This is a genomic window from Marmoricola sp. OAE513, from assembly GCF_040546585.1.
GTDB lineage: Bacteria > Actinomycetota > Actinomycetes > Propionibacteriales > Nocardioidaceae > Marmoricola.
The window spans coordinates 2865199-2979850 of record NZ_JBEPOC010000001.1 but is presented as its reverse complement, the minus strand read 5'-3'; the positions used below and the strand labels follow the sequence as shown (position 1 = coordinate 2979850).

109 protein-coding genes and 1 pseudogene (2 of these 110 running past the window's edge) are annotated in these 114652 nt (G+C 70.1%); 50 read left to right on the top strand and 60 right to left on the bottom strand.

Translation table 11 applies throughout. The features are described 5' to 3' along the window. A protein-coding gene (locus ABIE44_RS14890) for a WS/DGAT/MGAT family O-acyltransferase (RefSeq protein WP_209715942.1) crosses the window boundary here: on the bottom strand, positions 1-366 show its start. Its footprint begins 1065 nt before the window's first position; the window shows 366 of its 1431 coding nt (coding positions 1-366); its start codon is at positions 364-366; its stop codon lies off the left edge, out of view. A 143-nt stretch (positions 367-509) separates the two neighbouring features. On the opposite strand from ABIE44_RS14890, the gene ABIE44_RS14885 reads away from it, so the two are divergent. The 3 genes from ABIE44_RS14885 (at position 510) to ABIE44_RS14875 (ending at position 2939) form a co-directional block, all read left to right on the top strand. Further along, a complete protein-coding gene (locus ABIE44_RS14885; RefSeq protein ID WP_209715945.1) occupies positions 510-929 on the top strand; it encodes a cupredoxin domain-containing protein in 420 nt (139 codons plus the stop codon). Then, positions 930-2318 (top strand): hypothetical protein, encoded by a 1389-nt coding sequence (locus ABIE44_RS14880; protein WP_354438117.1) that lies wholly within the window; start codon positions 930-932, stop codon positions 2316-2318. A gap of 192 nt (positions 2319-2510) precedes the next feature. Next, on the top strand, positions 2511-2939 hold the full coding sequence (locus tag ABIE44_RS14875; protein ID WP_209715947.1) for an Rv3235 family protein: 429 nt from the start codon (positions 2511-2513) through the stop codon (positions 2937-2939). Positions 2940-3154: 215 nt separating this feature from the next. Here ABIE44_RS14875 and secA read toward each other — a convergent pair whose 3' ends face one another. The 10 genes from secA to ahcY all read right to left on the bottom strand — a co-directional run bounded on the left by secA (position 3155) and on the right by ahcY (position 16022). After that, complete coding sequence (gene secA, locus ABIE44_RS14870) at positions 3155-6019, bottom strand: preprotein translocase subunit SecA (RefSeq protein ID WP_209715950.1); 2865 nt, start codon at positions 6017-6019, stop codon at positions 3155-3157. Between the two features lie 73 nt (positions 6020-6092). Continuing rightward, positions 6093-6491: a PLDc N-terminal domain-containing protein gene (locus ABIE44_RS14865; protein ID WP_209715953.1), complete on the bottom strand. Its 399-nt coding sequence runs from the start codon at positions 6489-6491 to the stop codon at positions 6093-6095. Then, on the bottom strand, positions 6475-7689 hold the full coding sequence (locus tag ABIE44_RS14860; protein ID WP_209715956.1) for a winged helix-turn-helix domain-containing protein: 1215 nt from the start codon (positions 7687-7689) through the stop codon (positions 6475-6477). The genes ABIE44_RS14865 and ABIE44_RS14860 overlap by 17 nt, the downstream gene beginning before the upstream one ends. Positions 7690-7847: 158 nt before the next feature. Continuing rightward, positions 7848-8528, bottom strand: a complete 681-nt coding sequence (locus tag ABIE44_RS14855) for a response regulator (RefSeq protein WP_502912743.1) — start codon at positions 8526-8528, stop codon at positions 7848-7850. A gap of 70 nt (positions 8529-8598) precedes the next feature. Further along, positions 8599-9204, bottom strand: coding sequence for a ribosome hibernation-promoting factor, HPF/YfiA family (hpf, locus tag ABIE44_RS14850; protein WP_502912742.1), 606 nt, complete (start codon positions 9202-9204; stop codon positions 8599-8601). A gap of 447 nt (positions 9205-9651) precedes the next feature. Beyond that, a complete protein-coding gene (locus ABIE44_RS14845; RefSeq protein ID WP_209715961.1) occupies positions 9652-10380 on the bottom strand; it encodes a ComF family protein in 729 nt (242 codons plus the stop codon). Positions 10381-10441: 61 nt separating this feature from the next. Continuing rightward, entirely contained in the window at positions 10442-12205 is a 1764-nt protein-coding gene (locus ABIE44_RS14840; RefSeq protein ID WP_209715964.1) for an LpqB family beta-propeller domain-containing protein, read from the bottom strand. Further along, on the bottom strand, positions 12202-13827 hold the full coding sequence (mtrB, locus tag ABIE44_RS14835) for an MtrAB system histidine kinase MtrB (RefSeq protein ID WP_209715967.1): 1626 nt from the start codon (positions 13825-13827) through the stop codon (positions 12202-12204). The genes ABIE44_RS14840 and mtrB overlap by 4 nt, the downstream gene beginning before the upstream one ends. Continuing rightward, positions 13805-14566, bottom strand: coding sequence for an MtrAB system response regulator MtrA (gene mtrA / locus ABIE44_RS14830; RefSeq protein ID WP_354438113.1), 762 nt, complete (start codon positions 14564-14566; stop codon positions 13805-13807). The genes mtrB and mtrA overlap by 23 nt, the downstream gene beginning before the upstream one ends. 16 nt (positions 14567-14582) lie before the next feature. Continuing rightward, on the bottom strand, positions 14583-16022 hold the full coding sequence (gene ahcY / locus ABIE44_RS14825) for an adenosylhomocysteinase (protein WP_209715969.1): 1440 nt from the start codon (positions 16020-16022) through the stop codon (positions 14583-14585). Between the two features lie 265 nt (positions 16023-16287). Here ahcY and ABIE44_RS14820 point away from each other — a divergent pair, with 265 nt between their 5' ends. Beyond that, positions 16288-17259 carry a DUF808 domain-containing protein gene (locus ABIE44_RS14820; protein ID WP_209715972.1) on the top strand — a complete coding sequence of 324 codons (972 nt, stop codon included), beginning with the start codon at positions 16288-16290 and terminating at the stop codon, positions 17257-17259. 26 nt (positions 17260-17285) lie between these two features. On the opposite strand, the gene ABIE44_RS14815 is transcribed toward ABIE44_RS14820, so the two are convergent. From ABIE44_RS14815 to ABIE44_RS14800, 4 genes are read right to left on the bottom strand one after another with little or no spacing between them, the layout of a single operon-like run. After that, entirely contained in the window at positions 17286-18305 is a 1020-nt protein-coding gene (locus ABIE44_RS14815; RefSeq protein WP_209715975.1) for an SIS domain-containing protein, read from the bottom strand. 7 nt (positions 18306-18312) lie between these two features. Then, positions 18313-18483 carry a Trm112 family protein gene (locus tag ABIE44_RS14810; RefSeq protein WP_209715978.1) on the bottom strand — a complete coding sequence of 57 codons (171 nt, stop codon included), beginning with the start codon at positions 18481-18483 and terminating at the stop codon, positions 18313-18315. Positions 18484-18511: 28 nt separating this feature from the next. Continuing rightward, positions 18512-19858 (bottom strand): phosphomannomutase/phosphoglucomutase, encoded by a 1347-nt coding sequence (locus ABIE44_RS14805; RefSeq protein ID WP_209715981.1) that lies wholly within the window; start codon positions 19856-19858, stop codon positions 18512-18514. A 10-nt stretch (positions 19859-19868) separates the two neighbouring features. Further along, complete coding sequence (locus ABIE44_RS14800) at positions 19869-20228, bottom strand: DUF3499 domain-containing protein (protein ID WP_209715983.1); 360 nt, start codon at positions 20226-20228, stop codon at positions 19869-19871. Between the two features lie 49 nt (positions 20229-20277). Here ABIE44_RS14800 and ABIE44_RS14795 point away from each other — a divergent pair, with 49 nt between their 5' ends. Then, on the top strand, positions 20278-20790 hold the full coding sequence (locus ABIE44_RS14795) for a metallopeptidase family protein (protein WP_354438110.1): 513 nt from the start codon (positions 20278-20280) through the stop codon (positions 20788-20790). A 1-nt stretch (position 20791) separates the two neighbouring features. Here the strand turns inward: ABIE44_RS14795 and ABIE44_RS14790 are convergent, their stop codons facing one another. The 3 genes from ABIE44_RS14790 to ABIE44_RS14780 form a co-directional block, all read right to left on the bottom strand. Next, a complete protein-coding gene (locus tag ABIE44_RS14790) occupies positions 20792-22144 on the bottom strand; it encodes a DUF5719 family protein (RefSeq protein WP_209715986.1) in 1353 nt (450 codons plus the stop codon). Continuing rightward, positions 22141-24921 carry a glycosyltransferase family 2 protein gene (locus ABIE44_RS14785; RefSeq protein ID WP_209715989.1) on the bottom strand — a complete coding sequence of 927 codons (2781 nt, stop codon included), beginning with the start codon at positions 24919-24921 and terminating at the stop codon, positions 22141-22143. Before ABIE44_RS14785 ends, ABIE44_RS14790 begins: the two co-directional genes overlap by 4 nt. Positions 24922-25076: 155 nt before the next feature. Then, the gene (locus ABIE44_RS14780) at positions 25077-25331 is read right to left on the bottom strand and encodes a WhiB family transcriptional regulator (protein ID WP_123233133.1); all 255 of its coding nucleotides are present in this window, start codon (positions 25329-25331) and stop codon (positions 25077-25079) included. Between the two features lie 174 nt (positions 25332-25505). On the opposite strand from ABIE44_RS14780, the gene cofD reads away from it, so the two are divergent. From cofD to ABIE44_RS14765, 3 genes are read left to right on the top strand one after another with little or no spacing between them, the layout of a single operon-like run. Continuing rightward, positions 25506-26501 (top strand): 2-phospho-L-lactate transferase, encoded by a 996-nt coding sequence (cofD, locus tag ABIE44_RS14775; protein ID WP_209715992.1) that lies wholly within the window; start codon positions 25506-25508, stop codon positions 26499-26501. After that, positions 26498-27430 carry a coenzyme F420-0:L-glutamate ligase gene (cofE, locus tag ABIE44_RS14770; protein WP_209715995.1) on the top strand — a complete coding sequence of 311 codons (933 nt, stop codon included), beginning with the start codon at positions 26498-26500 and terminating at the stop codon, positions 27428-27430. The genes cofD and cofE overlap by 4 nt, the downstream gene beginning before the upstream one ends. Before the next feature lie 40 nt (positions 27431-27470). Next, positions 27471-28235, top strand: coding sequence for a DUF3105 domain-containing protein (locus ABIE44_RS14765; RefSeq protein ID WP_209715999.1), 765 nt, complete (start codon positions 27471-27473; stop codon positions 28233-28235). A gap of 122 nt (positions 28236-28357) precedes the next feature. Here the strand turns inward: ABIE44_RS14765 and ABIE44_RS14760 are convergent, their stop codons facing one another. Next, positions 28358-29440, bottom strand: a complete 1083-nt coding sequence (locus tag ABIE44_RS14760) for a mannose-1-phosphate guanylyltransferase (protein WP_209716002.1) — start codon at positions 29438-29440, stop codon at positions 28358-28360. A gap of 134 nt (positions 29441-29574) precedes the next feature. Between ABIE44_RS14760 and ABIE44_RS14755 the strand changes: the two genes are divergently transcribed. Beyond that, the gene (locus ABIE44_RS14755; RefSeq protein WP_209716006.1) at positions 29575-30222 is read left to right on the top strand and encodes a TIGR03089 family protein; all 648 of its coding nucleotides are present in this window, start codon (positions 29575-29577) and stop codon (positions 30220-30222) included. Between the two features lie 5 nt (positions 30223-30227). On the opposite strand, the gene ABIE44_RS14750 is transcribed toward ABIE44_RS14755, so the two are convergent. The 8 genes from ABIE44_RS14750 to ABIE44_RS14715 all read right to left on the bottom strand — a co-directional run bounded on the left by ABIE44_RS14750 (position 30228) and on the right by ABIE44_RS14715 (position 42524). Continuing rightward, positions 30228-33221 (bottom strand): FG-GAP-like repeat-containing protein, encoded by a 2994-nt coding sequence (locus ABIE44_RS14750; RefSeq protein ID WP_209716008.1) that lies wholly within the window; start codon positions 33219-33221, stop codon positions 30228-30230. 351 nt (positions 33222-33572) lie between these two features. Beyond that, entirely contained in the window at positions 33573-34355 is a 783-nt protein-coding gene (locus ABIE44_RS14745) for an ABC transporter ATP-binding protein (RefSeq protein WP_209716011.1), read from the bottom strand. Further along, entirely contained in the window at positions 34355-35398 is a 1044-nt protein-coding gene (locus ABIE44_RS14740) for an ABC transporter permease (protein WP_209716014.1), read from the bottom strand. Before ABIE44_RS14740 ends, ABIE44_RS14745 begins: the two co-directional genes overlap by 1 nt. Continuing rightward, positions 35395-37398: a glycosyltransferase gene (locus ABIE44_RS14735; protein WP_209716017.1), complete on the bottom strand. Its 2004-nt coding sequence runs from the start codon at positions 37396-37398 to the stop codon at positions 35395-35397. Before ABIE44_RS14735 ends, ABIE44_RS14740 begins: the two co-directional genes overlap by 4 nt. Then, positions 37391-38584, bottom strand: a complete 1194-nt coding sequence (gene glf / locus ABIE44_RS14730; RefSeq protein ID WP_354438106.1) for a UDP-galactopyranose mutase — start codon at positions 38582-38584, stop codon at positions 37391-37393. Before glf ends, ABIE44_RS14735 begins: the two co-directional genes overlap by 8 nt. Before the next feature lie 65 nt (positions 38585-38649). Beyond that, positions 38650-40470: a glycosyltransferase family 2 protein gene (locus tag ABIE44_RS14725; protein WP_354438104.1), complete on the bottom strand. Its 1821-nt coding sequence runs from the start codon at positions 40468-40470 to the stop codon at positions 38650-38652. 16 nt (positions 40471-40486) lie between these two features. Then, a complete protein-coding gene (locus ABIE44_RS14720; RefSeq protein WP_209716023.1) occupies positions 40487-41953 on the bottom strand; it encodes an LCP family protein in 1467 nt (488 codons plus the stop codon). Between the two features lie 67 nt (positions 41954-42020). Further along, entirely contained in the window at positions 42021-42524 is a 504-nt protein-coding gene (locus ABIE44_RS14715; RefSeq protein WP_209716026.1) for an acyl-CoA thioesterase, read from the bottom strand. A 91-nt stretch (positions 42525-42615) separates the two neighbouring features. On the opposite strand from ABIE44_RS14715, the gene ABIE44_RS14710 reads away from it, so the two are divergent. The 4 genes from ABIE44_RS14710 to ABIE44_RS14695 are packed head-to-tail and all read left to right on the top strand — an operon-like array spanning position 42616 to position 47093. Further along, complete coding sequence (locus tag ABIE44_RS14710) at positions 42616-43944, top strand: bifunctional o-acetylhomoserine/o-acetylserine sulfhydrylase (protein WP_209716029.1); 1329 nt, start codon at positions 42616-42618, stop codon at positions 43942-43944. Between the two features lie 5 nt (positions 43945-43949). Beyond that, positions 43950-45029 (top strand): homoserine O-acetyltransferase MetX, encoded by a 1080-nt coding sequence (gene metX / locus ABIE44_RS14705; protein WP_354438102.1) that lies wholly within the window; start codon positions 43950-43952, stop codon positions 45027-45029. A gap of 10 nt (positions 45030-45039) precedes the next feature. Next, a complete protein-coding gene (locus ABIE44_RS14700; RefSeq protein WP_209716032.1) occupies positions 45040-46221 on the top strand; it encodes an LCP family protein in 1182 nt (393 codons plus the stop codon). Continuing rightward, positions 46218-47093 carry a crotonase/enoyl-CoA hydratase family protein gene (locus ABIE44_RS14695; RefSeq protein ID WP_209716035.1) on the top strand — a complete coding sequence of 292 codons (876 nt, stop codon included), beginning with the start codon at positions 46218-46220 and terminating at the stop codon, positions 47091-47093. The genes ABIE44_RS14700 and ABIE44_RS14695 overlap by 4 nt, the downstream gene beginning before the upstream one ends. Here ABIE44_RS14695 and ABIE44_RS14690 read toward each other — a convergent pair. Then, positions 47087-47821, bottom strand: a complete 735-nt coding sequence (locus tag ABIE44_RS14690) for a dienelactone hydrolase family protein (protein WP_209716038.1) — start codon at positions 47819-47821, stop codon at positions 47087-47089. The genes ABIE44_RS14695 and ABIE44_RS14690 overlap by 7 nt on opposite strands. A gap of 66 nt (positions 47822-47887) precedes the next feature. On the opposite strand from ABIE44_RS14690, the gene ABIE44_RS14685 reads away from it, so the two are divergent. The 7 genes from ABIE44_RS14685 to ABIE44_RS14655 all read left to right on the top strand — a co-directional run bounded on the left by ABIE44_RS14685 (position 47888) and on the right by ABIE44_RS14655 (position 55264). Then, the gene (locus ABIE44_RS14685; RefSeq protein WP_209716041.1) at positions 47888-48271 is read left to right on the top strand and encodes a hypothetical protein; all 384 of its coding nucleotides are present in this window, start codon (positions 47888-47890) and stop codon (positions 48269-48271) included. 164 nt (positions 48272-48435) lie between these two features. Beyond that, positions 48436-49017 (top strand): RNA polymerase sigma factor, encoded by a 582-nt coding sequence (locus ABIE44_RS14680; protein ID WP_354438099.1) that lies wholly within the window; start codon positions 48436-48438, stop codon positions 49015-49017. After that, on the top strand, positions 49017-49547 hold the full coding sequence (locus tag ABIE44_RS14675) for a hypothetical protein (protein ID WP_209716046.1): 531 nt from the start codon (positions 49017-49019) through the stop codon (positions 49545-49547). The genes ABIE44_RS14680 and ABIE44_RS14675 overlap by 1 nt, the downstream gene beginning before the upstream one ends. 9 nt (positions 49548-49556) lie before the next feature. Then, a complete protein-coding gene (locus ABIE44_RS14670; protein WP_209716050.1) occupies positions 49557-51314 on the top strand; it encodes a S8 family peptidase in 1758 nt (585 codons plus the stop codon). 483 nt (positions 51315-51797) lie between these two features. Next, positions 51798-53759 carry a CHAT domain-containing protein gene (locus ABIE44_RS14665; protein ID WP_209716054.1) on the top strand — a complete coding sequence of 654 codons (1962 nt, stop codon included), beginning with the start codon at positions 51798-51800 and terminating at the stop codon, positions 53757-53759. A gap of 34 nt (positions 53760-53793) precedes the next feature. Next, complete coding sequence (locus tag ABIE44_RS14660; RefSeq protein WP_209716057.1) at positions 53794-54168, top strand: nuclear transport factor 2 family protein; 375 nt, start codon at positions 53794-53796, stop codon at positions 54166-54168. Positions 54169-54214: 46 nt separating this feature from the next. After that, complete coding sequence (locus tag ABIE44_RS14655) at positions 54215-55264, top strand: NAD(P)-dependent alcohol dehydrogenase (RefSeq protein ID WP_209716060.1); 1050 nt, start codon at positions 54215-54217, stop codon at positions 55262-55264. A gap of 93 nt (positions 55265-55357) precedes the next feature. On the opposite strand, the gene ABIE44_RS14650 is transcribed toward ABIE44_RS14655, so the two are convergent. Further along, the gene (locus ABIE44_RS14650; RefSeq protein ID WP_209716063.1) at positions 55358-56530 is read right to left on the bottom strand and encodes an acyl-CoA dehydrogenase family protein; all 1173 of its coding nucleotides are present in this window, start codon (positions 56528-56530) and stop codon (positions 55358-55360) included. 96 nt (positions 56531-56626) lie between these two features. On the opposite strand from ABIE44_RS14650, the gene ABIE44_RS14645 reads away from it, so the two are divergent. Beyond that, on the top strand, positions 56627-57037 hold the full coding sequence (locus ABIE44_RS14645) for a CoA-binding protein (protein ID WP_209716065.1): 411 nt from the start codon (positions 56627-56629) through the stop codon (positions 57035-57037). 15 nt (positions 57038-57052) lie between these two features. On the opposite strand, the gene ABIE44_RS14640 is transcribed toward ABIE44_RS14645, so the two are convergent. From ABIE44_RS14640 to ABIE44_RS14630, 3 genes are all read right to left on the bottom strand, one after another. Then, positions 57053-58042 (bottom strand): nitroreductase family protein, encoded by a 990-nt coding sequence (locus ABIE44_RS14640; protein ID WP_209716069.1) that lies wholly within the window; start codon positions 58040-58042, stop codon positions 57053-57055. A gap of 91 nt (positions 58043-58133) precedes the next feature. Further along, positions 58134-58661, bottom strand: coding sequence for a 5-(carboxyamino)imidazole ribonucleotide mutase (purE, locus tag ABIE44_RS14635; protein ID WP_209716073.1), 528 nt, complete (start codon positions 58659-58661; stop codon positions 58134-58136). Continuing rightward, positions 58658-59845 (bottom strand): 5-(carboxyamino)imidazole ribonucleotide synthase, encoded by a 1188-nt coding sequence (locus ABIE44_RS14630; RefSeq protein WP_354438096.1) that lies wholly within the window; start codon positions 59843-59845, stop codon positions 58658-58660. Before ABIE44_RS14630 ends, purE begins: the two co-directional genes overlap by 4 nt. 27 nt (positions 59846-59872) lie before the next feature. On the opposite strand from ABIE44_RS14630, the gene ABIE44_RS14625 reads away from it, so the two are divergent. Continuing rightward, the gene (locus tag ABIE44_RS14625; protein ID WP_209716077.1) at positions 59873-60439 is read left to right on the top strand and encodes a mismatch-specific DNA-glycosylase; all 567 of its coding nucleotides are present in this window, start codon (positions 59873-59875) and stop codon (positions 60437-60439) included. Between the two features lie 122 nt (positions 60440-60561). Here the strand turns inward: ABIE44_RS14625 and ABIE44_RS14620 are convergent, their stop codons facing one another. Genes ABIE44_RS14620 through ABIE44_RS14610 form a run of 3 tightly spaced genes read right to left on the bottom strand, consistent with a single transcriptional unit; the run spans position 60562 to position 62857 of the window. Continuing rightward, the gene (locus tag ABIE44_RS14620; protein ID WP_209716079.1) at positions 60562-61572 is read right to left on the bottom strand and encodes an adenylate/guanylate cyclase domain-containing protein; all 1011 of its coding nucleotides are present in this window, start codon (positions 61570-61572) and stop codon (positions 60562-60564) included. Continuing rightward, a complete protein-coding gene (locus ABIE44_RS14615) occupies positions 61559-62059 on the bottom strand; it encodes a PH domain-containing protein (RefSeq protein ID WP_209716082.1) in 501 nt (166 codons plus the stop codon). The genes ABIE44_RS14620 and ABIE44_RS14615 overlap by 14 nt, the downstream gene beginning before the upstream one ends. A 12-nt stretch (positions 62060-62071) precedes the next feature. Beyond that, positions 62072-62857: a biotin--[acetyl-CoA-carboxylase] ligase gene (locus ABIE44_RS14610; protein WP_209716085.1), complete on the bottom strand. Its 786-nt coding sequence runs from the start codon at positions 62855-62857 to the stop codon at positions 62072-62074. Between the two features lie 212 nt (positions 62858-63069). On the opposite strand from ABIE44_RS14610, the gene ABIE44_RS14605 reads away from it, so the two are divergent. From ABIE44_RS14605 to rfbA, 4 genes are read left to right on the top strand one after another with little or no spacing between them, the layout of a single operon-like run. Further along, positions 63070-64689: an acyl-CoA carboxylase subunit beta gene (locus ABIE44_RS14605; protein WP_209716088.1), complete on the top strand. Its 1620-nt coding sequence runs from the start codon at positions 63070-63072 to the stop codon at positions 64687-64689. Beyond that, positions 64686-64985, top strand: coding sequence for an acyl-CoA carboxylase subunit epsilon (locus tag ABIE44_RS14600; protein ID WP_502912741.1), 300 nt, complete (start codon positions 64686-64688; stop codon positions 64983-64985). Before ABIE44_RS14605 ends, ABIE44_RS14600 begins: the two co-directional genes overlap by 4 nt. A 20-nt stretch (positions 64986-65005) precedes the next feature. After that, positions 65006-65617, top strand: coding sequence for a Maf family protein (locus tag ABIE44_RS14595; RefSeq protein WP_209716094.1), 612 nt, complete (start codon positions 65006-65008; stop codon positions 65615-65617). A gap of 21 nt (positions 65618-65638) precedes the next feature. After that, positions 65639-66514 (top strand): glucose-1-phosphate thymidylyltransferase RfbA, encoded by an 876-nt coding sequence (rfbA, locus tag ABIE44_RS14590; protein WP_209716097.1) that lies wholly within the window; start codon positions 65639-65641, stop codon positions 66512-66514. Positions 66515-66517: 3 nt separating this feature from the next. Here rfbA and ABIE44_RS14585 read toward each other — a convergent pair whose 3' ends face one another. The 3 genes from ABIE44_RS14585 to ABIE44_RS14575 all read right to left on the bottom strand — a co-directional run bounded on the left by ABIE44_RS14585 (position 66518) and on the right by ABIE44_RS14575 (position 69294). Next, entirely contained in the window at positions 66518-67015 is a 498-nt protein-coding gene (locus ABIE44_RS14585; protein ID WP_209716101.1) for a GtrA family protein, read from the bottom strand. A 6-nt stretch (positions 67016-67021) separates the two neighbouring features. Next, complete coding sequence (gene rfbB / locus ABIE44_RS14580; protein ID WP_209716104.1) at positions 67022-68011, bottom strand: dTDP-glucose 4,6-dehydratase; 990 nt, start codon at positions 68009-68011, stop codon at positions 67022-67024. An 89-nt stretch (positions 68012-68100) separates the two neighbouring features. Then, positions 68101-69294, bottom strand: a complete 1194-nt coding sequence (locus tag ABIE44_RS14575; protein ID WP_209716107.1) for an acyl-CoA dehydrogenase family protein — start codon at positions 69292-69294, stop codon at positions 68101-68103. Positions 69295-69403: 109 nt separating this feature from the next. On the opposite strand from ABIE44_RS14575, the gene ABIE44_RS14570 reads away from it, so the two are divergent. The 3 genes from ABIE44_RS14570 (at position 69404) to ABIE44_RS14560 (ending at position 72528) form a co-directional block, all read left to right on the top strand. After that, entirely contained in the window at positions 69404-70174 is a 771-nt protein-coding gene (locus ABIE44_RS14570) for a hypothetical protein (RefSeq protein WP_209716110.1), read from the top strand. A 3-nt stretch (positions 70175-70177) separates the two neighbouring features. Further along, a complete protein-coding gene (locus ABIE44_RS14565) occupies positions 70178-70630 on the top strand; it encodes a hypothetical protein (protein WP_209716113.1) in 453 nt (150 codons plus the stop codon). A 92-nt stretch (positions 70631-70722) separates the two neighbouring features. After that, positions 70723-72528 carry an acetyl/propionyl/methylcrotonyl-CoA carboxylase subunit alpha gene (locus tag ABIE44_RS14560; protein WP_354438095.1) on the top strand — a complete coding sequence of 602 codons (1806 nt, stop codon included), beginning with the start codon at positions 70723-70725 and terminating at the stop codon, positions 72526-72528. 165 nt (positions 72529-72693) lie between these two features. Here ABIE44_RS14560 and ABIE44_RS14555 read toward each other — a convergent pair whose 3' ends face one another. Continuing rightward, a complete protein-coding gene (locus ABIE44_RS14555) occupies positions 72694-73260 on the bottom strand; it encodes a TetR/AcrR family transcriptional regulator (protein ID WP_209716115.1) in 567 nt (188 codons plus the stop codon). A gap of 108 nt (positions 73261-73368) precedes the next feature. Here ABIE44_RS14555 and ABIE44_RS14550 point away from each other — a divergent pair, with 108 nt between their 5' ends. The 3 genes from ABIE44_RS14550 to ABIE44_RS14540 are packed head-to-tail and all read left to right on the top strand — an operon-like array spanning position 73369 to position 76410. Next, a complete protein-coding gene (locus tag ABIE44_RS14550; protein ID WP_209716118.1) occupies positions 73369-74304 on the top strand; it encodes a DUF5995 family protein in 936 nt (311 codons plus the stop codon). After that, a complete protein-coding gene (locus tag ABIE44_RS14545) occupies positions 74297-75508 on the top strand; it encodes an oxygenase MpaB family protein (RefSeq protein ID WP_209716121.1) in 1212 nt (403 codons plus the stop codon). The genes ABIE44_RS14550 and ABIE44_RS14545 overlap by 8 nt, the downstream gene beginning before the upstream one ends. Then, complete coding sequence (locus ABIE44_RS14540) at positions 75505-76410, top strand: oxygenase MpaB family protein (protein ID WP_209716124.1); 906 nt, start codon at positions 75505-75507, stop codon at positions 76408-76410. The genes ABIE44_RS14545 and ABIE44_RS14540 overlap by 4 nt, the downstream gene beginning before the upstream one ends. 86 nt (positions 76411-76496) lie before the next feature. Here ABIE44_RS14540 and ABIE44_RS14535 read toward each other — a convergent pair whose 3' ends face one another. The 3 genes from ABIE44_RS14535 to ABIE44_RS14525 are packed head-to-tail and all read right to left on the bottom strand — an operon-like array spanning position 76497 to position 79881. After that, positions 76497-77297, bottom strand: coding sequence for an SDR family NAD(P)-dependent oxidoreductase (locus tag ABIE44_RS14535; protein WP_209716126.1), 801 nt, complete (start codon positions 77295-77297; stop codon positions 76497-76499). 15 nt (positions 77298-77312) lie between these two features. Next, positions 77313-78479 carry a SpoIID/LytB domain-containing protein gene (locus ABIE44_RS14530; RefSeq protein ID WP_209716129.1) on the bottom strand — a complete coding sequence of 389 codons (1167 nt, stop codon included), beginning with the start codon at positions 78477-78479 and terminating at the stop codon, positions 77313-77315. A gap of 10 nt (positions 78480-78489) precedes the next feature. Next, positions 78490-79881: an NAD(P)H-quinone dehydrogenase gene (locus ABIE44_RS14525; protein WP_209716132.1), complete on the bottom strand. Its 1392-nt coding sequence runs from the start codon at positions 79879-79881 to the stop codon at positions 78490-78492. Positions 79882-79935: 54 nt separating this feature from the next. On the opposite strand from ABIE44_RS14525, the gene ABIE44_RS14520 reads away from it, so the two are divergent. Further along, entirely contained in the window at positions 79936-80391 is a 456-nt protein-coding gene (locus ABIE44_RS14520) for a gamma-glutamylcyclotransferase family protein (protein WP_209716135.1), read from the top strand. Between the two features lie 13 nt (positions 80392-80404). After that, positions 80405-81199, top strand: a complete 795-nt coding sequence (locus ABIE44_RS14515; protein WP_209716138.1) for a purine-nucleoside phosphorylase — start codon at positions 80405-80407, stop codon at positions 81197-81199. Positions 81200-81274: 75 nt separating this feature from the next. On the opposite strand, the gene ABIE44_RS14510 is transcribed toward ABIE44_RS14515, so the two are convergent. Genes ABIE44_RS14510 through ABIE44_RS14485 form a run of 6 tightly spaced genes read right to left on the bottom strand, consistent with a single transcriptional unit; the run spans position 81275 to position 88767 of the window. Continuing rightward, complete coding sequence (locus tag ABIE44_RS14510) at positions 81275-83323, bottom strand: Ig-like domain repeat protein (protein WP_209716141.1); 2049 nt, start codon at positions 83321-83323, stop codon at positions 81275-81277. Between the two features lie 40 nt (positions 83324-83363). Continuing rightward, positions 83364-84692, bottom strand: a complete 1329-nt coding sequence (locus ABIE44_RS14505) for an HtaA domain-containing protein (protein WP_209716145.1) — start codon at positions 84690-84692, stop codon at positions 83364-83366. Continuing rightward, complete coding sequence (locus ABIE44_RS14500) at positions 84682-85767, bottom strand: hypothetical protein (RefSeq protein ID WP_209716148.1); 1086 nt, start codon at positions 85765-85767, stop codon at positions 84682-84684. Before ABIE44_RS14500 ends, ABIE44_RS14505 begins: the two co-directional genes overlap by 11 nt. After that, a complete protein-coding gene (locus tag ABIE44_RS14495) occupies positions 85767-86645 on the bottom strand; it encodes a heme ABC transporter ATP-binding protein (RefSeq protein ID WP_354438092.1) in 879 nt (292 codons plus the stop codon). The genes ABIE44_RS14500 and ABIE44_RS14495 overlap by 1 nt, the downstream gene beginning before the upstream one ends. Then, entirely contained in the window at positions 86642-87745 is a 1104-nt protein-coding gene (locus ABIE44_RS14490; protein ID WP_354438091.1) for a FecCD family ABC transporter permease, read from the bottom strand. The genes ABIE44_RS14495 and ABIE44_RS14490 overlap by 4 nt, the downstream gene beginning before the upstream one ends. Beyond that, complete coding sequence (locus ABIE44_RS14485) at positions 87742-88767, bottom strand: heme/hemin ABC transporter substrate-binding protein (protein ID WP_354438090.1); 1026 nt, start codon at positions 88765-88767, stop codon at positions 87742-87744. Before ABIE44_RS14485 ends, ABIE44_RS14490 begins: the two co-directional genes overlap by 4 nt. Before the next feature lie 171 nt (positions 88768-88938). Here ABIE44_RS14485 and ABIE44_RS14480 point away from each other — a divergent pair, with 171 nt between their 5' ends. Then, positions 88939-89616, top strand: coding sequence for a biliverdin-producing heme oxygenase (locus ABIE44_RS14480; RefSeq protein ID WP_209716153.1), 678 nt, complete (start codon positions 88939-88941; stop codon positions 89614-89616). 22 nt (positions 89617-89638) lie between these two features. Here ABIE44_RS14480 and ABIE44_RS14475 read toward each other — a convergent pair whose 3' ends face one another. Continuing rightward, the gene (locus ABIE44_RS14475) at positions 89639-90079 is read right to left on the bottom strand and encodes a cyclic nucleotide-binding domain-containing protein (protein ID WP_209716155.1); all 441 of its coding nucleotides are present in this window, start codon (positions 90077-90079) and stop codon (positions 89639-89641) included. 121 nt (positions 90080-90200) lie between these two features. On the opposite strand from ABIE44_RS14475, the gene ABIE44_RS14470 reads away from it, so the two are divergent. The 5 genes from ABIE44_RS14470 to tpx all read left to right on the top strand — a co-directional run bounded on the left by ABIE44_RS14470 (position 90201) and on the right by tpx (position 93596). Next, positions 90201-90584 (top strand): MerR family transcriptional regulator, encoded by a 384-nt coding sequence (locus tag ABIE44_RS14470; RefSeq protein WP_209716158.1) that lies wholly within the window; start codon positions 90201-90203, stop codon positions 90582-90584. Positions 90585-90617: 33 nt separating this feature from the next. Continuing rightward, positions 90618-91616 (top strand): aldo/keto reductase, encoded by a 999-nt coding sequence (locus tag ABIE44_RS14465; protein ID WP_209716161.1) that lies wholly within the window; start codon positions 90618-90620, stop codon positions 91614-91616. Between the two features lie 161 nt (positions 91617-91777). After that, positions 91778-92584: a crotonase/enoyl-CoA hydratase family protein gene (locus tag ABIE44_RS14460; protein ID WP_209716164.1), complete on the top strand. Its 807-nt coding sequence runs from the start codon at positions 91778-91780 to the stop codon at positions 92582-92584. A 17-nt stretch (positions 92585-92601) separates the two neighbouring features. After that, a complete protein-coding gene (locus ABIE44_RS14455; protein WP_209716179.1) occupies positions 92602-93072 on the top strand; it encodes a hypothetical protein in 471 nt (156 codons plus the stop codon). Positions 93073-93101: 29 nt separating this feature from the next. After that, positions 93102-93596 (top strand): thiol peroxidase, encoded by a 495-nt coding sequence (gene tpx / locus ABIE44_RS14450; RefSeq protein WP_209716183.1) that lies wholly within the window; start codon positions 93102-93104, stop codon positions 93594-93596. Here tpx and ABIE44_RS14445 read toward each other — a convergent pair. Beyond that, positions 93577-94023 carry an SRPBCC family protein gene (locus ABIE44_RS14445; RefSeq protein WP_354438089.1) on the bottom strand — a complete coding sequence of 149 codons (447 nt, stop codon included), beginning with the start codon at positions 94021-94023 and terminating at the stop codon, positions 93577-93579. The genes tpx and ABIE44_RS14445 overlap by 20 nt on opposite strands. Positions 94024-94132: 109 nt before the next feature. On the opposite strand from ABIE44_RS14445, the gene ABIE44_RS14440 reads away from it, so the two are divergent. Both ABIE44_RS14440 and ABIE44_RS14435 read left to right on the top strand, forming a co-directional pair. Continuing rightward, positions 94133-95788 (top strand): phospho-sugar mutase, encoded by a 1656-nt coding sequence (locus ABIE44_RS14440; protein ID WP_209716186.1) that lies wholly within the window; start codon positions 94133-94135, stop codon positions 95786-95788. Positions 95789-95792: 4 nt separating this feature from the next. After that, positions 95793-96425, top strand: a complete 633-nt coding sequence (locus ABIE44_RS14435; RefSeq protein WP_209716189.1) for a class I SAM-dependent methyltransferase — start codon at positions 95793-95795, stop codon at positions 96423-96425. On the opposite strand, the gene ABIE44_RS14430 is transcribed toward ABIE44_RS14435, so the two are convergent. Beyond that, positions 96422-97060, bottom strand: a complete 639-nt coding sequence (locus tag ABIE44_RS14430) for a hypothetical protein (protein WP_209716193.1) — start codon at positions 97058-97060, stop codon at positions 96422-96424. The genes ABIE44_RS14435 and ABIE44_RS14430 overlap by 4 nt on opposite strands. 71 nt (positions 97061-97131) lie before the next feature. Here ABIE44_RS14430 and deoC point away from each other — a divergent pair, with 71 nt between their 5' ends. From deoC to ABIE44_RS14410, 4 genes are read left to right on the top strand one after another with little or no spacing between them, the layout of a single operon-like run. After that, positions 97132-98106 carry a deoxyribose-phosphate aldolase gene (gene deoC, locus ABIE44_RS14425; protein WP_209716197.1) on the top strand — a complete coding sequence of 325 codons (975 nt, stop codon included), beginning with the start codon at positions 97132-97134 and terminating at the stop codon, positions 98104-98106. A gap of 5 nt (positions 98107-98111) precedes the next feature. Next, complete coding sequence (locus ABIE44_RS14420) at positions 98112-99572, top strand: aldehyde dehydrogenase family protein (RefSeq protein ID WP_209716200.1); 1461 nt, start codon at positions 98112-98114, stop codon at positions 99570-99572. Then, a complete protein-coding gene (locus ABIE44_RS14415) occupies positions 99569-100429 on the top strand; it encodes an aldehyde dehydrogenase family protein (protein WP_209716203.1) in 861 nt (286 codons plus the stop codon). Before ABIE44_RS14420 ends, ABIE44_RS14415 begins: the two co-directional genes overlap by 4 nt. After that, on the top strand, positions 100426-100896 hold the full coding sequence (locus ABIE44_RS14410; protein WP_209716206.1) for an anthrone oxygenase family protein: 471 nt from the start codon (positions 100426-100428) through the stop codon (positions 100894-100896). Before ABIE44_RS14415 ends, ABIE44_RS14410 begins: the two co-directional genes overlap by 4 nt. 37 nt (positions 100897-100933) lie before the next feature. Here the strand turns inward: ABIE44_RS14410 and ABIE44_RS14405 are convergent, their stop codons facing one another. Beyond that, positions 100934-102508 (bottom strand): helix-turn-helix transcriptional regulator, encoded by a 1575-nt coding sequence (locus ABIE44_RS14405; RefSeq protein WP_209716208.1) that lies wholly within the window; start codon positions 102506-102508, stop codon positions 100934-100936. A 59-nt stretch (positions 102509-102567) separates the two neighbouring features. Here ABIE44_RS14405 and ABIE44_RS14400 point away from each other — a divergent pair, with 59 nt between their 5' ends. The 3 genes from ABIE44_RS14400 to ABIE44_RS14390 all read left to right on the top strand — a co-directional run bounded on the left by ABIE44_RS14400 (position 102568) and on the right by ABIE44_RS14390 (position 104732). Continuing rightward, the gene (locus ABIE44_RS14400) at positions 102568-103182 is read left to right on the top strand and encodes a uridine kinase family protein (protein ID WP_209716212.1); all 615 of its coding nucleotides are present in this window, start codon (positions 102568-102570) and stop codon (positions 103180-103182) included. A 63-nt stretch (positions 103183-103245) separates the two neighbouring features. Next, complete coding sequence (locus tag ABIE44_RS14395) at positions 103246-103851, top strand: TetR/AcrR family transcriptional regulator (protein WP_209716216.1); 606 nt, start codon at positions 103246-103248, stop codon at positions 103849-103851. Beyond that, the gene (locus tag ABIE44_RS14390) at positions 103848-104732 is read left to right on the top strand and encodes an oxygenase MpaB family protein (protein ID WP_354438088.1); all 885 of its coding nucleotides are present in this window, start codon (positions 103848-103850) and stop codon (positions 104730-104732) included. Before ABIE44_RS14395 ends, ABIE44_RS14390 begins: the two co-directional genes overlap by 4 nt. Positions 104733-105118: 386 nt before the next feature. Here the strand turns inward: ABIE44_RS14390 and ABIE44_RS14385 are convergent, their stop codons facing one another. After that, on the bottom strand, positions 105119-106186 hold the full coding sequence (locus tag ABIE44_RS14385; protein ID WP_209716221.1) for an adenosine deaminase: 1068 nt from the start codon (positions 106184-106186) through the stop codon (positions 105119-105121). A 37-nt stretch (positions 106187-106223) separates the two neighbouring features. Here ABIE44_RS14385 and ABIE44_RS14380 point away from each other — a divergent pair, with 37 nt between their 5' ends. After that, on the top strand, positions 106224-106676 hold the full coding sequence (locus ABIE44_RS14380; RefSeq protein ID WP_209716224.1) for a MaoC family dehydratase: 453 nt from the start codon (positions 106224-106226) through the stop codon (positions 106674-106676). Between the two features lie 288 nt (positions 106677-106964). Here ABIE44_RS14380 and ABIE44_RS14375 read toward each other — a convergent pair whose 3' ends face one another. From ABIE44_RS14375 to ABIE44_RS14345, 7 genes and pseudogenes are all read right to left on the bottom strand, one after another. After that, the gene (locus ABIE44_RS14375) at positions 106965-108254 is read right to left on the bottom strand and encodes a thymidine phosphorylase (RefSeq protein ID WP_209716226.1); all 1290 of its coding nucleotides are present in this window, start codon (positions 108252-108254) and stop codon (positions 106965-106967) included. Positions 108255-108300: 46 nt separating this feature from the next. Then, a complete protein-coding gene (locus ABIE44_RS14370; RefSeq protein WP_209716229.1) occupies positions 108301-109470 on the bottom strand; it encodes a cytochrome P450 in 1170 nt (389 codons plus the stop codon). Next, entirely contained in the window at positions 109442-109828 is a 387-nt protein-coding gene (locus ABIE44_RS14365) for a cytidine deaminase (protein WP_209716232.1), read from the bottom strand. The genes ABIE44_RS14370 and ABIE44_RS14365 overlap by 29 nt, the downstream gene beginning before the upstream one ends. A gap of 339 nt (positions 109829-110167) precedes the next feature. Continuing rightward, positions 110168-111028, bottom strand: a pseudogene (locus ABIE44_RS14360) (ABC transporter permease); the annotation flags it as partial. A 56-nt stretch (positions 111029-111084) separates the two neighbouring features. Further along, entirely contained in the window at positions 111085-112185 is a 1101-nt protein-coding gene (locus ABIE44_RS14355; RefSeq protein ID WP_209716234.1) for an ABC transporter permease, read from the bottom strand. Beyond that, complete coding sequence (locus tag ABIE44_RS14350) at positions 112182-113702, bottom strand: ABC transporter ATP-binding protein (RefSeq protein WP_354438087.1); 1521 nt, start codon at positions 113700-113702, stop codon at positions 112182-112184. The genes ABIE44_RS14355 and ABIE44_RS14350 overlap by 4 nt, the downstream gene beginning before the upstream one ends. Positions 113703-113784: 82 nt before the next feature. Next, positions 113785-114652, bottom strand: partial view of a BMP family lipoprotein gene (locus tag ABIE44_RS14345; RefSeq protein WP_209716237.1) — the 3' portion only. 206 nt of this gene lie beyond the right edge of the window; 868 of the gene's 1074 nt are visible here — the last part of the coding sequence; the start codon falls outside the window, past its right edge — the gene reads right to left on this strand; it ends in the stop codon at positions 113785-113787.

The window sequence follows — 114652 nt, the reverse complement described above, 5'->3', positions numbered from 1 at the left end:
GACGAAGTACACCTCCCACAGCGGGCGGGAGGGGTCCAGGCGGCGCGACATGATCCGCGCGGTGAGCTCGCGGAGCTGGTCCAGGGTGCCGGGACGGGGCAGCGCGGAACGACGCACGTGGTAGCCGAGGTCGAAGTCCGGGTCGTCGACCCAGACCGGGTTCGCGATCCTGCCGGGGACGTTCCGGATGGCCTGGCGGTAGCGCGGGACGAAGGTGATCCGGTCCTCGATGTGCGCGATCAGGGCGTCGTAGCCGAAGCCGGACTCGCCCGGGTCGAAGATCTCCAGGGTCGCGTTGTGCATCGGCGTACTGGCGGTCTCCGCGGTCAGCAGTGCCAGGTCCGCGCTCCGCAGTCGCTCGCTCATCGGTTCCGCCTCAGCTCGTCCTGCCTGAGAACCTCCGGAGAGTTCCCAGGGTGGTGCAGGTATTCAATCCTGTACGTGGGATTCTGGCAGAGCAACCGCGACCGCCGTCGCACGTCCCACCTCCGGCACCCCGGGAGTCCACCATGAAGACCCGTCCCCGCGCCCTCGCCGCGACCGCCTGCGTCCTCCTCGCCCTGAGCGTGTCCGCGTGCGGCTCCAGCAAGGACGAGAGCACCCGCGAGGTCAAAGGTGACCTGACCGCCACTCCGGCCGCCCAGGTCACCGCCAGTCCGGCCGCGGACGCCAAGGTCATCGAGATCACCCTGGACGGCAAGACGGTCGAACCGAGCGCGCTGCGCGTCGAGGTGAAGCTCAACCAGCCGGTGGTCCTCAAGATCTCCAGCACCGAGGACGGCCAGCTGCACGTGCACAGCACGCCCGAGCACCAGGTCGACTTCGCCAAGGGCGACTCCGAGATCACGCTCACCTTCGACCAGCCCGGCGTCGTCGACGTCGAGGACCACGCGCTCGACAAGCTGATCGCCCAGCTCGAGGTCAGCTGAGTGTTCGTCGCAGACCTGGTCGGCCCGATGGTGCCGATGCACGGCTTCGGAGGGGCCAAGGACCTCCCGGTACCCGCTCCGCTCGCGATCGCCGGCGGTACCGCTGCCCTTATCGTCTCGTTCTGCGTCCTCATCCTGGCCTGGCGCAAGCCCCGGTACGACGACAGCGGGTCAGGACGTGGTGCAGCCGGTCGCCCGCTGCCGGGCAAGCTGGCCGCGGTGCTCGACTCCCCGGCGTACGTCGGACTGCTCAAGGTGCTCGGCCTGGCGTTCACGGCCTTCATGGTCTGGGCCCTGGTGGCGGGGCCGGACCTGACGCTCAACCCGGTCTTCGGCGTCTTCTACGTCCTGCTCTGGGTCGGCCTGGTGCCCGCTTCGCTGCTGTTCGGCAGGTTCTACCGGGCGATCAACCCGATCCGGACCGTCTTCGGCGCGCTGTCGTGGGCGCTGCGGGTGAACCCCTCCAAGGGCGTCTTCACCTACCCCGAGAAGCTCGGCTACTGGCCCGCAGCGGTCGGGCTCTTCGCCTTCGTCTGGCAGGAGCTGGTCAACCCGCGCGGCAACTGGATCAGCCACTCCGGCCTGCACCCGGGCGTCGAGGCCTGGTTGGCCGTCTACGCGATGGTGATGCTCCTCGGCGCCGCGGTCTTCGGCGACACCTGGATCTCCCGGGCCGACCCGTTCGAGGTCTACTCCGACCTGCTCGCCAAGCTCTCCCCCTGGGGCCGCAACACCGACGGCGTCCTGGTCTGGCGGAGCCCGCTGGCGAACCTGGCGACGCTGGTCCCCCGACCGGGCACGGTGGCGGTCGTGGCGGTGCTGTTCGGGTCGACCGCGTTCGACTCCTACAAGGACACGATCCGCTGGGTGAAGGTGCTCAGCAAGGTCGACAGCAACGTCGAGCTCGTCAACACCGCGGCGCTCCTGGTGATGTGCCTGGTCATCGGCGGCGCGTTCGCGATCGCGACGATGTCCACCGGCATCGACACCGAGGCGCCGGACGCCGTCCCGCGCTCCCGCCTGCCCCGGCTGTTCGCCCACTCGGTGATCCCGATCATCGTCGGGTACATGACCGCGCACTACCTCAGCTACTTCGTCGAGCAGGGGCAGACCACGCTCATCCAGCTCAGCGACCCGATGGCCGACGGCTCGAACCTGTTCGGGACGGCCGACTACTCGGTCAACTACTGGCTCTCCACGCACCCGACCTTCCTGGCCAGCACCAAGGTCGTCGCCGTGGTCCTCGGACACATCGTCGGTGTCGTTGCCGCGCACGACCGCGCCCTGACGCTTCTGCCCAAGAAGCACCAGGTCACCGGCCAGATCGGCCTGCTGGTTGTGATGGTGTTCTTCACCGCCTCGGGCCTGTACCTCCTCTTCGGCGCCTGAACCTCCTCCCGGGCGTTCTCCACCGGACCGCGCCGAGCGCCGCCGTGCACAGGGCCTCGTCGGGGCGCTGACGCCTGCCTCGGGCCGCCCGTAGACCACGTGGCACCGGAACGGTCGCAAACCCGCGGCCGGACGCGCGTGCTCCCGAGCACCCCAGCGCGTCTCCCCTGTGACCCCACCCGCGGAGGACCCATGAACGCACCGGCCAGCCAGGGCCTGCTCAGCCTCGACCTGGGCACCGGCCCCGACCTGCCCACCCGGCCCAACCTGCGGCTGGTGACCGGGGACGACCCCGACCTGGCGGGCTTCGCCACCCGGTTCGCCCAGGCCGTCGTCGAGGTGATCGGAGGGGACCGCGGCGTCTACCAGCTGATGCGCTGGACCACCGACGACGTGTACGAGGACCTCTACCGGCGTACCAGCGCCCTCCGGCGCCGCTCCTCCGACCCCCGTCGCCCCCGGTTGCGCGCCCAGGTCCGCAGCGTCCACCTGTCCCGCCCCCAGCCCGACGTCGCCGAGATCAGCATCCACGTCCGCCACGGACAGCGCTCCCGCGCCATCGCAGCCCGCATCGACTGCATCGAGGGCCGCTGGCGCTGCTCAGCGATCCAGTTCGGCTAGACAAGCCACCCGACCTGCGGCCGGGTCAAAGGCGCAGCGAGGCGAGCCAGGCGGAGATCAGGACGCGCGCCGGGTGCCCCGGCGGCGCCGTGGATGGGTCTGGCCCCCCGGAGCGAGGCACGAGCGGAGGGGTGGTTGGCGCCGCCGGGGTGCGCGGCGCGTGGCCGGACCCAGCGCCCGCCACCACGTCTCGGCAAGCTCGACGACCGGGGTGATCAGCCGCCGGAGGAGGTGTCGAACGCCCCCGGGTTCGGCGACCCGTGGCACTGCTTGTACTTCTTCCCCGACCCGCACGGGCACTTCGCGTTCCGACTGATCCCCGCGTACGGGTCGTCGGCGTTCGTGACCGTCTTGCCCTTCACCTCGACCTCACCGTCCTCGCTCGGACCGGCGTACGTCAGGTTCGTCGGGGCCTTGGGAGCCTCGAGCCCCTTGGCGCGGATGATCGGGGCGTGCGTCTGGCCCTCGTCGCGGCCCTCGTCCCCGGAACCGATCGGGCGGAAGATCGGGGCGTGGTTGTGGCCCTCGTGACCCGGCTCGATCTCCATCCCCGCGGGGATCTCGACGTCGCTGTAGTCCTCTTCCTCCTCGACCTGCACCTCGAGGTTGAACAGGAAGCCGATGGTCTCCTCGCGGATGCCTTCCTTCATGGCGGCGAACATGTCGAAGCCCTCGCGCTGGTACTCCACCAGCGGGTCGCGCTGGCTGTAGGCCCGCAGCCCGATGCCCTCGCGCAGGTAGTCCATCTCGTAGAGGTGCTCGCGCCACTTGCGGTCGAGCACGGAGAGCAGCACCCGGCGCTCGAGCTCGCGCATGACCTCCTCGCCCACCTCGGCCTCGCGCCGGTCGTAGGCGGCGTGGGCGTCGGCCTGCAGCTCTTCGAGCAGCTCGCCACGGTCGAGACCGTCGCGGCCGCCGACCTTGGCCTCGAGGTCCTCGTACCGCAGGGAGATCGGGTAGAAGGTGCCCAGCGCGGTCCAGAGGCCGTCGAGGTCCCACTCCTCCGGGAACCCGTCGGTCGCGGCGGTCACGTAGGTGGCGACCGCCTCGTCGATCATGGTGCGGATCTGCTGGGTCAGGTCCCGACCCTCGAGCACCTCGCGCCGCTCGCCGTAGATGACCTCGCGCTGACGGCTCATCACGTCGTCGTACTTGAGGACGTTCTTGCGGGACTCGAAGTTCTGCCCCTCGACCTGGCCCTGGGCGGACTGGATCGAGCGGGTGACCGACTTGTTCTCGATCGGCACGTCGTCGGGGACCCGCAGTGCGAGGAGCACACGCTCCACGAAGGCGGCGTTGAAGAGCCGGAGCAGGTCGTCCTCCAGGGACAGGTAGAACCGGGACTCACCCGGGTCACCCTGACGGCCGGAACGACCACGCAGCTGGTTGTCGATCCGGCGGGACTCGTGCCGCTCGGTGCCCAGCACGTACAGACCGCCGAGCTCCTTGACCTCGTCGTGCTCGGCCTTGACCTGCTCGGTGATCCGCTCGAGCACGGCGGGCCAGGCGGCCTCGTACTCCTCGGCGTGCTCGACCGGGTCCAGACCCTGCTTGCGCAGCTCCTGGTCGGCGAGGAACTCCACCGAACCGCCCAGCATGATGTCGGTACCGCGACCCGCCATGTTGGTGGCGACGGTGACGGCGCCCTTGTGGCCGGCCATGGCGACGACCTTGGCCTCGTTCTCGTGCTGCTTGGCGTTCAGCACCGTGTGCGCGACACCACGCTTCTTGAGCAGCTCGGAGAGCAGCTCGGACTTCTCGACCGAGGTGGTACCGACCAGGACCGGCTGACCGGTGCGGTGGCGCTCCTCGAGGTCGTCGGCGACCGCGTTGAACTTGGCCTCCTCGGTCCGGTAGACGAGGTCGGGCTGGTCGATCCGGGCCATCGGCTTGTTCGGCGGGATCGGGACGACGCCGAGCTTGTAGATCTTGTCGAACTCCGAGGCCTCGGTCATGGCCGTACCGGTCATACCGGAGAGCTTGGTGTAGAGGCGGAAGTAGTTCTGCAGGGTGATCGTGGCGAGGGTCTGGTACTCCTCGCGGACGGTCACGCCCTCCTTGGCCTCGATCGCCTGGTGCAGGCCGTCGTTGTAGCGACGGCCCGCGAGGATGCGACCGGTGTGCTCGTCGACGATGAGGACCTCGCCGTCGATGACGACGTACTCCTTGTCCTTCTTGAACAGCTCCTTGGCCTTGATGGAGTTGTTCAGGAACGAGATCAGCGGGGTGTTCGCGGACTCGTAGAGGTTCTCGATGCCGAGGTAGTCCTCGACCTTGGTGATGCCCGGCTCGAGGATCGAGATGGTGCGCTTCTTCTCGTCGACCTCGTAGTCGACGTCGATGGTCAGCTTCTCGGAGATCTTGGAGAACTCCGCGTACCACTTCACCTCGTCCTGGGTCGGACCGGAGATGATCAGCGGCGTCCGGGCCTCGTCGATGAGGATCGAGTCGACCTCGTCGACGACGGCGAAGTTGTGGCCGCGCTGGACGCAGTCCTCCAGGGCGTTCGCCATGTTGTCGCGCAGGTAGTCGAAGCCCAGCTCGTTGTTGGTGGCGTAGGTGATGTCGCAGTTGTAGGCCTCGCGACGCTCCGCCGGGCTCATCTCCGGCAGGATCACGCCGACGGTGAGGCCGAGGAAGTGGTGCACCCGGCCCATCCACTCGGCGTGGTACTTCGCCAGGTAGTCGTTGACGGTGACGACGTGGACGCCCTTGCCCTCGAGCGCGTTCAGGTACGACGGCAGGGTCGAGACGAGGGTCTTGCCCTCACCGGTCTTCATCTCGGCGATGTTGCCGAGGTGCAGCGCTGCGCCGCCCATGATCTGCACGTCGAAGTGCCGCTGGCCCAGAACCCGCTTGGCGGCCTCGCGGACCGTCGCGAAGGCCTCCGGCATCAGGTCGTCGAGGGTCTCGCCGTCCTCGAGGCGCTTGCGGAACTCCGCGGTCATGCCGCGCAGCTCGTCGTCGCTCATCGCGACGAAGTCGTCCTCGATCGCGTTGATCGCCTTGGAGATGGTCTCCAGCTGGCGCAAGATCTTGCCCTCGCCGATGCGAAGGATCTTGTCGATGATGGCAGGCACGTTCTCAGGCTCCCAGGAAAGATGGTGGTGGTGCGGCTGCCAACTCTACCCAGAGGCGGCGAACCGGTGACGCTCAGCGCTCGCTGCCGTCCCCGCCGCCCTCGGACTCCTCCTGGGCGGCCTTCTTCTGCTCGGCGGCGCGGCGGCGCTGCTCCTCGGCCCGCTCCCGGACCTTGCGGAGGAATTCGTCGTCGGACTCGGCCGAGACCCCGGCTGCACGACCCGGTCGGTCGTACTCCGGGTAGGCCGGGGCGGACCGCTCGTACGGAGACCGGCCGGCCGGCTGGCGCGACGGACGGCCGACGGCCAACCAGGCGATCGACCCGACCAGCGGGAAGAACAGGACGAGCAGCAACCAGGCGATCTTGGGCAGGTTGCGGACCTCGCCCTCGCGGCTCTGGATGATGTCGATCACGCAGAAGATGTCGAGGACCAGGACGACGAGGAACCAGCCCTCATAGAAGCGCAGCACCCGAGGATCGTACGGCGGCGTCGAGCGCCGCGCTGAGATCTCCACGGGCCGCTACCGAAACGTCATCGAGCCCCAACCAGTCGGCCAACGAGCGCAGCTCGGCCGCCAGCTCGTCGGCCGTGTCCGCCGGGGCCTGCTCCTCGGCGTACGCGGCCTTGACCAAGAGCACCCGCCCCTTGCGGTCGGCCTTGAGGTCGACCCGCGCCACGATCGCCTCGTCGAGCAGGAACGGCAGCACGTAGTAGCCGAACTCGCGCTGCGCCTCCGGCACGTAGATCTCGATCCGGTACCGGAATCCGAAGAGCAGCTCGGTCCGGGTCCGCTCCCACACGAGCGGGTCGAACGGGCTCAGCAGCGCCCGGGTCCGGACCTTGCGCGGGACCCGTGCTGCCGCATGCAGGTACGCCGGCTTCCGGCAGCCCTCCAGGGCCACCGGGACGAGCTCACCGTCCTCGACCAGCGATGCCACGGCAGCCTGGGACTCGGTCGGTTTCATCCGGTAGTAGTCGCGCAGGTCGGGCTCGGTGCCGACGCCGTGCGAGAGCGCCGCCCGGCGGACCAGCTCGCGGTGCGCCTCGGCGGGCTCGGGCACCGGTACGACGAGCACCGCGTCCGGCAGCACCCGCTCGGGCAGGTCGTAGAGCACCTCGAACTGGCTGTTGCGCCCGGCGATCGCCAGCTCGCCGGCGGCGTACAGGTAGTCGAGCGTGCGACGGGTGGCCGACCAGTTCCAGCCCCACTGATCCTTGGTCCGGGGCAGGCCCTCGTCCAGGTCGCGCGCCGTGCTGGCGCCGCGATCGACGATCTCGGCGACCAGCGAGGTCTCGAGCTCCTCGGTGACGCCCTCGCTCCCCCACTTCCCCCGTTGGGCCCGGTGCTGCGCCATCCGGTGCTGCATGTGCGGCCAGAGCTCGACTGGCATGAAGGCCTGCACGTGCGCCCAGTACTCGACCAGGCGGCGCTGGGCCCGGCCGCTGGAGGCGCGCCGCAGCAGGTCGGTGTCGTAGCCGCCCATCCGACTGAACAGCGGCATGTAGTGCGCCCGCTGCAGCACGTTGACCGAGTCGACCTGGAGCACCCCCGTGCGGCGCAGCGTCCGGTTCAGCGTCGCCAGGGTCGGGGTGCTGTGCGGCGGGTCCAGGAACCCCTGGGCCGCCAGCGCGATCCGGCGTGCCTGGGCCAACGAGAGGGACTGCATGCCAGGGACGCTAGCGGGCCCCGGGGACATCGTCAGCGACTCGAGGATCGTCAGGTGTGGTGCATGGCAAGGCGGAGAAGCGCAGGCGTCCTTCAGCGGAGCGCAGCGGAGCGGACGTCAAGCGACGACAACGCAGCCAGGCGCCGCGCTTGGCGGTCCTACTGGGGGATCTCCAGGAGCTTCTCCCTCACCGCGTACATGACGGCCTCCATCCGGGAGTGCAGCTGCAGCTTGTCCAGGATGTTGCGGACGTGGTTCTTCACCGTGTTCTCGCTGATGAAGAGCTGCTTGGCGACCTCGCGGTTGTTCAGGCCGGTCGCGACCAGCCGGAGCACCTCGAGCTCGCGCTCGGTGAGCCGGGGCACGGTGCCGACCTCGCGGTCGGTGCGGGAGATCTCCTTGAACTCGTCGATCAGCTTGGCTGCCATCGACGGGCTGATCAGCGACTGGCCTTCGGCCACCACCCGGATCGCCTGGGCGACCTCGTCGATCGAGGAGTCCTTGAGCAGGTAGCCGGACGCGCCGTTCTTGACGGCCTCGTACAGGTCGCCCTCCTCGTCGCTGACGGTGAGCATGATGATCCGCGCGGACGGGGCCTGCGCCTTGATCTGCATGCACGCCTCGAGGCCGCTGCGCTTGGGCATCCGGACGTCGAGCAGCACGATGTCGGGCATCGTCTCGACGACCAGGTCCACGGCGGTCACGCCGTCGCCGGCCTCACCCACCACCTCGATGTCCGCCTCGACGCCGAGCAGCATCGTGAGGCCGCGTCGGAAAAGCTCCTGGTCGTCGACCACGACGACCCGGACCGCAGCCGTCTCCCCCATCAGTTCTGGCACGCGCAGATCATCCCAGATCCGGCGTGCACCCGTGGGGCTTCGGGCCAACAGCTCACGACCAGCGCCACCCTCAGGTCACGTCGAGCGAGATCACGCCGTAGTCGTAGCCGCGGCGTCGGTAGACGACCGAAGGGCGCTCGCTCTCCTTGTCGACGAACAAGTAGAAGTCGTGTCCGACGAGCTCCATCTCGTAGAGGGCCTGCTCGAGGTTGATCGGCGTCGCCGGGTGCGTCTTCTCGCGCACCACCAGCGGACCGTCCCCGGTCACCGTCACCGGGCCGACCTTGCGCACCTGCACCTCGTCGTCGGCCTCGACCTCGGCGGGCTCACCGTTGCCGGCGCGAGCCATCGCCTGGTGCACCGACTCAGGGGCACGCTGGCCGTGGTGGACCTTGCGGCGGTCGGCGGCGCGCCGCATCTGCGCGGACATCTTGTCCAGGGCCAGGTCGAGCGCGGCCATCTTGTCCTCCGCCGCCGCCTCGGCCCGCAGGATCGGGCCCTTCGACTTGGCGGTGAGCTCGACGCGCACCTGGCGCTCGGGCTGCCGCGCGTTGCGCTCGCGCTCCAGGAGCACCTCGACCCGGATGATCCGGTGGTCGTGCTTCTCCAGCCTCACGAGCTTGTCCTCCACGTGCTCGCGGAAACGCTCCGAGATCTCGCAGTGCCTGCTGCTCACCACAACGTCCATACAAACCTCCCGTTGTCGGGACGGCTGTCCTTGGGTGGCAGCCGTCCGGTTGGTTACTGGATCCAGCTACGTGCGTCGTACGGCGGAGCCCGCCCGGCCGACCTGGTCTTCTCCCCCACACCCGCCTGCTGAGACGGTCGCAGCTTCTGCCACTACTGGCCTTCTCCGTCGCGTCCCCGTATCTGACGAGGGGCGACAGGCAGGACTTACGTCTAAGCCGCTCCGTGATCGGCGCGGACCGCAGCGAGCTGCGGACGTTGCCTTACGTGGGCCGTTTCGCCTGCGACTGGCATCGGCTTGCCGGGTCGAACCTGGTCCGAGACAGCTCCCTCCCGGAGGAAGGCGCTGTTCGTCCAGGTCTTGACCGACGCAACCACGGACCCGGACGGACTCCATGTACAGACGTTAGCCGGGAGTGGGACAAAGCGGTAGCAGTCAGTGACATCGAGGACCGTGCGGGACGGTCCCCCACGGGTCCTCCGAGGCCGCCCCCGAGCGTTTGCGCGTGGCGGCGACCGCGGCCACCGCCGCGACCGGGAGCCCGACGCCGGCCAGGGCTCGCTGGGCCTCCCGCGCGGTCGCCCCGGTGGTCACGACGTCGTCGCACACCACCACGAGGAGCCGACGTCCGGCCAGCCGGCGTTGGGCGCGTGCCACCACCACGAACGCCCCGGCCAGGTTCGCGGTGCGCCCGGCGGCATCCAGACCCGCCTGGTCCTCCACGGCGCCGCGGTGGCGCAGCAGGGCGACCGCGTGCGCCACCCTCCCGGTACGCCGCAGCGTCCTGGCCGCTGCGGCCACCATCCGTGCGGTCGGGTCGTGGCCGCGCCGGCGGACGCTGGCCGGGCTCGACGGCACCGGCACCAGGAGCAGGTCCGCGCGCCCCGGGGCGGCCGAGGCGACGACCCCGCCGAGCACGTTGCCCAGCGGCACCGCGAGGCCGTGCACCTGGTGCTCCTTGTGAGCGAGCACCATCGGCTTCAGCGGCACGTCGTACCAACCGGCGGCGTACGTCGGGGCGAGGCCGACCGGCTCGGGCACCGGTCGTACCCGCCGGCCGTCCCCGGGCAGCGCGGCGTTGCACCCGGAGCAGAGCGGCCGCCCCGGTTCCGCGCACACCGCGCACCGGCCACCGAACGCGAGGTCGACCCACTCCTGCCACACCCGGGAGACGCTCCCCGACGGCGTGCGGGCCGATCGGTGCCTGACCCCGATCGGGGGATAACTACTGCGGGTAGGCCGCTGCGAGGATCTCGCCCCCGCTGCGGGTCCACTCCCCCGAGCCCTGCTGGGTCAGCAACCGGCCGTCCTGGGTGACCACCCGGAGCGGGAGCCGGTCGTCCGGGCTGGCCAGCAGGGCAGCCAACCTGCCGGGGACCGGATCGGTCGAGACGGCGCCGGGGACCCCCGGAGAACCGTCGAGCTCGACGCTGAAGACCCGTCCGCTCCCGCTCGTCCCCTGGGTCGCGTTCTGGGTGAGCACCGCCACGCTCGTGGCCGAGTCCTGGCCGAGGTCGATGATCGGCGCCAGGTCGGCCTGGGTCACCACGACCCGCTGGTCCGCCTTCGCGCGCAGCACCTGCCCGTTCTCGGACCGGATCAACGAGTCCACCACCAGGGTCGGGGCCGGCGTGGTGGCGAGCCCCGCGACCAGGGAGGTCCCGTCGCGGGTCACCGTGAAGGCCGAGACCCGGCGGCCCGAGACACCGGGCACCTGCACGATCCGGTCGCGACCGTCGGTGACCAGGTGGACCACGGCGCCCGCCGGGGTCGCATCGACCAGCCAGAGCCCGCCGAACCGGTCGTAGACCGGCTTCAGCAGGTTGCTGGCGCCGGTGACGACGCTACGGACCCGGGACCCCTGCGGGGACCCCGAGGCGGGGGCCTCGTAGGCGCGCCGCCCGCTGGCCGAGACCCCGGCGTACGTGGCCCGCGGCACGCTCTCGGCGACCGAGCGGAGCGCGAACCCGGGCGCGCCGAGCGGACCTCCGACAGCCTTGGTGCTGTCGCCGTCCTGGCGTACGACGCGCCCCTCGGCGACACCGACGAAATTGCGCCCTGCCGCCGCGACCGGGTCGAACTCCGGGGCCAGGTCGACGCTCACGTCGGTCTGGCCGTTGACCAGCGGCACCGGGATGCCGTCCACGGTGATCCTGATCTTCACCAGGCCCGGCAGCTGACGCAGCGTCGCGGTCAGCTGGAGCACCACCCGGTAGAGCTCGCCGGGCGAGAGCCGCTGGATCTGCTTCGACATCGGGATCTCCGCGATGCCGTCGTCGCTGACCACCACGGACAGGTCGAGGTCGATGCCCGAGCGGAAAGCGGTCGCGGTCGCGGCCCGCCGGACGTCGGTCGGTCCCGCGAGCAGGCTGCGGACGAGGCTGGAGGGGATCTGCTCCCCCAGGGGCAGGTACACCCGCGACGGCACCAGCACGGTGCCGGTGCGGTCGAAGAAGTAGACGAGGAACGGCACGTAGAGGCTGCCGAAGTAGGAGAACGGGACCGGCATCGCCGCGGGCGGGTTGGAGATCCGCCACTCGCCGTTCTCCAGCGACAGGTTGAAGTCCACGTCGAGCGACGACGGGGCGGAGCCTCCGGTCCAGCTGCCGCGCTGGTCGAGGCGGTGCGCCCCCGACAGCCTCGCCCGGACGCTGTCCGCCCGCGTCTCCAGGGTCGGGGCGTCGTAGACGATCGTGCTGGTCGGCTTCCAGGTGATCCGGGCCTGATCGGTGAGGAACGACCGCGCCACCGAGGTGCTCGGCGGGTTCGCCTGGGTGGCCAGCAGGAAGCCGCGGACGATCGCCTCGCGGTCGGCCCCGGCGACCGGGCCCGGAGGCGCGAAGTACGGCGCCTGCCCGGACCCGTCCGCCGCGGCGTCCGGCTGGGTGTGCACCTCGCCGCTGGAGGGCAGCGTCGAGCAGCCGGCCGCGACCAGGGCGGCGAGCAGCAGGGCCAGCAGCGGCAGCGCACGGTGGCGGTAGGTGCTCACGACTTCTCCCCCGTGTCGGCGTCGGGCGGTACGAGCGGCAGCGGGCTGTGGCCGAGCGGGTCGCCGGCCCGGCGCGGCACGGTCATCCGGAACTGTGCCCCCGCGCCCGGTGCTCCCCAGACCTGCAGCCAACCACCGTGCAGCTGGGTGTCGGCGAGCGAGATAGCCAGGCCGAGACCGGTTCCCCCGGTCGTGCGGGCCCGGGCCGGGTCGGCGCGCCAGAACCGGTTGAAGACCATCTGCAGCTGGCCCGGCGCGAGGCCGACCCCGTAGTCGCGCACCGTGATCGAGACCGCGTGCGCGTCCGCGCCGGCCGTCACGATCACCCGCGAGTCGCCGCGGACGTTGGCGTGGTCGATGGCGTTGGAGACGAGGTTGCGCAGCACCCGCTCGATCCGGCGCTCGTCGACCTCGGCGATGCACGGGATCGGCGTCCGCAGGATGACCGTCACCCCGCGGGTCCGCGCCAGCGGGTCGGCCTGGTCGACGACCCGGTGGGCCACGTCGACGAGGTTCACCTCGGACAGGTCCAGGCCGGCAGCATCGGCGTCGAAACGGCTGATCTCCAGCAGGTCGGCGAGCAGGTTCTCGAAGCGGTCCAGCTCGTTCTGGAGCAGCTCGGCCGCCCGCCCGGCCACCGGGTCGAAGCCCTCGCGCGAGTCGTGCAGCACGTCCCCGGCCATCCGCACGGTCGTGAGCGGGGTGCGGAGCTCGTGGGAGACGTCGGAGACGAACTGCCGCTGGACCCGGGAGACGTCGACGAGCTGGCGGATCTGCTGCTGGAGCGCGTCGGCCATCTGGTTGAACGACACGGCGAGCCGCGCGATGTCGTCCTCCCCGTGCACGTGCATCCGCTCCTCCAGACGCCCCGAGGCGATCCGCTCGGCGACCCGTCGGGCCAGCCGCACCGGCGTGATCACCTGCCGGGTGACGAGGAAGACCACTCCGGCGGTGAGCAGCAGGAGCAGCACGGCGGAGGTCAGCAGCGACTGCCGGACCAGGTCCAGGGTGCGCTGTTCCTCGCTCATGCGGAACAGGTAGTAGAGGGTGTAGGTGCCGCCGTCCGACGGCAGCACGACCCGGGAGCCGACCACGACGGCCGGCCGCCCCTCGCCCAGGTCGTCGGAGATCCGGCGGACCCGGGTGTAGGTCCAGGCGATGCTGTTGTCGCGCTCGACCACCCGGCGCAACCGTGCGGGGACGCTGTCCGCAGCGATGCCCGGCGTGGTCCGGATCCCGGTCGCGGACGTCCTCGCCCCGGGAGAGGTGGTGACGGGACCCAGCACGACCACGTCGAAGCCGCGGATCTTTCCGCGCGTGACCAGGGTCTCGACGAGCTGGCTGAGCTGGGTGACCGGGTCGAAGTCGCTGCTGCCGGCCGACGCGAGCCGCTCGCGCGCCGCCTTGGTCTCGCTGGTCGCCTCGGCCACCGAGGCCTTGACCCGACTGGCCACCAGACCGTCGGAGATCTGCCGGCTCACGAACAGTCCGACCGTGCCGGCGACCAGGGCACCCAGGAGCACGATCGCGACGACCACCCGGGTCCGGATGGAGCGTCGCCAGAACCCGAACGCCGCGACGAACGGGCGCGTGAGGGCCTCAGGCCGGAGGACGGTCGCCATCGCTGGGGACCTCGGCCTCGCCCGACGCGGTCGCGCCGGCCTTGTAGCCGACCCCGCGCACCGTCACGACGATCGCCGGGTTCTCGACGTCGTGCTCGACCTTCGCCCGCAGCCGTTGGACGTGCACGTTGACCAGACGGGTGTCGGCGGCGTGCTGGTAGCCCCAGACCTGCTCCAGGAGCATCTCGCGGGTGAAGACCTGCCAGGGTCGGCGCGCCAGGCAGACGAGCAGGTCGAACTCCAGCGGCGTGAGCGCGATCGGTTCGGGGGCGCCGGCGTCGGTCCTGCGGGTGACGCTGTGGCCGGCGACGTCGATGGTCAGGTCGCCGATGTCCAGGACCTCGAGGGCCGGCGCCTCGAAGTGCCGCATCCGGGCGCGGATGCGGGCAATGAGCTCCTTGGGCTTGAACGGCTTCGCGACGTAGTCGTCCGCGCCCGACTCCAGCCCGACGACGACGTCGATGGTGTCGCTCTTCGCCGTCAGCATCACGATCGGTACCCCGGAGGTCCCGCGGATCTGGCGGCAGACCTCGATCCCGTCGGTACCGGGAAGCATCAGGTCCAGCAGGACCAGGTCGGGCTTGTACTCGACGAATGCTGCGTACGCCTCGTCCCCGCGCGCAACGATGCGGCTCTGGAAGCCTTCGTTGTGCAGGACGAGCGACAGCATCTCGGCGAGGGCCGCATCGTCGTCGACGACGAGGATGCGGGCCCGCCCGGCCTGGTCCGGCTGGTTCACTGAGATTGCTACAGGCTCAGTAGCGGTAGTGGTCCGACTTGAACGGACCCTCGACCGGCACGCCGAGGTAGTCGGCCTGAGCCTGGTTGAGCACCGTCAGCTCGACGCCGATGGCGTCGAGGTGCAGGCGAGCGACCTCCTCGTCCAGGTGCTTGGGCAGCACGTAGACACCGATCGGGTACTCCTCGAGCTTGGTGTAGAGCTCGATCTGCGCGAGGACCTGGTTGGTGAAGGAGTTCGACATCACGAACGACGGGTGGCCGGTCGCGTTGCCGAGGTTCAGCAGACGACCCTCGGACAGCACGATGACCTTCTTGCCGTCGGGGAAGATCCACTGGTGAACCTGCGGCTTGATCTCGTCCTTGACGATGCCCGGGATCTTGGCCAGGCCGGCCATGTCGATCTCGTTGTCGAAGTGACCGATGTTGCCGACGATCGCCTGGTGCTTCATCTTCTCGAAGTGCTCGACGCGGATGATGTCGAAGTTTCCGGTCGTGGTGATGAAGATGTCGGCGAACTCGACGACCGACTCGAGGCGCTTGACCTCGTAGCCGTCCATCGCCGCCTGCAGAGCGCAGATCGGGTCGATCTCGGTGACGATGACGCGAGCACCCTGGCCGCGCAGCGACTCGGCCGAACCCTTGCCGACGTCGCCGTAGCCGCAGATGACGGCCGTCTTGCCGGCGATCATCACGTCGGTGCCACGGTTGATGCCGTCGATCAGCGAGTGGCGGCAGCCGTACTTGTTGTCGAACTTCGACTTGGTGACCGAGTCGTTGACGTTGATCGCCGGGAAGAGCAGCGAGCCCTCCTTGAAGCGGTCGTACAGACGCAGGACACCGGTGGTGGTCTCCTCGGTGACACCCTTGATGCCCGCACCGATGTTGGTCCAGTACGTCGGGTCGTTGTCGAGGGAGCGCGCGAGGACCCGGAGGACCTCCTTGTACTCCTCGTTGTCAGTGGAGTCCTGGCCTGGGACGGCGCCGGCCTTCTCGAACTCGGTGCCCTTGTGGACCAGCAGCGTGATGTCGCCACCGTCGTCGAGGATCATGTTCGGGCCGATCGGGTTGCCCTCGGCGTCCTTGAACTGGAAGACCTTCTCGGCCTCGTCCCAGTACTCCGCGAGGGTCTCGCCCTTCCAGGCGAAGACCGGCGTACCGGTCGGGTTCTCGGGGGTGCCGTCACCGACGACGACCGCCGCGGCGGCGTGGTCCTGGGTCGAGAAGATGTTGCAGGTGGCCCAGCGGACGTCGGCACCGAGCGCGGTCAGCGTCTCGATGAGGACACCGGTCTGGATCGTCATGTGCAGCGAGCCCGCGATGCGGGCGCCCGCGAGCGGCTTGGACGCGCCGTAACGGCGACGCATCTCCATCAGACCAGGCATCTCGTGCTCGGCGAGGGTGAGCTCCTTGCGGCCGAAAGCGGCCAGGGAAAGGTCGGCGACCTTGTAGTCCATGTCTCAAGTCCTTGCAGGTTGAAAGGGTTCGGTCCGGGACATGCAGGCATGCGTGGACCTGTACGAAGCAGTTCTGGGCGTCTGGCCACGATCTCGTGCGCGAGGCGCGGGTCACATCGTACCTGTATGTCCGGACTCCGGGGCGTGAACACCGCGCGTTCCCGCGCCCCCGCTAGGCTCCGACCGTGATCCCTCGCTGCGCTCGGTCAACGGTTCGTCGCCCACTCGGCTTCGAGCAAGCTCGGGCGCTCGCTAGGCTCCGACCGTGAGCGCTGGACTCTTCGGACTTCTCGACGACATCGCCGCCCTGGCTCGTCTGGCCGCGGCGTCGCTGGACGACGTCGGGGCCGCGGCCGGGCGGGCGAGCGTCAAGGCGGCCGGCGTGGTGGTCGACGACACCGCCGTCACCCCGCAGTACGTCTCCGGCGTCGCCTCCAACCGCGAGCTGCCGATCATCAAGAAGATCGCGATCGGCTCTCTGCGCAACAAGATCCTCTTCATCCTTCCCGCGGCCCTGCTGCTCAGCCAGTTCGCCGAGGGGCTGCTGACCCCGATCCTCATGGTCGGCGGCACCTACCTGTGCTTCGAGGGCGCCGAGAAGGTCTGGGAACGCCTGCACCAGACCTGGGGGTCCGGCCACCACCAGACGATCGAGGAGACGGCGCAGAACTTCGAGGGGGACGCCGCCGCGGAGGCCGAGAAGACCGTCATCTCGGGCGCCGTCCGCACCGACTTCATCCTCTCGGCCGAGATCATGGTGATCGCGCTCAACGAGGTCTCCCACGAACCGTTCGTCTCCCGCGCCCTGATCCTGGTCGTGGTCGCGCTCGGCATCACCGCGCTGGTCTACGGGGTGGTCGCCCTGATCGTGAAGATGGACGACGTCGGCCTGCACCTGGCCGGCAAGTCCTCGGCCGCCGTGCAGAAGCTCGGCCGCGGTCTGGTCACGGCGATGCCGCGGCTGCTCTCGGTGATCGCCACGGTCGGCGTCGCCGCGATGCTGTGGGTCGGCGGACACATCCTGCTGGTCGGCCTCGACGACCTCGGTGTCCACGGCCCCTACGAGCTCGTCCACCACCTGCAGCACGAGGTCGAGCACGCGGTGTCGTTCGGCGCGGCCGTCCTCGGTTGGCTGACGAACACGATCGGCTCGGCGATCCTCGGCATCGCCGTGGGTGCGGTCGTCGTGGTGATCATGCACCTGCTGCCGCTCAAGAAGCACGGCGCCGGGCACTAGTCAGGGCACGAGCTCAGGGCACGAGCTCAGGGCCCGGACAGCCCCAACTCCAGGTAGCGGGCGGCGAAGGTCCCCGTCGCGAGCAGGGAGGCGTACCGCGCGACCTCGCCGTCCGCCTCGGTGGTCACCCGCTCGATGCGGACTCCGTTGGCATCGGCCTGGGCGCGCAGCCGGTCCCGGGTCTCGGTCACCATCGGGTCCTCCGAACCGTCGTCGAGAACCACCAGCGACGGTCGCAGGTCGGCGACCTCGTCGGCGAAGGGGTCGGCGAAGACGTCGACCGGCGCCGCCGCCCCGAGGACCGGCAGCAGGTGCTCGGCGTCGGCGGCCAGGGCGGCCCGCCCGGTGGCGCGGCGGATCGACTCGGCCACCCGGCGTCCGGCACGCGCCGCGAGCACGGTCCCGCCCCAGATGACCGGGCTGGTCTCGGCGATGCCGCTGGCCAGGATCTTGGCCGGGTTGGTGGCCAGGTCCCGGTGCGGTCCGCAGGCAACGGCCACGTCGTCGAGCGCCTTGGCCACCACCTCGGGGTCGGTGTCCGGACCGAGGTGGATGCGGTCGAGGAGGTCCAGCATGACGGTCGCCGTGGCGAGCTGGTCGCCGGTGACCGTCGGCAGCAGCGTGGAGTAGCGCCCCGGCACGTGCCGGCCCACCAGGGAGTCCTCGGGGGTGGCCACCACCAGCTGGCAACCGCGGCGGACGGCCTCCGCGACACCGGCCGCCGTCCCGGGGTCGGTGCCGTCGGGAGCGAGCACGACGACCAGGTCCAGGGCACCGGCCCACCCGGGCAGTCCGGCTCCGGGCCAGGCCACGAACGGGACCGGGCAGGTCGGCTCGAGGACCGCGCGCAGCAACCGGGAGTCCGGACCGGCGGCGACCACCGCGCGCGGCGGGGTGTCGGCGAGCCGGGACACCGCGGAGAGCAGCGGTTCGGCAGCGGAGACCGCTTCCCGGCGTACCCGGGCGCCGGCCTCGGCCAGGTGGCGCAGGTCGGGCTCGGCGAGCCTCAGCGCGTCGGTGTCGTCGAGCAGTCCGTCGTCGAACACGTCGGGCTCAGGAGGGCCGTCGGGCTTCGTCGACCAGGAGCACCGGGATGTCGTCGCGGACCGGGTAGGCCAGCCCGCAGCCGGTGCAGGTCAGCTCGTTCGCGGCGTCGTCGACGGCCAGGCCGGCGTGGCAGGCCGGGCAGACGATCAGGTCGAGCAGCTTCGGGTCGAGGTTCATCGTGATCTCCCAGGTCGTGGTCGAGAGGTCAGGAACGGATCGCGGCGAGGACCTCGTCGCGGATCCGCTCCATCGTCCCGGCGTCCTTGCCCTCCGCGTTGAGCCGCAGCAGGGGCTCGGTGTTGGACGCCCGGACATTGAACCACCAGTCGTCGTGCACGACGGAGAGGCCGTCGAGGTGGTCGGTGGTAACTCCGGGGCGGGTGCTCCAGTCGGCCTCGATCGCGTCGACCACTGCCTGCTGGTCGGCGACCTCGGAGTTGATCTCACCGCTCGCGACGTGCCGGCTGTACGGCGCCAGCACCTCCGACAGCGGGGCGTCGGTCTCGGCCAGCGCGGCCAGGGCGTGCAACGCGGCGAGCATGCCGGAGTCGGCGCGCCAGAAGTCGCGGAAGTAGAAGTGGCCCGAGTGCTCGCCGCCGAAGATGGCGTTCTCCTCGGCCATCGTGGCCTTGATGAACGAGTGACCCACGCGGGTGCGGACCGGCCGGCCGCCGAGCTCGGTGACGATCTCGGGGACGGCGCGGGAGGTGATCAGGTTGTGGATGATCGGTGCTCCCGGCTCCTTGGCCAGCTCGCGTGCGGCGATGAGCGCGGTGAGCACGCTCGGGCTGACCAGGTCGCCCTTCTCGTCGACCAGGAAGCAGCGGTCGGCGTCGCCGTCGAAGGCCAGACCGATGTCGGCACCGTGCTCGCGTACGGCCGCCTGCAGGTCGACCAGGTTCTCCGGCTCGATCGGGTTGGCCTCGTGGTTCGGGAACGTGCCGTCGAGCTGGAAGTAGAGCGGCACCACCTCGGCGTCGATCTGGCCGAGCACGGCCGGCGTGGTCAGTCCGCCCATGCCGTTGCCCGCGTCGACGGCGACCTTGAGCCGGCGACCGGTCACGGGCGCGAGCTGCAGCAGGTAGCTCGCGTAGTCCGCCAGCAGGTCGGTCTCGTCGGTGCGGCCCGGGGTCTCGGCCGTCAGCGTCTCCTCCGAGGCGACCCGGTCGCGGATCTCGGCGAGCCCGGTCTGCATCCCGATCGGGGCCGCGTTGACCCGGCACATCTTGATCCCGTTGTACTGCGCCGGGTTGTGGCTGGCGGTGAACATCGCACCGGCGCGGCCGAGGTGCCCCGAGGCGAAGTAGAGACCGTCGGTCGAGCAGAGCCCGATCAGCGTGACGTCGGCTCCGGCCTCGTTGGCGCCCTCGGCGAACGCCCGTGCGAGCTCCGGGGACGAAGGCCGCATGTCGTAACCCACCACGATCGGGTCGGTGCCGATCTCGGCGACGAACGCGTTGCCCACCCTGCGGACGAGGTCGGCGTTGATCTGGTCCGGGACGGTGCCGCGGACGTCGTAGGCCTTGAAGAAAGCGTTCAGGTCGGTCGACATGGGTCGAACCCTAGTCGTGGGTCGGACGCAGGCTGCGCAGGTGTCCCCTCCGGGTGCCTTCCTGCATCTCGAACGGCTCGCGGCTGACGGCCACCGGACGCGGCTGCGCGGCCTCGCGGACCGCGTCGGCGAGCGCGAGCAGGTCGTCGCTGGAGTGCGCGTGCGGGTCGTCGTGAACCAGGCGCAGGACCTCCCAACCACGGGGCGCGCTGAGGCGCTCGCTGTGCTCGACGCACAGGTCGTAGGCGTGCGGCTCGGCGTACGTCGCGAGCGGGCCGAGCACAGCGGTCTGGTCGGCGTACACGTAGGTGAGGGTGGTCGCCGCAGGGCGACCACACGCGGTGCGCGAACAGCGGCGGCTCAGACTCACGCAGCAGAGGCTACCCGCAGGACGGGGCCCGGGAGATTAGGCTCGCGGCGTGCCAGAAACCTCAGAGTCGCCCGACGCCGCCGAGCCGATCGCGGTGGCGATCTCCGGCGCCGTCACCGGTCCGGGCCGGCCGGCCCGGACCCGGCGACGCGACCGGCACGACCGCGGCATGCGCGGTCCCGCTTTCGGTACCAGTCCGCTGGTGCCCGGGGGCGTCCCGGCGGCGCAGACCCGGTCCGAACGGTTCGACGACATCGCTCTGCGGGTGATGCGTGCGGTCGCCTCCCGCTGGGTCGAGCAGCTCGGCGACGTCGAGCTGGCGGTCGAGGAGGTCCCGATCATCGGGCAGAACTGGGCCGCAGGCAGCGTGCCGCTGGCGACCTACGTCGACCGCAAGGGCGCCGCCGCACCCCGGCTGGTGCTGTTCCGACGGCCGCTGGAGCACCGCGCCGAAGGTGCCTTCGAGCTGGAGGCGCTGCTGCTGACGGTCGTGGTCGAGCAGTTCGCCGAGGTCCTCGGCCTGCCGGCCGAGGACGTGCACCCGGGGTACGAGGCTCCCTGAGCTACCAGCCGAGGCTGACCTGCGGAAGCAGCACGGACCTGCGTGACGGCATCACGCCGGCACCGGTCACGCCTGCCTTGCCGAGGACCGAGAACCCGGCGACCGCGTCGACCCGGTCGGCCTCCAGGCTCACGTAGCGGGTGCCGGCCGGCAGCGCCACCGGGACGCTGGTGCGCGCTGCCACCTTCACGGCGTCGTCGAGCAGGGTCTCGCCGCCGCTGCCGTGCGCCGTCACCTGGACCGTCGAGCCCTGGCGCAGCGACGAGAGCACCAGCTGCCCCTTCCCGTCCGGGACGGCGAACGCCGTGCTGCCCCGGATCAGCCGGACGCCGGTCGCGTAGGAGGTGTCCCCGGCCTTGACCGATCGGAGGGTCGCGGTCACCCGCTGCGCGGAGGTGATCCGCAGCGCGAGCGGCGTGCCGTCGATGACCGAGGCCATCGGCAGCGTCTGGACCGACTCCGGTCCGACGATGAACTCGCTGAGCGCCTCGGGGGTGAACGTGCCCGTCGCGCCGATCACCGACACCTTGACGATCGCCTCGACCGGACCGGGGTTGACCACCACCAGGGTGGAGGCGCCGCGCTCGGGCGGAATGCCGGCGATCGTGGTCGACCGTCCCGGCGAGGACTGGGCGGGCAGCCACTCGGTGGCGGTGTCGCCCACCGCGCCCGGCGAGAACCGGTCCACGGCGGAGACCGCGACCAGCCCGCGGCGCGCGATGATCTTGACGGCGAGCTCGCCGACCGCCGGAGCGGTCTTCGCGAGGTCGATGACCTTGTGCCCACCGGCGGGGACCTGCACGTCGGAGAAGTCCGGCGCCTCGACCGGGCCGTCGGGGCCGAAGACCTCGATGTCGACGCTGGCCTCACCGGCGCGCGGGTTGCTCAACGTCAGCACGGTGTCGTGGGTGACCGCCGCGCCGCCCGCCCCGACGAACCACCACCGGGCCCGGGGCTCGGGACAGGGTAGCCAGGCCAGCGATGTCGCCGTGCTCGCCTGCTGCCCGGCGAAGGCACCGGTGGCGACGTCCCGCCCGGCGACGAAGGTGACCGGCTGGCGCGGATCGACCGGCACCGTCTTCGCGGCGGCGAGGCCCTCCTTGACGCTGCCCGACCGGGTGCTCGCGCCCTCGATGCCCCCGGCGCAGCTGAAGGTGCGTCGATCCAGCTGGACCCGCGACGGGTCCTCGACCGGTCGGCCGATCCCGCGCGGCGTCGTCCCGGCCAGGGTCAGCATGCCCACGGTCAGCCCGACGACGACGAGCCAGAACATCACGATCCGGCCGGGGTTCGTGCGGGTCGCGGCGCGGCGGCTGCCGCCGGCGGGGGCGGGGGCGGGGCTCGGGGTCGTCATCGGCGCCGCCGGTCGGGAGCCGCGAGCACCAGCGCGGTGATCAGGGTGAGCACGCTGACCGCGACCCAGAGCGGGCGGGTCAGGGCACGGTCGCTGTCGACACCCTTCAGGCTCGGGTCGGGCTGCACGGCCCAGGTGCGCGACCCGGGCGCCGGCGCGCTGGCGTCGAGGAAGCCCGGTGCTGCGTCGAGCCCTCCGCTCACCACACCGGCGACCGGGGCCGGTGCGTAGACGTAGCGCACGCCGTACGACGCGAGCAGGTCGGCGTCGTCGGTGCGCGCGGTCGAGAGCAACCTCTCGACGAGGGCGCGGAAGCGGCGGTCCGGCTCGGTCAGGGCGAGGACGCCGTCGTCGCCGAGACGCTGCGGCCCCGACCGCAGCAGCTGGTACTCGATGCCGGACTGCAGTCCACCGGTGATCCGCAGGACCCCGACCTCGTTCGTGTCCAGGGCCAGCTCCTTGATGTACGTCGGGAGCTCGGTGGTCGCCGACCGCTGCACCGGACCCTCGTCGACCCGTGCCAGCCACCAACCCGTGGCGAGCACGGGCGCCGCCAGTGCCGCCGCGCAGGTCAGCGCCGCGACCGGCTGCCGCCAGGTGAAGCTGGCCTCGGAGAACAGCTTGACCGCACCGTCGGCGGCGATCGCGGCCGCGACGATGAAGCCACCCTGGACCAGGATCAGCAGGAAGCCGGGCCACGGCCGGAAGTCGACCGGGACGCCGGGCAGGGTGACCGGGACGCGGGAGGTGGCCGCGAGCACGGTCGCGCTGGCCAGCACGACCGCCCACGCCTGCAGCACCCGCGGGCGGGTGTCCGGCCGCAGGAACGCGAGCAGCGCGGCGAGCGGGAGCCCGACCCCGAACCAGGCCGGCGCCTCGATGACGCCGGCGCTGCGTCCCAGGACGAGGTCGAGGAAGGTCGGGGACGACGGGAGCGCCGCGGCCCGGCCGGCCTCGACCAGCCAGGCCCCGGGGACGCTCAAGGTCGCGATCGCCCACGGCAGCACCAGGAGGACCGGGACGACCAGCACGACGACCAGCTCCCGGGACCGGGGCTGGAGCAGTCCGCTGATCACCGCGAACAGCAGGAGCAGGGCCAGGACGATCAGGGCAGGCGGGACGAAGGCGATCAGCAGCCCGGCCAGGACGGCCGTGCGCCAGGCCGAGCGCCAGCGGCGCACCTCCGGGGTGTGTCCGCTCTCGGACGGGACCGTGACGACCAGGCCCAGGGCGGCGGTGACCAGGTAGGGCAGCACGGCCGCACCGACGACGGTGCCGAGCCGCCCTTGGCTGACGGCACCGGAGACCACCGGCATCAGCGCGAAGGTGGCCGCACCCCACAGGGGCGCCCACGGGCCGGTGCAGATCCGGCGGAGGAACCGCAGGGCGCCGAGGAAGGCGACCGGCACGGCGAGCACGAAGACCGCCACGACGACGAGCTCGGCCTTGCCGAGCAGCGCCGTTCCGAGCAGCGCGAGCGGGAACAGGTACGCCGGCCCCGGCGCGCTGGACCCGGTGCCGAGGTCGTGCTGCCACCCGCCCCACAGCTGCCACCAGTGCGAGACGTGCTCGGGGACCGGGAGCAGCGCGCCACCGTGCAGCGGGCCGGCGCCGTCGAGGAACGACCGACCCGCGACCACGGCGAGCAGCAGGGCCCACAGCGCGGGGGCGCGCAGCAGCCGGGTGAACCAGGGCGTCTCCTCGGTGACGCCGGGCGGACGGCGCCGTTCGGCCTGCTCGCGCAGGCTGGCGGCGATCGCGACGCCCACGTCGGTGACGTAGTCCAGGCCGTGCCGGTAGGGCAGCCAGAACGGTGCCAGCAGCGAACGGATCTCCTGGTGGGTCACCGTCGCGCCCTCGGCACGCCCGCGACGGGCCCGCAGGATCCGGCGCGGGTGGCTGAAGATGTTGAGCAGAGCGGCGACCTCGTCGGCGGCCTCCCCGGGCGCGCGGACGAGCAGCAGACCGAGGGCTCGCAGCAGACCGCCGAGGATCATCCGGGCCGAGCGGAACGGGATGGTCCAGCCGGGGCTGTTGACCAGCAGCGTGTACTGGGCGCCCTCGCGGATCTGTCGGCCCGGGTGCTCGACGAGCTCGGAGTCGCGGCGGCCCTGCCGGGACGCCTCCACGTGGAACATCACCGCGTCGGGGACCACCCGGGTGGCGTAGCCGGCGCGCGCCACCCGCCAGCCGAAGTCGATGTCAGTGCCGAAGACGGGCAGGAACTGGTCGAGTCCCACCTGCTCGAGCACCTCGCGGCGCACCAGCATGCCGGCAGTGTTGACCGCCAGCACCCGGTGCGGCTCGTCGTGCTGACCCTGGTCGTACTCGCCACGCTCCAGGCCGGTCTCGCGCTGCCCGGTCCCGGTCAACGTGACGCCGACCTCGAGCAGCCGCTTCAACGAGGGCCACTCCCGCAGCTTCGGGCCGAGGACGGCGACCTCGGGGCCGACGCTCGCAGCCGTCTCCAGCAGGGTGGCGAGGCACTCCGGCGACGGGTTCGAGTCGTCGTGGAGCAGCCAGATCCACTCGTCGGGCTGGGCCGGCGCGGCGTGCGCGAGCGCCACCCGGATCGACTCGGCGTACGGCGTCCGCGGGTCGAGGCGGAGGGCCGGGGCACCGATCGTGCGCTCCAGGAGGGCGACCGAGTCGTCGGTCGAACCGGTGTCGACGGCGACGATCGCGTCGATCTTGCGCGTCGACGCAGCCAGGCCGGCGAGCACCGCTGGAAGCCAGCGAGCACCGTTGTGGCTGACGAGGAGCGCGGTGACCTTCACGAGGGGTCAGCCTAGGACCTGATTCCCAGCCCCAGAGAATCCAGACGTCGTCAAATCGTGTGCCCTGCAAGGCTGAGGAGCGCAGGCGGCCTCAGAGCGAAGCGGCCGCCAAGCGACGAGAACGCGGCGGGGTGCGCGATTTCACGGCGTCTGGCTCAGACTGCGCGCTTCTTGAGCTTGCGCCGCTCCCGCTCGCTGAGCCCGCCCCAGATGCCGAAGCGCTCGTCGTTGCCGAGTGCGTACTCCAGGCAGTCCCCGCGGACGTCGCAGGTCAGGCAAACACGCTTGGCTTCGCGGGTGGAACCACCCTTTTCCGGGAAGAACGCCTCCGGGTCGGTCTGAGCGCACAGGGCACGCTCCTGCCAACCGCTCTCGTCAGCGTCCCCCTCGAGCAGATACAGCTCGCGCACGATGTTCCCCTTCGACCCAGCAACCCTGACGGGTTGCGATGTTGTGTGAGAGTGACCTTCCTCACCGACGTGCGTCGGAGTTGAAAACCACACTGATGTGATTACATGCCTGTCGTACCGGTGAAGTCAAGCCCCGGTCTGCTATTGGAATCCTCCGAGGGACACACTTCTGCCATGACGAACGACGTTCCGAACCGGATCACGGTCCTCTCCGGAGGCGTCGGAGGCGCCCGCTTCATCCAGGGCGTGCTCCGGCTGATCGAGAGAACGGGTTCCCCCACCGAGGTCACGGTGATCGCCAACACCGGGGACGACATCTGGGTCCACGGCCTCAAGGTGTGCCCCGACCTCGACACCGTGATGTACACGCTCGGCAACGGCATCGACCCCGAGCGCGGGTGGGGACGCACCGACGAGACCTGGCACGCGAAGGAGGAGCTGGCGGCGTACGGCGTGGAGCCGACGTGGTTCGGCCTCGGCGACCGCGACCTCGCCACCCACCTGGTGCGCACCCAGATGCTCGACGCCGGGTTCGGCCTGACCCAGGTCACCGAGGCGCTCTGCAAGCGCTGGCAGCCCGGGGTCCGGCTGCTCCCCATGTCCGACGACCGGATCGAGACGCACGTCGTCATCGACGACCCCGACACAGACGAGCGCCGCGCCGTGCACTTCCAGGAGTACTGGATCAGGCACCAGGCGAACGTCCCGGCGTACGCCGTGGTGCCGATCGGCGCCGAGGAGTCCCGGCCCGGACCCGATGTGCTCGCCGCCATCACCGACACGGACCTGCTCATCCTGCCGCCCTCCAACCCGGTCGTCTCGGTCGGCACCATCCTGGCGGTACCCGGCATCCGCGACGCCGTGCGCAGCACCTCGGCGCCGGTCGTCGGCGTCTCGGGCATCGTCGGCGCCGACCACGTCCGCGGGATGGCTCGACAGCTGCTCGGCATCATCGGCGTCGAGGTGTCCGCCGCGGGCGTCGCCGAGCACTACGGGGCACGCGCCGCCGAAGGCCTGCTGGACGGCTGGCTCGTCGACACCGTCGACGCCGGCCTGGTCGAGCGGATCGAGGACGCGGGCATCCGGGCCCGGGCCGTCCCGTTGATGATGACCGACCACGACGCCACCGCCGACATGGTCGCCGAGGTCATCGCCCTGGCCGGGCTGTGAGCATCGAGGTCTTCTCCCCCGACGGCATCGGTGAGGTCACCGCGGGTACCGACCTGGCCGCCCTGTGCGCGCCGTACGTCGCGGACGGTGACGTCGTGGTCATCACCAGCAAGGTGGTCAGCAAGGCCGAGGGCCGGGTCGTGGCGGTCGACCGGGAGGACGCGATCCGCGCCGAGACCGTCCGGCTCGTAGCGCGCCGCGGGCCGACGAGCATCGTGGAGAACCACCTCGGGCTGGTGATGGCGGCGGCCGGGATCGACGCCTCGAACGTCGAGCCCGGCAAGCTGGTGCTGCTGCCCCTGGACCCGGACGCGTCCGCCCGCCGGATCCGTGAGGACCTCGCCGCGAGCACCGGGTACGACGTCGCCGTGCTGATCAGCGACACCGCCGGTCGCGCGTGGCGGCACGGTCAGACCGACATCGCGGTAGGGGCGGCCGGCCTCGAGCCGATGGTGTCCTTCGACGGCAGCACCGACTCCTACGGCAACCCGCTCGCGGTCACCGCGCCGGCGGTCGCCGACGAGATCACCGGGATCGCCGAGGTCGTCAGCGGCAAGCTCGGCGGGCGTCCGGTCACCGTCGTCCGCGGTCTCGCCGACCGGGTGCTCCCCCGCGGCCAGCACGGGCCCGGTGCTCGCAGCCTGGTCCGCGAGGTCGGGACCGACATGTTCGGCCTCGGCAGCCGCGAGGCGGTCACCGCCGCCCTGGCCGGACGCGACCGCACGGCCTTCGGCGCCCCTGCACTGGTCGGCGACCTGGTGGCCGCGCTGACAGAGTGCGGCTTCGCGGTCACCGAGCTCGACGGGCGGCTGGAGGTCGCCGCTCCGGCGACCGACGTGCGCCTCGGAGCGCTGCTGTTCGCGTTCGGCTGGGCCCCCGCTCCCGGGTCAAACGCGGACACGTCCACATCTCTTGCTCCGCTTTCGTAGACTTCCCCTCGATCCGACCGCCGAGCCAGAGAGCAGCCCCGTGGCCAAGAAGAACCAGAAGACCAACGAGCGTCGCGCGATGGTCGAGCAGATGCGCAGCGAGCAGGCTCGCAAGGAGCGCACCCGCAGCCTGCTGATCCTCGGCGCCTGCATCATCGTCGTCGGTGCCCTGATCGGCTCGGCCGCGTTCGTCGCGATCAAGGACAGCCGCGACAAGGACGCCCTGGCGAAGAAGAAGCTGGCCTCGATCGGCAAGACCGAGTCCGCCGCGGGCTGCGACCCGATCAAGACCACGAAGACCGACGGCCAGCAGAACCACATCCCCGACGGCACCCCGATCACCTACAACGACGCGCCGCCGTCGTTCGGCAACCACCGGCCGTCGCCGACCGCGTTCGGTCGTCCGTTCTACTCCGCCGACCGTCCCGAGGTCGCTGCCCTGGTGCACAACCTCGAGCACGGCTACGTCATCGCCTGGTACGACGAGACGGCCGCCAAGGACGACAAGCAGATGGACCAGCTGAAGGCCATCGCCGAGAAGTTCCAGAACGCCCAGGGTCGCTTCATCGCCGTCCCCTGGTACACCAAGGAGCACGACGGTCTGCCCGCCGACGGCAAGGCCTTCCCCGACGGCAAGCACATCGCCCTGACGCGCTGGTCCGCCGACGCCGAGAACCCCGGCGACACGTCGAAGCAGGCCGGCAACTGGCAGTACTGCACCTCGGTCAGCGGTGGCGTGATGGACGCGTTCTTCAACAAGTACACCAACGAGCAGAGCCCGGAGCCGGGTCAGCCGCTGGTGTAGCGGCTATCGAGCAGCTCGGTCATCGAGCCTGCCGAGATGTGGTGACGTGGGCGCAGAGCCTCACCCCGTCTCGGCAAGCTCGACGACCGGAGTTGTCGACGACCGGGGCTGTCGCGGACCTGCTACACGAGGTCGGTGCGGCCGGCGGCCTTGAGGGCCTCCACGATCGCCTTGACCTCCTGCGCGTGCGCCGTGGTCGTCACCAGCAGCGCGTCGCCGGTGTCGACGACGACCACGTCGTCGAGGCCGAGCACTGCCACGGTCCGGTCCGTCCCGGCCACCACGAGGCCGCTGCTGTCGCGCGACACGACCCTGCCGGCATCGCCGAGCACCTTGATGCCTTCGGCGCCGTCCAGGAGGCTGCTGAGCGCCTCGAAGTCGCCGATGTCCTCCCAGCCGAACGACCCGGGAACGACGGCGACCTTGCCCGCTGCCGCCGCCGGCTCGGCGATGGCGTGGTCGATGGCGATCTTCGCGAGACCGGGCCACAGCTCGGCGAGGCGCTCGTCGAACTTCTCGGGGTCCGCGGCGATCGCACGCAGGTCCCGGGCGAGATCCGGCAGCTCGCGGGCGAGCAGGTCGAGGACGACACTGGCGCGCGCGACGAACATGCCGGCGTTCCAGCGGTAGTCGCCGCTGGCGACGTACGCCGTGGCGGTGGCGGCGTCGGGCTTCTCCACGAACGCGGCCACACCGTGCGCGGAGGCGAAGTCGCTCAGCCGGTCGCCGAGCTTGATGTACCCGAAGCCGGTCGACGCGAAGTCGGGCTCGATGCCGATCGTGACCAGGGCGCCGGTCCGCGCGACCTGAGCGGCCTCGGTGACGCAGGCGCGGAAGGCCTCGGGGTCGGCGATCACGTGGTCCGCGGCGAACGAACCGATGACCGCATCGGGGTCACGGCGCTCGATGATCGCAGCGGCGAGGCCGATCGCGGCCATCGAGTCGCGCGGGCTCGGCTCGGCGATCACCTGGTCGGCGGGAAGCGCGTCGAGCTGACCGCGGACGGCGTCCTGGTGCGCGACACCGGTCACCACGAGAAGCCTGTCGCCGACGAGCGGCTCGAGCCGGTCGTAGGTGCCCTGCAGCAGGGTGCGGCCGCTCCCGGCGAGGTCGTGCAGGAACTTCGGTGCCCCTGCGCGTGACAGCGGCCAGAGACGCGTCCCTGCGCCGCCCGCCGGAACGATTGCCCACAACTGCTCATCCATGGGCGTCATCATGCCAATCAGCCGCAGGCTGATGGAGCCGACCCGTCGGTTTGCCGCAGGCAGGTCCATGAGCGCAGCGAACAGGACCTGCCTGCGGGAAAGCGACGTGTCGGCGAACCTGGCAGGGTGTGCACGTGCCCACGACCTTCCCCGAACTCCTGACGAAGCGCCTGCGTCGCGACCCCTCCGCCCCGTTTGTGACGTTCTACGACGACACCACCGGCGAGCGGACCGAGCTGTCCGTCACGACGTACGCGAACTGGGTGTCCAAGACCGCCAACCTCTTCGTCGAGGAGCTCATGCTCGACCCCGGTGACGACCTGCACGTCGACCTGCCGCCGCACTGGCTCGGCGTCGTCTTCCTGGGTGGCCTGCTCTCGGCCGGGTTGCGCCTCGACGACTCGGCCCCGGTGGCGATCGTCGGCCCGACCGGTCTCGAGGTCGGCACCCGGGCCGCCACCACGATGGCCTGCGCGCTGCACCCGTTCGCGACCCGCTTCAGCGAGCCGCTGCCCGAGGGCGTCCTGGACCACGGCGTCCTGTGGGCAGGTCAGAGCGACGTGTTCTCGCCGGACGACCCGACCGACCTCGGCGAGCCGCTCGCCGACGACCGTCGGGTGATCACCGACGTGAACCCGCTCTCGGACGCCGGCCGCGACCTCGTCGTCGGCCTCCTCGCCGGCAGCGGCTCGATGATCCTGGTCGTGGGTGCCGACGACGACCAGTGGACCGCCCACTCCCAGAGTGAGCGGTCCACCGCTGCCGTGCGGGCAGGGAACTGACGGCCTCAGCCGAGCAGCTGGTAGCCGGCGAACCCGGTTGCCACCCACACCCGGGGGGCGAACCCACCGGATGTCTTCCCCGGGAGCAACCAGAGCGTGCCGGATCCCTTCTCCCTGGCCAGCAGGTCCGCGACACCGTCGCCGTTGGCGTCCCCCACGCCGACGTAGGTGTCGTACACGGGCGTCGCCGTGCCGTTCGCCGCCCGCAGGGCGGTGCCCAGCGCGCCTCCTGCCAACGGCACGAACGAGCCGTCGGACGAGGTGAACGCCGCCCCTCGGGGCGACCACGCGGCGCTCCCGATCTGGTTGAACGTCCGCAGCGATGCCGGAGCGAGTGTGGGGGCCTTGAAGGCCTTGGTGCCGTTGCCGGGGAAGATCGTCAGCGGTCCCGAGCCGATCTTCCCGATCAGGTCCGGGAAGCCGTCGCCCGTGACGTCGCCGACCGCGGCGAGCCGGTTGACCGACTTCCAGCCGAGACCCAGCGAGCGCGGCTGGCCGAACTTCCCGTTGCCCAGGCCCGGGTAGAGGCGCAGGGCGTTGCCCTCGGAGAGGCGGACGACGACGTCGGACTTGCCGTCCTTGTCCCAGTCGCCGACGCTGAGGATCTGGGTCGCGGCGGGGACCTTGAGGTTGCTGGGGAGCGGCGCGCTGATGTTGCGCCGACCGTTGTTCGGGACGACGACCAGACGACCCGCGGCGTCCCGTCCGACCGCGTCCGCTGCCACGGTCCCGACCATCGGTGCCATCGTGATCTTGGTGAGGCCGCGCAGGCTCTCGAACGGCCCGTACGTCGTGCCGACCCGGCCGTTGCCGAGACCCGAGCGGATCCGACCGAGGCCGGTGCCGGTGTCCTTGACGACGATGTCGGCCTTCTTGTCCCCGGTCAGGTCTCCCCAGCCGAGCAGCGCGCTGACCGGCGCGGCCAGCGCCCCGAGGCGGACCGGCTTGCCGAGCTTGGTGCCCTTCGCGGCACCCGGGACCAGGTACAGCGTGCGGTCTCCGGAGACGACCATGAGGTCGGCCTGCTTGTCCCCGTTGAAGTCACCGACACCGGCCGTCTTCGTGTACGGCCAGGACTTCTTGAGCACCACCGGCGGCGCGAACGTGCCCTTGCCCAGACCGCGGTAGAGCAGGAGCGCGCTGGTCTTCTTGTCCACACCGACGACGTCGTTCCTGCCGTCGCGGGTGAAGTCCTTGACCCCGACGATGCTCTTGACCCGGTCGAAGGCCATCGTGCGGCCGACGCCGGCCCGCGACACGTGACCCGCGCCGTCGCCCGGGAAGACCCGGACGGCGCCGGACTTCTTGATCTTGCCGACCACGTCCGCCTTCCCGTCCCCGGTGAGGTCGCCGGCGGCCGCGATGATGCTGAGGTCGGACCAGCTGCCCTTCGAGATGATCGGGCCGGCGTAGGACAGGACGCCCTCGGTCGGCACCACCGAGATGACTCCGCTGGCCGACTTCACGATCAGGTCCGCCCACGCGCTGCCGGCCAGGTTGCGGCGTACGGGCAGGGTCAGCCTGGGCTGCGGCACTGCCGCGGTCGGCTTCGCGGTCGGGGCGACCAGGCCCTTCGGAGCCGCGATCACGGCCCGGTTCACCGGGTCGACCGGGACCTGGGCCTTGTTCTGCAGCGTCTGGGCCGCGACCCGGATCGAGGGGATCTTCGCGTACAGGTACTTGCCAGGGCACGCTGTCTTGCCGACGTCACGGTGCCCGTTGATCGCGAAGAGCTTCTTGCCCTTCACGGTCAGGCCGGAAGCGTCCGCGCGGATGTTGTAGAGCGACAGCTTCCAGGCGAAGAGCTTGGCGTACGCGTCGAGCACGGCCTGCGGCGGCTGGGCGATGTCGAAGTTGCCGATCGCGGACATCGCGAAGGCGTACTCGTTGTAACCCAGCGTGTGCGCCCCGACGACCGCGCGGTCGACTCCGCCGTAGCGGCCCTCCCAGATGCGGCCGAAGCGGTCGACCAGGTAGTTGTAGCCGATGTCCGACCAGCCGCGGGACTGCGTGTGGTACGCGTAGATGCCGCGGAGCAGAGCCGGTACCTGCTCGGCGGTGTAGTTGTTCGCGTTCACCGTGTGGTGGATGAAACCGGTCTGCACGGTGCCGTAGCGCAGCGAGCTCTTGTCGCGGAGCTTCTCGTTGGCGCCCCACTGGGCGCGGGAGTAGATCGTCGGCTTCGGGGCGACCTTCATTGCCGCCAGCTCGAGGTCCGACGAGGCTGCGGCCCCATCCCCATGGGTCGCAGCCCCGTCGGTTCCCTCCATCCCTGCCGTCGACTCGATCGGCGCGGAGCTCGTTGCGTCGCGATCGGAGGCAGGAAGTTCTGCGGTGTCGATGGCGGCCGGTTCCTTCGTGACCGCCGCGGTGCCCGGGTCGATGACCGCGAGCTCGAGGTCGTCGGGAGCGGTGCCGTCGGCGGTCTCGGCGCGCATCTGCACCGCGTCGACGTCGCCGATGACGACGGCGTCCGTGCCGGGACGGGTGGCCCGCTCGGCCTCACCGGTGCCTGCGTCCGGTCCGTGCTCGTCGTGGTACGCCGCGGTCGTCCACCCCGACCAGGCGCCGTTCTTCCTCGTGCGGACCTGCACCTCGATGTCGTCCTCGGCCAGGTCCTCCCCCGCCTTCCAGGTCACGCCGACGGTCGCGTAGCCGTGCACCTTCTCCGGCTTCGAGACCGCAGCGAGCGTTCGCCCGGCGTCGGCCTTCTTCGCGGGCGCCTGGGCGCGCTTCCTCGCCGGAGCCTTGACCGCGACCGGCGCGACCTTGATCTCCCGCACCTTCGGCGTCACCGCCTTGGTCGCCGCGTACCCGTCGGTGACGTCGATCGCCGGCGCCATCCCGAGCGCACCTCCGTCCACGACCGGTGACTCGTTCTCGGGCGCCACGATCTGCAGCGTCATCACCCCAGCAGCCGACAGACCCACGGCCACCACGACAGCCGTGACCAGGATCTGCTGGCAGATCGTGATGTAGCGAGCTCGGAACGTACGCATTCAAGGACTCCAGTGTGAGGGGGAAGTGATTCACACGAGTCCCAAGAGTCACATTAGTAACAGCCCTTAGCAATACATTCTTTTCAATTACAACCTTGTAATTCCTCTAATTACAACCGTGTAATTAAATGCATTCCCAGATCTGGACAGAAATGCAGCAGCGACCACTACATACATCGGCACAGACACTACGGGCATGAGGCAGCGACGGAAGGGCGCACTCAGGTCGTGGGCCGCGGAGCCCGGCGGCGTCGTGGATGGGCCTGGCACCCGTGAGCGCAGCGAACGGCTGGTTGGCGCCGCCGGGATTCGCGGCACGCGGCCAAGGTGAGGCGAAGGGCGAAGCGGACTTTAGATGTCCGCCCCGAGCTCCTCATCATCGTTCCCGTCAACACCGATCTCGTCCTCGACATCGTCGTACTGCAGGTAACGGATCCCCGCCTCTACATCACCGTCGAAGTTCAAGTGCCCCGACTCCAGCACCAGCACGCGGTCGCACATCGCGCGCACCGACGCGGTCGCGTGGCTGACGTAGAAGATCGTCGTTCCCTGCTGGCGGATCTCCTGCATCTTCTGGACGCACTTCTTCTTGAACGGCCGGTCCCCCACCGCGAGGACCTCGTCGGCCAGGAAGATGTCGGCGTCGACGTGGATCGCGATCGAGAACCCCAGGCGCGCGTACATGCCCGAGGAGTAGTGCGACACCGGAGTCTCCAAGAACTTGCCGATGTCGGCGAACTCCACGATGGCGTCGAACTTGCTGTTGATCTCGGCCTCGCTCATGCCGAGGATCGCACCGTTGAGGTAGAGGTTCTCGCGGCCGGTGAGCTGCGGGTGGAACCCGGCACCGGTCGCGATCAGGCCGGCGATGCGTCCGCGGGTGCGGATGGTGCCCTGGTCGGGGCTCATCACGCCGTTGATCAGCTTGAGCAGGGTGCTCTTGCCGGACCCGTTCAGGCCCATCAGACCGATCGACTCGCCCTGCTCGATGGTAAAGGACACGTCGTTGATGGCCTGGAACTGCTCCTTGAGCGGCAGGCCCTTCAGGGTCGCCACCGCCATGTCCTTCAACGAGCGGTGGTACTGCATCGTGAAGTCCTTGGTGACGTTGCGCACCACGATCGATTCAGACATCACAAACGCTCCGGGAACTGCGGCTCGAGCCGCGTGAAGAACTTCTGGGACAGGTAGACGAGGCCAGCCGAAATGACCAGCATGATCAGGCCGCGCTCCCACATGTCGGGCGGGAAGTGCGCGTCGAGGAGCTTGCCGTCCGGGTCGTCGAGCGTCGGGTACCAGAGGAACCGCTGCAGCAGCAGGATCGCCTCGGCCAGGGGGTTGGCCATGTAGAGCTGGTAGATCACCGGGTGCGAGTCCTGCAGCTTCGCGATGAACGAGAACGGGTACATCATCGGCACCATGAAGTGCAGGAACTGGGTGAACGTGGCGACGATGTTCTGGAAGTCCTTGTAGAGCACGTTCAGCGCGGAGAAGAACAGCGTCGCGGCCATCGCGAAGAGCAGCAGGATCGCGAAACCGAGGAGTCCGGCAGCGATCGCGGCGAAGGAGAAGTGCCACCCGACGATCGCGCAGCAGACCAGCAGGATCAGGATCTGCGGGCCGGTGTGGTACATCGCGACCACCATCGAGGCGACCGGGAAGATCTCCCGCGGCATCCGCATCTTCAGCAGCAGGCCGCGGTTGGACCGCACCGAGGCGGTACCGGTGCGCCAGGTCTCGCTGAAGTAGCTGACCATCACCATGCCGGAGAAGAGGTGCAGCGCGAAGTTAGGGGTGTTGCCGCCGTGCGTCTTGAGCACGACACCGAAGACGAAGAAGTAGACCCCGAAGCGCATCGCCGGCTGGATGTAGGACCACAGCAGACCGAGCACCGAGGCGGCGTACTGCTGGGCGAGCTGGCGGCCGACGATCAGGCGCAGCAGGTAGCGCTGCTGGAAGACCTCCGCGATGCCACCGCGCGGCGACGGGTCGACGAGCTCGGCGTTGACCACGCGGACCTGCTTGGGACCGTCGAGCGCCGGCGGAACCGGCATCGAGTCGGCCTTCTTCTCCATCACCTTGCGAGCGCGCCGGGCCGCGTTGAAGCGACGGCCCTTCTCGTCGGTCTTGTTGCGCTTCGCCGCAGTGTTCGCGGCGCGGTCTGCTGCCTTGCTCACGCGTTGTCCTTCGTCGACTCCAGGAACGTCTTCTCCCAGACCTCGGGGGAGGTGATCTCACCGAGGGCGCCGCGGTACTCCTGGGCCAGCCGCGGCCACTCGCGGTGCAGGCGCTGGTGGATCTCGACCGTACGGCGGAGCAGGTCGCGGAACTGCTCGGGCTGACGCCGGTAGAACGCGGCCGAGGTGCCGTCCGGCATGCTCACGATCGCGGAGTCGAGCTTGGCCAGGTGGTACCAGCGGGCGTCCATCGCGGGCAGGTTCGCCTGCGGGAACTCGCGCGAGAGCGGCTTGGCGGGCCGGAACTGACGCACCGCGCCGAGGCCGGCCGAGACCAGCTGTGCCTTCAGGCCGAGGATCTTGGAGTAGTCGGTGCGCTTGCGCGGCTTCTCCAGCCGGACCTCGGGGAAGGCCTCCCGGTGCGGGGCCAGGGTCGCGTCGTCAAAGCCCTTGCGCATCTCGCGGACCTCGCCCAACCGGGTGCCGAGCTTGCCGTGGAGCTCGTGCGGACCCTTGAACACGTCCTCGAGCGCCTGCAGCCGCATCTCCACGACCGAGTACTGCATCGCGATGAGGTGCTTGACCTGCTGGTTGAAGCTCTCGCGGACCATCCGGCCGCCGTGCTGGAACGGGGAGTGCAGCAGCGCCGCGACGAACCTGTTCCGCTGGTGGAAGAACGCCTGCCAGTCGAGTGCGTCGTTCTTGTCGGTCCACGGGACGTGCCAGACAGCAGCCCCCGGCATGGACACCGTCGGCACTCCGGCCGCCTGGGCGCGCAGGCCGTACTCGGAGTCGTCCCACTTGATGAAGAGCGGCAGGCTGAGCCCGATCTCCTTCACCGTCGAGAGCGGGATCAGGCACATGAACCAGGGGTTGAAGTCGACGTCGACCCGGCGGTGCAACCAGCGGGTGCTGCGCAGGTTCCGGGCGCCGAAGTCCCACTGGGTCTCCAGGTAGTCCGGCGAGGTCCACCAGAAGCGGTACCGGTTGACGATCTCGCCGAAGCTGTGCAGCTGCGCCTTGGAGTAGATCGAGAACATGTGGCCACCCACGATGGTGGGGCGGCGCGCGAGGTCACCGAAGGTGATCACCCGCAGGATGCTCTCGGGCTCGGCGACGATGTCGTCGTCGAGGAAGAGCACGTACTTCGAGCGGTCGGACTTCAGCGACTCGAATTGCGCCCTGGCGAAACCGCCGGACCCACCGATGTTGCCCTGCTCGATGATCCGCAGCTTGGTACCGAGGGCTGCCTCGGCCTTCGCGAACGCCGGGTCGTCGACGACCTTCTTGGTGCCCTGCTCCATGACCAGGACCTCGTCGACGACGCTCATCACGTCGGGGTCCTCGCCGATCTGCGCAAGGAGCTCGGAGCAGAAGTCCGGGCGGTTCATCGTGGTGATGCCGATGGTCACCGAGCCGGCGGCGATCCGGTCGGCCGGCACGGCGGCGCTCCAGGTCGCTTCCTCGATGACGGCCTCGGCATCGGCCGTGGCGACGTCGAACCAGTACCAGCCACCGTCGACGAACGCGGTCAGCGGCAGGTCGAAGGACGCGGTCGCCGCGCCCTCGGACTCCGAGGTCCACCCGTCGACCCGCTGCGAGCGCCCGTTGGCCATCGAGCGGTAGACGGTGACGCTGGCGCCCAGGCCGCGCACGGTCACGTCGAGCCGGACCTCGTCGACGATCGTCCAGCGCTGCCAGTAGCTCGCCGGGAAGGCGTTGAAGTAGGTGCCGAGCGAGAGGCGGCTCGAGTGCTCGACCTTGAGCCGGAACCGGTCGAGGATCGCCTCGGGGTGCAGCGTCGTCCCGGCGGTGGTCGCCTGGCGCGCTGCGGTCTTGTTCATCTCCTGGGCGCGCTTGCTCGCGCCGACGCTGTCCCGGTCGGCGTCGAGGACGGCCGCCTCGGTGTCGACGTACAGCGGGACGACGTCGAGGTCCCGGTCCGCCGGCAGCACGAACCGCTGCAGGATCCTGCGCTCGGTCCCCTGGGGCTCACTCACCGTCTACTCCTCCGGACTTCAGCTCGGCACCGTCGGCGAAGTGCGGCTTCAGCTTGTTCTCGTACATCGAGAGTGCCGACCCGATCGCCATGTGCATGTCGAGGTACTTGTAGGTGCCGAGGCGACCGCCGAACAAGGTCAGCGGCTCCTTCTTGGCCAGGTCCCGGTACTTCAGGAGCTTCTCGCGGTCCTCGGCGGTGTTGATCGGGTAGTACGGCTCGTCGTCCTCGGTCGCGAAGCGCGAGTACTCGTGGACGATCACCGACTTGCCGGGCAGGTGGGTCTTCTCCCGCTCGGGGTGGAAGTGCTTGAACTCGATGATCCGCGTGTACGGCACTTCCTGGTCGTTGTAGTTCACGACCCCCGTGCCCTGGAAGTCGTCGACGTCGACGACCGACTCCTCGAGGTCGACCGTGCGCCAGGACAGGCGGCCCTCGGAGTTGCCGAAGTACTCGTCGACCGGCCCGGTGTAGACGATGGGGACCTTGCCCTGGAACTTCTCGCGGACGCCGTTGGAGGCGTCGAAGAAGTCGGTGTCGAGACGGACCTCGATGTTCGGGTGGTCGGCCATCTTGGTGAGCCAGGCCGTGTAGCCCTCGGTGGGCAGGCCCTCGTAGGTGTCGGAGAACCAGCCGTTGGCGAAGGTGTACCGGACCGGGAGGCGCGTGATGATGTCCGCGCTCAGCTCCTTCGGGTCGGTCTGCCACTGCTTGGCGGTGTAGCCCTTGATGAACGCCTCGTAGAGCGGGCGCCCGATGAGGCTGATCGCCTTCTCCTCGAGGTTCTGCGCGGCGTCGGTGTCGAATTCGGCCGACTGCTCCGCGATCAGTGCCCGGGCCTCGTCGGGGGTGTGGCTCTTCCCGAAGAACTGGTTGATGAGTGCCAGGTTCAGCGGCAGCGAGTACACCTGCCCCTGGTACTTGCCGAAGACCTTGTGCCGGTAGTCGGTGAAGGTGGTGAAACGGTTCGCGTACTCCCACACCTTCTCGTTGGAGGTGTGGAACAGGTGCGCGCCGTACTTGTGCACCTCGACGCCGGTCTCCGCGTTGCGCTCGGAGTAGGCGTTACCGCCGATGTGGTGCCGACGCTCGACGACGAGGACCTTGAGGTCGAGCTCGTTCGCGCAGCGCTCGGCGATGGTCAGTCCGAAGAAACCGGATCCGACGATGACGAGATCGGGGTCCACACACACTCCTTGATGCCCAGACATGCACAGTCAGACTTCCCGTCGCGCGGGAAGCCCGAGCCAGTCTAGCCGCGAGCCTCGCCGGTCCGGTTCGCCAACAGGCGACGGTAGGCGACCTTTCTCACACCCTCGGGAACCAGCCGGTAGCCCCCGCGCACGGCGACGTTGCGCACGAACTCGGTCCGTGAGGTGATTCCGAGGCGCCGGAAGCGCCGCTGGAGGGCGATCTCGCTGCGCAGCAGACTCGTTCCGCCACGACGGGCGTAGGCACCGTCGCCGACCCGGTAGTAGACCAGCGGCTCGGCCAGGTTCGCCGGTACCGCGCCACCCTCGACCATGCGGGTGAAGAGAAGGTAGTCCTCGAGCAGGGCCATGTCGGTGTAGCCGCCGGCCGCCAGCACGGCACTGCGCCGGTAGACCACGGTCGGGTGGTTGAAGGGGTCGCGGAAGCGGATCACCCGACGGATCTCGTCCGGATCCGTCGGCGGCGTCCGGGTGCCGACGACGTCCTCGATCGACGAACCGAACTCGATGAGGCCCGAGCCGACGATGTCCGCGCCGGCCTCGATGAGCGGCAGCTGTCGCGCGAACCGGTCAGGACGGCTGACGTCGTCGGAGTCCATCCGCGCCACGACCTCGTGGCTCGACGCGGCGAGTCCGGCGTCCAGGGCAGGACCGAGCCCCAGGTTCTCCGCGAGCTCGAGGTGCTTGACGGGGATCGGGCTGGTCTCGACGATCCGGGCGATCTCGGCGGCCAGGGCGGGCGGGACCGGTCCGTCCTGGACCAGCACCACCTCCGCCGGTGCACGCGTCTGCCGTTCGGTCGACGATACGAACGCGTCGCGCAGGTACGCCGGGTCGTCGCCGCCGTACGTGCTGATCAGCAGGGAGAACGGCAACGGTTCCGCCGCGGGAACCGGGACGGGGCGGGCCGTCGCCAGCACCGCACCGTTCGTGCGCGGCCGACGCAGGCCGGCGATCAGACCGCGACCGAGCGCACGGCGCAGGGTCTTCCGGTCGCTGGAGGACCGGAAGGTGCGCACCCAGCGCCGCGCGGTGGCGGCGGAGTACAGACCGCGCTCGGGCAGCGAGAGCCCCCCGGAGCGGGAGAACACCCAGAGCTTGTTGCGGACCTCGAAGTAGAACCGCTCCCCCGGATCGACATCGGTGGAGCCGAAGACCTTGGTCTTGTGCACCACGAGGCTGGAGGGGCACGAGAGGCCGACGCCGTCGCGGATCAGCCGGGTGGAGTACTCGAAGTCGTCGTTCCACAGGAAGTAGTCGGCCACCGGCAGGCCACGCTCGCGGATGGTGGCGGCATCGCACATGATCGAGACGAAGGAGGCCGACCGGACCGGGAAGGCCCCGACCGTCGCCGCGGCGGCCTTCTCCTCGGCAGTGGCCCCGGGCTTGGCCCGGGGCGTGTTCATCGGGTGGTCGCGACCATCCGTCCAGACGACCCGGCTCGCCAGGACCGCCGGGCGCTCACCGGGGTAGTTCTCCCACGCAGCGACCAGCTCGGCCGCGGCGGTCGGGGTGGGGACGGTGTCGTCGTCGAGCAGCCAGACCAGGTCGGGGTGGTGGTTGAGCGCCTTCTCGACGCCGACGGTGAAACCCCCGGCGCCTCCGGTGTTCTCCTGCAGCCGTACGACGTCCAGGCCGTCCCCGAAGGAGGACCCGAGCAGGCCGGCGGTGTCGTCGGTGGAGTCGTTGTCGACGACGACGATCGCCGCCGGGAGGTGCGTCTGCGCCCGCAACGCCTCGATCGACTCGACCAGCAGGTCGCGTCTGTTCCAGGTCACGACCACGGCGACCACACGAGTTTCCGGGTGGGTCTCCGGGCGGGCCCCCGGGGTCACGGGACCGGAGGCAGACGCAGGAGGCACGACGAGAACCCTAACCTCAGCAGGCTGCTCCGAGGTCCTCCGCCTGGTTCGCGGCGTACCCGCTGCGCAGGCTGCCGATCGCTCCGCCGGTGGTGCCCTCGTTCTGCTTCTTCGGGGACGCCTTGGCACCGGTGCCCGCCTTCGCGGACTTCTTGGCGGCCTTCTTGGCAGCCTTCGGGTCGATCGCCTTCTTCACCATCCGCTGGATCTTGGCGATGTTCGGGTTACCGGTCCGGATCACGGGCGGCACGAACGAGATCGTCCGGACCGGGTGGCTGCGGGCCGCGAGAGCGAGGTTGATGAACTCGTCCGCGGACTTGGCCGGGATGTCGGTGGTGACGAGCGCGGCGCTCGCCTTGGCGATCTTGTCGAAGTTGAACAGCACCTTCTGCGGGCTGATCTGCTGCAGCATCGCGTTCATCACGCACTTCTGCCGCGCCATCCGGGAGTAGTCGTCGGCCGACTCGCGCGACCGGGCGAACCAGAGCGTGTCGAAGCCGCTGAGCTTGCGCTTGCCGGGCTCGATGTAGCCGGTGACCGGGCCGCCGACGCCGCCGATCGGGATGCGGTCGCGGACGTTCAGCGTGACACCGCCGACCGCGTCGACCATCTTCTGGAAGCCCTTGAGGTTGACCATCGCGAAGTACTGGATCTTCAGGCCGGTGATGCCCTCGACTGCCTGCTTGGTGGCTTCGACGCCGGGGTTCTTCACACCCTTGAACAACGGCTTGTGGTCAGCGGCCCAGGTGGCCAGCGAGTTCAGCTCGCAGGTGACGCCGCAGTCGAAACCGTCCGGGAACTGCTCGGCCATGACCGAACCCTTGGCGAACGGGAAGTTGAGCATGTTGCGCGGCAGCCCGAACAGGACGGTCTTGCCGGTGTCGGCGTCGATGCTCGCGACGGTGATGCTGTCGGGCCGCAGGCCCCAGCGGTCGGCACCGGAGTCGCCGCCGAGGAGCAGCACGTTGTAGCGGCCCTTGGCGGGCGCCTTCTCCTTGCCGTTCGTGAAGACGGCGGAGATCACGTTCTGGCCGTTGGTGACCATGTGCGAGGCGAACAGCAGGCTGCCGGCGACCGAGAAGCAGAGCAGGCCGTTGATGCCGACCATCGCGAGACGCTGCTTCTGCGCCAGCGCGAGCGGCTCGCCGATGCGCCACGCGTCGACGAAGAGGTAGGCCCAGCCGACCGCCAGACCCATCAGCACGATCCGGATCAGACCCAGGACCGTGGTGTTGAGGAAGAACGAGATGGCGAACGAGTGCGAGATCGCGAACGCCGCGAGCAGCAGCAGCGTGGTGATCACCAGGGCGAACCAGATGCGCATCGCGATCCGGCCCGTCTCCTTGCGGCCTGCGACCAGCTGCGCAGACCCGGGAAGCACCAGGGTCATGAACATGAGCGCCACGGCGCGACGGAAACGGATCCTGCCGAGCTGGGCGCGGTGGTCCAGCGGGCTCTGCCGCAGGGGAAGGGCGGACTGCATGTCGGCAAGTATCACCAGTAACATGCGTCACTTGCGGTTCGCCGCGCCGCACTGTCACAGCCTTCTCTCAGCCGCCCGTGTGCGTGCGCCCCTCCAGGATCTCGGCCTTGCGGGCCAGGCGGTGCGCCCGCCGGATCTCGGCCTCGCGCATCCGTCGCACCTCGTCCGGGGTCTGCGGAGCCAGCGGCGGGACCTCGCGCGGAGCGTTGGCGGCGTCGACGGCGACGAACACCAGGTACGCCGTGGCCACGTGCACCGGAGTGGTCCCCGCCTGGTTCCACGGCTCGGCCTCGACCCGGACGCCGACCTCCATCGACGTCCGTCCTGCCCAGTTCACCTGCGCGGTCGCACGGAGCAGGTCTCCGACCCGGACCGGCGCCAGGAAGGCCATCTCGTCCATCGCTGCGGTGACCGCCGGTCCCCCGCTGTGCCGGCCGGCGACGGCGCCGGCAGTGGAGTCGACGAGCTGCATCACCTCGCCCCCGTGCACGTTGCCGAGCAGGTTCACGTGGATCTGACGGGCGATCAGCGTCAGCGCGACGGCGCTGTACGACGGCGGCAGCGGCTCCATGCGAGAACGGTAGCCGTCCACCTGTTGTCTCTTTAGTACAGTGACTTAGTATAAATAGTCATCGGACCCACCCCACGAACTGGAGACAACGATGTCCAACGCCTGGTCCTTCGAGACCCGTCAGATCCACGCCGGCCAGACCCCGGACGGCGAGACCAACGCCCGCGCGCTGCCGATCTACCAGACCACGTCGTACACGTTCAACAGCACCGAGCACGCCTCGAACCTTTTCGCGCTCTCGGAGTTCGGCAACATCTACACACGCATCCAGAACCCGACCCAGGCCGCGGTCGAGGACCGGATCGCCTCGCTCGAGGGCGGCGCGGGAGCGCTGCTGACCGCCAGCGGACAGGCCGCCGAGACGCTCGCGCTGCTCAACCTGGCCGAGTCCGGCGACCACATCATCTCCAGCGCCCGCCTGTACGGCGGCACCTACAACCTCTTCCACTACACCTTCGCCAAGCTCGGCATCGAGGTCAGCTTCGTCGACGAGCCCGACGACCTCGACGCCTGGCGCCGCGCGGTCCGCCCGAACACCAAGGCGTTCTTCGCCGAGACGATCTCGAACCCGCAGATCGACATCCTCGACATCGCCGCGGTCGCCGACGTCGCGCACGCCGCCGGGGTCCCGCTGGTGGTCGACAACACCATCGCGACGCCGTACCTGATCCGGCCGTTCGAGCACGGCGCGGACGTCGTGGTGCACTCGGCGACCAAGTACCTCGGTGGTCACGGAGCAGCCATCGGCGGCGTGATCGTCGACAGCGGCAACTTCGACTACGCGGCGCAGCCCGAGAAGTTCCCCAACTTCAACACCCCGGACCCGAGCTACAACGGCCTGGTCTACGCCCGCGACCTCGGCGTCGGCTCGGAGCTGGCGGCCAACCTCGGCGCGAACTTGTCCTACATCCTCAAGGCCCGGGTGCAGCTGCTGCGCGACCTCGGTGCCGCCATCGCGCCGTTCAACGCCTTCCTGCTGGCCCAAGGCATCGAGACCCTGAGCCTGCGCGTCGAGCGGCACGTCGCCAACGCCCAGGCCGTCGCCGAGTGGCTGCAGGGCCGCGACGAGGTGCTCTCGGTCAACTACGCCGGACTGCCGTCGAGCCCCTGGCACGAGCGCGCGCAGAAGTACGCGCCCCGCGGCGTCGGAGGCGTCCTCGCCTTCGAGATCGCCGGGGGCGTGGCGGCCGGGAAGCGCTTCGTCGAGGCGCTCGAGCTGCACAGCCACGTCGCCAACATCGGCGACGTGCGCAGCCTGGTGATCCACCCGGCCTCGACGACGCACTCGCAGCTGAGCCCCGAGGAGCAGATCTCGACCGGGGTCACGCCCGGCCTGGTGCGGCTCGCCGTCGGCCTGGAGAACCTGGCCGACATCACCGCCGACCTCGAGGCCGGCTTCCGGGCCGCCAAGGAGGCCTGAGGCCGGTGCCGACCTCCCGCGTCGCCGTGCTCGGGTCGTTCCGGCCCGAGCGCGGCGGCACGATCGACGAGCTCGAGATCGCCTTCCGCACCTGGGGCACCCCCGTCCCGGCGCGACGCCCCCGCAACGCGGTGCTGGTCCTGCACGCCCTGACCGGCGACGCGGACGCCGCCACCTGGTGGAACCAGGTCGTCGGCCCGGGCAAGCCGTTGGACACCGACCACTGGTACGTCGTGTCCGCCAACGTCCTGGGCGGGTGCTCGGGCAGCACCGGTCCGGCCACCCTCGCCGGCGACGGGAGACCGTGGGGGTCGCGCTTCCCGGCGATCACGATCCGCGACCAGGTCCGCGCCGAACGACGGCTGGCCGACCACCTCGGCATCGACCGGTTCGCCGCGGTCCTCGGTGGATCGATGGGCGGCATGCGTGCTCTGGAGTGGGGGCTGAGCTACCCCGACCGGGTCGGTGCCCTGCTGGTGCTGGCCACCTCCGCCGCCGCGTCCGCCGACCAGCTCGGCACCCAGTCGACCCAGGTCGCCGCGATCACCGGGGACCCGCACTGGCAGGGCGGCGACTACGACCGGGCCGGCGAGACCCCGGCGTACGGGCTGGGGATCGCGCGCCGGATCGCCCACCTGACCTACCGCAGCGCGACCGAGCTCGACCTGCGGTTCGGTCGGGACCAGCGTGACGACGAGATGTTCCAGGTCGTCTCCTACCTCGAGCACCAGGCCGACAAGCTCGTCGGGCGCTTCGACGCCGGCTCGTACGTCGCCCTGACCCGGGCGATGGACTTCCACGACGTCGGTCGCGAGCGCGGCGGCGTGGGCGCAGCGCTCGCCCGCCTCCGGGTGCCCACCGTGGTGGCGGGCGTCGACAGCGACCGGCTGTACCCGCTGCACCAGCAGCGCGAGCTGGCCACCGCGATCCCGACCGCCGGACCGCTCCGGGTGATCACCTCGACGTACGGGCACGACGGGTTCCTCGTCGAGGCGGGGCAGGTCGGCGCCGTCGTGCGCGAGACCCTCGACCTGGCGGTCGGAGACCGGGGCGGGGTCCACGACGCGCAACGGGTCGCCCTGTAGCGTCTTCCGCATGCCTGATGACCCTCAGGAGCCACCCGAGTACGACTGGCTCTACGGAAAGAAGGGCCGTCCGGTCCAGCGCGAGGAGCCCGAGCAGACCCGGGTGATCCCGACGTCGCCGCCTGCCCGCGGGAAGTCCTCGACCCCGCCTCCCCCGCCGCGACGCCCTGCCCCCACGCCTTCCCCCACGCCGGCACCGGAGCCGGGCTCGAGCCCGGGCGGCAGACGTCGTTGGCCGGTCTGGCGGATCATCCGCTGGGGCGTGCCGCTGCTGATCCTCGCGTGGCTCGCCTTCCTCGTCGCCGTGCCGATGACCGCGATCAAGAAGATCGACGACGTCGACGCGTTCCCCGCCTCGGGGCGACCCGCCGAGCAGGACGGGACGACCTACCTGATCGTCGGCTCCGACAGCCGCGCCGGGCTGACGAAGGAGGAGTTGAAGAAGTACGGCGCCGGTGGCGTCGGCGACATCGGTCAGCGCACCGACACGATCATGCTGCTCCACCTCGGCGGAGGGAAGCCGTTGCTGCTCTCGATCCCCCGTGACTCCCTCGTCCCGGTGCCCGGCCACGGCACCACCAAGATCAACGCCGCGTTCGCGTTCGGCGGGCCGAAGCTGCTCGTCAAGACGATCGAGAAGAACACCGGCCTGCACGTCGACCACTACGTCGAGATCGGATTCGGCGGTCTGGTGAAGGCGGTCGACGCGGTGGACGGCGTCGAGATCTGCCCGAAGAAGCGGATGAAGGACAAGAAGGCGAACCTCAACATCAAGAAGGGCTGCCAGACCGTCGACGGCGTGACCGCGCTCGCCTACTCACGCTCGCGCTACGTCCAGCGGTACGGCGACATCACCCGCGCGCAGCACCAGCGCGAAGTGGTGACGGCGCTCGGCAAGAAGGTCGCCACCCCGATGACCGTGATCAACCCGTGGCGCTACTCCCGGGTCGTCAACGCCGGCACCTCGACGCTGAAGGTCAGCGACGGCACCGGGGTGATCGCCCTGGGCAAGTTCGCCCGCGCGATGACCCAGGTCAACGGCAAGGACGGTCTGACCTGCGGGATGCCGATCCGCGACCAGGCGATCCACTGGGATCGTGGGCGTGCCCTCAAGCTGCTCCAGCTCATCAAGGAAGACCGCACCGACGACGTCGGTCCGACCCTCTGCACCCCGACAGGATTCACGAAGTGACCTACACCTACGAGACCCTCGAGGTCTCCGTCGACGACGACGGCATCGCCACCCTGCTGCTCAACCGACCGGACGCGCTGAACTCGTTCACCGTGACCATGGCGGTCGAGCTCGAACGGTTCTTCCTCGACGTCGCGTCCGACGACGCGGTCAGGGCGATCGTGGTCACCGGCGCCGGCCGGGCGTTCTGCGCCGGCATGGACCTCTCTGCCGAGGGCAACGTGTTCGGCCTGGACGAGACCCTCTCCCCGACCCCGGCGGACGTCGCCGGCGACCGCCTGTACGACGAGCCCGTGAACACCGGCGTCCGGGACACCGGCGGCAAGGTGACGCTGGCGATCCACGCGTGCCCCAAGCCGGTCATCGCCGCGATCAACGGCCCGGCCGTCGGCATCGGCGCCACGATGACGCTGGCGATGGACCTGCGGCTGGCCTCGACGAAGGCCCGGATCGGTTTCGTCTTCGGCCGGCTCGGCATCGTCCCCGAGGCCGCCTCCACCTGGTTCCTTCCGCGCATCGTCGGGATCCAGCAAGCCCTGGAGTGGGTCTACTCCGCCGAGATCATGACCGGCGAGCAGGCGCTGGCCGGACGACTGGTGCGCTCGGTGCACGAGCCGGAGGACCTGCTCGAGGAGGCCTACCGCCTAGCCCGGTCCTTCGTCGTCGGCCGGTCACCGGTGGCCCTGGCCCTGGCCAAGCAGATGCTCTACCGCAACTCCGCGGCCGACCACCCGCTCGAGGCGCACCGCGCGGACAGCCTGGCCATGTGGCACGCCTCGGTCGGCGACGGCAAGGAAGGCGTGGCCGCGTTCCTCGAGAAGCGCGACCCGGTCTTCACCGGCAAGGCGAGCGAGACCCCCGAGATCTACTGAAGCGTGCGCTCCAGCAGCTCCCGCAGCTCGCTGTAGTGCCGCTCCGCACCCGCCTCGTCGTACATCGACGTGTCCGCCATGACGTACCCGTGCGGTGCCCCGGGGTAGATCTCGTTGCTGTGCGCGAGCCCGGCCTCGGTCAGGGCCACGCCCAGGGCCTCGACCGCCTCGGGTGACATCGACCGGTCTCCGTCGGCGTGGCCGAAGACGAACTCGGCCCGGGCCGTGGGGAGCCCGCGGTGCGGGCTGTCCTCCGCTTCGGTGACCAGGTTGCCGCCGTGGAAACCGCCGCACGCGGCGACGTCCTCGTGCCGCGCGGCCGTCCGTACGGCGAGTCGCGCACCCATGCAGTAACCGGTGACCCCGATCGGGCCCGGCGCCACCTCCTCCAGCGCCCGCAACGCTCCGACGTACGCGTCGATGTCGGCCAGCGTGCGGCCCCCGGCCAGCGAGGCGATCCGGGGCCCGACCTCGGCGAAGAACGCGTCCCGTGCTCCCGGCTCGCGAAGGTCACCGGTGGGTGCCAGCTGGTCCGTGCGGCCGTCACGCCAGAACACGTTCGGCGCCAGCACCGTGCAGCCCCACGAGGCGATCCGGTCGGCGATCGCCGAGATCTGCGGACGCAGACCGATCGCGTCCATGTAGAGGAGGACTCCCGGCGCCGGGGTCTCCGCGGGCCGGCTGAGCCAGGCCTCGGCCCTGCCTCCGGGGACATCGATCTCGATCATCGGCACGCTCGTCAGATTAACCAGGGATCGATGTATCACCGGCCCGGTCCGGGGCTCCTTGTCGGTGTGACTGCCTTCCACGCCCCCTGGCCCGAGGACCTGGTGCTCGTCGACGACCCCGCCGGCCTCGACCACGTCCGCAGCATCGCCCCGACCTCGATCGCCAACGAGGTCGGCACCTGGTCGCTGGAGTACCTCGGCCCCGGCTTCCACGTGCAGCTCCGGATCGCCCGCCGGCAGCGTCAGGTCCGGGTCGACGGCTGGATGTCGCCGGCCCAACCGATCAAGGTGTTCCTCACCTCGCTGCTGCGGCACCCCGTCGTGCTCGAGGCGCAGGTCAGCGACTCCGGCAGGTTCGAGTTCCCGACCGCCCCCAACGGTGCGTGCCGGATGAGCTTCGTCCTGCCCACCCCCGGGCGCCCACCGGCCACGCCGCCGTTCTGGATCTGAGGACCCGTATGTGCGCACCTGCGTCGGTATGCCCCTGTTTCGCCGTGTCGAAGCTGGCGGCAAAACCCCTTCTGACCTGCTCGTACGTCTGTCGGTGCCCCGTCGGCTCCACTAGATTTTCCCCAGGTCGTGTCACGCGGCAATCGTTGTTCCTCGGTGGGGAAGTGATCAACGTGCAAGGTCCAGGTACTACCCGGTGGACGGCGTCGGCCGCCGCGTTCACGGCGTGGCGCGACGGCGACCGGGAGGCGCTCGACGAGCTGGTGCGGCTGCTCAGTCCGACGCTGTGGCAGATCGCCCGCGCGGCAGGACTCGACCGGGCCTCGGCCGAGGACGTCGTCCAGAACGCGTGGCTCGCGCTGGTCGACCACGCGCCCACCATCGAGAACCCGATGGCCGTCTCCGGCTGGTTGTGCACGACCGCGCGTCGCGAGGCCTGGCGGACGAGCAAGAAGGTGCGCCGCGAGCAGGCCACCGACGACGACGTCCTGGGCTCCTCGTTGCCGGTGGTCGACGGACCCGAGGACGACGTGGTGCTCGCTGATGACCGCGCTCGGCTGCGGCTCTGCCTCAGCCGGCTGGAGCAGCGCTGCCAGGCACTATTGCGGATGCTCGCCGCGGGGCCGCGCCCCGAGTACGCCGAGGTGTCGGCCGCCCTGGACATGCCGGTCGGGAGCATCGGCCCGACCCGGGCGCGCTGCCTCGACAAGCTCCGTGCCGAGCTGGTCAGCGAAGGAGCCGCGTGATGGCTGATCCCGAGGAGCCGACCGAGACGCCCGCCGACGCCGAGCTGCTCGACGCGATCGCCGAGCTCTGGGACGAGCTCGACCCTCCCCCGGACGACCTCGCCGAGGGCGTGCTCGCGCGGATCGAGACCAACGACCTCGACGCCGAGCTGCTGACCCTGGTCGAGTGGGACAAGGAGCTCTCCGGTGTCCGCTCGGTCACCATGCTGCGCGCACCCGAGGAGGTGGGCACCTGGTCGCTGGAGTACCTCGGGCCGGGCTTCCGCGTCCAGGTGCGGATCTCCCGGAGTGCCCGCCAGGCGCGCCTCGACGGCTGGGTCGTGCCCGCCCAGCCCATGACGGTCTTCCTGACCTCGATGGGCAAGAAACCCACCACCGACGAGACCCGCGTCGGTGAGTCGGGGCGGTTCGAGTTCCCGGTCACGCCGACCGGGGCGTGCCGCCTCACCTTTGTCTCGGAACCAGTCTCGGACCAGGCCTCGGGGCCCGGCAGTGCCCGTCCGCTTGTCACCCCTCCCTTCTGGATCTGAGGTTCCGCCATGCCTGATGAGAAGAACAAGCCCACCTGGCTCGACCGTCGCGCAGAACGGCTCAGTCGCGAGGACGCGGACGCGTCTGCCGCACGACGAGAAGCACGGATGGCCGCGGTCGCGGCCGCCAAGGAAGCCCGCCTGAAGGAGATCCGACCGCGCGGCCTGGACCCGGCGAAGGCGCTGCCCCCAGCACCGGGCGGGTTCGCGCCCAAACCGACCTGGTACGCCGCCACGCGGCTCATGGTCTCGCAGGAGGCACTCCTCACCGAGAGCAATCTGCTGGCGGATATCGTCCTGATCGCCGGCGAGCTCGGCATCGTCGTCGACACCGACGACGCCGACCGTCTCGCAGCGATCGAACCTCTCGAGGAGGACGCTCCGCCGGAGTACCGGACTCACTTCGCCGTGCTCCGCCTGGCTCCTGACGACAGCGCTCCCGAAGCACCCGATGCCTGGGTGCTTCTCCAACGCGTGCGTCGGCACCGTGGCAGCCGGGTCGGCGGGCTCGGCCTGGACCACTTGTTGATGATCGGTGATGTCACGGCCAACCCGTTCACCTCGGGTCACCCGTTCACTTCGGGTCACCCCTTCACTTCGGGTCACCCCTTCACCTCCGGTCACCCGTTCACGTCCGGCCACCCGTTCACCTCCGGCCACCCGTTCACCTCCGGGCATCCGTGGACTGAAGGGTCAGGCGGCGCCGTCGACTCCTACGGCTACCCGGGGTCGGGCGGTCGTCAGCCCATCGCCTACGTCGGGCCGGAGCCTCGAAGGATCTCGGAGGATGCGCTCGGCGGGGGACGTCGCCCGGTGGTTGCGCTACTGGACACGGGTTGCGGCACGCACCCGTGGCTCGACGACGTGGTCCAGAAGGGCATCCAGCTGGACGGCGAGGACATCGGCTACGGGAAAGCGAGCAAGACCAACCCGCTCGAACCCGACGTCATCCCGGACCAGGCGGGCATGCTCGACGGCGATCTCGACACCTTCTCCGGCCACGGGACCTTCATGGCTGGCCTGGTGCACCAGGCCTGCCCGGACGCCGACATCCTCGCGTGGCGAATCACCCCGTCGGCCGGACCGATCACCGAGAGCGACCTGCTCACCGCGCTCGGCAAGATCGCCGAGCTGGTCAACCGATACCGCAAGAACCAGGAGGGCGGTCGTGCCATCGACATCCTCGCGCTCTCGCTCGGCTACTACCACGAGACGGCCGAGGACATCGCCTTTGACGCCTCGCTGCACAAGCCGCTCGCGGACCTCAGCGCGCTGGGCGTCACTGTGGTGGTCTCGGCCGGGAACGACTCGACGCTGCGCCCCTGCTTCCCTGCTGCGTTCTCGCCGTGGATCTCGGGGAACGGGCCTTACAAGGTCGACGGCTCGGTGGTCCCGGTCGTCTCCGTCGGCGCCCTCAACCCGAACGGGAGCGACGCGTTGTTCAGCAACGCCGGGGACTGGGTGCGCGCTTTCGCGCCCGGCGCGGCCGTGATGAGCACCGTGCCGACGAACTTCGAGGGCGGCTACGAACCGGTGGCCCGGATCAACCTCGACGGCCGGATCCGGGAGTCCATCGACCCGGACGACTACCGCAGCGGGTTCGGGCTATGGAGTGGAACCTCGTTCGCGGCGCCGTTGTGGGCCGGTCTGATGGCCCAGTGGATGGGCCCCGTCCCGAAGACTGCGGACGACAGCAAGTCGGCAGTCGCCAGGGCCTGGCCTCTCATCACCCAGGGCAGCGACCAGAAGAAGAAGCTCGAGCCGTGAGGTCGCGTGAGTAGCGCTGAAGAGCTTCACAGCAGGGCGGTCGCGGCCGGAAACGCCAACGACTACGCGACGGCGTTGGAACTCGTTGGGCGCGCACGACTTCTCACGGCTGATCCGGACCTGATCGATCGCCTCGACGTGACGGAGGCATACGGCGCCGCGGAGACTGGTCATCTCCGCGATGCGGTCCTTCTGTGCGAACGGGTGCTTTCTCGGCCGGGTGCGTCTCCGCTCTCTTTGGGGTTGGCTGAGTCCCAACTCGCCCTGCTTCTCATGCGTGGGGGTGACCAGGTCAGCGCGACCCAGCACTTCGACTCGGCGATCGACCGCTTGCGAGATGAGCCGGATCATCTCGGCCGAACCTATTTGAACCGAGGGGGGCTTCACCTCCAACGTGGCTCTGCGGCCGATGCAGCGTCGGACTTCTCAAACGCCGCTCACTACTTCGAACGGGCCGGCGACGAGATCGAGCATGCCAAAGCCTTGTTCAACGTCGGGTACACCCACCTGCTGCGCAACGACCTGGTTGCGGCCATCCGTGGAATGGACGCTGCGGCGGACACCCTGTCCAAGGTGTCGAGGGTGAACGCTGCCATCGTCCAACAGGATCGCGCGGAAGTACTGCTGGCGTCGGGTCGCACACATGAGGCCGCGGCCGCCCTCGAAGAGGCGGCGGCGGCGTACGGGCGCGAGAAGCTGCCCCGTTTCCAGGCCGAGTGCGAGTTGATACTGGCAAGGACCCTGCTCCTCGACGACCCAGCTCGCAGCCGCTCGCTCGCCCAGAGCGCAGCACGCCGTTTCGCCACGCACGGGAGCACGGCGTGGGCCGACCGAGCCCGCGCATTCGCCGTGATCGCCGAGGTAGAGGGCGGTCGCCCGGCCCCTAGCCTGCTCGGTCGCGCGGACAAGCTCGCCGAGGCGCTGCGTACTACCGGCCACCGGCAGGATGCCGACCGCTTGATCCTGCACTCGGCCCGCCACGCTGTGCGCAAGCGCGACCTCGTCGAGGCAGCCGTCCGCGCGGCCAGGGTTCGGACGACGCAGGACTCCCCCATCACCTCCCGCCTTCTCGCGCGGGAGGTGCGGGCCGAGATCGCGGCCGCTCACGAGCACCACGGTCGCGCTCGGGACTACGCCCGCAAGGGCCTCGCCGAGCTGCACGCCTGGCAGTCCACCTTCGGCAGCCTGGACCTGCAGACATCTGCCGTCGGCCACGGCCAGCACCTGGCGCGCCTCGGGCTCCGGGCCGCGATGGCCGACGGCAGCCCCACAGTGGTCTTCGAGTGGTCCGAACGCGCTCGCGCGCTGGCGTCCCGGGTGACCTCGCTGCGGCCACCGCCGGACCCTGAGCTCGCGGCCGACCTGACTGCGCTCCGCGTTGCCGATCCGTCCGACCTGGCCACCCGACGCCGGCTCCGCGAGCGCATCCGCGCGCACAGCTGGTTCGCGGCGCAGGGCACCGTCGGTGAGCCGGCCGACCTCGCGACACTGCAGACCCGGCTGGCCGTGGACGACAGCGCCCTGATCGCGCACATCGTCCTGGACGGCACGCTCACCGCGCTCGCCGTGACCGCGGACCAGGCGGTGGTGATCCCGCTCGGCGATGCCGCGCCGGTCCGCACCCTGCTCGACCGCATCGCCGCCGACCTCGACTTCGCCGCACAGAACCGCGGCACCCCGATGGGCGACACCGTGAAGACCTCCTTGCGTGCCGACCTCGCCAAGGTCGCCGACGTGCTTATCCGCCCGACCCTCGCGACGGTCGGCTACCGACGACTGGTGCTCACGCCGTCGGCCCTGCTGACCGGTACCCCCTGGACCGAGCTCCCCGGCCTGGTCGGACGCCCGGTCACCGTCCCGACGTCGGCGACCAGCTGGCTCAACGCCGCAGACCGCCCGATCGCCGCCGTACGGGAAGCGGGGTTCCTGGCCGGGCCACGGCTGGCCCGTGCCGAGGAGGAGGTACGCCGCGCGAACGACAGCTGGCCGCGCGGTCACGTCCTCGCCGGCCCCGAGGCCGACTCCGCCCGCGCCGGGTGGCTGGCCGCACGGACCGACCTGCTGCACATCGCCGGACACGGATCGCACCCCGGGGACCACCCGCTCTTCGCGGCGGTCGAGCTGGCCGACGGTCCGTGGTTCGGCCACGACATCGACCTGCTGCCCCGCGTCCCCGAGGTGGTCGTCCTGTCGGCCTGCGACCTGGGGCAGTCCTCGGTGCTGCACGGCGAGGAGTCCGTCGGGATGAGCGCGGTCTGGCTGCACGCCGGTGCCCGCACCGTGATCTCCTCGCTCGCGCTGCTGGCCGACGACCTGGCTTGCGAGGTGTTCGCGTCCTGGCACCAGCTGGTCGCCGCTGGCACCGCGCCGGCGGACGCGCTGGCCCAGGTCAGCGCGGAGACCGACGACATCGTGCCGCTGCTCTGCTTCGGTGCCGGGTGGTAGGCGCCGCGTCCGTATCTGCGGTAGAACATGTTCTATGTCAATCACGAACGAGCAGGCCGAGGCCACCGTCCGCACCTACCTGGGCCTGGTCGCGACCGGGACCGCTGACGAGATCGCGGCGCTGTACGCCGAGGACGCCACCCTCGAGGACCCGGTCGGCTCGGACCCGTTGCACGGACGTGACGCGATCCGCGGCTTCTACGCGACCATCGAGTCGCTGAAGATCACGACCGAGCTGCTGACCATCCGCACCGCGGGTGGCGAGGCGGCGTTCCACTTCCACATCTCCACCGACACCGGCGCCGGTTTCGCGGTCATGCAGCCGATGGAGGTCATGACCTTCGACGAGGCCGGTCTGATCACGACCATGCGCGCGTGGTGGAACGACGGGGACCTCACCTTCGAGTGAGGCACCCGGCGGAATGCCGGGTTGACCGCGGGTGTTCGATGAAGTCATGAGCATCCAGACTTCTGCCCTCGTCGCCGAGTCCGCCGGCGCACCGTTCGTCCAGCGCACCGTCGAGCACCGCGACCTCGGCGACAACGACATCCTCATCGACATCGCGTACGCCGGCATCTGCCACAGCGACATCCACCAGGTCCGCGAGGAGTGGGGCCGGGCCATCTTCCCGATGGTCCCGGGTCACGAGATCGCTGGCACCGTTGCCGCTGTCGGGAGTGCCGTCACGCGCCACAAGGTCGGCGACCGGGTCGGCGTCGGCTGCATGGTCGACTCCTGCGGCGACTGCGAGCAGTGCAAGGACGGCCAGGAGCAGTTCTGCCTGAACGGCAACGTGATGACCTACAACGGGCGCGGCTACGACGGGAACCCGACGCTCGGCGGCTACGCCCAGCAGGTCGTCGTCACCGAGCGGTTCGCCGTCAAAATCCCCGAGGGCATCGAGCTCGACGAGGCCGCCCCGCTGCTGTGCGCCGGCATCACCGTGTGGTCGCCGCTCCAGCGCTGGGGCGCCGGTCCGGGCAAGAAGGTCGCCGTGGTCGGCCTCGGCGGCCTGGGCCACATGGCCGTGAAGCTCGCTGCCGCCCTGGGTGCCGAGGTTACCGGCATCTCGCGCAGCGAGGACAAGAAGGACGACGCGACCGCTCTGGGCGCGACCGGCTACATCGCGGCCACCCGCCGCACGCTCGCCGAGAACCGCGGCAAGTTCGACCTGATCATCAACACCGTGAGCGCTCCGCTGGCGATGAACGACTACCTCGGCCTGCTCAAGCCGCAGGGCGCGCTGGTCAACGTCGGCATCCCGAGCGAGAACTACGACGTCGCGCCGTTCGCGGTCGTCGGCGGCTCCAAGGTGCTCGCCGGCTCGAACATCGGCGGCATCCCGGAGACCCAGGCGATGCTCGACTTCTGCGCCGAGCACGGCATCGGCGCAACGATCGAGACCATCACCGCCGACGAGGTCGACGCGGCATACGAGCGCGTGGTGGCCGGCGACGTCCGCTACCGGGTCGTCATCGACACCAGCACGATCAAGGTCGGCTGACGCCGAACGTGCACGACGGGCTCTGACCGCTCTCCTGAGCCGGTCAGAGCCCGTCGTGATGTTCGTGGGACGGAGCCAGAGGTGTCCGCAGCGTCAGAGCATCGCCTGGACACCAGCCAGCAGCTGGCGAGCCATCACGATGCGCTGGACCTGGTTGGTGCCCTCGTAGATCTGGGTGATCTTGGCGTCGCGCATCATCCGCTCGACCGGGTAGTCGCGGGTGTAGCCGTAGCCACCGAGGACCTGCACCGCGTTGGTGGTGACCTCCATCGCGACGTCGGAGGCGAAGCACTTGGCCGCGGCGCCGAAGAAGGTGAGGTCCGTGTCGCCCCGCTCGGAGCGACCGGCGGCGGCGTACGTCATCTGGCGGGCAGCCTCGACCTTCATGCCCATGTCGGCGAGCATGAACTGCAGGCCCTGGAACTCCGAGATCGACTTGCCGAACTGCTGGCGCTCCATCGCGTACTCGAGCGCGTAGTCGAGCGCACCCTGGGCGACGCCGACGGCCTGCGCGGCGATGGTGACGCGGGTGTGGTCGAGGGTGCGCATCGCGGTCTCGAACCCGGTGCCCTCGGCGCCGATGATCCGGTCCGCGGGGATCCGCACGTTGTCGAGGTAGACCTCCTTGGTCGGAGATCCCTTGATGCCGAGCTTCTTCTCCGGCGCGCCAAAGGAGACGCCCTCGTCGGACTTCTCCACGACGAACGCCGAGATGCCGCGGGTGCGCGAGGAGGGGTCGGTGACTGCCATGACGGTGTAGTACTCGGACTCGCCGGCGTTGGTGATCCAGCGCTTCACGCCGTTCAGGACGTAGGAGTCGCCGTCGCGGACGGCGCGGGTGGTCATGCCACCGGCGTCCGACCCGGCGTCCGGCTCGGACAGCGCGTAGGAGAACCCGCCCTCACCGGCAGCCAGCTTGGACAGGTACTTCGCCTTGAGCTCCTCGGACCCGGAGATCTGCACCGGCAGCGAGCCCAGCTTGTTCACCGCCGGGATCAGGGAGGAGGACACGCAGACCCGCGCGACCTCCTCGATCACGAGCACGGTGGCCAGCGCGTCCGCATCGGCGCCGCCGTACTGCTCGGGCACGTGCGGAGCGTGGAAGCCGGTCGCGAGCAGCGCGTCGGCGGCCTCCTGCGGGTACCGGGCCTCCTCGTCCACCGCAGCGGCGAACGGGCCGATCTTCGCCTCGGCGATCTCACGGATCACCTTGCGGATCTCGCGGTGTTCCTCGGAGAGGCCGTACAGCGGGAAGTCAGAATCCATGGGGTCCATACTAAATCTGGGGTGAACGCTCATTAACCGCGGACGCCGTGATCTCCGTCATGGAACACCCGCTGACCGAGCGCTGTTGAAGTAGTCATGACCAACGACTGGCAGGACCGCGGAGCAGTTGACTGGATGCTCGACGACGCCGAGGTGTGGGCTGTCGTCGGACTCTCCGGCGACCCGACGAAGACGGCGTACAGCATCGCGGCCGCGCTTCAGCAGGCCGGCAAGAAGATCGTGCCGATCCACCCGGACGCTCCGACCGTCCTCGGCGAGCAGGGCTACGCGACGCTGGCCGACGTGCCGTTCCCGATCGACGTGGTCGACGTGTTCCGCCGCTCGGAGTCGGCCGGCCAGTTCGCCGACGAGGCGGTGGCCGTGGGTGCCGGCGGGGTCTGGTTCCAGCTCGGCGTGATCGACGAGGACGCATTCGAGCGCACCCGCGCCGCTGGGGTCAAGATGGTCATGGACACCTGCCCGAAGATCGAGTGGGCCCGGCGGTAGGTGCGGCGTCCGGGCTTACTTCTGCAGCCCGAACTTGAGGATCTGCTCGAGCGGTCGGCGCGCTGAGCGCGCGACCCGGTAGCCCTCGGCAGGGTGACCCGCGCCGATGAGCATGACGATGTTCTCGTTCTCAGGGATCCCGACGAGCGCCCGCATCTTCTTCGACGCCCAGTTCTTGCGCGACCAGTTGAGCGGCACCGAGCCGAACCCGAGCCCGTGCAGCGCGAGCATCAGGTTCATCGAGTAGAGACCGCCGTCGATCCAGCCCTGGTTGCGCTCCATGCTGCGCTCGAACGAACCGATGTCGTAGGTGATCAGGAACAGGCCGGGGACGTTGTCGGCGAAGCCGGCCGAGCCGCTGTGCAGCGCGAGCACGGTCGCGATCTCGGTCGGGTCGTCGAAGTAGTAGATCCGCCACGCCTGTCGGTTGCAGACCGACGGGGCGTACGCCGCCAGCCGGACGGCCTCGGTGACCAGTTCCCGGTCCATCGTGCGGGGCTCGAAGTTGCGGACGCTGTGCCGGGAGGTCAGGAAGTGCGCCAGGGTCTCGGCGTCGAGCGGGTTCGTCGGCAGCGAGTCGCCCCGCGGCGCGGAGACGTCGGCCAGGTCGCCGCCGTCGTTCCACTGCTGCAACGAGGCCAGCGCGATCCGCGCCTCCTCGAGGTAGAACGCCTCGTCAGGAAGGTCGTCACGACCGAGCACCGCCGACAGCGCCCGGTTCGGCAGCGACCGCCCGAAGGGACGCTTCGGGGCCGGGAGAGCGAGTCCCTTCTCGACCTTGTGCGCGTGCCGGATCGTGGTCGCGTCGAGGTTCATCCCCTGCAGGGCCTGGTACCCCTCGACGCTGCGCGGGCCCTCGCCCTCCTCGGCGGGGATGGAGTACTTCATGAACCGCTCGGCGTCGAGCCGGTACTCGCGAAGCACGCGCTCGCGACTCGTCAGCTCCGGCTTCTCAGCCTTCGCTGCAACGTCCTTGCCTGCACCACGCTTGAACCAGTTGGCCACTGCACACCCCGTCGTGTCGACCTGTTCCCGCACGGACAGGTAAGCAGCAACCTTCGCACACCGAAGGCGCGAAGTTTGTCCGAAATCGCGGTCAGAACCCCAGCTTGCGCGGCGTCGAGCCGGACTGGTCGCGCACGACCTTGCCCTTCTCGTGCGCCGAGGCCTTCAGATCGGCCTGGAACTCGACCATCTTCTGCTGCAGCTCCGGGTCGCCCGAGGCGAGGATCCGTACGGCGAGCAGACCGGCGTTGCGGGCGTTGCCGACCGCCACCGTGGCGACCGGGACGCCGGCCGGCATCTGCACGATCGAGAGCAGCGAGTCCATCCCGTCGAGGTACTTCAGCGGGACCGGGACGCCGATCACCGGCAGCGGCGTCACCGAGGCGAGCATTCCGGGCAGGTGAGCAGCACCCCCGGCACCGGCGATGATCACCTCGATCCCACGCCCGGCGGCATCACGGCCGTAGGCGATCATCTCCTCGGGCATCCGGTGCGCCGAGACGACGTCGGCCTCGTAGGAGATGCCGAACTCGGCGAGGGCCTCCCCCGCGGCCTTCATCACCGGCCAGTCGGAGTCCGAGCCCATCACGATGCCCACCCGGGGCGCTGCGTCGCTCATTCGCTCTCTTCTCCTAGTTCACCTGCGAACCATGCTGCCGCATGGCGTGCTCGCTCCAAGCAGTCCTCGAGGTCGTCGCCGTACGCGTTGACGTGGCCGACCTTGCGGCCGGGCCGCAGCTCCTTGCCGTACAGGTGGACCCGCAGGAACGGGTCCCGGGCCATCGCGTGCGGGTAGCCGTCGTACAGGCGGGCGACGGAGGCCGTGCTGTCACCAGGGCCACCCAGGATGTTCACCATCACCGTCCAGCGGGCGCGCGCGTCGGGGGCTCCCAGCGGCAGGTCGAGGACGGCCCGCAGGTGGTTCTCGAACTGCGAGGTCACCGAGCCGTCCTGGGTCCAGTGCCCGGTGTTGTGCGGACGCATCGCCAGCTCGTTGACGAGGATCCGGCCGTCGTTGGTCTCGAACAGCTCGACGGCAAGCACCCCGGTGACGTCGAGCTCCCCGGCGATCGTCATCGCGATCTGCTGGGCCTGCGTAGACAGCTCGGCGGACAGGTCCGGCGCGGGCGCGATCACCTCGCGACAGATCCCGTCGCGCTGCTCGGAGGCCACCACGGGCCAGGCGGCAACCTGCCCCGAGGGTGAGCGCGCCACCAGGGCCGACAGCTCCCGACGGAAGTCGACCAGCTCCTCGGCGAGGATCTCGACGCCGGCGCGAGCGGCGGTCTCGAAGGCGTCGGCGCAGTCGGCCTCCGTCTTCACGAACCAGACGCCCTTGCCGTCGTACCCGCCGCGGGTGGTCTTGATGACGCACGGAAAACCGAACTCCGCCACGCCGGCAGCGTCGGTGACGATTGCGTTGCGCGGGCACGGGATGCCCAGGCGGCCGAGCACCTCGCGCATGACGCCCTTGTCCTGGGCGTGCACCAGGGCGTCGGGCCCGGGGTGGACGGCGATGCCGTCGGCGGCGAGCGCGCGCAGGTGGTCGTTGGGCACGTGCTCGTGGTCGAAGGTGACCGCGGCGCAGCCCGCGGTGATCCGACGCAGGTCCGCCAGCGAGGTGTGGTCGCCGACCTCGTGGTCGGGGATCACCTGGGCCGCGGAGACGCCCTCGGCCTCGGCGAGCAGACGCAGCGGAAGACCGAGCGCCGCGGCGGGCTCGGCCATCATCCGGGCCAGCTGGCCGCCGCCGATGACGGCGATCTTGGGGGCGAGGCTCAGCGGGGTCGAGGGGGCAGGCACAGGCGAAGACTATCTAGGCTGGCACCCGTGGTTGCCTTCACCCGTGCCGAGCTGGACGCGTTCCGCGACACCGAGGTCCCCGACCTGTACGGCGAAGACCTCCGGCTGCTCTTCGTCGGCATCAACCCGGGGCTCTGGACCGCCGCGGTGCAGACCCACTTCGCGCACCCGTCCAACCGCTTCTACCCCGCCCTGTACGCCGCCGGGATCATCACCGAGCCGATCGACCCGGTGACCGGCATGACCGCTGCCGACCGCGAGCACTTCACCGGTCGCGGTCTCGGACTGACCAACCTGGTCCGCCGGGCGACGGCCCGCGCCGACGAGCTGAGTCCTGCCGAGCTGCGCGAGGGCGGGAAGCGGCTGCACGCCTTCGTGGTCGAGCGGAAGCCGGCGGTCGTCGCGGTCGCCGGGATCACGGCGTACCGGTCGGCGTTCAAGGTTCCTGCTGCGAAGCCCGGACGGCAGCCGGGGGTGTTCGGCGGCGCCGTGCTCTGGGTGGTGCCGAACCCGTCGGGCCTCAACGCCCACGAGACCGCAGCGTCGCTGGCCGCGGCGTACGCCGAGCCCGCGCGCGAGGCCGGAGTTCTCTGAACCGGCCCGTTCGTCGAGCTTGCCGAGATGTGGTGACCTAGGCGCCAGGCTCACCACGTCTCGGCAAGCTCGACGACCGGGGGAACCTCGACGACCGGAAACAGGCCCGACGATCGGGAGGACTAGTGGCGCGGCCGGGTCCTGCGCACCGTCACCGGCTCGATGTCCCCGAACCCGCGGATCGGCCTGGCCGGCAGCGGACGGGTCTCGAAGTCCGTCGGCGGCAGCAGCTCGGCCGTGCGGTCGTCGATGATCACCCGGTTGCGGCGCGCGACCGCGGTGAACCGGGCGGCGAGGTTGACCGGCGGGCCGTAGACGTCGCCCATGCGCAGCACGACGGGTCCGGTCGCCAGACCGAGTCGGACGTCGGGCAACCGCTCGTCGCCGCCGATCACCGCGATGATGTCCAGGGCGATGTCGATGGCCTGCACGGGGTCGTTCTCGAGGAACAGCACCGAGTCGCCCAGCGTCTTGATCACCCGGCCGTTGTGGTCGGCGATGATGTCGCTGCACCGGGTCTCGAAGACCTCGACCAGCTCGCCGATCTGGTGCTCGTCGAGCTCGTTGCTCAGCGCGGTGAACGAGACCAGGTCGGCGAACCCGACGGTCGCCTGGGCGACGTGCAGGTCCTCGTCGTTCGAGCCGAGCATCTCGATCCGGCCCACGGCGGCGGCGAGGTGACGGCGCCAGGCGTAGACGAGCAGATGGTCGAAGTGCGGCACCTGGGTCTCGACCAGGTGCATGGCCGAGGCCAGCGCCTCGGGGGTGTTCAGGTCGTTGCCGGAGAACTCCTCCAACGCGGTGGAGATCGTGGCCATCTGCCAGTCGGCGAGCCGCGCGACCGTGTGCCCGATCGCGCGGGTCAGCCGGAGCATGGTCTCGAAGTCGATGCCGGACTCGGCGACCGTGCGCTTGACCAGCTGGAGCGCCTCGACGTCGGCGGTGTTGAACGCGGTCTGGTTCGCCGCGTCGGGGAAGCCGAGGGCGCGCCACAGCCGACGCGCCTCGTCGTTGGACATGCCGGAGGCGGCGGCGATCTCGCTGCCCCGCAGGGAAGGTGCCTCGCCGAGGATCGCCGTCTCGAGGTCGGAGATCGACGGACCGTCCTGGTCGGTCGGCTCAGGTCCCGTCATTGTTGGCGTCGCGCTGGTACAGCAGGTCCGAGATGATCCGCTGGCGCTCGGCGACCTTCGGGACGTCGGGCAGCTTCACGCCCAGGTCGCTGGCGTCGGAGATCACCAGGGTGCCGCACCCGAAGAGCCGGTCGACCAGACCCTTCTCGTAGGAGACGTCACTGATCCGGGTGAGCTGGATGTCGTGACCGGTGCGGGTGATCACGCCCTGGTGGGTGGTCAGCCGTCGGTTCGTGACGGTGTAGGTCGCGGTCAGCCAGGTCAGGAACGGCCGCAGGCAGAACCACACGATGAGCGCCGCCGCGACGACTGCGATCGCGATCCAGATCGCCTTCCGGTTGTCGTTCTCGCTGGACGGCAGGCTGGCCAGGTAGCCGGCAGCGCCTGCGACGACGATCAGGATGAACGCCGGGAGGAACAGCGCCTTCACATGGGTCCGGGTCGAGAAGACGATGCTCTCGCCGGGATTCAGGGTGTTTTTGACCACGGGCGAATCATGTCACGTGGGGCGGACGTGGAGGACGTCTCCGGCACTAATCGCCTGGTCCCCCACGAGAAGCCGCCCGTTCCGGTCCAAACCGGTCGCGGTGCCGGTGAACGACCCTCCGTCCGGCAGCTCGACCGAGACCTCCCGCCCGATCGTGTCGCACTCGGTCCGGTACCGCTCCAGGATCGCCAGCGGCTCGCGGCGCAGCGACCCGAGCATCAGCCGGAGCGCCAGGGCGACCGCCCCGAACACCTCGGTCCGGTCGACCGAGGACCCGGCGATGGCCAACGACGTGGCGGTCGGGACCGGCAGCTCCGCCTCCTGCAGACCGACGTTGATCCCGATCCCGATGACGGCCAGCGGTCGCCCCTCGGCTCCGGTGACCCGCTCGAGCAGGATCCCCGCCAGCTTGCGCTGCTCGCCGTCCGGATCCGGGACCAGCAGGTCGTTGGGCCACTTCAGGTCGAGCCGGACCCCCGAGGCACCGGTGACCCCGTCGGCCACGGCCAGCGCCACCCCCAGCGGGAGCAGCGGCCAGTCGTGGTCAGCGAGCCCCGGGTCCACGACGGCGGAGAAGGTCAGTGCCGTCCCGGGCGGGGTGTCCCAGCTCCGGGTCAGTCGTCCGCGGCCGGCGGTCTGGTGGTCGGCGACGACGATCGTCCCCGGGACGGGGTTCTCGGCGGCCAACGCGTTCGTCGACGTCGCGGTCGGGTGCAGGTAGACCGACCAGCTCGGGCCGGCGGCGTCGACGAGCGCATCGAGTTCGAGGGGGGTCCAGGTGGCGTCGGGTGTCGGCATGGGCCTAGTGTGTCGCGGCCGGGCGGGGCGTGTCAGCAGCCCGGGCTCCGGCCGCGCGCAGCCCTGGGGAGAGGAGTGCGAGGGCACGGGAGGCGGCTCGGGTTCCGACCACGCAGCGAGGCACGTGCCCGGAGTGCGGATGCAGTCGCGCCTGTCCGGCCGCGGGGCACTAGATTGACCCCGATCCCCCGTTCTCAGAAGGAGTCGTCAGCGTGAGTGCAGTTCCCGGCCAGGGCACCGAAGTTCCTCAGGACATCGACATCCACACCACCGCAGGCAAGCTCGCGGACCTGGAACGACGGATCGACGAGGCCGTGCACGCCGCGTCCGAGAAGGCCGTGGAGAAGCAGCACGCCAAGGGCAAGAAGACCGCCCGGGAGCGCATCGAGCAGCTCTTCGACGAGGGCTCCTTCGTCGAGCTCGACGAGCTCGCCCGGCACCGCTCGGTCGCGTTCGGCCTGGAGAAGAACCGCCCGTACGGCGACGGCGTCATCACCGGCTACGGCACGGTCGACGGCCGTCAGGTCTGCGTGTTCTCCCAGGACTTCACGATCTTCGGCGGCTCCCTCGGCGAGGTGTACGGCGAGAAGATCACCAAGGTCATGGATCTCGCGATCAAGACCGGGTGCCCGATCGTCGGCATCAACGAGGGCGCCGGCGCGCGCATCCAGGAGGGCGTCGTCTCGCTCGGCCTGTACGGCGAGATCTTCCGCCGGAACGTGCACGCCTCGGGCGTCATCCCGCAGATCAGCCTGATCATGGGCTCCTGCGCCGGCGGCCACGTGTACTCCCCCGCCGTCACCGACTTCACGATCATGGTCGACGGCACGTCGAACATGTTCATCACCGGTCCCGACGTCATCAAGACCGTCACCGGCGAGGACGTCACGATGGAGGACCTCGGCGGTGCGCGCACGCACAACACCAAGTCGGGCAACGCGCACTACATGGCCTCCGACGAGGACGACGCCATCGAGTACACCAAGGCGCTGCTGAGCTTCCTCCCGCAGAACAACCTGGACCCGGCGCCCTCGTACGACGAGGTCGCCGACCTGGAGTTCACCGACCTGGACCTGTCGCTCGACACGATCATCCCGGACTCCCCGAACCAGCCCTACGACATGCACGAGGTCATCGAGGCCCTGCTCGACGACCAGGAGTTCCTCGAGGTCAGCCCGCTGTTCGCCCCGAACATCCTGATCGGGTACGGCCGGGTCGAGGGCAAGTCGGTCGGCGTCGTGGCCAACCAGCCGATGCAGTTCGCCGGCACGCTGGACATCGACGCCTCCGAGAAGGCCGCCCGGTTCATCCGGACCTGCGACGCGTTCAACATCCCCGTCCTCACCCTGGTCGACGTCCCCGGCTTCCTGCCAGGCACCGACCAGGAGTGGAACGGCATCATCCGCCGCGGCGCCAAGCTGATCTACGCGTACGCCGAGGCGACGGTCCCGCTGGTCACGCTGATCACCCGCAAGGCCTACGGCGGCGCCTACGACGTGATGGGGTCCAAGCACCTCGGCGCCGACATCAACCTCGCCTGGCCGACCTCGCAGATCGCCGTGATGGGCGCCTCCGGTGCGGCGAACATCATCCACCGCAAGACCCTGGCGGCCGTCGAGGCCGAGGGCGGCGACGTCGAGGCCAAGCGTGCCCAGCTGATCGACGAGTACGAGGAGACGCTGGCCAACCCGTACATCGCTGCCGAGCGCGGTTACGTCGACGCGGTGATCGCGCCGCACGAGTCCCGCAAGGAGATCGTCCGGGCGTTGCGCCTGCTGGAGTCCAAGCGCGAGACGCTCCCGGCCAAGAAGCACGGGAACATCCCGCTGTGACCGACGTAGGAGGGAACAGCGGGAGCGGAGCCGACCCGTCGGTTGGTGATGCCGGAGCGCCAGCGGAGGCGTCAGCAAGCGACGTGTCGGCGACCCCACCCACTCTCCGCATCGTGGACGCCAACGCCACCCCTGAGCAGATCGCCGCCATCGTCGCGGTGTTCTCCGCGATGGGTGGCGGAGAAGCCGCCCCCACCAAGAAGCCCACCCCCGCCTGGTCCTCGAACCACGCCCGCCTGCGCCCGCAGCACCCGCACGGCCCGGGCGGCTGGCGCGCCAGCGGCCTTCCGCGCTGAACACGCCGTAGGCTCCACCCGTGCCTGCACCGACCCGCCTGATCCTCGCCTCCGCCTCCCCCGCCCGGCTCGCGACGCTGCGCGCTGTCGGCCTGGACCCCGAGGTCATCGTGAGCGGGGTCGACGAGGACATCGTCGAGCTCAGCGACCCGGCCGAGTACGCGCTCAAGCTCGCGCAGCTCAAGGCCATCGCGGTCGCCGCGGACCAGCCCCGCGCCCTGGTCATCGGCTGCGACTCCGTGCTCGAGTTCGAGGGCGAGATCCTCGGCAAGCCGGCCGACGCTGCCGACGCCGTGGACCGCTGGCGGCGGATGCGTGGCAACTCCGGTGTGCTGCACACCGGGCACTGCCTCATCGACACGCACCGCGAGGTCTGGTTGGCCCGGTCGGCCGCGACCCAGGTGCGTTTCGCCAACATCGACGACGAGGAGATCGAGGCGTACGTCGCCAGCGGGGAGCCGCTGCACGTCGCCGGGGCCTTCACGCTCGATGGTCGGGGAGCCGCGTACGTGTCCGGGATCACGGGCGATCCGCACAACGTGGTCGGCATCTCGGTCCCGTTGCTGCGTCTGATGTTCGACGAGCTGGGCTTCGTCTGGCACGAGTTCTGGACTAACGCCTCCGTCACCTGAGTAACACGGCAGACTGACGCCATGCGCGGAATCATCCTTGCCGGAGGTACCGGTTCTCGGCTCCACCCGCTCACCCTGGTGACCAGCAAGCAGCTCGTCCCCGTCTACGACAAGCCGATGATCTACTACCCGCTGTCGACCCTGATGATGGCCGGGATCAACGACATCCTGATCATCACCAGCCCCCAGGAGGCGGCCCGCTTCGAGGAGCTGCTCGGCGACGGCAGCAACTTCGGCATCAACCTGACCTACGCCCAGCAGCCCAAGCCGGAGGGCCTCGCGCAGGCGTTCACCATCGGCGAGGAGTTCATCGGCGACGACACCTGTGCGCTCGCCCTGGGTGACAACCTGTTCCACGGCCCGTCCTTCGGTCGGGACTTCAACCGGGTCCAGGACGTCGAGGGTGCGACCGTGTTCGCCTACTGGGTCGCCGACCCGTCGGCGTACGGCGTGGTCGAGTTCGACGCCGACCGCAGGGCGATCTCCCTGGAGGAGAAGCCCGCCGACCCGAAGAGCCACTACGCCGTCCCCGGCCTGTACTTCTACGACAACGACGTGGTCGAGATCGCCAAGGGCCTCAAGCCCTCGGACCGCGGCGAGTACGAGATCACCGACGTCAACCGGGTCTACCTCGAGCAGGGCCGCCTGCGGGTCGAGGTGCTGCCGCGCGGTACCGCCTGGCTCGACACCGGCACGTTCGACACCCTCAACGACGCCAGCAACTTCATCCGGACGATCGAGAACCGGCAGGGCCTCAAGGTCTGCGCGCCCGAGGAGGTCGCCTGGCGCCAGGGCTTCCTGACCGACGACGAACTGCGGGTGCGTGGCGAGAAGCTCGAGAAGTCCGGCTACGGCAAGTACCTGCTGCGACTGCTCGAGTCCGACGACTACCGCTGAGGTTCAGCCCTCGACCTGAGCCTGCGCGTGCTCACCCGCGGGCTTGCCGAAGAACGTGGTCGGTTGCTTGGTGAAGACGAACTTCCGGAAGAAGTAGAACCGGAAGATGTTGCCGAGGATCGCCCCGACGACGTTGCCGGCGATGTTGTCGGCGTAGATCGAGGACACCTCGAACACGTTGCGCGAGATCCACAGACAGCTGATCGGGATCACGAAGGACGTGAGGTTGATGACGACGTAGATCAGCAGTCCGCCACCAGGCCCCGCCGCGTGCCGGTGCCGGAAGGCGTAGTAGCGGCTGCCGTAGTAGCTGACGAACATACCGACGCTGTTGGCGATCAGGTACGACGTCAGCGGCCGGTCGTGCCCCGGACCGCCGAACCAGCCCTTCACCCCGTGGACCAGCAGGTTGAAGATGATCAGCGCGATGATGGTGGCGACGACGTTGACCGCAGAGAAGCGTGCTACCTCCCCGGAAATGCGGCGCAGACGTCGACCCACCCGTGATCAGCCCTCAGCCGAGCTGCGCGACTTCAGGGGCTCCCACCACGAGCGGTTGTCGCGGTACCACTGGACCGTGTCGGCCAGGCCCTGCTCGAACGGCACCTGCGGGGTGTAGCCGAGCTCCGCGGTGATCTTGGAGATGTCGACGGAGTAGCGGAGGTCGTGACCCTTGCGGTCGGCGACCCGCTCGACCCGGTCCCAGTCGGTTCCGGTGGCCTCGAGGAGCAGGCCGGTGAGCTCCTTGTTGGTCAGCTCGGTGCCGCCCCCGATGTTGTAGATCTCGCCGACTCGACCTCGGGTCAGCACCAGGTGGATCCCGCGGCAGTGGTCGTCGACGTGGAGCCAGTCGCGCACGTTGGTGCCCTCGCCGTAGAGGGGCACCCGAGCGCCGTCGATGAGGTTGCTGACGAACAGCGGAATGACCTTCTCGGGGTACTGGTACGGGCCGTAGTTGTTGGAGCAGCGGGTGATGCAGACGGGCAACCCGTGGGTGCGGTGGTACGCCCGGGCGAGGAGGTCACTGGACGCCTTCGAGGCCGAGTACGGCGAGTTCGGCAGCAGCGGCTCGTCCTCGTCCCAGCTGCCCTCGTCGATCGAGCCGTAGACCTCGTCGGTCGAGACGTGCACGAACTTTTCCACACCGAGGGTGAGCGCCGCGTCCAGCAACGTCTGGGTACCGACGACATTCGTCATCACGAAGTCGCGGGCGCCCATGATCGAGCGGTCGACGTGGCTCTCCGCCGCGAAGTGCACGACTGCGTCGACCTCGCCGATCAGCTTGTCGACCAGGTCACGGTCGAGGATGTCCCCCTCGACGATCCGGAGCCGCGGGTCGTCGGCGACCGGGGCGAGGTTCGCGTGGTTGCCGGCGTACGTGAACGCGTCGAGCATGATCACCAGCTCCGGCTCCACGTCGCCCCAGGCGCCGGTGAGAACCGAACGGACGTAGTGGCTGCCGATGAATCCGGCACCACCCGTGACCAACAACTTCATCGAGCGCGCTCCATCTGGTCGGTGTGTCCCACAGGAAGCGACTCTATCCGGCACCGCGCCGTTCTTTTGGAGGACCCTGCTATCCGGTCCTACTCGACCGGGAGGCCGAGACCACGGGCGATCAGCATCCGCTGGACCTCCGAGGTGCCCTCACCGATCTCCAGGATCTTGGCGTCCCGGTAGAAGCGCGCCACCGGGTACTCCTCCATGAAGCCGTAACCGCCGAAGACCTGGGTGGCGATCCGGGTGCCCGTGACGGCCGACTCGGTCGCGTAGAGCTTGGCGATCGAGGCCGCGTGCTTGAAGGCGGGGCCCTCGACGCCGGCATCCTTCATGGCTGCGGCCTTGTAGGTGAGCAGCCGGCTCGCCTCGAGCATCACCTGCAGGTCGGCGATCTGGAACGCCACGCCCTGCTTGCGCCCGATCGGTACGCCGAAGGTGGTGCGCTCGCCGGCGTACCGGACGCACTCGTCGAGGCAACCCTGCAGGAGGCCGACCGCGAGCGCGGCGATGGCGACCCGCCCGTCGTCCAGCGTGGCGAGGAACTGGGCGTACCCGCGCCCACGGTCACCGAGCAGGTTCGCAGCGGGGACGTGCACGTCCTCGAACGAGAGCGGGTGGGTGTCCGAGGCGTGCCAGCCGAGCTTGTCGTAGGCCTTCTCGGCGGTGAACCCGGGCGTGCCGGCCGGGACGAGCAGGGCAGAGATCTCCGCCCTCTCCGTGCCCTTCGCGTCGGTCACGGTGCCGGTGCGCGCGGTGACCGCGACCACCGAGGTCAGGCTGGAGCCCGAGTTGGTGATGAACTGCTTGGACCCGTTGATGACCCACTCGTCGCCCCTGAGCTCGGCCCGGGTCTTGGTGGCGCCGGCGTCCGAGCCTGCCCCCGGCTCGGTGAGGCCGAAACCGGCGAGCGTGCGGCCGGCCACCAGGTCGGGGAGCCACTGCTGCTTCTGCTCGTCGGTGCCGAAGGTGAGGATCGGGTTGATGCCGAGACCGACAGCGGCCTCCAGGGTGATGCCGATCGACTGGTCGACCCGTCCGAGCTCCTCGATCGCGAGGCACAGGCTGGTGAAGCCGCCGTCCTCGCCGGTCAGCCCGGCGCCGCCGAACTCCTCGGGCGCGGTCAGGCCGAACAGCCCGAGCTCGCCCATCTTGGCGACGACCTCGACCGGGAAGTAGTGGTCGCGGTCCCACTGCGCTGCGTGCGGGGCGACCTCCTTCTCGGCGAAGTCACGGACGGTACGACGGAACTGCTCGAGTTCGGGGCTCAGCTCAAAGCTCATGGGCAGCATCCTAGACCCAAGGTTAACGGTTGTTAACCCTGACGTTGTTGTCGGCGCCGACGTGTGCACGTGACGACCCGGGCGGACCCGGTCCCCTAGAGTGACGCGCATGCGTACCTCCATCCTCCTGGCCACCACGACGCTGGTGGCGGTCGCCACCCTGACCGGCTGCGGTAGCGACGACTCCTCCGACGGCGGCTCGAAGGGCGGATCAGCGCTGCTCAGCAAGTCCGAGCTGTCCGACGCCCTGGTGACCCTCGACGACCTCGGCGACGGCTTCAAGGTGGAGAAGGACGATGACGACGACGATGACGACGACACCAACCTGGGCTGCCTGAACGGCCTCGACGAGCTCGGCGACGACGACTCGATCGAACCCGAACGGGACGAGGAGTCCTCGTTCGAGGCAGACAGCGACCTCGGCCTGCCGGGTGTGTACAGCACCGTCGGCACCTTCAAGTCCACGAAGGACGCCGCCGAGGTGCTGACCAAGTTCTCCGACACCGTGGAGGACTGCAAGGCCATCGACGAGACCGACGGCGACGGCTTCCGGATCCGGCTCGACGTCAGCTCCGACCAGGACAAGACCGACGACGGTGCGACCGGCCAGGTCAACCTGAACGCCACCGGCACGGCGTCCGGAGACGGGTTCGAGTTCCCCTTCAGTGTCCGCTTCACCGCGATCCAGATCGGCAACGACGTGGCCCTGGTCGGCTACGTCAACGCGGTCACCGACCTCGAGGACGCTGACGACCTGGTGCAGCGGGCCTACGACCGGCTCGCTCCGATCGTCGACGGCAAGTCCGCGCCCGACCTGACGCCCCTGGACCTCGACATCCCCGACGCCCGGGACCTCGTCGGCGCAGCGGCAGGAGCCTGAGTCGTGTTCAAGATCCTCTTCGCGCTGCACCTGCTCACCGCCATCTTCGCGATCGGGCCGCTGGTCCACGCAGCCACCACCGCCTCGCGCGGCCTGCGCACCGCCGACGCCGGCGCGACCGCCTCGGCGGCACGGACGGTGACGCTGTACTCCTACGTCTCCGTGGTCGTGGTGGTGTTCGGCTTCGGCGTGATGTCGTCGAAGGCGCCCTGGAACCCCGACGAGAACGTGGCGTCGTTCAGTGACCCGTACATCTGGATCTCGGTCCTGCTCTGGTTCGTCGCGGTCGGTCTCGCCCTCGTCGTGATCGCCCCCGCGCTCGAGGCGGCGACGGCGAAGATCACGGCCGGCGAGGCCGTCGACGCCGCGATCGGCAAGGTCGCCGCGTCCGGCGGGATCGTCGGGCTGATCTTCGCCGGGATCGTCTTCCTGATGGTCTACAAACCCGGCAGCTGAGCAGTACCTCCCGGTAACTGAGACCCCAGCACGACCCGCTCCCGGAGACCAATAGACTCCCGGAGGATTCGACCAGACTTCAGGAGTTGAGCGTGCCCGAGATCCGTCCGTTGCAGAAGGTCCTCATCGCCAACCGAGGCGAGATCGCCGTACGCGTGATCCGCGCGTGCAAGGACGCCGGGATCGGCAGCGTCGCCGTGTACGCCGAGCCCGACCGGGACGCGCTGTTCGTGCGCCTGGCCGACGAGGCGTACTCGCTGAACGGGTCCACGCCCGGTGACTCCTACCTGGTCATCGACAAGATCATCGCGGCGGCCAAGGAGTCGGGAGCCGACTCGGTGCACCCCGGCTACGGCTTCCTCGCCGAGAACGCCGAGTTCGCCCAGGCCGTCCTCGACGCCGGCCTGATCTGGATCGGCCCGTCCCCTGCCGCGATCGAGGGCCTCGGCGACAAGGCCAAGGCCAAGCAGATCGCTCTGGCCGCGGGCGCGCCGCTCGCGCCGGGCCTCAAGGACGCCGTCAAGGACGCCGACGAGATCGTCGAGTTCGCCAAGGAGCACGGTCTCCCGGTCGCCATCAAGGCGGTCTTCGGTGGCGGCGGTCGCGGCCTCAAGGTCGCCCGCACGCTCGAGGAGATCCCCGAGCTGTACGAGTCGGCGTACCGCGAGGCGGTCAGCGCCTTCGGCCGTGGCGAGTGCCTGGTCGAGAAGTTCCTCGACAAGCCGCGCCACGTCGAGACCCAGTGCCTCGCCGACCAGCACGGCAACGTCGTGGTCGTCTCCACGCGCGACTGCTCGCTGCAGCGCCGCCACCAGAAGCTGGTCGAGGAGGCCCCCGCGCCGTTCCTGACCGACGACCAGGTCGCCCGGCTGTACGAGTCCTCCAAGGCGATCCTGCGCGAGGCGAAGTACGTCGGGGCCGGGACCTGCGAGTTCCTCGTGGCCGCCGACGGCACCATCTCCTTCCTCGAGGTCAACACCCGGCTCCAGGTGGAGCACTGCGTCTCCGAGGAGGTCACCGGGATCGACCTGGTCCGCGAGATGTTCCGCATCGCCGCGGGCGAGGAGCTCGGTTACGACGACCCGGCCATCATCGGGCACTCGATCGAGTACCGGATCAACGCCGAGGACGGTGGCAACAACTTCATGCCCGCCCCCGGCACCCTGACCGCGTGGAACCCGCCGTCCGGCCCGGGCGTGCGTCTCGACGGTGGCTACGAGGTCGGCGAGACCGTTCCGGGCGCGTTCGACTCCCTGGTCGCCAAGCTGATCGTGTCCGGAAAGGACCGCACCCAGGCGATCGAGCGCTCGCGCCGCGCGCTGAGCGAGTTCGTCGTCGACGGCATGCCGACCGCGATCACCTTCCACGAGGTCATCACCCGCGACCCGGCCTGGGTGGCCGCGTCCAACCCGTCGGGCGAGGGCTCCTTCGACGTCTACACGACGTGGATCGAGACGGACTTCGACAACAAGATCGTTCCCTACGTGAACAAGGGCGGCGAGGCTGGCGATGGTGGGGAGGCTGGCGAGCGCCAGAAGGTCACCGTCGAGGTCGGCGGTCGCCGTCTCGAGGTCGTCCTGCCTGCCGGTCTCGGCGGCATCGGCTCCGCACCCGCCGGTGGCGGCGCGAAGAAGCCGAAGCGCGCAGGCGGCAAGAAGGCCGGCGCTGCGGCGTCGGGCGACTCGGTGACCAGCCCGATGCAGGGCACCATCGTGAAGGTCGCCGTCGAGGACGGCGCCACTGTCGCCGAGGGTGACGTCGTCGTCGTGCTCGAGGCCATGAAGATGGAGCAGCCCCTCAAGGCGCACAAGGCCGGCACGATCACCGGCCTGACCGCCGAGGTCGGCGCGACCGTCGGCAACGGCGAGGTGCTCTGCGAGATCAAGGACGCCGAGTAGCCCCGACCCGGCAGGAATGTGCACGTAATGTGCGCTGACCCGGCAGGAATGTGCACGTAAGTGCGCTGACCCGGCAGGAATGTGCACCAACATCTGCACATCTCTGCCGGGTCAGCGGTGTTTTGGAGCACATCTCTGCCGGGTCGGCGTTGTTTTGGTGCACATTCAAGCCGGGTGGGCGGTGAGGCCCAGCGCGAGCATCCCGGCGGTGAGGTCGATCAGGTGCTCGGCGTCGAGGTGCTCCGGCTTCTCCAGCGCGATGCGCAGGCAGCTGCTCAGCGTGATGCCCATCGCGAGGTAGACGCGCGCGTCGAGCTCCTCGCGCGGCATCCTCGGTGCCCGCTGGACGGCGTACATCCGGACGAAGGCGCCCAGGTTGCGCTCGACCTCGGGCAGCGCGTTGGAGTGCGACCCGAGCGGCACCTCGTTGATCATCGCGCTGATCAACGGCCCGCGTGCTCGCAGCGAGGCGACGATCGTCGCGACCACGTGCCGGGTGCCGGCGTACGCGTCCATCGGTGCGGCATCGGCCATCGCCGCGGTGATCTCCTCGACGATCCCGGTCGAGGCCCGCTGCTGGAGCTCGGCGATGATCTCGTCCTTGTCCCGGAAGTAGCGGTACAGCGAACCGATGCTGACGTCCGCCTCGTCCGCCACCCGGTTGGTGCTCATCTGTACGTACCCACCGGTCGCGAGAACGCGAGTAGCGGCGTCCAGGATCCGCTCGACCATGGCTTTCGACCGCGCCTGGACCGGCCTGCTGCGCCTGATCTCTGGCGCCACTAGACGACCGCAGAACACGAGTAGAAGTTGAGCATTTACTCACTTTAACCTGTGCCCATGCCCCTGAACCGCTCCCTGCGCGTCGCCGTCGCCGCCGTCGCGTGTGCCCTCGCCGTCGGCTCGACCACCGGGCCGGTCGAGGCCGCCCCGAAACCCGACCCCCTGGGCGCTCTGCTCTCCCCCACGTTGTTCGATCCGCTGGTCAACCTGCTGGCGGCCCTGCCGACGCCGTACAAGGGTCCGTACCAGGGCCCCGTCTGCGTGAGCGGCGACCCGCAGTGCATCGAGGACGTCATCGCTGAGATGGAGCGCCGGCTCGTCCCGCTCGCAGCGTCCTGCAGCCACGACGCGATCTTCTCGCTGGCCTACCTCCGGGTGACCCAGAACGTGAAGAACGCCGCCGACAACGGCTACTTCGCGGACCGGAAGTGGCTGACCCAGATCGACGCCGCCTTCGCGCAGATGTACTTCGACACGATGGACGCCTGGAAGGCCGGCAAGAAGTCCTCGGTCGCCAAGGCCTGGCAGATCGCATTGCAGGCCACCGAGGACCGGAAGATGAGCGGCCTCGGCGACTTCATGATGAACATGAACGCGCACATCAACAACGACTTCCCCTACGTGCTGGAGAAGGTCGGGCTCACCGCCGCGGACGGCACCTCGCACAAGGCCGACCACAACGCGTACAACCAGCGGCTCGACTCGCTCTACCACCCGGTCTTCGACGAGGAGGCGGCCCGGTTCGACCCGACCTTCAACAAGCTCGACCTGGGCCCGGTCGACGAGGTCCTGGTCGGAGCGATCATGCGCGGCTGGCGCGAGGTCGTCTGGCGGCACGCCGAGGCGCTGGCGAACGCTCCGTCCTTCGTGCGCCCGCTGGTGGAGCGTGAGATCAGCGAGTACGCCGCCGGGCAGGCCCAGTTCATCAAGGCGCTCTTCGCCAGCCCGAGCCCCGACAAACGTGCCGCGTACTGCGCCACTCACCATGGCTGACCTCGCGGAGGTCGTCAGCCGCCCCGCCGTGCCGACCCGGTACGGCGGGGGTGGCGAGTGGGCGCGCCGATTCGCCGCCCCGCTGTTCCGGGTGGCCGGTCCCGGTTCCCGAATGACGGGCCAGGAGCTCGAGGACCTCAAGGCCGGCTTGATGCGTCGCGACGAGGTCGCGGACACCTTCGTCCGGGCGGTCCGCGAGGACCACGCGGTCACGATGCCCGCGTTCCGCGAGGCGCTCGCCTCCGGCGTACCGGCGGACGCACCGGCTCCGCTGCGCGCGCTCTTCGCCGAGCTCGAGGACCGACCGGCCTGGGTCGACGACGCCCTGCTGGAGCGCGGTGCGGCCGCGGCCCGCCGGATCGGCAAGGACGGCTTCGACATCCTGGCCTACGGGTCGCTGCTCGGCGGCTACCGCTCGGGAGCGGCGCTGCAGCCGCTGGTCCGCACGGGACGCTTCGACGACACCCTGAACCGGGTCGGCGAGACCGGGCAGTGGTGGCTGGCGTGCACCGCCCCGGAAGGCCTGCGCCGCGACGGGGAGGGCTGGAAGCTGAGCGTGCACGTGCGGGTGATGCACGGCTTCGTGAACTACCAGCTCGAGCGCGACCCGTCCTGGGACTGGGAGTTCCGCGGCGTCCCGATCAACCAGTACGACCGGGCCGGCACCATCGGCTCGTTCAGCACCAGCTACCTGCTCCAGGCCCGCGCGCTCGGCATCCGGATCCCGGCGGACGACGCCCGGGCGATCATGCACCTGTGGTCCTACGTCGGCTGGTTGATGGGCGTCGACGAGCGTTGGCTGCCGCGCACCGAGCGGATCGGTCGCCGCGTGCTGGCCAACGTCGTGGCCGGCTTCTCGCTGCCCGAGGAGTCCAGCAAGCAGCTCGGCGCCGGCTTGATCACCATGCTCGACACGGCTCCCGGCCTGCCGCGCTGGCGACGGTTCTACGAGCGCGAGCGGGCGCTGAGCATGGCGACCCTGCTGAACCTCGGCAGCGGCATGCACGACGTCGGACAGCCGATGCGGCCGCCGTGGTACCCGGCGTACCGGATCGCGGCCAACACCCTCTGGACCCAGCTGATCGGACGCCTCCCCGGCGGCACCACCCTGCTGGACCGACGGGCCGAGCGCGCCCTGGTCAGGATGGAGCGGCTCCAGTACGCCGGCAAGCGCCCGCCGATCGCCCCCGTCCCCGCGGCATGACCGGCTACTTCGCCCCGAGCTCGATGGCGGTGCGCGCCCTGCAGCAGCGCGCCGTCGGACTCACCTACGGCCAGCGTGCCCTCGTCGTCGGCGCCACCCACCCGGTGCTGTTCGTCGGGACCGCGCAGCACACCAGCCACCGGGAGACGCCCTGGAAGCGCCTGGCCCTGACAGCCCGGCTCTTCGAGAGCGTCTTCCTCGGCAGCCGCGAGGAAGCCGACCGAGCCCTGGCGTTCACCGCGAAGCGGCACGCCCCGGTCGCCGGCACCACCTCGGTCGACGGTGGCCCGCACGCCCCCACCGGCACCCCGTACGACGCCGCCCGCGGCGACCTGATGTGGATGACCGCCGCCTTCACCCTCGACTCCGTCGAGGTGATGCACGACCTGCTCGTACGCCGCCTGACCGACGGTGAGCGGGAGGCGCTGCTGGCGGACTTCATCGACTGGGCGTGCCTCTTCGGCATGCCCCGCGACGCCGCTCCCCCGTCGTACGCCGCCTTCCGGACCCGGATGGACGAGCGCCTGGTCAACGGCGAGGCCTACCTCACCGACGAGGCCCGCCTGGTCGGCGGCTACCTCGCCGGCTCCGCCGGCTACCCCCTCCCGGGCCCGGCCGTGATCGGTTCCCCTGCCCTGGCAGCCGTCGTGATCGGAAGCCTCCCCGCCCCCGTCCTCAACCTGTACGACATCCAACCGACGGCAGCCCAGCAAGCCACCTTCCAAGCAGTCTGCCGAGCAAGTCGCGTGGCCCATACCCACCTGCCCCGACTCGCCAGGTCCCCCCTCCTGCACGGAAGCAGCCAACGCTCTTACGCGTCCGTCGCTGCCACCGAAAAGCGCTGGCGACGACGAGGCCGAGTCAGCATGCCCGGAGTCAGCGACGCCCCGGCGCCCTACTGAGGTGACCTAGCGCGCTGAGGGTGCGCGGCACGGAGCGCGGCGCACGCACCGGTCCGCGGCGTGGGCGCCGCACCCCGCGAGGCAGGTCAGGGCAGACCCGGGTGCTGCTTCGTCAGGATCGGGATCAGGATCCGCTTCGGCGTGATCTTCGCGAACAGCGCGCCGGCCTTGTTCCCCACCCCCGGAATGATCACGAGCTTCCCGCGATCGAGCCCGTCTACGGCCGTCTTCGCGACCACGTCCGGTGCGATCCACATGAACGCCGGCAGCGCCTCGTCCGCCTGCTCCTTCGTGAACCCCGCCGCCTCGCCGAACCCGGTGTCGACCGGTCCCGGGCACAGCACCGAGACACTCACTCCGGTCCCCTTCAGCTCTCCGGAAAGACTCTGCGTGTACGACAGCACGAAGACCTTGCCCGCTCCGTAGCCGGCCTGCCCCGGCAACGGCTGGAACGCCGCGGTCGAGGCGACGTTGAGCACGGCACCCCGCCCGCGCTCGACCATCCCCGGCAGGAAGCGGCTGCACAGGTCGACGACCGCCACGACGTCCACCTCGACCATCCGCATCTCGGCCTCGGGGTCGCTGCGGTGCACCGGGCCGAGGGTGGAGAGCCCCGCGTTGTTGATCACGATGTCCGGGATCAGGCCGAGCCCGGCGATCCGGTCGGGCAGCGCTGCGCGGGCGGCGCGGTCCGACAGGTCGGCCGCGAGCACGTGCGCGCCGGAGCCGAGCTCGGCGGCGAGCTCGTTGAGCTTGGACTCGGTGCGGGCGACCAGGACGACCTGGTGACCGCGGCGGACGAGATCCCGAGCGATCTCCGCCCCGATTCCTGAGGAGGCGCCGGTGACGACGGCAGCACGGTCTGGGCCGGGAGCAGGAAGGGTCATGCTCCGAACGTTAGTTCAGGGCGTGAAGGTGAAGTAGTGCGACCGCAGACCGATCAGCGTGCGCAGGTCGGTGCCCTTGATGATCACCGAGTCGTTCTTGGCACCGTCGAGCTGGACCTTGAGCACGCGCTGGTCGGTGTCCCGTTCCACGACCCGCACCCGCTGCAGACTGCCGAGCGCCGGGTACTTCTTCTCGAGCTTGGCCTTGGTGTTCGGGCCGATCACCAGCTCGCGGTTCCGGTACGCCGTGTCGAACGTGTCCGGCCGGGCGCCTACCAGGTACGGCTGACCACCCTTCGCCGTGACGCCGCCGTTGCTCGCCGAGAACTGGGTGAAGGCGGGCTTGCCCTGGTAGGTCACGATCTTGCCCGCGGTCGCCCGGATCGCTGCGTCGCTGCCGGGCTGCTCGGCGGAGACGCCCTTGTAGACCTGGCTGCGGGTGGTGTCGTAGACACCGAAGGTGCGCTTCGGGTTCGCGGACATCTCGAACGCGGCGTAGGTGCGCGCCGCGACCGCCTGCGCCTTGACCGCCTCGGGCGCCCACAGTGCCGGCATCTCGGCCGGGACGACGCCACGCAGGTAGGAGTCCAGGGTGAGGATGTTGACGACGTTGCCCTTGATCAGCCGGATACCGCCCCGGTAACGCCTGTCAGCCTCCGGGGTGCGCAGCGTCAGCGCACCGGTGCTGCCGCGGAACTCCCCGGCTCCCTTCAGCGACGCCCTGCCCTTGATCCGGTAGAGCTTCCAGCCGTTGCCCTTGGAGTAGGCGACCCGGGTCTTGCCGGCCTTGGTGCGCAACCGCCAGAGCTTCTGGCCGCTCGTCGGGAGCTTGTACCCCTTGCCGGTCGCCAGGTCGACGACCTTGAGGCCCTTCTCGGGGAACACGATCACGTTGCCGTCGTCGTCACCGGTGAGCAGCACCTTGACGCGACGCGCGTCGGTTCCGAGCTTGGTGCCCGGGTAGTAGAAGTCCAGGATCTGCGCGGCCGTCTGACCGGCGTCCGCCCGGCCCTTCGCGCCGTACTGGGACATCCCGATGCCGTGGCCGAAGCCCTGGGTCAGCACGGTGATGCCGTCGGCGTCGTAGTCCACCCACGCCTCGGCCGCTGAGGCCGGCGCGGGCGCGGCGAGGAAGGAGGCTCCGAGCAGAGCAGTGGTCACGAGCGCGGTCCGAGTACGCATGCCGACCATCCTAAGCAGGGTGGTGCAACCTCCGGGCCGCTTCGGCCACGGACCCGGAGTTCGACGGGTAGACGGTGAACGCGTTCGCCACCTGGTCGGCGGTGAGGCTCTCGGCGACCGCGAGCGAGACCGGGTGGATCAGCTCGCTGGCACGCGGACCGACGACCACGCCGCCCACGATGATGCCGGTGCCGGGACGGCAGAACAGCTTCACGAAGCCGTCGCGCACGCCCTGCATCTTGGCGCGCGGGTTGCCCGCCAGCGGGAGCACGACCGACTCCGCAACGATCTCACCAGCGTCGACGGCCTGCTGCGACCAGCCGACGGTGGCGATCTCGGGTGCGGTGAAGACGTTGGAGGAGACCTTCTTCAGGTCCAGCGGTGCGACCGCGTCACCGAGGAAGTGCCACATCGCGATCCGGCCCTGCATCGCGGCGACCGAGGCGAGCATCAGCACGCCGGTGCAGTCGCCGGCGGCGTAGACGCCCCGAGCCGTGGTGCGGGAGACCCGGTCGACCGCGATGAAGCCTCCGTCGTCGGTGGCGACGCCGGCCTCCTCGAGGCCGAGGTCGGCGGTGTTCGGGACCGACCCGAGGGCCAGCAGGCAGTGCGAGCCCGAGACCGAGCGGCCGTCGGTGAGCGTCACCGTCACGGTGTCGCCGTCGCGGGTCACCGACTCCATCCGGGACTTCCCGAGCACCTGCATGCCGCGGCGGGTGAGCACCTGCTCGAGCACCTCGGCGGCATCGGCGTCCTCGCCGGGCAGCACCCGGTCGCGCGAGGAGACCAGCACGACCTCGATGCCCAGCGCGAGGTACGCGCTGGCGAACTCGGCGCCGGTGACGCCGGAGCCGACCACGATCAGCTTCTCCGGCGTCTCGGTGAGGTCGTAGACCTGCTCCCAGGTGAGGATCCGCTCGCCGTCGGGCTGCGCGGTCGGCAGCGTGCGCGGCGCGGCACCGGTGGCGAGGAGCACCGTGTCGGCCTCGATCGTCTCGGTACCACCCTCCGCGAGGTCCACCACGACACGGTCCGGCGAGGCCAACCGGCCCCGGCCCGCGACGACCCGGACGCCGTCGCGCTCGAGGCGCCGACCGATGTCACGGGACTGCTCGGCCGCGAGCCGGAGCACCCGGGCATTGACCACGCCGAGGTCGATCTGGACCTGGGACCCCGGGGCGAGCGGGTCGACGAGCCCGATGCCGAGCTCGGGCGCGGTCGACAGCTCGGTCATCAGCTCGGAGGTCGCGATCAGGGTCTTGCTGGGCACGCAGTCGGTGAGGACGGCCGAGCCGCCGAGCCCGTCGGAGTCCACGACGACCACCTCGGCGCCCAGCTGCGCAGCCACCAACGCAGATTCGTAGCCGCCGGGACCGCCACCGATGATCACCACACGAGTCACGGACTCATTGTGTCCTACCCGGGCCGCGGCACCGTTGGCCCTACCCTTCTCCCCATGACGTTGTACGCCGCGTACGGCACCAACCTGGACCCGACCAGGATGGGCGAGCGGTGCCCCCACTCCCCCTTGCACGGGACCGGCTGGCTGGACGGCTGGCGACTCACGTTCGGCGGCGAGGAGCACGGCTGGGACGGGGCGCTGGCCACGATCGTGCAGGACCCGTTCGAGCAGGTCTTCGTCGCGCTGTACGACGTCACCGACGAGGACAGCGCCAGCCTCGACGGCTGGGAGTCCGCCGACACCGGCCTGTTCCGCAAGACCAAGGTCCGCGTGTCCACGATGACCGGCGAGGTCGTGGCCTGGGTCTACGTCCTCGACGCGTTCGAGGGCGGGCTGCCCTCGGCGACCTACCTGGGCACGCTGGCGGACTCGGCCGAGGCGGCCGACGCCCCCAGCGACTACGTGGCCGCACTGCGCCGCCGTCCGTGCCGCAGCACCTTCGGCGGGTAATAGAGTCGGGCGCGTGAGCACCCCCTACGAAGCAGCCTCCGAAGCAGCCGTCGCCCTCGCCGAGAAGACCGGTGTCGAGCGTCACGACGTGGCACTCGTGATGGGGTCGGGCTGGCTCCCCGCGGTCGACGCCCTCGGTGAGGCCGTCGCGGAGATCGACATCGCCGACCTGCCCGGTTTCGCCGCTCCTGCTGTCGCCGGTCACGGCGGCAAGCTCCGCTCGGTGCGCTCGGGCGACACGAACCTGCTGGTCTTCCTCGGCCGCACCCACTACTACGAAGGCCTCGGCGTCGCCGCTGTGGCCCACGGCGTCCGCACCGCGGCTGCGGCCGGATGCCGCGCGGTCGTGCTCACCAACGGCTGCGGTGGTCTCAAGCCCGAGTGGGCCCCCGGCACGCCGGTGCTCATCAAGGACCACATCAACCTGACCGGCACGTCCTCGATCGTCGGCGCGAACTTCGTCGACCTCACCGACCTGTACAGCCCGCGGCTGCGGGCGCTGTGCCAGGAGATCGAGCCCGACCTGGACGAGGGCGTCTACGTGCAGTTCCCGGGGCCGCACTACGAGACCCCGGCCGAGATCCGGATGGTCGCCGCGATCGGCGGGGACCTGGTGGGGATGAGCACCACGCTCGAGGCGATCGCCGCGCGCGAGGCGGGGATGGAGGTGCTCGGCATCTCACTGGTCACCAACGCCGCCGCCGGCATGACCGGGGAGCCGCTCAACCACGAGGAGGTCCTCGAGGCGGGAAAGGCCGCGGCCACCCGGATGGGTGAGCTGCTCGGCGCGATCGTGCCGAGGATCTGACCGCCAACCGACACCCCGAACCGGGGCGGCGGACCCCACCGCGAAGTGGGACCCGCCGTCCGGGTCGTTTCCCGCCTACTTCTTCTTGACCTTGATGCTCTTGGTCGCGGTGCTCTTCACGTGCTGCGACGAGCCGGCGTAGGTCACCTTGAGCACCCAGGTGCCCTTGCCGACCTTCGGGAGGGTCGCGACGACCTTGCCGTTGGACAAGGTCTTCGCGGAGAGCTTCTTGGTGACGCCGCCCTTGGTCAGGGTGAGCGTGACCTTGCCGGTCGGGACCGGACCGCCCTTGGCCGAGGCCACGACGACCTTGACCTTGCCCGCCTTCTTGGTGGTCGCCTTGCGCTCCACCGAGGCGGTGATCGCGGTGGCGCCCTTGCCGATCGTGACCGACTTGGTCACGGTGGTCGCGGCCGCCGTCGTGCTGCTGCCGGCGTACGCGAACGACAGGGTTCGGGCACCTGCCGGCAGGGTCGCAGGCAGCACGAAGGTCGCCTTGCCAGCGCTGATCGGACGGGTGTAGCTGACGCCGGCCCCGGTGATGACGACGTTGCCGGTCGCGCCTCCGCTGACGTTCGCGGTGTAGGTCGCCGCCGTCCGGTACGCGACCGACGCCGGGCCCGTGACGGTGATCGTCGACGGGGCCTTGGTCACGGTGACGCTCAGGGTGCCGGTCGACTTCCAGAAACCGGCGTCACCGGCGTACTCCACGGCGTACTGCTTGGTGCCCGGCGTCTGGTTCGGGACCGTGAGGGTCACCGATCCGGTGTCGAGCAGCGGAGCGGTGTCGACGACGTTCGCCCCGTCCTTGATGGTGACGACGCCGTTCGGGGTGCCGCTGGCCGCCGTGACCGTGACGGTCGCCGAGGCAGCGCTCGGGTAGGCGACGGCCGGTGCGGTGGCCGTGACCGTCGTGTCCTTGCGCGCCTTGGCTGCGCTGATGACCGCAGCCAGGTCGACCGGCGTCTCGGTGACCTGGTCCGCGTGGGCCGGGCTGCCGCCCTGACCGTGCGCCTTGCGCGTCACGATGGTGTAGCTCTTGGCAGCATCCAGGGTCGCGATCTGCGCCTTGGTGATCGCGATCGTCGCACTGAACGCGCCGTTGTCGCCGATGGCGGCGTTCGCGCCCGTCGCCGGGTCCGGGCCGATGTCGGCTGCGCTGTTGCTGATCCACGCGGTCGGCGAGTCGCTGGTAACGCCGCCACCGGTTCCTGTGTAGGCCGAGTCGCCGGCAACGCGCTCGCGCAGGCTGGCGTAGAGACCCGGCGCGGTCTTGAGGAAGCCGGTGCCGTTGACGGCGATCTTGATGCCGTCCGCATCCAGGCTGGCGGTGGCCGTGGTCGCGGCGACGGTCCGGTCCAGCGTCAGGTTGAACGCCGACGGGTAGCGGGAGATCCCGTTGGTGCTCCCGCTCGTCGCGACGCCGTTGACGATGGTGCTCTTGAAGGTCCAACCGCTGCCGTTGGTGCCGTCGTTGGTCGCGAGGAACGCGAGGAGCTCCGGGGACCAGCGGCCGATCAGGTTCGACCAGGTGTACTTCGTCGAGGTCGCGGCGAAGCCGTAGGTCAGGTTCGACAGCGTCGTCGGGTAGGTGGCGTCGCCGTCCTCGGAGTTGGGTGACAGGGTCTCGATGACGATCCGCGACGGGCCACGGACGACTCCCGCCGGCGGCAGGGTCGCAGCGTCCGGCGTGGTGCCGAAGGAGACGTCGGCGGTCACCGAGCCGGTTCCCGTCGCGTCGACCACGACCGTCGGGTCGGCGATGCGGATCCATCCGTTCCCGGTGCCCGCGGCCCAGTTGACGGTCGCGCCCTTGAAGCTGAGCGTGGCCGAACCGTCAGCAGCGACGGCGCCGGAGGCGTTGCCGTTGCCGAAGGTGCTGAGCTTGGTGCTCGCGTCGTACGTCGCCGGCGTTCCGTACGCACTCGCGGTCGGGGCGGGGAAGCCGGTCCGGGCGGTTCCGAGGACGTCGGAGATGCCCCAGGTCGCGACTCCGCTGTCGACGACGGGTCCGGTCTGTGCAGCGGTGGCGCCCGGTGCGAGAGCGACGAGGCCGCCGAGGGCGACGGCGCTCGCGACGGCGGCTGCGAGCCGCCTCCGTGTGCGCGATCCGATGGTGTTCATGGCTGTCCTTTCACGGGGATGGAGCCGTTGTGGTGGTGCCTCACGCCAGGGGGCGCGAAGCGGGGATGGGGATCAGGGCGGAGCCGGCCAGGACCAGCGCCGCGAGGAGAAGGAGGCCTCCGCCCAGCCACCAGGCCCAGGCGGAGTCGTGCTCGGCCGGGGAGGCGGCGGTCCGGGCCATCAGCTGCACGCCCGGGCCGGACGCGTGAGGAGCGGACCCCGCGACGGGCACGGTGGCGGCAGCAGCCGCCGCGGGGGCCGTCACGGTGACGGTGCGGGTGACCGTCACGGTCCTCGACTCCGGGGGCTCGGGAGCCTCGTTCTCGACGTCCGGCGCCGGGGTGTGCGCGGGAGGCTCGGGTGTCTCGACGGGCTGGGACGCGTCGTAGCTGACGGTGACCGGGAGCGCCCTCTTGGCGACGTCGGTGGCGCTGCCGCTGTTCATCCAGAACGGCGCGGTGCCGAGGTCGTTCATGAACGAGACGTAGGACTGCGGGAAGGAGCCCGTGGTGCTGACGCCGTCGAGGGTCGTCGTCACCGCGTCGTACGCCGGGGTGGCGCTGAACCCGGCCAGGTCTCCGAGGTCGACGGCCGGCAGGTCGGCGACCGTGACCGTCTTCGCCGGGATCGCGGTCCACACGTCCGGGTTGGCCCGCGTCGACCCGTAACCGCTCAACGTGGCCCGGAGGGCACCCTTGCCGTCGGCGACGTCGAGCACCGGGTCGGAGAGGTAGAAGAACGTGTAGCCCGAGTAGAAGAGCACGGTCACGTCGCCGGTCCACGCGACGTGAGCGGTGCCCGCCTCCCGGTCCACCGAGCCGGTGCCTCCGGCGAACACGAACTGGTGGTCGCTGAACCGGCCGGAGCCGGGTCCGGGGATCGTGACTCCGTCCCTGTCGGTCCCGAGACCGGCCCAGGTGGCCGCCCGGTACGCCGTCCCGTTCCACTTCTCGATCCGCACGGCACCCTGCTGCTGCTTCCAACCCGCGGCGGTGAGCTTCACGTTGCCCTTGCCCGGGTCGGCGATCTTGCCCGCGGAGAAGAAGTTGAAGGTGCCCTGGGCGAACGCGGCGTTGTTCGCCTCGTTGCTCATCCCCCAGCGCAGCACGGCGTCCTCGACGTCGACCGGGCCCTCGGCGGGCTCGGTCGGCTCCGCGGTGGAGGTGGGGCTGGGCGAGACGGTCTGGGTGGGGGCGGGCAGGCCGGTCGCCGCGTCCGCCGGGACGTTGGTCGCGCCAGAAGTCGCCACCGAGGTCGGGGCACCGGCCGGGGCCTCGTCGGCGGCCCACCCCTGCGCCGGTACGACGAGCGCAGCGAGGGCGGCCAGGACGAGTCCGAGCGTGCGCAGGGCTCGGCGTTCAGGCCGCACGACGCCTCCTCCACCGGAGCCCGGCGAACGCGACCGCGCCCGCCAGCACCGCGGCACTGGCGACCACGAAGACGATCGGCCAGGGGTCGTCCTTCTGGAGCGCCGGCTTCCTCGTGTCGGCGACGACGGCGAACCGGACCGAAGGAGGCGCCTCGCCCCCGACGATGCGGAGCTCGTAGGTACCGGTGCGCAGGTCGTTCGGCAGCGTGAGCACTCCCGCGACCTCGCCGTTCGCACCGACCGTCATCGGGCCGACGGCGGCCCGGCCGTCCTCGAAGGTGGCGCTGACCTGGCTGCCGGGCCTCAGGCCCTCGGCGTGGAAGGACAGCACCCGTCCGGGTCTGGCCGACGCGCGGTCGACCTCCAGTGCCGAGTTGGTCGCGATCGTCGGGGCCGCGGGGACCTGGGCGACGGGCGCGGTGGCGAGGCCGCTCCCGGTCGACGGCGTCGCGGCGCCGGAGCTCGTGGTCGTCGACCTGTTCTCCTCCGCGCCGGCGACCTTGCCGACGCGGACGCGGGTGAACGTCTCGTTCCTGCCGTTGGCGACGCCGTGCGCCCCGACGGTGATCACGCCGCAAACGGAGACGCGGCAGTCGACCTTGACGACCCGTTGCTGCGCGTCGGTGGTGGTGAACGTGCCCCCGGGCACGGTGATCTTCGCCGACCAGGTCCCCTTCGCGGAGATCAGGCCTCCGTTGGCCGACCCGGCGGTCTCACTGCCCGGGAACGCGATGAACCGGGCGTAGCCCGCGTTGTTCTTGCTCTCGGAGTCGGGCACGGCCAGGTAGTTCACGCCGCTGCGCCCCCCCTTGCTGGGGCGCCAGCTGCCCTTGACGACACCGAACAGCACGTAGATGCCGCCGTAGCCCTTCTTGATCGACTGGAACCCGCTGCCGCGCAGCGTCAGCGTGGTCGCGTACGTCGGGTCGACGACCGCGCTGCCCGACCCGTTGTCGATGCTCACCCGCGCGGCGGCGCTCGCGGGCGACAGGCTCACGCCGGGGACCAGGCCGAGGACGAGCGCTGCGGCCAGCGCCCCGGAGGCAGCGAATGTCCGTGAGAACGTGGGATGCATCAGGAAACCTCCACTGCGGACGTGACGGGCCGGGTGCTCGGCTGGGACGTGCTGCCCGGATCGACCAGGTGCTCCCGCCGCGGGACGACGAGCAGTCCGCCGGCGTGCTCCACGACCTGGAGCGGGTGCTGGTAGACCTCGTCGAGGACGTCCTCGACGAGCACCTCGCGCGGCGTCCCCAGGGCGCGGACCTCACCTCGGGACATCACGCAGATCCGGTCCGCCCACGCCGCCGCCAGCGAGAGGTCGTGGAGCACCACGACGACGCTGGCCCCCGTGCGCGCGAGGTCGCGCGCGGTCGCCAGGACCTGCTCCTGGTGGCGGATGTCGAGCGCTGCGGTCGGCTCGTCGAGCAGTACCACCGGTGCTTCCTGGGCGAGGACCCGCGCCAGGGACACCCGCGACTTCTCACCGCCCGACAGCGTCGGGTAGCGGCGCTCGGCGAACTCGACGACGTCGGTGCGCCTCATCGCGAGGTCGATCGCGATCTCGTCGCGCTCCTCCTCGGGGTGCCGGTACCACGGGGTCCGGCCCATCTCGACGACCTCGTAGCCGGTGAAGCCGAACGCGATCCGTTGCTCCTGCAGGAGCACCGACCGCAGTCGTGCTGCCCGCTTCGGGGCGAGGTTGCCCAGGTCCTCGCCCAGCAGCGAGACCGACCCGGCGTCCGCGTCGACGTCACCCGAGGCGACCGCGAGCAGCGTCGACTTGCCGGCGCCGTTCGGACCGACCAGGGCCAGCACCTCGCCGCGGTGCACGTCCAGGTCGACCCCGCACAACACCGGACTTCCACCGAGGGTCACCTCGATTCCCCGCAGGGACAACGCCGGGGGCAGCTTCTCGGGCGCGAGCTGCCCGACCGTGGTGGGGTGACTCACGCCCAGCCTCCCGCCGTACGACGGGTGCGGCGCAGCAGCCAGAAGAAGAACGGGCCACCGACCAGGGCGGTGAGCATGCCGATCGGGAGATCCGCGTACTCGACCAACGTGCGGGCGAACAGGTCAGCGACCACCAGGAGCACCGCACCGGCCAGGGCGCTGGCCGGCAGCAGCAGCCGGTGACCGGGGCCGAGCACGATCCGGATCAGGTGCGGGACGACGAGACCGACGAAGCCGATCACGCCGCAGAAGGAGACCGCCGCGGCGGTCAGGACGGCGACGAGGAAGATCGCCTTGATGCGCAGGCGCTCGACGTCCACGCCGACGTGGCGGGCAGCCCGGTCCCCCAGCGAGAGCAGGTCGAGCTGCCGGCTGAGCAGCATCGCGCCGAGGATGCCGGCCACGCACAGCGGTGCGACCACCCCGACGTACTGCCAGCGGGTGCCGTTGAGCGACCCGAGGGTCCAGAACACGATCTGCTCCCGGGCCTGGGTGTCGGCCATGAACATCACCAGCGCCATGCCGGCCTGTGCGACGGCGTTCACCGCGATGCCGGTGAGCACGAGCGTGACCACCTCGGTGCGACCACCGTCGCGCGACATCAGGTAGACCAGGAGCGTCGTGGCCAGCCCCCCGAGGAACGCGAAGAGCGGGATCGTCCAGATGCCTGCGACGGTGATCCCGAAGGCGATCGCCGAGGCCGCCGCCAGGGCAGCGCCGGCGGAGACGCCGACCACGCCGGGCTCGGCGAGCGGGTTGCCGAAGACGCCCTGCATCATCGCGCCTGCCGTGGCGAGGGCCGCGCCGACCACCACGCCGAGGGCGACCCGGGGGAAGCGGACCTCCCACAGCGCGTTGTCACCCTGAGGGTGCGTCGGCACCGAACCCAGGTTCCAGCCGACCAGGTCGCCGAGGCGGCGCAGGATCGAGTCGAGGACCTCCCCTGGCGGGATGTCGAGCTGACCGCGGCCGGCAGCGACGAGAACGGCGACGACCAGCGCGGCAGCGAGTCCGGCGAACACGACCGCGACGCGCGATCCGCGGACCCTTGCGCGCAGCGGCGCGGCGGTCTGGGGAGCGACCCGGGTCAGCGTCGTCACTTCGTTCCCTCCGCGATCGCACCGGGCGCGTAGACGGCGACGGCGAGCGCGTTCAGGACCTGGGGAGTGATCGGTCCGTACCCGAGGATCTCGGCGTCGGCCATGTCGACGACACGACGGTGCTGACCCGCCGGGGTGGCTGCCAGGGCCGGGAATCGGTCCAGCAGCTTGTCGACACCGCCCACGGACTCCAGGCCCTTGGTCATCATCAGGATCACGTCGGGCTGCGCGGCGACGATCGCCTCGTCGGTGATCGGCTTGGAGCCCTTCCAACCGATCTCGGCGGCGACGTCGTACAGGCCGAGCGCGTCGATCAGGGAGTCGGCGCCGGAGCCCTCCCCGAACATGTAGTACACCCCGGAGGCGCCGCGGGCATAGAGGAACATCGTCCGGAGCTTCCGGCCGTCGTCGGTCGGCGCGACCGCGGCGATCTCGGCCCTGGTCCTCGCGAGCTGTGTCGCGACGCGCGCGGTGAGCCGTGCCCCTGCGTCCGGTACCCCGAGAGCCGCCGCCACCTGCTCGGTGATCTCGTCGACGTTGTCGAGGCTGCGCTCGGAGTCGGTGACCACGACGGGGATCCCGGAGTCGCGCAGCTGGAGGATCACGTCCCACGGTCCGAGCGAGGTGTCGGTCAGGACGACCGTGGGGTCCAGCGCGAGGATGGACTCGGCGTTCAGCTCGTGGCCGTTGTGGGTGACCAGCGGGAGCCCGGACGCCTCCGGGAACTGGGTGGAGATGTCCCGTCCCACCAGCTTCGGACCCTGGCCCAGCTCGAAGACCGTGCGCGACAGGGTGCCGTAGATGTCCAGCGCGAGGATGCGGCTGGTGTCCGTCACGGTGACCTTCGTGCCCTGCGCGTCCCTCACGGTGGTCGGCAGCTGCGGCGTACCGGCCTCCACCGCACGGACGACGTCATCCGCGACGACCGCGGTGCTCGGACCGTCCCAGGAACGCGGGTCCTTCAGGGGGGTCACCGACGAGAGATCGGGCGCGACCTTGCCCCGGGCCGAGGCGGAGTCCACCGGAGCCGAGCAGCCTGCGAGGAGAACGGTTCCGAGCAGTACCGTTGCTCCCGCAACTGCGCTGAGGAACGAGGCGCTGGAACGCCGCACGACCACACCTGCAATCATTGGTAAGGTAAGGCAAAACTTACTAAGGGCAGCCTTACCTTAACCTACCGCCAGGAGTCCCCCATGACCGTGCTCGAATCCGACGCGACGAACGCGCCGCTCTCCACCGCGATGCGCGAGGGCTCGATGGCGGAGCACAAGCACGCCGAGGGGTCGGCGTTCGTCGAGAAGCTGCTCGCCGGCGAGGTCAACGAGCGCGGCTACGTCCAGTTCCTCGGGCGTCTCCGGATGATCTACGCCGCGATGGAGTCGGTCGGACGCGAGCTCGCTGACGACCCGATCGTCGCCGCGGTCCACGACCCCGTGCTCGAGCGCCTCGAGTCGATCGACGCCGACATGGACCACTGGTCCGCCGGTCACCCCCCGGTGATCAGCAGCCCGGCTGCCGACGCGTACGTCGCCCGGCTCGAGGACAGCGCGTCGTGGGGCGGTCTCTACCTGGCCCACCACTACACCCGCTACCTGGGCGACCTGTCCGGCGGCCAGGCCTTCGGTGCCGTGCTGAAGCGCGAGTTCGACCTCGGCGACGTGGGCGCCTCGTTCTACAAGTTCACCGAAATCCCGAAGCCGAAGCCGTACAAGGACGCCTACCGTGCCCGGATGGACGGACTGGGCCTCGACGCCGGGCAGATCGCCCGGGTCGTCGACGAGGTGAAGGTCGCGTTCAACCTGAACCAGGCGCTGTTCGCGGAGCTGAGCGGCAACCTCGAGGCGTGGAAGCGGATCCCCACCGGGAGCTGAGAACCAGCGCGGGCACAGACGCTCAGGCCGACTTGCGCACGACTGCTTCGCCGACCAGGTCGCGGAAGTAGGAGTCCTCCGCGAAGACCGCCTCGAACGCGCTGCGCTCGAGGTGCAGGAGCGTGCTGCGGCGGCTGGTGACGACGGTGGCCGAGCGCAGGCGCCGGCGCACGATGCCGAGCTCGCCGAGGATCTCGCCCCGGTGGCACGGCTCGAGGTCGACGCCTCCCCTGCGGACGTCGACCTCACCGTCGAGCAGCACGTAGGCCTTGTCGGGCGTCGTCTGCTCGGCGAGGATCGCCCAGCCGGGGCGGACCTTCACCACGTGACCGACCTCGACCAAGGTGCGCAGCAGGGACGCGGGCGCATCGGTGAACGAGGGCACGGCGCCGAGCAGACGCATCTCCGCGGTGACGTCTCCGCGAGGTGCCGGGCCGGTGCTGATCAGGGAACGGTTGCGCATGGTGGGGTCCTTCGTCTGGGAGGGGTCTTGCCGGGGATGAGTCGGCTCAGTACCCGGTGATACGTGCCAGCGAGCATTTCCTGTTTGACTTGGAGTGCACTCGAAGGGCGACACTGAGGCGGTGACCTCCCTGACCATCGCCGAGGCGGCCGAGCAGACCGGCCTGACCGCGCACACCCTGCGGTACTACGAGCGCGACGGCCTGATGCTGGCCGCCCCCGACCGGTCCGCATCCGGGCACCGGCGCTACTCCGAGCGCGACCTCACCTGGATCACGCTGATCACCCGGCTCCGCTCCACGGGCATGCCGATCCGCGACGTACGCCGGTACGCCGCCCTGGTGCGCGACGGTGACGGCAACGAGCTCGAACGACTCGAGCTGCTGATGGCGCACCGCGGACGGGTCGAGGCCCAGCTCGCCGAGGTGACCGCCAACCTGCGCGCCATCGACCACAAGATCGGCATCTACGAGGGGAAGCTCGCGCAGGTTCCCAGAGGGGCTTGACTTCGAGTGCGCTCGAAGGAGTTGGCTGGTGGCATGACTCAGATCCAGACACGCACCCTCGGGACCACCGCCCCTCTGACCGTCTCCGCCCTCGGCCTCGGCTGCATGGGAATGTCGGAGTTCTACGGCAGTGCCGACGAGGCGGCCGGCCTCGCGACCATCGGTCGCGCCCTCGACCTCGGCGTCACCTTCCTCGACACCGCGGACATGTACGGGCCCTTCACCAACGAGAAGCTGGTGGGCAAGGCGATCGCCTCACGGCGCGACGAAGTCCAGCTCGCCACCAAGTTCGGCAACGAGCGGCTGCCCGACGGCACCCGCGTGGGCATCAACGGCAGCCCGGAGTACGTGCGGGCAGCCTGCGACGCGTCGCTGCAGCGCCTCGGCGTCGACCACATCGACCTCTACTACCAGCACCGCGTCGACCAGTCCGTGCCGATCGAGGAGACCGTCGGGGCGATGGCCGAGCTCGTCGAGGCCGGCAAGGTCCGCTTCCTCGGCCTTTCCGAGGCCTCGGCCGCGAACATCCGCAAGGCGCACGGCGTACACCCGATCACTGCTCTGCAGACCGAGTACTCGCTGTTCACCCGCGACCTGGAGGACGAGATCCTCCCGGTCCTGCGCGAGCTCGGCATCGGCCTCGTGCCGTACTCCCCGCTCGGCCGCGGCATCCTCACCGGCGCGATCACCAACGAGGCCACACTGGAGGAGAACGACAGCCGGCGCTCGGCGTACTTCCCCCGCCTGAACGGCGACGCGCTGCAGGCGAACCTCAAGCTGGTCGACGAGATCGGGAAGATCGCCGCCGACAAGGGCTGCACCCCCGGTCAGCTCGCGCTGGCGTGGGTGCTCGCGCAGGGCCCTGACATCGTTCCGATCCCCGGCACCAAGCGGGTGAAGTACCTCGAGGAGAACGTCGGCGCCGCCGCGGTCACCCTGACCTCCGACGACGTGGCCCGCCTCGAGACGGCGGTCCCCCGCGACGCCGTCCAGGGAGACCGGTACGGCGACATGTCGAGCATCGACCGCTGACGTGACGTGCGCTGCAGGGCGGCCGGCCGGGACACGGCGGCGCCGTGGATGGGTCTGGCCCCCTGGAGCGAGGAACGAGCGGAAGGGTGGTTGGCGCCGCCGGGTCCCGGTTGGCCGTCCAGGCGGGGACAGCACCCCTACCAGCGGGTAACATAGGAGCCATGAGCACCCGGAAGTACGTCCAGCACGAGGTCACCGACGGCATCGCCCACGTCCGGCTGACCCGGGCGGACAAGCTGAACGCCCTGACCTTGGCGACCCTCGACGAGCTCGTCGCCACCGCGCGGGAGCTGCGTCGCGACAAGACCTTGCGCGCCGTCGTGATCAGCGGCGAGGGCAGCTCGTTCTGCGCCGGTCTGGACTTCGCGTCCGCGATGAAGACGCCGGCCGGGATCGTGAAGGCGTTCGTGCCGGTGCCCTGGCGCGGGACCAACACCTTCCAGGAAGCGTGCTGGGCGTGGCGCCGACTGCCGGTGCCCGTCATCGCGGCCGTCGACGGCCACTGCTTCGGCGGCGGTCTCCAGCTCGCGACAGCGGCCGACTTCCGGATCGCCACGCCGGACTCGGAGTGGTCGGTCCTCGAGGCCCGCTGGGGTCTGATCCCCGACATGAGCGGCATCCGCAGCCTCGCCGAGCTGATCGGGATCGACACCGCCAAGAAGCTGACGATGACCGGGCAGATGTTCAGCGGCAAGGAGGCCGCCGAGCTCGGCCTGGTCACCGAGCTCGCTGCCGACCCCGTGGTCGCCGCCCTGGACCTGGCTCGCCAGATCGCCGAGCGCTCGCCGGACTCGGTCGCGGCGGCGAAGCGACTCTTCAACCAGACCTGGACCTCCTCGCCGCGCGCGACGTTCGCGCGCGAGCGTGCCGAGCAGCTGGTGCTCCTCACCGTCGCGAACACGAAGGCGGCGCGGACGGCGGCGTTCAAGAAGGTGCCGGCAACCTTCGGTCCGCGGTTCTTCCGCTGATTCGGCAGGATGGTGCCGTGAAGTTCCGTTCCTTGGCCGCACTCGTCGTCCTGGTCCTGTCCGCGACGACCGCGTGCGCCGACGGCCTCGACTGCACGGACAAGGGTGGTGTCAGCCAGATCCGGATCCAGGTACCGCCGGCGATCCAGAAGCTCAGCAAGAACTTCCGGGTCGAGCTCTGCCAGGGCGAGCGGTGCGAGGCAGTGAACTTCGCCAGCAAGTCGACCGAGGCGAACGGGTACGTCAGCAAGGGCGTCTTCCTCGTCGAGGACACGTACTCGGTCGACGTCAGCCTGTTCGGCCGGCACTGGAAGGCCGACACCGCCAGCGGCTTGACGATCATCGGCGTGACCAAGAAGGGCCGCACCGTGCTGCGGCACACCGAGCAGTTCGAGTTCGACGGGTACTACCCGAACGGCAAGGACTGCGATAAGGAGCCGTCCGTCAACTACGCGACCTCCGTAGGCGGCGACGACCTCGTCGAGTGAAGTACACAGTGACGGTGTACAAATGAGCCATGGCAACCATTGGCTTCGGTGACTCCACCGCAAACACTGTCGGCGACCTCCCCGCGAAGGGCTCGAAGGCTCCCTCGTTCACCCTCGTGGCGGACGACCTCTCCGAGCTCAGCTCCGCAGACCTGACCGGCAAGACGGTCATCTCCATCTTCCCGAGCATCGGCACCGGCGTCTGCCAGGCCAGCGTCCGGAAGTTCAACGAGCTGGCCTCGAGCCTGGAGGGCACCACCGTCCTCAACGTCTCGAAGGACCTCCCGTTCGCACTGCAGCAGTTCTGTGCCGCGGAGGGCCTGGACAACGTGAAGGTCGCCTCCGGCTTCCGCTCCTCCTTCGGCGAGGACTACGGCATCACGCTGACCGACTCCAAGTTCCAGGGTCTGTACGGCCGTGGGGTCGTCGTCGTGGACGCCGACGGCACCGTGCTGCACAGCGAGCTGGTCCCGGCCGTCGGCCAGGAGCCGGACTACGACGCAGCTATCGCGGCGCTCTCCTGACGTAGTCGGCGAGGCCTGATTCGGCCCCGCGCATCATCTGGTGGTGGTTCCAGGCCAGCACCGGCCTGGCGACGTACGACGCCGCCACGAACATCCGACCCACAGCGCGCACCCGTTGCTCGAACTCGAGCCGGGTGCCGTTGTGCGTCCGGGCGAGGGTCCACTGCGCGTAGCCGGCGATCGGACCGTCGATGTCGACCCGGAGCACGTCGCCCTCCCGGCTGACCGCGTGCAGGATGAGCTCGAGGTCGTACGGCAGCCGGGAGCGGCAGACCACGAGCGCGTCGTCGGGGCCAAGGCTTGCGACCGCGCGGACCTGCGGCCACCAGTCCACGTAGTGCTCGAGGTCGACCAGCACCGCGCGGACCCGGTCGACCTCCGCTGCCACCTCGGTGACGTGGTCGAAGGCGTACTCGGCAGCGCTCACGGGTCGAGGCTAGTCAGGTAGTCCCCACGCCGGTGCACCAGTCCGACCGCGCAAACCGGTGCTCTCAGGTGGGGACTATCGCGATCGAGGGCGGGCTAGGGTCGCGGGTATGAGTGACGACCTGCTGACCCGGGCTCGGGCCTGGGCCGCCGAGGACCCGGACCCGCAGACCCGCGTCGAGCTCGAGGCGCTGATCGGGGCCGAGGATCTCGATGCTCTGGCCGACCCGTTCCGGGGCACCTTGGAGTTCGGCACCGCCGGCCTGCGCGGCGCGCTCGGCGCGGGACCGAACCGGATGAACCGGGTCGTCGTGCTGCGCGCCGCTGCCGGCCTCGTCGCCTACCTCAAGGACCAGGGCGCGGGCAGCAACGACTCCGTCGTCATCGGGTACGACGCCCGGCACAACTCCGACGTGTTCGCCCGCGACACCGCCGAGGTCGTCACCGGCGCGGGCCTGCGTGCGCTGCTCCTCCCCCGGCCGCTGCCCACGCCCCTGCTGGCGTACGCGATCCGCGCGCTCGGCTGCGTGGCCGGCGTCATGGTCACCGCCAGCCACAACCCGCCGCAGGACAACGGCTACAAGGTGTACCTCGGCGACGGCAGCCAGATCGTGCCGCCGGCGGACGCCGAGATCGCCGCCCGGATCGCTGAGGTCGGTGCGCTTGCGGACATTCCGCGCGGCACCACTGCAGTGACCCTGGACGAGGAGATCGTCGAGCAGTACGAGCACCGGGTGACCAGCCTGGTCGGTCCCGGCCCGCGCGACCTGTCCGTCGTCTACACCCCGATGCACGGGGTCGGTGGTCACACCGCCGTCGACGTGCTGCAGGCCGCCGGCTTCGCCGCGCCGCACGTCGTCACGCTGCAGGCCGAGCCCGACCCGGACTTCCCGACCGTGAGCTTCCCGAACCCCGAGGAACCCGGGGCGATGGACCTGGCGATGGAGCTCGCCGCCGAGGTCGGGGCGGACGTCGTGATCGCCAACGACCCGGACGCCGACCGCTGTGCCGTGGCCGTACCCACCGGTGACCGAACCGCGTCGAGATCCGGGTGGCGGATGCTGCGCGGCGACGAGGTCGGTGCCCTGCTCGCCCACCACCTGCTGACCAAGGGCAAGCGCGGCGTGTACGCCCAGTCGATCGTGTCCTCCAGCCTGCTCGGCGCGATGGCGACGGCTGCCGGCCAGGAGCACGTCGAGACGCTGACCGGCTTCAAGTGGATCGGCCGGATCCCAGGGCTGGCGTTCGGGTACGAGGAGGCGCTCGGCTACTGCGTCGACCCCGAGCAGGTGCGCGACAAGGACGGCGTCTCGGCGCTGCTGCTGGTCTGCGAGCTGGCGGCCGCGGCGAAGGCCGAGGGGCGCACGCTGCTCGACATCCTCGACGACATCGCCCGCGAGCACGGGCTGCACGCCACCGACCAGCTCAGCGTCCGGTTCACCGACCTCGAGCAGATCCCGGCGACGATGGCGCGGCTGCGCAACGAACCGCCCGCGACCATCGGCGGCCTCGCGGTCGAGCGACTCGACGACCTCGCGCTCGGCTCGGCCGACCTCCCCCCGACCGACGGTCTGCGGTTCGTGCTGGCCGATCGCGCGCGGGTGATCGTGCGGCCCTCGGGCACCGAGCCGAAGGTCAAGTGCTACCTCGAGGTCGTCGTACCGGTCGAGGAGGGTGAGGCGGAGGGAGTGGACGCGGCCCGGATCGCCGCGGCCGGTCGCCTCGACGCGATCCGCGCCGACGTGCAGGCAGCGGCGGGGTTGTGACCTGATGGGACGGCTGGGCGAGATCTGGGAGGAGCACCTGCTCCCCCGCGTGATCGACGTGACCTGCTCGGACCGGGCGACGGGCCGCTGGCGCGAGCAGATCTGCGCGCCCCTGGCCGGCGACGTCCTCGAGGTCGGCTTCGGGTCCGGGACCAACCTGCGGCACTACCCGGCTGCGGTCCGGCACCTGTCCGTCGTCGAGCCCTCCGAGCTCGCCTGGAGGCGGGCACGCAAGGGCGTGGAGGCCTTCGGGCGCCCGGTCGACCGGATCGGCCTGGACGGTGCCGAGCTGGTGCTCGCCGACGCCAGCGTCGACGCGGTCGTCTCGGCGTACACGATGTGCACGATCCCCGAGCTGGAGACGGCCCTGGCCGAGTTCCAACGGGTCCTCCGCCCGGGCGGCGCGCTGCACTTCGTCGAGCACTCCCTGTCCCCCGATGCCGAGGTGGCAGCGCGGCAGCACAAGCTGCAGCCGCGCTGGGGGAAGATCGCCGGCGGCTGTCACCTGGTGCGCGACATCCCGGCACTGGTGCGCGACGCGGGGTTCACCCTCGTCGACCTCGAGGAGCGCTACGCGCCGGGGCCCAAGTTCTCCCGCCCGTTCGGCTGGCTGACGATCGGTCGCGCGACCTTCTAGGTCACGAACAGCGAGACGACGAACGCGACCGCCGCGACGCCGAGCAGCGCGATCTCGAGCACGGCCCAGGACCGGACCGCCGGCCCCGCAGGCTTTCCTGTACGCCGGGCGTCCTCGGCCGCGGCCAGGATCTGCTCGGTCATCAGGTCGGCGAGCGCCTCGGGCGTGGACACGTCGAACCGCGCGGTCGGCGGGTCCACCGGCACCGCGACGCCGGTGTTCGGGCCGAAGTCACCGAGCTTGACCCGCTCGGGACCGTTCCGGACCATCTTGCGGATCCGCCGTCCCACCGCCACCGCGTCGTACGGCGTGCCGGAGGCGACGACCCGGGTCACGGCCCGCACCTGGACCACCTCGACGGAGGCGAGCGGGATCAGCCACGACGACAGCGGGTTGCGCAGCTCGACCTGGTCCGGGGCCCGGACGACGATCACCGGGCGCAGCATGGTCGCCCAGATCACCACCGCCCCACCGACGAATCCGCAGATCCACGGCGGGCGGGCGGCACCCACGTCGACGACGGCGAACACGGCGGCGAGGGCCACGCAGACGACCAGACCGAGCCAGCCGGTCACGGTCCCCGCGGTGGGTCCGTACCGCTGCTCGCCGCTCCCGGTCCTGATCCTCGCTGCCACGGCCTCAGCCTAGACAGGGGGTCCCGGCCGAGGGATTAGCCGGGGCCTGAGTTCGCTCCTAGACTGCTGGGATGACCACGGTGAAGGCAACGGCGCCCTCAACACCGGTCGGAGCAGCACTCGGCGAGGCGACCGCCTCGGAGGCCGCGCTCCGCCGGTTCCTGCACGGACTCCCTGGTGTCGACCAGGTCGGAGCCGAGCAGCGGGCGGCCGGCCTCGGGACCCGCTCCATCAAGACCTCGGCCAAGGAATTCGCGATCGACCTCGCGATCCGGATGGTCGACCTCACCACGCTCGAGGGCAACGACACCCCCGGCAAGGTACGCGCGCTCGCCACCAAGGCGATGCGCCCGGACCCGACCGACCCGAGTTGCCCGTCGACGGCCGCGGTGTGCGTGTACCCGGACATGGTCGGCACCGCGAAGAAGACCTTGAAGGGGTCCGGGGTGAAGGTCGCAGCGGTCGCGACGGCGTTCCCCAGCGGGCGGGCCGCCCGCGACATCAAGCTCGCGGACACCGCGGACGCCGTCGAGGCCGGTGCGGACGAGATCGACATGGTGATCGACCGGGGTGCGTTCCTCTCCGGCCGCTACATGGAGGTCTACGAGGAGATCGTCGCGGTCAAGGAGGCCTGCGGCAGCGCCCACCTCAAGGTCATCCTCGAGACCGGCGAGCTGCAGACCTACGACAACGTCCGCCGGGCGTCCTGGTTGGCCATGATGGCGGGCGGCCACTTCATCAAGACCTCCACCGGCAAGGTGCAGCCTGCCGCGACGCTGCCGGTCTCGCTGGTGATGCTCGAGGCGGTCCGGGACTTCCGCGAGGCCACCGGCCAGATGGTCGGTTACAAACCGGCGGGCGGGATCCGGCACAGCAAGGACGCCATCAAGTACCTGGTGATGGTCAACGAGGTCGCCGGGGACGACTGGCTCGACCCGGACTGGTTCCGGTTCGGTGCCTCGACGCTGCTCAACGACCTGCTGATGCAGCGCAAGAAGATGAAGACCGGCGCCTACTCCGGTCCCGACTACGTGACGTTGGACTGATAGCCATGGTTTCGACAAGCTCAACCACCGGACGCTTCGAGTACGCCCCGGCCCCCGAGTCGCGCGCGATCGTCGACATCAAGCCGTCGTACGGCTTGTTCGTCGACGGCGAGTTCGTCGACGGGCACGGAAAGTCCTTCAAGACGATCAGCCCGAGCACCGAGGAGGTGCTCGCCGAGGTGGCCGAGGCTGACGACGCCGACGTGGACAAGGCCGTCAAGGCGGCGCGGCGCGCCTACACCCGGGTGTGGTCGCGGATGTCCGGCGCCGAGCGCGGCAAGTACCTGTTCCGGATCGCCCGGATCATCCAGGAGCGGGCTCGCGAGTTCGCCGTGCTGGAGTCGATCGACAACGGCAAGCCGATCAAGGAGACCCGCGACGTCGACGTCCCGACGGTGGCCGCGCACTTCTTCTACTACGCCGGCTGGGCAGACAAGCTCGAGTTCTCTGGCTACGGCGCAGGACCTGAAGGCCCGAAGCCGCTCGGCGTCGCCGGCCAGGTCATCCCGTGGAACTTCCCGCTGCTGATGCTGGCGTGGAAGATCGCCCCTGCGCTGGCCTGCGGCAACACCGTCGTGCTCAAGCCGGCCGAGACCACCCCGCTGACCGCGATGCTGTTCGCCGAGGTCTGCCAACAGGCCGACCTGCCGCCCGGTGTCGTCAACATCGTCACCGGCGCCGGCGAGACCGGTCGGGCCATCGTGTCGCACCCCGACGTCAACAAGGTCGCGTTCACCGGCTCCACCGACGTCGGCCGGGCCATCGCGAAGGCCGTGGCCGGCTCGGACAAGCGGATAACCCTCGAGCTCGGCGGCAAGGCCGCCAACATCGTGTACGACGACGCGCCTGTCGACCAGGCCGTCGAGGGCATCGTCAACGGCATCTTCTTCAACCAGGGCCACGTCTGCTGCGCGGGATCGCGGCTGCTGGTCCAGGAATCGATCGCCGAGGAGGTGCTGGCCAAGCTCAAGCGGCGGATGAAGACGCTGCGCGTGGGTGACCCGCTGGACAAGAACACCGACATCGGGGCGATCAACTCCGCCGAGCAGCTGGCCAAGATCCGCGAGCTCTCGGAGATCGGCGAGGCCGAGGGCGCCGAGCGCTGGTCCCCGAAGTGCGACCTGCCGAGCACCGGCTTCTGGTTCCCGCCGACCATCTTCACCGGCGTCAGCCAGGCGCACCGGATCGCGCGCGAGGAGATCTTCGGGCCGGTCCTGTCGGTGATCACCTTCCGCACGCCGAAGGAGGCCGTCGAGAAGGCGAACAACACCCCGTTCGGCCTGTCGGCAGGCATCTGGACCGACAAGGGGTCGCTGATCCTCTGGACCGCGTCGCAGCTGCGTGCCGGTGTCGTCTGGTCCAACACGTTCAACCGCTTCGACCCGGCCTCGCCGTTCGGCGGCTACAAGGAGTCGGGCTACGGCCGCGAGGGTGGCCGTCACGGGCTGGAGGCCTACCTGAGATGAGCACGCGACTCGACGTGAAGAAGACCTACAAGCTCTACATCGGCGGCGACTTCCCGCGCTCGGAGTCGGGGCGCACCTTCGTCGTCAACGACGCGAAGGGCAAGTTCCTCGCGAACGCCGCGCAGGCGTCCCGCAAGGACGCTCGCGACGCCGTCCGGGCCGCGCGGACCGCGTTCGCCGGCTGGTCCGGCAGGACGGCGTACAACCGCGGTCAGGTGATCTACCGGATCGCCGAGGTGCTCGAGAGCCGCCGCGACCAGTTCGAGGCCGAGCTGCGTGCCGCGGAGGGCATCACGGCATCGAAGGCGCGCACGTACGTCGACGCGGCCGTCGACCGGCTGGTCTGGTACGCCGGCTGGGCCGACAAGATCGCCCAGGTCACCGGCGGCGCCAACCCGGTGGCCGGCCCGTACTTCAACCACTCGACCCCCGAGCCGTCCGGGGTGATCGCCGTCGTCGCGCCCGCGGGCCCGCTGCTCGGGCTGGTCAGCGTGGTCGCGCCGGTGATCACCACGGGCAACACCTGCGTGGTGATCGCCAGCGAGCCGCACCCGCTGACCGCGATCACGCTCGCCGAGGTGATGGCCACCAGCGACCTGCCCGGCGGCGTCGTCAACGTGCTCACCGGCTCGGCCGCCGAGATCGCCCCGTGGCTGGCCTCGCACCTCGACGTCAACGGGCTCGACCTCACCGGCGTCACCGACGCCGCGCTGGCCCGCGACCTGGAGGCGTCGGCCGCCGAGAACCTCAAGCGGGTCCGCCGTCCTGGCCTGGAGGACCTGCTCGAGACGCCCCCGCTCGACCGGATGACCAAGTTCCTGGAGACGAAGACCGTCTGGCACCCGATGGGGCTGTGACGGTGCTCGCCGTCCTGGTGGTCGCCACCGTGACGTCCGGCATCCTGGCCGGCGCGTTCCTGCTCTACGCGCACGCCGTCATGCCTGCCCTGCGCCGGTTCGACGACGCGGCGTTCGTGCACGCCTTCGCGAGGCTCGACCGCGCGATCGTGAACCCGGTCTTCCTGGTCACCGGCTTCCTCGGGGCACCGGTCGCCACTGCGGTCGCTGCGGCGCTGACCGAGGGCGACGCACGGCTCTGGGTGCTGGCGGCCCTGACGATGCACGTGACGATGGTCGTCGTGACCGCGGCGGTCAACGTCCCTCGCAACGACGCGCTGAAGGCGGCCGACGCTGCCGGCGAGGACCCGACCGTGGCACGAACCGCCTTCGACGAGGCGCGCTGGGCCCGCTGGAACCTGTTACGCGTGCTGCTCAGCACCGGCGCGACCGTCGCGCTGGCACGGAGCATCGCCTTGTGTGCCTGAGCGCGTCACCGACGACGCGCTGAGGCACACGACCTGCTCAGCCGTCCCGCACCAGAGCCGCGATGCCTGCGCGGGACTGCACCTTCAGCCGGTCGAACAGGTCCGACACGTGCTTCTCGACGGTCTTCTCGCTGATCCCGAGCACGGCCGCGATCGCGGCGTTCGACCGACCCTCGGCCACCAGGTCGGCCACCGACCGCTGCCGCGGGGTCAGGTCGAGGTGCCCAGAACGACCGGTGCGCTCCGAGGCGGGCAGGTGTTGCCCGATCCCGACCCGCGACGGGGCGCCGAGCGCTTCGAGCACCGAGGCGACGTGCCCCTCGACCGTGCGCTCGGAGACGAACAGCCGGGCGCCGATCTCCCGGTTGCGCAAGCCCTGGGCAGCCAGCAGCCCGACGAGCTTCTGCCGGTCGGTCAGCGAGTCCCAGCCCTGACCGAGCACGTTGCGCACCCGCCGTCCGCGCAGGGCGAGCTCGCGAGCGGCCCACTCGCGGACGGCCCTGGCCCCGGTGCCGGCCGCCAGCCGGGCCACCTCCTCGAGGCCCTCGACGTCGACGGGACCGGTGCCCTGGGCGCGGGACGCCGCCGCGTTGAGCAGCTGGGACCGGAGCACCTCGAGCGATCCCCCGACGAGCGCGGCGCGCTGCTGCGAGAGCGTCGACTCCCGGGCGCCCGTCTCGGGGTCGTCCAGGGCAAGGGCGAGCCGGGCACGGCTGCGCGCGAGGGCGGCGCTGGCCATGTCGTGGGCGTCGACGGGCAACGCCTCGGCGAGCTCCACCCAGGCGCGCGCACCACCGGCATCGCCGCGGGCGATGGTCGCCTCGACCAGGATCTCGTAGGCGTAGGTACGGTCGACGATCTGGTAGCGCGGGAGGTAGGCACCGCCGCCGCCGTGCAGCAGCAGGGACTCGACCGCCTCCACCCGACCCTCGGCCTGCTTGGCGAACGCGGCGAGCACGAACGCGGCCGACTCCAGGTAGGTGCGGGGCTCGGGGAGCTCGTCGGCCAGACCGTCGGCGAACGCCGCAGCACGACCGGGCTCGCCCTCGTGGGCGGCGACGAAGGCGCGTACGCCGCGCGCGATGCGGTCGACCGCCGGCCACGCGTCGCTGCGCCCGTCGGCGAGCACGAGGTCGATCTGCTCGCGCGCTTCGGTCACCCGGCCCTGGAACGCCAGCGACCGGGCCAGGGCGACCTGGTTCCAGGCCCAGTAGGTGCCGTCACCGAAGTCGGCGAGCGCGCCGGCCTGGGCCACCGCGAGCCGTTCGGCCCGGGTGATCTGACCCGCGGACATCGCGGTCTCGACGGTGACGAAGGCGCCGAGCCCCAGGTACGCGGAGGAGACCGGGCCCTCGTCCTCGTACGTCGGCTGGTGGGCCAGGCAGACCGCCGAGACGAAGTCGGCCACCTGCCGGGTGATCGGGTCCCCGGGCTCGGGCAACCAGGCCAGGGCCGCGTCGAACTCGCAGGTGAGCACCTGGGTGAAGGCGAGCACCGCCTCGGCGTCGGCGCACGGTCCGTGGGCCCGCAGGTGCGCCTCGGCCGCCGCGCGGGCGGCCAGCGGGTCGTGGGACAGCGCGAGGGCCGCGATGTCCCCCAGATCCGCCTCCATGCCTCGAAACCTAGCGGGGTGACGACGTGCTCGCGGACGGTCCGCGAAAGAATGGGGACATGCCCGCGACCACCCCACCTACCCAGGCTCGGGTGGTCGTGGTCGCCGGTCCTTCCGGCTCAGGCAAGTCGCGCCTGACCCGTCGCCTCGGGGTGCCGACCATCAACCTGGACGACTTCTACAAGGACGGGGACGACCCGACGTTGCCGATGGTCGAGCTCGCGGGCGGGGACCCGGTCGTCGACTGGGACTCCCCCGAGTCGTGGAACGCCGCCGACGCGGTGCGCGCGCTGGCCACGTTCTGCGCAGCGGGCGCCGCGGAGGTGCCGACGTACGACATCGCGACGAGTCGGCGTACGGGGATGCACCGGGTGTCGCTGGACGGCTCGCACCTGGTGGTCGCCGAGGGGATCTTCGCCCAGGAGATCGTCACCGAGTGCCGCCGCCTGGGCGTGCTCGCCGACGCCGTCTGCGTGACCCAGCACCCCGCGATCACCTTCGTACGGCGCTTCACCCGCGACCTGCGCGAGCACCGCAAGCCCCCGTTCTTCCTGCTCCGCCGCGGGCTGCACCTGGCGCTCGCCCAGCGCAAGATCGTCGAGCGCGCGCGGTCGTTGGGCTGCCGGGTGGTCGACGGCGACACGGCGTACGCCGAGCTCAGCCGCCTGATCTGAGGGAACCCTTGACGTGCTCCTGAGAGACTGAGAGACTTTTCGTATTCTCTCTCAGGAGGCGTCGTGACCTCACTTCTCGACCAACCCGTCGCCACCAGCGACCCGATCCTCGACGGCGCGCTCTCGGCGTTCCTCGACTTCGGCGTACGCCGGACGAACATGGCCGAGATCGCCCGTCGCGCGGGCATCAGCCCGGCCACGCTCTACCGCCGGTACGCCCAGAAGTCCGACATCGTCGCCGCGGTCGGCCTGCGCGAGGCGACCGAGATCCTGGCCGACCTCGAGGCCGCGGTGGACGTCACCGCTCCCCCGCTCGACCAGCTCACCGTCCTGCACCTGACCGTCTCGACGCGCCTGCGCTCCAACGAGCTCCTCCAGCGGGTGCTGGCCACCGAGCCGGAGTCGGTGCTCCCGAAGATCACCGTCGACGCCGACCCGATCCTGGAGATCGGTCGCGGCTACCTCGCGGCCTTCCTGACCCGGCTCCAGGACGAGGGGCACCTGCCGGCGTACGACGTGCGGCCGGTCGCCGACTGCCTGGCACGGCTGGCCCAATCCGAGGTGCTCACACCCTCGACGCAACCCCTCACCGACGCCGAGGCCCGGGCCTTCGTCCGCGACCACCTCGCCCCGTTCATCCGCCTCGCACCGGAAGGAACCAACCGATGACCAGCACCCTCCCCGACCAGCGCGCCGGATCTCGCCAGGCTCGATCAGCGGAGGCGACGCCCGACGTACGGCGCTGCGCCGAGCCCGGCGGCATCCTGTGGGAGAGCACCGGACTGGTGACCTTCTCGCTGACCACAGGCAGCGCGTTCCTGCTGCAGACGATGGAGCCCTCGATCGGCGCTGTCGTCGATGCGCACTCGACCTTCCGCACCGACCCGATCGGGCGCGGCCTGCGCAGCCTCGCCTCGGTGATGATGTGGGTCTACGGCGACGAGGAGTCGCTGGTCGAGGTCGAGCGTCTCCGCGAGATGCACGCGACCCTCAACGTCACCGACGAGAACGGCGTCCGGCACACGGCGCTGTCGTCGGGTCCGTGGGCCTGGGTGCTGCTGACGGGAGTGCACGCCTACACCGAGGGCGCGAAGTACTTCGGCGACGGAACCGACCTCGACGTCGACGGGATGTACGAGGAGATGAAGCAGCTGATGCGCGGCTTCAAGGTGGCGGAGAAGGAGATCCCACCGACGTACGCCGACTTCGTGCCGTTCTTCGAGCAGAAGATCGCCGAGCAGCTGGAGAACAACCAGGTCTCCCAGGACTTCCTGGCCGGCATCCGGCACCCCGGCCCGCCGCTGGGGACGCCGGCGCTGCTCAAGCCCGTCTGGCGGCTGCTCACCAACCCGCTCGGTTACGTGCAGTACCTCGCGACCGTCGGCACCGTGCCGCAGGTGGCGCGCGACAAGCTCGGCCTCACCCTGGACCACGAGTCAGGAGCGCCAGCTCCGCCTGCTCGGGAAGGTCGTCGCCCGGGTGGTGCCGCTGCTGCCCGAGCGGCTGCGCTACCTCCCGATCGCCTACGAGGCCCGCCGGTTGGAGCGTGACCACACCCGCAACACCGCGCGGCTGCGGAAGGTGATCGACCTCCGCCCCATGTAGCGCTGACCGGGCCCAGATGTCCCGCCCCGGTGCGCCGAGCGGGCCCACATGTCCCACCCTAGGGCGCCGAGCGGGCGCAGATGTCCCGCCGAACCACGCCGAGAGGGCGCGGATGTTCGCGCATGCAGTCAGGTCAGAGCACCAACGCGTGACATCTGAGCCCGGTCGGCGCACCGGGGTGAGACATCCCAGACCTCTCGGCGCGCCGAGGCGGGACATCCCAGACCTCTCGGCGTGTGCCGGCGGGACATCCCAGACCTCTCGGCGTGTGCCGGCGGGACATCCCAGACCTCTCGGCGTGTGCCGGCGGGACATCCCAGACCTCTCGGCGTCAGGCGCGGAGCGACGCGTACCCGGGCTTGATGACCTCGTTGATGATCTTCAGCCGCTGCTCGAACCCGAGGAACGCCGACTTCATCGCGTTCACGGTCACCCACTGCAGGTCGTCGAGCCCCCAGTCGAAGGCGTCGACCAGGGCAGCCATCTCGGTGGTCATCGAGGTTCCGCTCATCAGTCGGTTGTCGGTGTTCACCGTGACCCGGAAGCGAAGCTTGGCGAGCAGCCCGATCGGGTGCTCCGCGATCGAGGCGGCCGCGCCGGTCTGGATGTTGGAGTGCGGGCAGAGCTCGAGCGGGATCCGCTTGTCCCGGACGTACGCCGCCAACCGGCCCAGGGAGGCGTTGCCCGCAGCGTCCAGGGTGATGTCGTCGACGATCCGCACGCCGTGGCCGAGCCGGTCGGCACCGCACCACTGGATCGCCTCCCAGATCGACGGCAGGCCGAAGCCCTCGCCGGCGTGGATCGTGAAGTGCGCGTTCTCGCGCTGCAGGTACTCGAACGCGTCGAGGTGCCGGGTCGGCGGGTAGCCCGCCTCGGCGCCCGCGATGTCGAAGCCGACGACCCCGTTGTCCCGGTGCGCGACCGCCAGCTCGGCGATCTGCCGCGAGTTGGCCTGGTGCCGCATCGCCGTCAGCAGCTGACGGACGACGATCCCGGTGGACGCCTCTCCCTGCTCGAAGCCCGCCTGCACGGCGTTGACCACCTCCTCGAGCGTCAGCCCGTTGTCGAGGTGCTGCTCGGGGGCGTAGCGGATCTCGGCGTACACGACACCGTCGGCGGCGAGGTCCTCGACGCACTCCCGGGCGACGCGGGTGAGGTTGTCCGCGGTCTGCATCACCGCGACGGTGTGGATGAACGTCTCCAGGTAGCGCTCGAGCGATCCCGAGTCGGCGGCGTCGACGAACCACTTCTCCAGGGAAGCGGCGTCGGGGGCCGGCAGCTCGTGGCCGATCTCACCGGCGAGCTCGACGATCGTCGCCGGTCGCAGGCCGCCGTCGAGGTGATCATGGAGCAAGACCTTGGGTGCTCGACGGACGGTCTCCCTAGTAAGTTCTCCCATACGGCCATCCAAGCACTTCGCACCGAAAGAGTCCCTCATGCGCACGTTCACCACCTTCGACGAGGTCATCAAGGCAGCCGGCGAGGAGATCGGCACCTCCGACTGGCTGGAGATCACCCAGGAGCGGGTCGACACCTTCGCCGAGGCGACCGGTGACCACCAGTGGATCCACGTCGACGTCGAGCGCGCCAAGGAGGGTCCGTTCGGGGGCACGATCGCACACGGGTACCTCACGCTGTCCCTGGTTCCCGGTCTGACCGACCAGGTGATGACGCTCGAGACGCCGGGCGCCAAGCTGAACTACGGCGTGAACAAGGTCCGCTTCCCGAGCCCCGTGCCGGTGGGCTCGCGGGTGCGCGCGCACGTGTCGATCGGCGAGGTCACCGAGATCCCGGCCGGCTACCAGCTGACGATGAAGTACGTCGTGGAGATCGAGAACGCCGACAAGCCCGCGTGCGTCGCGGAGAGCGTCGTCCTGCTGCTGTCGTAGCCGATTCGATGAGGTGCTCGCGCCCGACGGCGACCGACGCACCAGCTCGACCGGTGCTGATGCGAAGGTTCTGAACCTCTCAGGTCCGGAACCAGACCCTCAAGGCGACTTTTGAACCTTGCTGGTCCACAACAGACGAGTCACCCGCAGGTTCTGAACCAGCAAAGCTCAAAATGGAAACTCACCCTCGGTTCTGAACGAGCACGGTTCATCACGTCGCGGCGGCGCCCAGGACAAGAGGGACTTCGAAGCAATCTCCGCACGGGAGTCCTCGAGGCGCTGTCGGTCCTAGCTGATCCGGTCGTGGATCAGCGGCGTCGACTCGTACGCCGTCCCTGACGGCGCGATGTCGTAGCCACCTTCGAGCGAGGCCAGCGCCCGCTCGAAGCGCTCCGGCTCGTCGGTGTGCAGGGTCAGCAGCGGCGCACCCGCGGTGATCTCGTCACCGGGCCGCGCGTGCCACTCCACGCCGGCACCCGCCTGGACGTCGTCGCCCAGCGCAGCGCGTCCGGCACCCAGCCGCCACGCGGCCAGTCCGACCGCCATCGCGTCCAGCCGGGTCAGCACCCCGGTCGTCGGTGCCGGTACCACGTGCGTCTCCTTGGCCACCGGCAGCGCCGCGTGCGGGTCGCCGCCCTGGGCGGCGATCATCGCGTTCCAGGCGTCCATCGCACCACCCGAGGCGAGCACGTCGGCCGGGTCCACGTCCTCGCGCCCGGCGCCAGCGAGCATCTCCCGGGCCAGCGCGACGGTCAGCTCGACGACGTCGGCTGGCCCGCCCCCGGCGAGCACCTCGACGGACTCGCGGACCTCGAGCGCGTTGCCGGCGGTGAGACCGAGCGGCGTCGACATGTCGGTGAGGAGTGCGACCGTGTGCACGCCGGCGTCCTTGCCCAGGCCGACCATCGTGCGGGCCAGCTCGGTGGCCCGGTCGAGGTCCTTCATGAACGCCCCGGTGCCGACCTTGACGTCGAGCACCAACGAACCGGTGCCCTCCGCGATCTTCTTGCTCATGATCGAGGACGCGATCAGCGGGATGGCCTCCACCGTGCCGGTGACGTCGCGCAGGGCGTAGAGCTTCTTGTCGGCCGGCGCCAGGCCGGTGCCGGCCGCACAGATCACCGCGCCGACGTCCTCGAGCTGGGCGAACATCTCCTCGTTCGAGAGCGCCGCCCGCCAGCCGGGGATCGCCTCAAGCTTGTCCAGCGTGCCGCCGGTGTGACCGAGGCCGCGACCCGACAGCTGCGGGACCGCGACGCCGCACGCGGCGACCAGGGGTGCCAGCGGCAGGGTGATCTTGTCGCCGACCCCACCGGTCGAGTGCTTGTCCGAGGTGGGGCGGGAGAGGCCGGAGAAGTCCATCCGCTCCCCCGAGGCGATCATCGCGGCTGTCCAGCGGGAGATCTCGCGCAGGTTCATCCCGTTGAGCAGGATCGCCATCGCCAGCGCCGACATCTGCTCGTCGCGGACGACGCCGTGGGTGTACGCGTCGATCACCCAGTCGATCTGGGAGTCGGTCAGCTCGTGACCCTCGCGCTTGGCGATGATCACCTCGATGGCGTCGTGTGCTGCGGACATGCTCAATCCTCACTAGGTTTCGACCAGCTCAAACACCGGGGCCAGCTCAAACACCGGTGGTCACCGGGACGGAGTGGTAGCCGCGGAGCACGAAGGTCCCCCGCGGCACGGGCGGACCATCCAGGCGCAGGTCCGGGTAGACGTTGAACAGGTGGAACAGCGACTCGCTCAGCTCCATCCGGGCCAGCGGGGCGCCCAGGCAGAAGTGCACCCCGACCCCGAAGGCCAGGTGCGGATTCGTCGCCCGGTCAGGCCGGAACTCGTCGGGCTCGGCGAAGACGGCCGGGTCGCGGTTCGCCGACCCGAGCAGCACCGCGACCTTCTCACCCGCCGCGACCGGGACGCCGCCGACCTCGAGGTCCTCGGTCGCGGTGCGCTCGAAGAGCTGCAGCGCGGAGTCGAAGCGCAGCATCTCCTCGACGGTCGCCGCCGTGTCCTCGGCGGGACGCAGCCCGCGCTCGAGCATCGCGACGAGCCCGTTGCCGAACACGTTCACCGACGCCTCGTGGCCGGCGTTGAGCAGCAGCACGACGGCAGCGACCACCTCGTCGTCGCTGAGCTCGGTCGCCACCAGGTCGGTGATCAGGTCGTCGACCGGCGTACGGCGGCGCTGGTCGGCCAGGTCGCGGACCAGGTCCGCGAAGTCCACCGATGCCCGGACCGCGGCGTCGACCACTTCGGGAGACGGCGACGGCTCGTACATACGGACGATCGCCTGGGACCAGTCCCGCAGCGACAGCGTGTGCTCGGCCGGGACGCCGAGCAGCTCGGCGATCACCAGCACCGGCAGCGGCTCCGCGTAGTCGGCGATCACATCGAACTCGTCACCGCCCTGCACGGCCGCCTCCGCGAGCAGCTCCGCCGCCAGGTCGACGACCCGGGGGCGCAGCCGCTCGATGTGACCTCGCCCGAAGGCCGAGGCCACCGGGCGGCGCAGGCGGGTGTGCGTCGGCGGCTCGTTCTCCATCATCTGGTTGCGGTGCAGGAGGTTGAACGGCTCCAGGTACGGAGCCGGCTCCTTGTCGGTCCACAACCGGCCCAACCGTCGGTCCCGCTGGACCGCGCTGACCCCGGCGTGGTCGAAGACCAGGTACAGACCCAGTCCCTCGTGCCAGGCGACCGGGTGCGCCGCCCGCTCCTCGGCGAAGAACGGGTACGGGTCGGCGACGACCTCGGGCGAGCTCAGGTCAATGGAGGTCGTCGGCACCGAAGGCATCCGGCAGCACCTCATCCATCCGCTTCACGCCGTGCGTGGTGAGCACCTCGAGGTCGGGCCCGCCGTGCTCCCAGAGCAGCTGGCGGCAGCGACCGCACGGCATCAGCACCTCGCCGGCACCGTTGACGCAGGCGAAGTGCGTCAGCCGACCGCCCCCGGAGAGCACCAGCTGCGAGATCAGTCCGCACTCGGCGCACAGCGCCACGCCGTACGCCGCGTTCTCCACGTTGCACCCGGTCACGAAGCGACCGTCGGCGACCCGCGCGGCAGCGCCCACCGGGAACTTCGAGTACGGCGCGTAGGCGTTCTTCATCGCGCCCTTGGCCGCCGTCACCAGGGCGTCCCAGTCGAAGTTCACCCGGACGACCCCTTCCGGTAGATCTGGCCGTCGGCCTTCGGCATGCGTAGTCGCTGGGCGAAGAACGCCAGCGCCAGCAGCGTCACGACGTACGGCGTCATGGACGTGAAGTCCTTCGGCACCTCGTCGGTGGTCAGGTACCAGACCAGGAACAGGCCGCCGAAGATGCCGACCACGAGCGCCGTCCTCCTCGAGCCCTTGACCAGCTGGTAGACCGCGTAGGCCAGCAGGCCGATCGCGATCAGCAGCAGCAGCGCGTGCACGGTCTCCGCGCTGCGCCAGGCGCAGGCTGTCGGTGTAGCCGAACATCAGCGAGCCGAGCAGGCCGCCGCCGGGCTTCCAGTTGCCGAAGATCATCGCGGCGAGGCCGATGTAGCCGCGCCCGTTCGTCTGATCGGTGTGGAAGCCGGGCGAGGACACCAGGGCCAGGTAGCCGCCGCCGAGGCCGGCGAGACCGCCGGAGACGAGTACAGCGGCGTACTTGTGCCGGATCACGTTGACGCCGAGGCTCTCGGCGGCCTGCGGGTTCTCGCCGCAGGACCGCAGCCGCAGGCCGAAGGTGGTGCGCCACAGGATCAGTGCCGTCGCGACGACGAGGGCGAAGACGATGTAGGTCACCACCGAGACGTTGTTCGTCAGCGCAGCCACCAGCGAGGCGACGTCGGAGACCACGAACCAGTGCTTGTCGGCCAGCGACGTCGCCGCGTCCGTGAGCCCGGGAACCTCCTCGAGCACCGGCGGTTTCATCAGGCCGGTCAGCTGCTGGGCACCGCCGCGGCCGAACTCCGAGTTCAGGTCCGAGAAGAACGCCTCGGCGAGGAACGTGGTGAGACCGAGCGCGATCGTGTTGAGCGCGACACCGGAGACGATGTGGTCGACGCCGAACGTCACTGTCGCGAGCGCGTGGATCAGTCCGCCGAGGACACCGAACGCCACCGCGCCGAGCAGACCAGTCCACGGGCCGTACCAGTAGGTGAAGTAGGCGCCGCCCCAGGTGCCGAGCAGCATCTGGCCCTCGAGGCCGATGTTGACCACTCCGGCACGCTCGGCCCACAGACCGCCCAGGGCGGCCAGCAGGATCGGGCAGGTCGCGGTGATCGCGGCCCGCAGGCTCGCCTGGGAGTCGAGCTCCTGGGCGTCGGTGAGGATCCGGACGGCCGAGATCGAGCAGAGCGCTGCGAACCCGACCAGGAGGTACATCCGGGTGCGCGAGGAGGCGGACATCCGCGTCTTCTTCGTCGGGGCGGCCACGGTGCTCATGCGGTCACCTCCGTCTTCGGTCCGCTGTCCAACGCTGCGCGGAGCTCACGTTGCTCCCGGGCGACTCCCCAGCGTCTGACGACCTCGTAGGCGACCACGACCGCGAGGACGACGACGCCCTGGGTGATCTGCACGATCGACGGAGAGATGTCGGCGTCCAGCGTCAGCGGGTTCGCCTGCTCCGAGAGCCAGGCGAACAGCACCGCACCGAAGGCCATTCCGAGCGGCCGGTTGCGTCCGAGCAGCGCGACGGCGATGCCGGTGAAGCCGAGCAGCGGCTGGAAGCTGGTCCCGTAGGAGTTGGCCCCGCCGAACAGTGCCGGCATCCAGATCAGGCCGGCGATACCCCCGGAGAGCAGCATCGAGATGACGACCATCTTCTTCACGTTCACACCGGAGGCGACAGCGGCGTCCTCGTTGGTGCCGGTGGCGCGCAGGTCGAAGCCGAACCGGGTCCGGTTGATGACGAACGACATCGAGACCCCGGCCAGCACGGCGATCAGCGCGAGCGTCCAGATGGCGCCGTCGCCGACGTCCCAGGGTTGCCAGCCTGCGAGCCGGCTGCTGTCCGGGATCGGCGTCGTACGACGGCCCTGACCGGCTTCGTCACCGTAGTTGTTCAGCAGGTAGCCGACGATGGTCACCGCGATCGCGTTGAGCATGATGGTCGAGATGACCTCGCTCACGCCACGGGTCACCTTGAGCACCCCGGCGATCCCGGCCCAGACGGCTCCGACCGTCACGGCCACCACCAGGGCGAGCAGGATGTTGAGCTTGCCCGGCAGCAACGCCTCACCGGCGATCCACGCGGCCATGTACGCCGCGATCGTGTACTGGCCCTCGACCCCGATGTTGAACAGGTTCATCCGGAACCCGATGGAAGCGGCCAGCGCCGCCAGGAACAGCATCGAGGTCTGGTTGACGATGTTGACGATGTTGCGGTGGTTCGGAGCCCGGAAGAGCACCGAGAAGAAGTCGCCCACCGACGCACCGGCGATGACCACCACCAGGCTGGTGACCAGCATCGAGACGACCACCGCGATCAGCGGGGCCAGCAGGGACCGGGCGACGGTCTGGCTGAGCTTCACGGCGTTCATGCGCCCTTGCCCCCCGTCATCGCCGAGCCGAGGTCCTGGGGCGTCACCGACCGCGGGTCGAACCGGCCGACGAGCTCACCGCGCAGGATGACGTCGATGGTGTCGGACAGACCGATCAGCTCGTCGAGGTCGGCCGAGATCAGCAGCACTCCGAGTCCTTCCCTGCGGGCTCGCTTGATGTGGTCCCAGATCGCCGCCTGGGCACCGACGTCGACACCGCGCGTGGGGTGGGAGGCGATCAGCAGGACCGGGTCGCCGCTCATCTCCCGGCCGACGATCAGCTTCTGCTGGTTGCCGCCGGACAGGGCGCGGGCGCTGGTGGAGATCGAGGGCGTGCGGACGTCGTACTCGCGCACGATCCGCTCGGTGTCGGCCTTGGCGTCCTTGGCCTGGATCAGCAGCCCGTTGCTCGAGGGCGGCCGGGTCTGGTGTCCGAGGATCCGGTTCTCCCAGAGCGGGGCGTCGAGCAGGAGCCCGTGCCGGTGCCGGTCGGCAGGCACGAACCCGATCCCGGCTTCGCGTCGCTCGCGGGTGTCCCAGGAGGCGATGTCGACCCCGTTGAGGGCGATCGTGCCGCTCCCCTTGCGCATCCCCATGATGGTCTCGACCAGCTCCTCCTGGCCGTTGCCCTCGACGCCGGCGATGCCGAGCACCTCACCCTTGCGGATGCTCAGGCTGATGCCCTTCAGCAGCGGGCGACCGCCCTCGCCCTCGAGGCCGACGTCGCTGAGCGAGAGCAGCACCGTGTCGGTGACCGTGGACTCCTCGGTCTCCGGCGACGGCAGCTCCGAGCCGACCATCAGCTCGGCGAGCTGCTTCTTGGTGGCCGTCCTCGGGTCGGCCTCACCGACGGTGGCGCCGCGACGCATCACCGTGATGTCGTCGGCGATGGCCAGGACCTCGTCGAGCTTGTGGCTGATGAACAGCACGGTGTGGCCCGAGGCCCGCAGCTCCCGGAGGTTCGCGAAGAGCGCGTCCACCTCCTGGGGCACGAGGACCGCGGTCGGCTCGTCCAGGATGATGATCTTGGCGCCCCGGTAGAGCACCTTGAGGATCTCGACCCGCTGGCGCTGCCCGACGCCGAGGTCCTCGACCAGCTCGTCCGGGTCGAGGCCGAAGCCGTAGGCGTCGGAGATCCGGGTGATCTCGTCGCGGGCGCGGTCGCCGATGCCGAAGAGCTTCTCGGCACCGAGGACGACGTTCTCGAGGACCGTCAGGTTGTCGGCGAGCATGAAGTGCTGGAACACCATGCCGATGCCGACCTTGATCGCGTCGGTCGGCGAGGAGAAGGAGACCTGGGTCCCGTCGACCTCGATCGTGCCGCCGTCCGGCTTCTGGACCCCGTACAGGATCTTCATCAGCGTCGACTTGCCGGCACCGTTCTCACCGATCAGCGCGTGCACGGTGGCCGGCCTGATGGTGATGTTGACGTCGTGGTTGGCCACGACCCCGGGGAACTGCTTGAGGATGTCGCGGAGGACGATCCCCCCGGATCGCTCGGTGGCGGCTGCGCTCACGAACACTCCCTCGTGCACGGGTGGAGAACGAATAAGGCCCGGACCCAAACGTATACCGTCTGGATCCGGGCCTTCGGGTCGATCAGGGCTTGTCAGGAACCGTGATGTCGCCGGACTTGATCTTCGCTGCCGCTTCGTCGATCTGCGACTTGATGCTGTCGACGAACCCGCCGGACGTCGAGTAGCCGACGCCGTCCTTCGCCAGGTCGTAGGTGACGTAGCTGGTCACCGGCGAACCGTCGGCGACCGACTTGATCATGTCGAAGGTCGCGACGTCGACGCGCTTGAGCATCGAGGTCAGGATGTGGGTCTTCTGGTTGTCCGGGGCGGTCAGGTACTGGTCGGAGTCGACGCCGATGGCCCACTTGCCGTCGCCGGCGTCGGCCGCGGCCTCGAACACACCGGAGCCGGAGGCACCCGAGGCGTGGTAGACCACGTCGGCGCCGCCGTCGAACTCAGCAGTGGCGGCTTCCTTGCCACCCGCCGGGTCGCCGAAGCCGGAGAGGTCGCTCTCCTCGATGTACTTGACGTCGACCTTGATGTCGGGCTTGACGGACTTGGCGCCCGCCACGTAGCCGGCCTCGAACTTCTTGATGAGGTCGTTGTGGACGCCACCGACGAAGCCGATCTTGCCGCTCTTGGTGGTCAGCGCCGCGGCGACACCCACCAGGTAGGAGCCCTGGTTCTCGGCGAAGCCGAGGTAGGCGACGTTGGCGTTGGCCTTGGCATCGGGGTCGAAGCCGTCGATCACACCGAAGTTGATGTTCGGGTAGTTCGGGGCGACCGCGTTGATGGCGTCGCTGTAGGCGAAGCCGACGCCGATGATCGGGTTGAGGCCCTTGTCGGCCATGTCCTTGAGGCGGGTCTCGCGCGCGGCCTCGGCCTCGCCCTCGGTGGCCTCGCCCTCGACACAGGTCGCGCCGAGCTCCTCCACGGCCTTCGCCAGACCG

Coding starts and splice junctions, on each gene's coding strand:
- ABIE44_RS14885 (WP_209715945.1), top strand. CDS start 510: ATGAAGACCCGTCCCCGCGCCCTCGCCGCGACCGCCTGCGTCCTCCTC.
- ABIE44_RS14875 (WP_209715947.1), top strand. CDS start 2,511: ATGAACGCACCGGCCAGCCAGGGCCTGCTCAGCCTCGACCTGGGCACC.
- ABIE44_RS14860 (WP_209715956.1), bottom strand. CDS start 7,689: ATGCAGTCCCTCTCGTTGGCCCAGGCACGCCGGATCGCGCTGGCGGCC.
- mtrB (WP_209715967.1), bottom strand. CDS start 13,827: ATGGCGACCGTCCTCCGGCCTGAGGCCCTCACGCGCCCGTTCGTCGCG.
- ahcY (WP_209715969.1), bottom strand. CDS start 16,022: ATGGACTACAAGGTCGCCGACCTTTCCCTGGCCGCTTTCGGCCGCAAG.
- ABIE44_RS14810 (WP_209715978.1), bottom strand. CDS start 18,483: ATGAACCTCGACCCGAAGCTGCTCGACCTGATCGTCTGCCCGGCCTGC.
- ABIE44_RS14805 (WP_209715981.1), bottom strand. CDS start 19,858: ATGTCGACCGACCTGAACGCTTTCTTCAAGGCCTACGACGTCCGCGGC.
- ABIE44_RS14790 (WP_209715986.1), bottom strand. CDS start 22,144: ATGACGACCCCGAGCCCCGCCCCCGCCCCCGCCGGCGGCAGCCGCCGC.
- cofD (WP_209715992.1), top strand. CDS start 25,506: ATGACGAACGACGTTCCGAACCGGATCACGGTCCTCTCCGGAGGCGTC.
- ABIE44_RS14760 (WP_209716002.1), bottom strand. CDS start 29,440: ATGGATGAGCAGTTGTGGGCAATCGTTCCGGCGGGCGGCGCAGGGACG.
- ABIE44_RS14750 (WP_209716008.1), bottom strand. CDS start 33,221: ATGCGTACGTTCCGAGCTCGCTACATCACGATCTGCCAGCAGATCCTG.
- ABIE44_RS14745 (WP_209716011.1), bottom strand. CDS start 34,355: ATGTCTGAATCGATCGTGGTGCGCAACGTCACCAAGGACTTCACGATG.
- ABIE44_RS14720 (WP_209716023.1), bottom strand. CDS start 41,953: ATGCAGTCCGCCCTTCCCCTGCGGCAGAGCCCGCTGGACCACCGCGCC.
- ABIE44_RS14715 (WP_209716026.1), bottom strand. CDS start 42,524: ATGGAGCCGCTGCCGCCGTCGTACAGCGCCGTCGCGCTGACGCTGATC.
- ABIE44_RS14710 (WP_209716029.1), top strand. CDS start 42,616: ATGTCCAACGCCTGGTCCTTCGAGACCCGTCAGATCCACGCCGGCCAG.
- ABIE44_RS14700 (WP_209716032.1), top strand. CDS start 45,040: ATGCCTGATGACCCTCAGGAGCCACCCGAGTACGACTGGCTCTACGGA.
- ABIE44_RS14690 (WP_209716038.1), bottom strand. CDS start 47,821: ATGATCGAGATCGATGTCCCCGGAGGCAGGGCCGAGGCCTGGCTCAGC.
- ABIE44_RS14675 (WP_209716046.1), top strand. CDS start 49,017: ATGGCTGATCCCGAGGAGCCGACCGAGACGCCCGCCGACGCCGAGCTG.
- ABIE44_RS14670 (WP_209716050.1), top strand. CDS start 49,557: ATGCCTGATGAGAAGAACAAGCCCACCTGGCTCGACCGTCGCGCAGAA.
- ABIE44_RS14660 (WP_209716057.1), top strand. CDS start 53,794: ATGTCAATCACGAACGAGCAGGCCGAGGCCACCGTCCGCACCTACCTG.
- ABIE44_RS14655 (WP_209716060.1), top strand. CDS start 54,215: ATGAGCATCCAGACTTCTGCCCTCGTCGCCGAGTCCGCCGGCGCACCG.
- ABIE44_RS14650 (WP_209716063.1), bottom strand. CDS start 56,530: ATGGATTCTGACTTCCCGCTGTACGGCCTCTCCGAGGAACACCGCGAG.
- ABIE44_RS14645 (WP_209716065.1), top strand. CDS start 56,627: ATGACCAACGACTGGCAGGACCGCGGAGCAGTTGACTGGATGCTCGAC.
- purE (WP_209716073.1), bottom strand. CDS start 58,661: ATGAGCGACGCAGCGCCCCGGGTGGGCATCGTGATGGGCTCGGACTCC.
- ABIE44_RS14620 (WP_209716079.1), bottom strand. CDS start 61,572: ATGACGGGACCTGAGCCGACCGACCAGGACGGTCCGTCGATCTCCGAC.
- ABIE44_RS14610 (WP_209716085.1), bottom strand. CDS start 62,857: ATGCCGACACCCGACGCCACCTGGACCCCCCTCGAACTCGATGCGCTC.
- rfbA (WP_209716097.1), top strand. CDS start 65,639: ATGCGCGGAATCATCCTTGCCGGAGGTACCGGTTCTCGGCTCCACCCG.
- rfbB (WP_209716104.1), bottom strand. CDS start 68,011: ATGAAGTTGTTGGTCACGGGTGGTGCCGGATTCATCGGCAGCCACTAC.
- ABIE44_RS14575 (WP_209716107.1), bottom strand. CDS start 69,294: ATGAGCTTTGAGCTGAGCCCCGAACTCGAGCAGTTCCGTCGTACCGTC.
- ABIE44_RS14570 (WP_209716110.1), top strand. CDS start 69,404: ATGCGTACCTCCATCCTCCTGGCCACCACGACGCTGGTGGCGGTCGCC.
- ABIE44_RS14555 (WP_209716115.1), bottom strand. CDS start 73,260: ATGGTCGAGCGGATCCTGGACGCCGCTACTCGCGTTCTCGCGACCGGT.
- ABIE44_RS14550 (WP_209716118.1), top strand. CDS start 73,369: ATGCCCCTGAACCGCTCCCTGCGCGTCGCCGTCGCCGCCGTCGCGTGT.
- ABIE44_RS14545 (WP_209716121.1), top strand. CDS start 74,297: ATGGCTGACCTCGCGGAGGTCGTCAGCCGCCCCGCCGTGCCGACCCGG.
- ABIE44_RS14540 (WP_209716124.1), top strand. CDS start 75,505: ATGACCGGCTACTTCGCCCCGAGCTCGATGGCGGTGCGCGCCCTGCAG.
- ABIE44_RS14535 (WP_209716126.1), bottom strand. CDS start 77,297: ATGACCCTTCCTGCTCCCGGCCCAGACCGTGCTGCCGTCGTCACCGGC.
- ABIE44_RS14530 (WP_209716129.1), bottom strand. CDS start 78,479: ATGCGTACTCGGACCGCGCTCGTGACCACTGCTCTGCTCGGAGCCTCC.
- ABIE44_RS14520 (WP_209716135.1), top strand. CDS start 79,936: ATGACGTTGTACGCCGCGTACGGCACCAACCTGGACCCGACCAGGATG.
- ABIE44_RS14510 (WP_209716141.1), bottom strand. CDS start 83,323: ATGAACACCATCGGATCGCGCACACGGAGGCGGCTCGCAGCCGCCGTC.
- ABIE44_RS14500 (WP_209716148.1), bottom strand. CDS start 85,767: ATGCATCCCACGTTCTCACGGACATTCGCTGCCTCCGGGGCGCTGGCC.
- ABIE44_RS14480 (WP_209716153.1), top strand. CDS start 88,939: ATGACCGTGCTCGAATCCGACGCGACGAACGCGCCGCTCTCCACCGCG.
- ABIE44_RS14475 (WP_209716155.1), bottom strand. CDS start 90,079: ATGCGCAACCGTTCCCTGATCAGCACCGGCCCGGCACCTCGCGGAGAC.
- ABIE44_RS14465 (WP_209716161.1), top strand. CDS start 90,618: ATGACTCAGATCCAGACACGCACCCTCGGGACCACCGCCCCTCTGACC.
- ABIE44_RS14460 (WP_209716164.1), top strand. CDS start 91,778: ATGAGCACCCGGAAGTACGTCCAGCACGAGGTCACCGACGGCATCGCC.
- tpx (WP_209716183.1), top strand. CDS start 93,102: ATGGCAACCATTGGCTTCGGTGACTCCACCGCAAACACTGTCGGCGAC.
- ABIE44_RS14440 (WP_209716186.1), top strand. CDS start 94,133: ATGAGTGACGACCTGCTGACCCGGGCTCGGGCCTGGGCCGCCGAGGAC.
- ABIE44_RS14435 (WP_209716189.1), top strand. CDS start 95,793: ATGGGACGGCTGGGCGAGATCTGGGAGGAGCACCTGCTCCCCCGCGTG.
- deoC (WP_209716197.1), top strand. CDS start 97,132: ATGACCACGGTGAAGGCAACGGCGCCCTCAACACCGGTCGGAGCAGCA.
- ABIE44_RS14420 (WP_209716200.1), top strand. CDS start 98,112: ATGGTTTCGACAAGCTCAACCACCGGACGCTTCGAGTACGCCCCGGCC.
- ABIE44_RS14415 (WP_209716203.1), top strand. CDS start 99,569: ATGAGCACGCGACTCGACGTGAAGAAGACCTACAAGCTCTACATCGGC.
- ABIE44_RS14405 (WP_209716208.1), bottom strand. CDS start 102,508: ATGGAGGCGGATCTGGGGGACATCGCGGCCCTCGCGCTGTCCCACGAC.
- ABIE44_RS14400 (WP_209716212.1), top strand. CDS start 102,568: ATGCCCGCGACCACCCCACCTACCCAGGCTCGGGTGGTCGTGGTCGCC.
- ABIE44_RS14390 (WP_354438088.1), top strand. CDS start 103,848: ATGACCAGCACCCTCCCCGACCAGCGCGCCGGATCTCGCCAGGCTCGA.
- ABIE44_RS14385 (WP_209716221.1), bottom strand. CDS start 106,186: ATGGGAGAACTTACTAGGGAGACCGTCCGTCGAGCACCCAAGGTCTTG.
- ABIE44_RS14380 (WP_209716224.1), top strand. CDS start 106,224: ATGCGCACGTTCACCACCTTCGACGAGGTCATCAAGGCAGCCGGCGAG.
- ABIE44_RS14375 (WP_209716226.1), bottom strand. CDS start 108,254: ATGTCCGCAGCACACGACGCCATCGAGGTGATCATCGCCAAGCGCGAG.
- ABIE44_RS14370 (WP_209716229.1), bottom strand. CDS start 109,470: ATGCCTTCGGTGCCGACGACCTCCATTGACCTGAGCTCGCCCGAGGTC.
- ABIE44_RS14355 (WP_209716234.1), bottom strand. CDS start 112,185: ATGAACGCCGTGAAGCTCAGCCAGACCGTCGCCCGGTCCCTGCTGGCC.